The following is a 110,462-nucleotide window of genomic DNA, read 5'->3' as shown; positions in this document are numbered from 1 at the left end:
GGAGCTGACGGACTCGGCCGCCAGGAGTGTTTGAACCCTCACTCCGCGTCCGGACCGAACACTTCCACCCGGTCCGAAACACGCCTCACGTGGATGCAGTCACCCGGACATTCCTTCGCCGAATCGACCACGTCCTGCAACAGCACCAGCGGAACCGGAGTCGTCGCCCCCGCCTCCTGCAGCAGCTCGTCGTCCGCACCCTTCACATACGCCAGACCGTCGATGTCCAGCTCGAACACCTCCGGCGCGTACTGCACGCAGATGCCGTCCCCGGTGCACAGGTCCTGGTCGATCCAGACCTCGAGCGGCTCGCCCGACCCGCCCGCGACGCCCGCCGGAGCCTCCTGCTGCACGCTCATATCTCCTGCCGTTCCCTGCCCTGAGTGATCCATCCCGGTCGCAACTCGCGGCAAGTCGCGCGAGCCCTGACGGGTGTTGAACAGTTCGACCTTACAACCGGCCGCTTTCAGATGTTGATGGGTGGGTATTTCCTTGGCGTGAGGGAGTACGCAAGGGTGAAGATCGGACACGCCTCTACCGTCTTTGTGATCTAGGGGTTTCAATCACCACCAGCCCAGGTAGGGTCAGGAAGCGTCCAGCTCCCCTTGGAGGAGGTGAGGACCGTGGCAGCCCACGACGACGACATCAACCGCGGCATCCGGCCCGGGCGAGGGTCTGAGGACCCCGCCGGCCAGGTTGCCTATCTCGAGCAGGAAATCGCCGTCCTGCGCCGCAAGCTCGCCGACTCTCCGCGACACACGAGGATTCTCGAAGAGCGGATCGTCGAGCTTCAGACAAATCTGGCCGGCGTCTCCGCACAGAACGAACGACTCGCGAATACCCTCCGTGAGGCCCGCGACCAGATCGTGGCCCTCAAGGAGGAAGTCGACCGGCTCGCACAGCCGCCGGCCGGCTTCGGCGTCTTCCTGCAAGCCAACGAGGACGGCACCGTCGACATCTTCACCGGAGGCCGAAAGCTCCGCGTGAACGTCAGCCCCAGCGTCGACCCGGAAGACCTCCGGCGCGGCCAGGAAGTCATGCTCAACGAAGCGCTCAACGTGGTCGAGGCCATGGAATTCGAGCGGGCCGGGGACATCGTCACCCTCAAGGAAATCCTCGAGGACGGCGAGCGCGCCCTGGTCGTCGGGCACACCGACGAGGAACGGGTGGTGAGGCTCGCCGAGCCGCTCCTGGACATCACCATCCGCCCCGGCGACGCCCTCCTGCTCGAACCCCGCTCCGGCTACGTCTACGAAGTGGTCCCCAAGAGCGAGGTCGAAGACCTCGTCCTCGAAGAGGTCCCCGACATCGACTACGACAAGATCGGCGGCCTGGGCGACCAGATCGAGCTGATCCGCGACGCGGTCGAGCTCCCGTACCTCTACCCGGACCTCTTCAAGGAACACGAACTGCGGCCCCCGAAGGGCATCCTGCTCTACGGCCCGCCCGGCTGCGGCAAGACGCTCATCGCCAAGGCCGTCGCCAACTCCCTTGCCAAGAAGGTCGCCGAAGTGACCGGACAGGCAGCAGGAAAGTCCTACTTCCTGAACATCAAGGGACCCGAACTCCTCAACAAGTACGTCGGCGAGACCGAGCGGCACATCCGCCTCGTCTTCCAACGTGCCCGCGAGAAGGCCAGCGAGGGCACCCCCGTCATCGTCTTCTTCGACGAGATGGAATCCCTCTTCCGCACCCGCGGATCCGGCGTCAGCTCGGACGTGGAGAACACCATCGTCCCCCAGCTGCTCGCCGAGATCGACGGCGTGGAAGGCCTGGAGAACGTCATCGTCATCGGCGCCTCCAACCGCGAAGACATGATCGACCCGGCCATCCTGCGCCCCGGACGCCTCGACGTGAAGATCAAGATCGAGCGCCCGGACGCGGAAGCCGCCAAGGACATCTTCGCCAAGTACCTCAAGGCCACCCTGCCCCTGCACACGGACGACCTGTCCGAACACCAGGACAGCCCGGCCGGCACCGTCCACAGCATGATCCAGACCGTCGTCGAGCAGATGTACGCCGAAACCGAGGAAAACCGCTTCCTCGAGGTCACGTACGCCAACGGCGACAAGGAAGTCCTCTACTTCAAGGACTTCAACTCCGGCGCCATGATCCAGAACATCGTGGACCGGGCCAAGAAGATGGCCATCAAGGCCTTCCTCGAACACAACCAGAAGGGCCTCCGCGTCTCCCACCTCCTCCAGGCATGCGTGGACGAGTTCAAGGAGAACGAGGACCTGCCCAACACCACCAACCCGGACGACTGGGCCCGAATCTCCGGAAAGAAGGGCGAGCGGATCGTATTCATCCGCACCCTCGTCACCGGAAAGCAAGGCGCGGACACCGGACGCTCCATCGACACGGTGGCGAACACCGGTCAGTACCTCTGACCGAGCGGAGCGGCTGCGGATGCCCTCCCCGGGCATCCGCAGCCGACTGCTTTACCGGCCGATTTTCAGCCGGTGACGAGGCCAATTCAATGACGGAAATGATCTCCCCACGAACCCGAAGTGGTTCTACGCTCTTCCTTACCGCCGCCGGACGCGCAGTGCGGGGACGGGCACCGCACAGGAACAGGCACAGGCACGCGCACCGGAGCACCAGCGGTACTTAGCGCCGCTCCCGACGAGGAGCGCCGCCGGGCAAGGAGGGCCGCATGACCGTACGGCGAGTAATGGGGATCGAGACGGAGTACGGGATCTCCGTCCCGGGCCACCCGAACGCCAATGCCATGCTCACCTCGTCCCAGATCGTCAACGCCTACGCGGCGGCGATGCACCGGGCGCGCCGCGCCCGCTGGGACTTCGAGGAGGAGAATCCGCTGCGGGACGCCCGGGGCTTCGACCTCGCCCGCGAGGCCGCGGACAACAGCCAGCTCACCGACGAGGACATCGGCCTCGCGAACGTCATCCTGACCAACGGCGCACGGCTCTACGTCGACCACGCCCACCCCGAATACAGCTCCCCGGAGATCACCAACCCGCTCGACGCCGTCCTCTGGGACAAGGCCGGCGAGCGGATCATGGCCGAGGCCGCCGTACGGGCAGCCCAGCTGCCCGGCGCCCAGCCGATCCACCTCTACAAGAACAACACCGACAACAAGGGCGCCTCCTACGGCACGCACGAGAACTACCTGATGAAGCGGGAAACCCCCTTCTCGGAGATCGTGCGCCACCTGACCCCCTTCTTCGTCTCCCGCCAGGTCGTCACCGGCGCCGGCCGCGTCGGCATCGGCCAGGACGGCCGCGAGCACGGCTTCCAGATCAGCCAGCGAGCGGACTACTTCGAGGTCGAGGTCGGCCTGGAGACCACCCTCAAGCGGCCCATCATCAACACCCGCGACGAGCCGCACTCCGACGCCGAGAAGTACCGCCGGCTCCACGTGATCATCGGAGACGCCAACCTCTCCGAGATCTCCACCTACCTCAAGCTCGGCACGACCTCGCTGGTCCTCGGCATGATCGAGGACGGGTTCATCAGCGTCGACCTCGCCGTCGACCAGCCCGTGCGCACCCTCCACCAGGTCTCCCACGACCCGGACCTCCAGCACCTGATCACGCTGCGCAGCGGGCGCACGCTGACCGCCGTGCAACTCCAGATGGAGTACTTCGAGCTGGCCAGGAAGTACGTGGACGAGCGGTACGGCTCCGACGCGGACGACCAGACCAAGGACGTCCTGACCCGCTGGGAGGACGTCCTGGGCCGGCTGGAGACCGACCCGATGAGCCTGTCGGGGGAGCTGGACTGGATCGCCAAGCGGGAGATCCTGGAGGGCTACCGGCGCCGCGACGGCCTGGAGTGGGACGCGGCCCGGCTGCACCTGGTGGACCTCCAGTACTCGGACGTACGACCGGAGAAGGGCCTGTACAACCGTCTGGTGGCCCGCGGCAAGATGAAGCGACTGGTGGACGAGCCGGCGGTGGAGCGGGCCCAGAGCAAGCCCCCGGAGGACACCCGGGCCTACTTCCGCGGCCGCTGCCTGGAGCAGTACGCGGACGACGTGGCCGCTGCCTCCTGGGACTCGGTGATCTTCGACCTCCCGGGCCGGGACTCGCTCCAGCGCGTCCCGACCATGGAACCCCTGCGGGGGACCCGGAACCACGTCAAGGAGCTCCTGGACCGCTGTCGTACGGCGGAGGACCTGGTGCGGGTGCTTTCCGGTCAGTGAAGTGGTTTCTTCGGGGTGCCTTCGAGGCCTGAAAGGGCCCCGGTCCGGGAATCATGAAATCAGCCGGACGTTATGAAAGTGCGGGGACGAATGTCGGACCCAACTTGTAGGGTCCGACGTAGGGTCTGATCTTGAGAGATCCCGAATCCCGGGGTCTCTCGACATGAGCGTGCGAACCGAGCGGGGTGAGGTAGACATGGCGACCAAGGACACCGGCGGCGGACAGCAGAAGGCGCAGCGCTCGACCGAGGAGGTCGAGGAGGCCGCGGTCGAGGAATCGACCGACCTCAAGGAGCGCCAGGAGAAGCTCTCCGACGACGTCGACTCGGTTCTTGACGAGATTGACGATGTACTCGAGGAGAATGCCGAGGACTTCGTTCGGAGTTTCGTACAAAAAGGCGGCGAATAGCCTTCGAATCCAAGGTGAACTCGCAAGCATGGCTCCATGTCCAATGGAACGAAGTGGTGTCGCGGTTGTAGCCGCGACGTCCCACTGAGCGGGTTCGCCCTGGATCGGAATCGTGGCGACGGCCTTCAGCCGAGGTGCCGGGAGTGTGTGGCGGAGTACAGCGCCGCGCACTACCGGCGCCGCCAGGCCGAAAAGGGAAAGATCGTCAAAGAGAAGGTCGACGTCCCGGCCGGTCACAAACTCTGTCGCCAGTGCGGTGTGATCAAGCCGCACAGCGAGTGGCACAAGAACTCGTCGGCGTCGGACGGCCTGTCCACTCGGTGCAAGGCGTGCCGGGTCGTTCAAGGCCGGGCGGGCCATCTCAAGCGTTCGTACGGAATGACCGAGGCGCAGCGCGACGAGATGATCGCAGCACAAGGCGGTGTCTGCCTCATCTGTTTGAAGGCTCCGGCCGTACATGTGGATCATTGCCACACGACGGGTAAGGTCCGAGGCGTACTTTGCTTCAACTGCAACACGGCCATCGGCAAGTTGGGTGACGATCCTGACGCTGCCCGTCGGGTCGTCTCATACTTGGAGGGACACGCGTGGAAGCCAACAATCGTGGCACAGGGCGTCTACCGGCAGCCTTCCTGACGCCGGGGTCGTCGTCCTTCATGGACTTCCTGGGAGCGCACTCGCCCGAGATGCTGCCCGGCAACCGCAAGCTGCCGGAGGGCGTCATCGAGGCGCCGCACGGGACGACCATCGTCGCGGCCACCTTCCCCGGAGGGGTCGTGCTCGCCGGTGACCGGCGGGCGACCATGGGGAACATGATCGCGCAGCGGGACATCGAGAAGGTGTTCCCGGCCGACGAGTACTCCGCTGTCGGCATCGCCGGTACCGCCGGCCTGGCCGTGGAGATGGTGAAGCTGTTCCAGCTGGAGCTGGAGCACTTCGAGAAGGTGGAGGGGGCGACCCTCAGCCTGGAGGGCAAGGCCAACCGGCTGTCCACCATGATCCGGAGCAATCTGGGGATGGCCATGCAGGGCCTGGCGGTCGTGCCGCTGTTCGCCGGGTACGACGAAGGCAAGGAGAAGGGCCGGATCTTCTCCTACGACGTGACCGGCGGCCGCTCCGAGGAGCACGGCTACGCGGCCACCGGATCGGGCTCGATCTTCGCCCGCGGTTCGATGAAGAAGCTCTACCGTCCCGATCTGACGGAGGAGCAGGCCACCACGCTGGTCGTGCAGGCGCTCTACGACGCCGCCGACGACGACTCGGCGACCGGTGGGCCGGACCTGTACCGCCACATCTACCCCATCGTCACCGTCATCACCGACGAGGGCTTCCGCAGGCTGGACGAGGACGAGTCGCAGGAGCTCGCCCGCAAGGTGACGGACCGACGGCTCCAGGAGCCCGACGGTCCGCGCGCCGCCCTGCTCTGACCAGTCCTCTCGTCACCCAGAAGAAAGGGACGGAAAGCCGGTGTCGACTCCGTTCTACGTCTCACCCCAGCAGGCCATGGCCGACCGGGCGGAATACGCCCGGAAGGGCATCGCCCGCGGCCGCAGCCTTGTCGTGATCCAGTACGCCGACGGCATCGTGTTCGTCGGCGAGAACCCGTCCCGTGCGCTGCACAAGTTCAGCGAGATCTACGACCGGATCGGCTTCGCGGCCGCCGGCAAGTACAACGAGTACGAGAATCTGCGGATCGGCGGTGTGCGGTACGCGGATCTGCGTGGATACACCTACGACCGTGACGATGTGACGGCCCGTGGGCTGGCGAACGTGTACGCGCAGACGCTCGGCACGATCTTCTCCTCGGCGGGCGAGAAGCCCTATGAGGTGGAGCTGGTCGTCGCCGAGGTCGGGGCGACGGCGGCCGGGGACCAGATCTACCGGCTTCCGCACGACGGGTCGATCGTGGACGAGCACGGTTCCGTTGCCGTCGGTGGCAACGCCGAGCAGATCAGCACGTACCTGGATCAGCGTCACCAGGACGGGATGACCCTGTCCGAGGCGCTGAAGCTGGCGGTGCAGGCGCTGTCCAGCCAGGCGAACGGTGCGGACAAGACGATTCCGGCGGAGCGGCTGGAGGTCGCGGTGCTGGACCGTACCCGGTCGCAGCAGCGGAAGTTCAAGCGGATCCGTGGCCGGCAGTTGGCGCGGTTGCTGGAGGCGGAGGTTCCGGCGGCGGCGCAGGCGGATGCCGTGTCGAACGACGAGGCGCCCGAGGACGACGCCGAGTAGGGCTGTGTGCGAGCGAGGCCCCGGTTGCCCTGGTGGGCGGCCGGGGCTTCGTCGTGTTCGGGGTCAGGGGGCCTTCGGGGCAGGGCCGGAGGAGTCGCGTACGACGAGGTTGACCGGGAGCTCGGGGGCGGTCCAGGGGGTGCCTTCGAGGACGGCGAGGAGGGCGGTCATGCCCTGTTCGCCGATGCGTTCGGCGGGGAGGTGGATGGTGGTGAGTTCGGGTTCGACGGCGGTGGCGAGGGCGAGGTCGTCGAAGCCGGTGACGGAGAGGTCCTGGGGGATGCGCAGGCCGAGGCGACGGGCGGCCTTGCAGGCGCCGGCGGCGAGGACGTCGTCGTCGCAGATGACAGCGGTGGGGCGGTCGTGGCCGGGGGTGGCGAGGGCCGTCTCCATGGCGGTGCGGGCGGCGTCGACGCTGAGGTGGGCGCGGACGGTGCGCAGTTCGGTGTGGGGGCCGAGGTGGGTGGTGAGGGCTTCGGCGCGGACCCGGAAGGTCCAGGTGTCGATGGCGGAGGCGAGGTGGAGGAAGCGGCGGTGGCCGTGGTCCTGGAGGTGGTGGACGATCTGGCGCATGCCGTCGGCCATGGCGAGGTTGACGTGGGCGGAGCCGCCGGCGGCGGGGTCGCTGTCGAGCATGACGAGGGGGAGGGTGGCTCCGCCGATGGCTTCGAGGGTGTCGGCGGCCATGGAGGAGGCGATGACTCCGTCGAGGGCGGCGCGGGCGGAGGCGAAGGGGTCGCGGGCGGGGCCGGTGCCGTCGGGGGAGGGGTAGAGGACGACGCCGAAGCCGTGTTCGGCGGCGATGCGGGCGGCGCCGGTGTAGACGCGGGCGAAGAATTCGTTGGTGAGGGCGGGGACGACGAGGAGGGCGGTGCGGGTGGTGCCGAGGCGGAGGTTGCGGGCGGCGAGGTTGGGGCGGTAGCCGAGGGTGGTGGCGGTTTCGCGGACGAGGTCGGCGGTGCGTTCGGAGACGCGGCCGCGCCATTTGTCGCCGAGGACGAGGGAGACGGTGGCCTGGGAGACCCCGGCGGCGGTGGCGACGTCCCGGCTGGTGGGTCTCGTCACAGGGGGCTCCCGAAGTGCGTGGTCAGAGCGGATGTGGTGGTCCGGTGGGTGGACCGGTGGACTGGGGCCATGGTACGTATGACCGGTCACGTTATACGTATTACCCCGGCGTGGGTCCGGGCAGAAGGGGGCGGTCATGGCCGCGGGATACGCGGAGCTGCTCAGGACCCGGCATGCCGCGAGGTTGCTGGTGGGCACGTTGGTGGGGCGGCTGCCGAACGCGACGGCGCCGATCGCGATCGTGCTGTTCACGCGGGCCGAGGGCGGCAGCTACAGCCTGGCGGGCGCGCTGGCGGCCGTGTACGGCGTGGCGAACGCGGTGGGTCAGCCGTTGCTGGGTCGGGCGGTGGACCTGTACGGGCAGCCGCGGGTGCAGCTGCCGGCGGCGGTGGTGTCGGCGCTCGGCATGGTGTGGCTCGCGGTGGCGGGTACGGGGTCGGCGGTGGCGGCGTACGCGGCCGTGGTGGTCGCGGGTCTGTTCACGCCGCCGCTGGAGGGTGGGCTGCGGGCGTTGTGGCCGGGTGTGCTGGGCGGCCGTGAGGAGCGGGTGCACCAGGCGTACGCGATGGACGCGGTGGCCCAGGAGGTCATGTTCACGGTCGGTCCGCTGCTGGTGACGCTGTTCGTGGCGCTGTGGTCTCCGGCCGGGGCGCTGCTGGCGCTGAACGCGATCGGGGTGCTGGGTGCGCTGTCGGTGGTGGTTTCGGAGCCGTCGAGGGCGTGGCGGTCGGAGCCGCGTGAGGCGCACTGGTTGGGGGCGCTGCGTTCGCGGGGGCTGCTGGCGTTGCTGGGTGCGTTCTTCTTCGTGGGGTCGGCGCTGGGGTCGATCACGGTGGCCGGGGTGGCGTATGCGGACGGTCACGGCGGGCAGGTGGTGTACGGCTGGCTGATGGCGGCGCTGGGTCTGGGTGCGCTGGTGGGTGGTGTGGCGTACGGGGCTAGGCAGTGGGCGGGTGCGCCGGAGCGGCGGCTGCGGTTGTTGGTGGCGTTGTTGGCGGTGTGTTATCTGCCGTTGATGCTGGTTCCGGGTGCGGTGGCGATGACGGCTTTGTCGGCGTTGGCGGGGGTGTTCCTGGCTCCGGCGATCGCGTGTGCGTTCATCGTGGTGGACCGGCACGCTCCGGTGGGGACGGTCACGGAGGCGTTCTCTTGGCTGGTGACGTTCTTCGGGGTCGGTGCGGCGATCGGTACGGCGGTCGCGGGTCCGGCGGTGGAACTGGGTGGTACGGCTGCGGGCTTCGGTGTGGCGAGTGCGGGTGGGGCCGCGGCGCTGGTGGTCCTGATGGCCACTCAGCGGGTGCTGGCGGCGCGGGGGCGCAGCCGTGAGGTGGCGGGTTCGGCGGGTGCGTCGGCCGCGGTGGAGGTGTCGGCGGAGCAGGGCTGAGGTTTTGCGGGTTTCGTCGGGGGCGGGTCGGGTATGCACAGGCGTCGTGTGGTGCTTTTCCGGCCGGCCTCCGGGCGTTTTGCGGCGGGTCGTCGGCGGTTTCGGGGAAACTGATCGAACCGCGCCTGCGAACCCGGTTTCAGAAGGGGGCAGAAGGCGTAATGTTCAGTCATGGACCGCCGCATTTTCGGGCTGGAGAACGAGTACGGCGTCACGTGCACGTTCAGGGGACAGCGCCGACTGTCTCCTGACGAAGTGGCGCGCTACCTCTTCCGCCGTGTCGTGTCATGGGGCCGCAGCAGCAATGTCTTCCTGCGGAACGGCGCCCGCCTGTACTTGGACGTGGGTTCGCATCCGGAATACGCAACACCCGAATGCGACAACGTGACCGAACTGGTCACGCACGACAAGGCGGGCGAGCGCATTCTCGAAGGACTGCTGGTCGATGCCGAGCGTCGCCTGCACGAGGAGGGAATCGCGGGAGACGTCTATCTGTTCAAGAACAACACCGACTCGGCGGGCAACTCGTACGGCTGCCACGAGAACTACCTGGTGGCGCGGCACGGGGAATTCTCGCGCTTGGCGGACATCCTCATTCCGTTCCTCGTCACGCGGCAGTTGATCTGCGGTGCGGGCAAGGTGCTGCAGACGCCGCGGGGTGCGGTGTACTGCGTGAGTCAGCGGGCCGAGCACATCTGGGAGGGTGTCAGTTCGGCGACGACGCGGTCCCGGCCGATCATCAACACGCGGGACGAGCCGCACGCGGATGCGGAGCGTTACCGTCGGCTGCACGTGATCGTCGGGGACTCGAACATGTCCGAGACGACGATGCTGCTGAAGGTCGGGGCGACCGATCTGGTGCTGCGCATGATCGAGGCGGGCACGGTGATGCGGGACCTGACGCTGGAGAATCCGATCCGGGCGATCCGTGAGGTCAGTCATGACATCACGGGTCAGCGCAAGGTGCGTCTGGCGAGTGGTCGGGAGGCCTCGGCGCTGGAGATCCAGCGGGAGTACTACGACAAGGCGGTGGACTTCGCCGAGCGCCGGGGGATCCGTACCGGCACGGTGGAGCAGGTGCTGGAGCTGTGGGGTCGGACCCTCGACGCGATCGAGGCGGAGGACCTGGACCGGATCGGGACCGAGATCGACTGGGTGATGAAGTACCAGTTGATCGAGCGGTACCGGGCCAAGCACAACATGACCATGTCGAATCCGCGGGTCGCTCAGATAGACCTCGCGTATCACGACATCCACCGGCGGCGCGGGCTGTACTACCTGCTGGAGCGCAAGGGGCAGGCGGCGCGGATCTGCAACGACCTGAAGATCTTCGAGGGCAAGTCGGTGCCCCCGCAGACGACGCGTGCGCGGTTGCGCGGTGATTTCATCCGTCGGGCGCAGGAGCAGCGGCGGGACTTCACGGTGGACTGGGTGCATCTGAAGCTGAATGACCAGGCTCAGCGGACGGTGCTGTGCAAGGACCCGTTCCGGTCGGTGGACGACCGGGTGGAGAAGTTGATCGCCGGGATGTAGATCTCGCCGGTGTGTGGTCAGGGCCCCGTAGCTGTCTCGTACGGGGCCCTGTTCACGGCTTAGAGTGGCGGCGACCGTTTGCCGTCTGAGATCTGAGGAACACGTGCGCCGACTTGCCGGCCTGCTTGTCGTACCCCTTCTGCTGCTGTCGACAGCGGCGTGTGGTGACAGCGGCTCCGACTCCGCCCAGATGAAGAACGGGGCGCCCGCGATCACGAAGGGTGCCGAGTTCGGGCAGAAGCCCACCCTGTCGACGGGTAAGGGGACGCCGCCGAAGGAGCTGAAGGTGGTGACCGTCAGCGAGGGCAAGGGCCCGGCGCTGAAGAAGGGCGACATCGCCCAGGTCAATTACCTCGGCCAGGTGTGGGACGGCAAGGAGCCGTTCGACCAGAGCTTCGACCGGGGTCAGACGTTCGATCTGACCGTCGGTGCGGGTGCCGTCATCAAGGGTTGGGACCAGGGTCTCGAGGGTCAGAAGGTCGGCAGCCGCGTCGAGCTGGTGATTCCGCCGGACCTGGGTTACGGGGCTCAGGGTTCGGGCGAGAAGATCAAGCCGAACGCGACGCTGGTCTTCGTGGTGGACATCGTCAAGGGTGCTTCCGTGCCGGTTTCGGCGACGGGCAAGGAGGTCCCGCAGGACGACAAGGCGCTGCCGAAGGTCGGTACGAACACGGACGGCAAGGAAGTGGCCGTGACCGTTCCGAAGGACACGGAGCCGCCGGCGAAGCTGGTGTCGAACTACGTCCTCGAGGGTGACGGCGCGGCGGTGAAGGACACCGACAGCGTGGTCGTCAAGTTCCACGGCAAGACGTGGAAGGACGACAAGACGTTCGAGAGCACGTACGCGTCGGACACGACGGTGACGTGGCCGATGTCGCAGCTTTCGGTCAAGGGCCTGAAGGACGGCATCACCGGCAAGAAGGTCGGCAGCCGGATCCTCCTGGTGATTCCGCCGGACATGGCGTTCGGGGACAAGGAGAAGGGGTCCATTCCGGCTAACTCGACGCTGGTCTTCAGCCTCGACATCCTCGCGGTGATGTAAGACTGTCCCGGTTGACCGGTTCGTAAGTTTGAGGAGCAGTTCCGTGAGCGACAAGCTCGAGAAGCCCGAGATCGATTTCCCCGAGGGTCCGGTTCCGACCGACCTGGTGATCGAGGACATCTGGGTGGGCGAGGGTGCCGAGGCCAAGGTCGGCGCCTTCGTCAAGGTCCACTACGTGGGCGTGGCCTTCTCCACCGGTGAGGAGTTCGACGCCTCGTGGAACCGCGGCAGCGCGCTGCAGTTCCAGCTGGGTGTCGGTCAGGTCATCCAGGGCTGGGACAAGGGTGTCCAGGGCATGAAGGTCGGCGGTCGTCGCAAGCTGACGATCCCGGCGCACCTGGCGTACGGTGACCGCGGTGCGGGCGGTGCGATCGCCCCGGGCGAGACGCTGATCTTCGTCTGTGACCTGATGGACGCCTGATAGGGCGACTGTTTGATCGGCTTTGGGGCCCCTGCCTGTCGGCGGGGGCCCCTCGCTTTTGTCCGGGCGCGCCGGGGCGGTACGGTCGACGGTCACGGCTGTGTCCGTGTGTGGGCGCGTACGAGGGAAGCGGGGATGGGCGTCGATGGCGATTGCCAAGGCCGAGCGGCTGATGAATCTGGCGCTGTGTCTGCTGGGGACGCGTCGGCCGCTGAGCAAGCGGGAGTTGCGGGGGTCGATCGAGGCGTACCTCGAGGCCGGCAACGACGAGTCCTTCAACCGGATGTTCGAGCGGGACAAGGACGACCTGCGTGAACTCGGCCTGGTGATCGAGACGGTGGAGAACCTGGAGGGCGAGATCGGGTATCTCGCGCGCCGGGACAGCAATCGGCTGCCTCCCGTCTCGTTGGACGCCGAGGAGGCCGCGGCCCTGGGGCTGGCGGCGAAGGTGTGGCAGCAGGCGCGGCTGGCGGGGGCGGCGAGCGGCGCCCTGCAGAAGCTGCGTGCGGGCGGGATGCCGGAGGCGGGGGATCCGTACGAGGGCCAGCACAGTGCCATCGAGCCGCGCATCCCGGTGCACGAGGCGGCTTTCGAGCCGTTGATGCTGGCGTGCCGGGACCGGCGGCCGGTGGTGTTCGACTACCGCAAGTCGACGGCGGCGCGGCCGGAGACCCGGCAGGTGGAGCCGTGGGCGCTGGAGTGCTGGCGGGGTCACTGGTATCTGGCCGGGTGGGACCGTGACCGTGGTGCGGAGCGGGTGTTCCGGTTGTCGCGGATCACGGGGAAGGTCCGTTCGCGGGCGGGCAAGTACGTCGCCGAGGTGCCCGACGTGGTGACCGTGCGGGAGACCGTGGCGAGCTGGGCGGGGGAGAGCGCGGACCGTTCGGCGCTGATCCGGCTGCGGGCCGGGGCGGGGTATCCGCTGCGGGCCAAGGCGACGGCCGTGCGGGAGGGCGGGGACGGCTGGGACGAGCTGGAGATCCCGTACGGGCACGGGCTGGACGCCTGGCTGGTGGAGTTCGGGCCGGACGTCGTCGTGGTCGGTCCCGCCGATCTGCGCGCGGACGTGGTGGACCGGCTGAGGGCCGTCGCCAAGGCCTGAGCGGACGCGGCCGGGCGGGGCACAGGTCCTCGCCGCGGGGGCCCCGCTGTCGGGGTGGAACGGTCGGGCCGGTCGGCCCGTGCCCCGACGCAATGCAAGCGCACCATTCGAAGAGCACGCCCTGAGGGGGAGACGTACCAGCATGGCTGCCAACGCCATCGACCAGACGCGCCGGATGCTGTCCCTGGTCACGTATCTGCGGGAGCGCCCGGGCGCTCACGTCGCCGACGTCGCACGGGCCTTCGGGATCACCGAGGACGAGCTGATCTCGGACCTCGACGTGCTGCCCATGTGCGGGACCAGTTTCCGGGGCGGCGACCTGCTCGACATCGACACCGACGGGGAGCGCATCTGGTGGCGCAACCCCGACGCGTCGGGGGAGTCCACGGCGGAGCCGCTGCGGCTGGCGGCCGACGAGGCGACCGCGCTGCTGGTGGCGGCGCGGGCGGTGGCGACCCTCCCGGGGCTGCGGGAGAGCGACCGGCAGGCGCTCCTGCGGGCCACCGCCAAGCTGGAGGCGGCGGCGGGCGAGGCGGCCGGGGCCTCCTCCCGGCTGTCGGTGACCTTCGAGTCCGAGGGCGGGGTCTTCGCGGACGTCGACCGGGCCATCGCGGAACGCCGCAGGCTGTGGGTCCGGTACTACTCGCCGGCGCGCGACGAGCTCACCGAGCGCAAGGTCGATCCGATCCGGCTGTTCGCGGTGGGGCACACGTACATGGAGGGGTGGTGCCACCTCTCGGAGGCGCGGCGCACCTTCCGTCTCGACCGGGTCGCGGAGATCCGGCTGCTGGACGAGCGGGCCGAGCCGCCCGCGATCGAGCCGCGGGACCTGTCCGAGGGGCTGGTCCAGCCGGCCGCGGAGGATCCGGAGGTCGTGGTCGAGGTGGGTCCGGGCGGGCGCTGGGTCGCCGAGTACTACCCGCACGACAGCGCGGAGGAGCTGCCCGACGGGGGGCTGCGGATCACGTTGCGCAGCCCGGATCCGGCGTCGCTGCGCCGCCTCGCGCTGAGGCTGGGCCGGGAGGGGCGGATCGTGGCCCCCGTCGAGCTGGCGGAGAGTGCGCGGAGCGCGGCTCGAGAGGCACTCGCGGGGTACGGGGAAACGGTCTGAGGGGCGGGGTCGATGTCGCAGAAGTCCGGGCCCGTCGCCTTCAAGGCGTCCTGTCCCGACTGCCGGGCCCGCTTCGAGTTGGACGCGGGTGCGCTGCGTCTGGCGATCGGGGGCAGCCGCAGGGCCACGTTCTACTCCTTCACGTGTCCCGCGTGTGGTGTGGCCGTTCGCAAACCGGCTGGTGAGCGGATTGTGGAGCTGTTGACGGGTGGGGGCGTGAGCACCCTGCGCAGTGTCTGACGGTGCTCCTCGTCTAGGCTCCTGTCATGCTGTGGCCGATGATCGCAATCGCCTCGGGTTTCCTGGGGCTCGCCGTCCTGTCCGTGCTGGCCGTACGGGTGTTCGTGGAGGTGCGCAGGCTGTCCGGGCAGGTGGAGCGGGCCAGCCGGCGGATCTCGGACGCCTCGGGGGAGCTGGAGCGGGCGGCGTCGGACCTCGCTCGGGCGGGTCGCGGCGTACGGCGGTGACATAGTCCACATAGCGGGACGGAACCGTGTGGCCGGGGCGTGAACAATCCGGTGTTCGCGCAAGCGGGGGTACCCCGGGGGATTGCCGACCGTTTACCCCAGGGGGTTACGATCCTCGGAAGGTCGGTCGCCGGTTCTTCGAGGTGGCCGGGCACAGCCACCACAACCAGCCGTTTCGGTGAGAAGGACGACACACATGATCGGCAATCTGAAGCCCCTCGAGATCCTCCTGATCGTCGCCGTGATCTTCCTGCTGTTCGGCGCCAAGAAGCTCCCCGACATGGCCCGCTCCCTCGGCAAGTCGGCCCGCATCCTCAAGAGCGAGGCCAAGGCCATGAAGAAGGACGGCGAGGCCGAGGACGCCGCTGCGGCGACGAACGTCGCCGACCAGGCCGCGCAGCAGCCCGTCGCCCCGCGCACCATCCAGGCCGCGCCCGGTGACGTCACCAGCTCCCGCCCGGTGAGCGAGCCGAACCGTACCGCCCAGGGCTGACCCGCCCCGGTCACGCCAGTCATCTGCAACGAGACAAGGGACGTGGGTTGCTCAAGTCTGCCCGCAAGCAGGAGAAGAAGGACCGGAAGGCACAGGACGCCGAAGGGCGGATGCCTCTCGTCGACCACCTGCGTGAGCTTCGTAACCGTCTGCTGAAGTCGGTCCTGGCGATCGTGGTGATCACGACCGTCGCTTTCTTCTTCTACAAGGACATCATCAACTTCCTGTTGAAGCCGATGCTGGATTCCGTCGGCTGCATCGGTGGGGTGGTGACCCAGCGCAACGGCCGTCCCTGCGCGGACATGACCGTGAACGGCCTCATCTCGGCGTTCTCGATCGCTCTGAAGGTCTCTCTGATGACCGGTGTGGTGCTCTCCACGCCGGTGTGGCTGTACCAGCTGTGGGCGTTCGCCGCGCCCGGGCTGCACAAGCACGAGAAGAACTACGCGCGCGGTTTCGTCGCGGTCGGGGCTCCGCTGTTCCTGACCGGTGCGGTCCTCGCGTACAAGATCCTCCCGCAGACGGCGACGATCCTGCTGGAGTTCACGCCCGACAACGCGCGCAACCTGCTTCCGGTCGACGACTACCTCGACCTGGTCGCCCGCATGGTGGTCGTGTTCGGCCTGGCCTTCGAGCTGCCGCTGCTGCTGATCCTGCTGAACATCACCGGGGTGCTCACGGCCAAGCGGCTGGCGGGCTGGTGGCGCGGGATGGTCCTCGGGATCACGATCTTCGCGGCGTTCGCCACGCCCACGGGTGACCCGCTGACCATGCTGACGCTGGCGGCGCCGATCGTGGCCCTGTACTTCGCCGCGCTCGGCCTGTGCCTGCTCAACGACCGCAGGCGGCAGCGGAAGAACCCCGACGCGCTGCTCGACGACGACGAGGCCTCCTCGCTGGACCTGACGCCGGCGCCGATCGGCGAGCGGGAAGAGATCCAGGCTCCGGCCGCGCTGCCCGGTCAGGACGACGGCGGCCGTGGGCGGATCAACGGTTACGACGACGCCACCTGACGGGTAAATTCCGGCGGGTGAGCTCTGAGATCACCCTCTTCGTCAATCCCACCGCGGGACGCGGCCGGGGCGCGCACGCCGCGCAGCCGGCCGCTTCCGCGTTGCGGGACGCCGGTTTCTCGGTGCGCGTGGTCGTCGGCGCGGACGGGCCGGACGCCCTGGAGCGGCTGCGGGCCGCCGTCCGCGAGGGCACCGGCGCGGTGGTCGTGGTGGGCGGTGACGGGATGGTCTCCCTCGCGTTGCAGGCCCTCGCGGGGACGGCGGTGCCGCTCGGGGTGGTGGCCGAGGGCACCGGCAACGACTTCGCGCGGGCGCTGGGGTTGCCCGTACGGGAGCCCGCGCGGGCGGGGCGGCTGGTCGCCGGGGCCCTGAAGGAGGGCCGGATCCGCGAGGTCGACCTGGGGCGGGTGGCCGGCGTCGGCGGGGGAGCCTGGTACGGGACGGTGTTGTGCGCCGGTTTCGACTCGCGGGTCAACGACCGGGGCAACCGGATGAGGCTGCCGGTGGGCCGGTTCAAGTACGACCTGGCGATGGTCGCGGAGCTGGCCGCGTTCCGCCCCTTCCCGTACCGGATCACCTTGGACGACGGGCCGGTGATCGAGACGGAGGCCACGCTGGTGGCCGTCGGCAACGGCTCTTCCTACGGCGGCGGGATGCGGATGTGCGCGGGCGCCGTCCCCGACGACGGGCTCTTCGACATCACGGTGGTCGGGGCGTGCGGCCGGGCCACGCTCCTGACGGTCTTCCCCCGGGTGTACAAGGGGACGCACCTGGACCATCCGAAGGTGACCGTGCACCGGGCGCGGAAGGTGACGCTGGAGGCGGCCGGGATGACGGCGTACGCGGACGGGGAGCCGCTGGGCCCGCTTCCGGTGACCGCCGAGTGCGTTCCGGGGGCGGTCCGGATCCTCTCGTAGCGCCCGACCCGGGGCCGCTCCCGCAGCCCGTTTAAATGATCGCGACTGTTGTCAGAGCCGGCGGGTAGGCTCGATCCCAAGATGACCGAAGAACTCTCACCCGCCGAGCGGTACGCCGCTGCCCGGATCCGCGCCGCCGAAGAGGCCAGTGCGCTGCACCCCTTCCGCGAGATGTACGCATTCGATCTGGATCCGTACCAGGTCGAGGCCTGTAAGGCACTGGAGGCCGGCAAGGGCGTCCTGGTGGCCGCCCCGACCGGCTCGGGCAAGACGATCGTCGGCGAGTTCGCCGTGCACCTGGCCCTCCAACAGGGCCGCAAGTGCTTCTACACGACGCCGATCAAGGCCCTTTCGAACCAGAAGTACGCCGACCTCGTCAAGCGCTACGGCGCCGACAAGGTGGGCCTGTTGACCGGTGACAACAGCGTCAACTCCGAGGCGCCGGTGGTCGTGATGACCACCGAGGTGCTCCGCAACATGCTGTATGCGGGCTCGCAGTCGCTGCTGGGCCTGGGCTACGTCGTGATGGACGAGGTCCACTACCTCTCCGACCGGTTCCGCGGGGCCGTGTGGGAGGAAGTGATCATCCACCTCCCCGAGTCGGTGACCCTGGTGTCGCTGTCGGCGACCGTGTCCAACGCGGAGGAGTTCGGCGACTGGCTGGACACCGTGCGCGGCGACACCGAGGTGATCGTCTCCGAGGAGCGGCCCGTTCCGCTGTGGCAGCACGTCATGGCCGGCCGACGGATCTACGACCTGTTCGAGGAGGAGTCCGACCACGGCGGTCGCGGCTCCGCGCGCCGGGAGGTCAACCCCGACCTGCTGCGCATGGCGCGCGAGGAGAACAGCCGTACGTACAGTCCGAAGGACCGGCGGCGCGGAAAGATGGTCCGCGAGGCCGACCGCGAGCGCGAGCGGCGCTCCCGCGGCCGGATCTGGACCCCGTCCCGGCCCGAGGTCATCGCCCGTCTCGACGGGGACGGGCTGCTGCCCGCGATCAACTTCATCTTCAGCCGGGCCGGCTGCGAGGCGGCCGTCCAGCAGTGCCTGTACGCGGGGCTGCGGCTGAACGACGAGTCGGCGCGGCTGAAGGTGCGCGAGCTCGTCGAGGCGCGCACCGCGTCCATCCCGGCCGAGGACCTGCACGTCCTGGGCTATTACGAGTGGCTGGAGGGCCTGGAGCGGGGCATCGCCGCGCACCACGCGGGCATGCTGCCCACCTTCAAGGAGGTCGTGGAGGAACTGTTCGTCCGCGGGCTCGTCAAGGCCGTCTTCGCCACCGAGACCCTGGCGCTGGGCATCAACATGCCCGCGCGCACGGTGATCCTGGAGAAGCTCGTCAAGTGGAACGGCGAGCAGCACGCCGACATCACCCCCGGCGAGTACACGCAGCTGACCGGCCGGGCCGGGCGGCGCGGCATCGACGTCGAGGGTCACGCGGTGGTGCTGTGGCAGCGCGGCATGGACCCGGCGGGCCTGGCCGGGCTCGCGGGTACGCGTACGTATCCGCTGCGGTCCAGCTTCAAGCCGTCGTACAACATGGCGGTGAACCTGGTCAGCCAGTTCGGGCGGCACCGTTCGCGAGAGCTGCTGGAGACCTCCTTCGCGCAGTTCCAGGCGGACCGTTCGGTCGTCGGGATCTCCCGGCAGGTGCAGCGCAACGAGGAGGGCCTGGAGGGCTACCAGGAGGGCATGACCTGCCACCTGGGGAACTTCGAGGAGTACGCGCGGCTGCGCCGCGATCTGAAGGACCGTGAGACGGAGCTGGCCAAGCAGGGCGCGGCCCAGCGCCGTGCGCAGGCGGCCGGTTCGCTGGAGAAGCTCAAGCCGGGCGACATCATCCACGTGCCGACCGGCAAGTTCGCCGGGCTCGCGCTGGTCCTGGACCCGGGCGTGCCGGCCGGGCGGGTGCACGGGCACCGCGGGCAGGACTGGTCCGAGGGTCCGCGTCCGCTGGTGCTCACGGCGGAGCGGCAGGTCAAGCGGCTCGCCGCGATCGACTTCCCGGTGCCGGTCGAGGCCCTGGACCGGATGCGGATCCCGAAGACCTTCAACCAGCGTTCCCCGCAGTCCCGTCGGGACCTGGCGTCCCAACTGCGGAGCAAGGCCGGGCACATCACGCCGGAGCGGCGTACGCGCGGCCGTGCCGCCGCGGCGGACGACCGCGAGATCGCCCGGCTGCGGGCGGAGTTGCGGGCGCACCCCTGTCACGGCTGCGACGAGCGCGAGGACCACGCCCGCTGGGCGGAGCGGTACTGGCGGCTCAAGCGGGACACGCAGGCGCTGGAGCGGCGCATCGAGGGCCGGACGAACACCATCGCCCGCACCTTCGACCGGATCCACGCGCTGCTCACCGAACTGGACTACCTGCGCGAGGACGAGGTCACCGTGCACGGGCAGCGTCTGGCGCGGCTCTACGGGGAGCTCGACCTGCTGGCCTCGGAGTGCCTGCGCGCCGGGGTCTGGGAGGGGCTGAGCCCTGCCGAACTGGCCGCCTGCGTCTCGGCGTTGGTCTTCGAGGCGCGGCAGTCCGACGACGCGGTCGCGCCGAAGGTGCCGGGTGGTGCCGCGAAGGCGGCGCTGGGTGAGATGGTGCGGATCTGGGGTCGGCTCGACGCCCTGGAGGAGGAGCACCGCATCAACCAGGCGGAGGGCGTGGGCCAGCGCGAGCCGGACCTCGGTTTCGCGTGGGCGGCGTACCAGTGGGCTTCCGACAAGAGCCTGGACGAGGTGCTGCGCGAGGCTGAGATGCCGGCGGGCGACTTCGTGCGCTGGTGCAAGCAGGTCATCGACGTGCTCGGCCAGATCGCGGCGGCGGCCCCCTCGGCTTCCGGCGGGAGCGGGAGCACGGTGGCGAAGAATGCCCGTAAGGCCGTGGACGCGCTGTTGCGGGGTGTGGTGGCCTACAGCTCCGTAGGCTAAGCGGACTTGGAGGTTCCCCCAAGGGTGGGGCCGGCCTGATCTGTTCTCTTGCCATGATCGGATCGGCGTGCTGTGTGCGACGATCGGCCCATGAGTGGGGGATTGGCCGGGGGGCCTAAAAGGGTCGGTCGGCCGCGCGCCGACCAGGCGAGAACGGAAAGTGGCCGGCCGCCGCGCGAGGAACTCCTCAGTGCGGCGGCCGAGCTTTTCACCGCCAGAGGATATGCGGCGACGACCACGCGGGCGGTCGCCGAACGGGCCGGAATGCGCCAGGCCACGATGTACCACTACTTCGGCGGCAAGGAGGAACTCCTCGCCGAACTGCTGGAGTCCACGGTCGCGCCGTCGCTGGTACTGGCGCGGCGGCTGCTCGCCGAGGGTGAGCGGCCCGCGGCGCGCCGGCTGTGGGAGCTGTGTCGTTCCGACGTGCTGCTGCTGTGCGGCGGGCCGTACAACCTGGGGGCGCTGTACCTGCTGCCCGAGGTGGCCGGTTCGCGCTTCTCGCAGTTCCGCCGAATGCGCGACGAACTCAGGGACGCCTACCGGACGTTGCTCGACGGGACGTCAGTCGGGGACGAACTGGCCGGGAACAAGGCCGGGTTGGACCTGCGCAACGATCTCGTGTTCGGGCTCATCGAGGGCGTCATGCTGATACACCGGTCCGATCCGCAGCGGCCCGTGGCGGTCTTCGCGGAGGCCACCGCGGACGCGGCGCTGCGGATCGCGGGCGTCCGCTCCGGCTAGGCCGATCCGGTGCCGGCTTCCCAACCGGTCCGGTCGGTCCAGGCCTGGAGTTCGCGGGTGCTCTCGAAGCGGTGCGCGGTGCCGGTGACCGGGTCGGTGAATTCCAGGACCCGGGCCAGGAGCTGGAGCGGGCGGCGGTAGTCGTCCGGGGCGGGGTCCGTGACCCGCGGGTACACGGGATCGCCGAGGATGGGCAGGCCCAGGGCGTTCATGTGCACCCGCAGCTGGTGGGTGCGGCCGGTGTGCGGGGTCAGTCGGTAGCGGGCCAGGTCGCCCCGGGTGGCGGTGAGTTCGACGAGGCTCTCGGCGTTCGGCTCGCCCGGGACCTCGACCGCCGCGATGACCCCGCGGGTCTTCTCGATCCGGCTGCGGACCGTGCGGGGGAATTCCAGTGCCGGATCGTGGGCGGCGAGGGCCTCGTACTCCTTGTGCACCTCGCGCCGCTGGAACAGGAGCTGGTAGGCGCCGCGGTCCTCGGGCCGGATGCTGAACATGACCAGCCCGGCGGTCAGCCGGTCCAGCCGGTGCGCCGGGCTGAGCCCGGGCAGGTCCAGCTCCTCGCGGAGACGGGCCAGGGCGGTCTGCGTGATGTGGCTGCCGCGCGGGGTGGTCGCCAGGAAGTGCGGCTTGTCCACGACCAGCAGGTGCGGATCGCGGTGCACGACCCGTACGGCGAACGGCACGGCCGGCTCCGGCTCCATGTCCCGGTGGAACCACAGGTACCCCCCGGGCTCGTACGGGTCCCGCGCGCCCAGGACCCGTCCGCCGGGGCCGAGGACCCGGCCGGCGGCCAGCAGGTGCGCCATGGAGTCCGCGCCGCGCGTGCCGGCGTACCGCGCGGTCAGGTAGGCGCCGAGATCGGGCCACCGCCCTTCCGGGTCGGCGGGCAGCCGCAGGCGCACCGGGTCGATTCCGGCGCGCTGGGGGAGGGGCGAGGGCGGTGCCTGGGCTTTGCGTCTCATCGGGGACAGGCTATGCGGGAGGGCAGCGCGTCCCTCACCGCCGGGTGAAGGTGCCGAGGTGGTTCGCGTCCAGGTACTCGACGCGGAGGGTGCCGTCGGAGAAGAAGACCCCGGTGCGGCCGACCGCGTTCTCGCCCGCCGTGACGAAGCTGAAGGTGTCGCCGTCGTAGTGCGTGAGCCGGTAGCGCTGGGGCTTCGGGCCGAGGGCGAGGGTGAGCGCGCCGGAGTCGTCGGCGGTGACGGTGGCCTTGCCGTAGTACGGGTTGTCGTAGGTGCCGGTGTACGCGGCGCTGTCCTGGGCCGGCTTCGCTCCCGAGGGCGGGTGGGCGTAGTCGGTGGGGGAGCGGAGCGCGAAGTCCCCCTGCTCGTACACGGCCGCCAGCAGGGGGAGCCAGTCGGTGGTGGCCTTGCCGTGCTCGGCGAAGTCGAAGAAGTCCAGGGCTACGGCGTCGGCGACGCCGACCGGGGCGCCGTTGGTGAGGACGACGATGCCGAGCTGCTCCAGCGGGAGCATGGTGACGTTGGTGTTCGCGCCGAGTTCGAAGGCGCCGGAGTGGCTCAGGCGCAGCCGGCCCGCGTCGTCGTAGGAGACGTTCCAGCCCAAGCCGTAGAAGCCGGTGTGGTTCGCGGGCGGGGTGGGAGGCTGGGAGAGGATCTGCGGGAGGTGGGTGGCGGCGAGGTTGTCGGCGGGGATGATGCGCTTGCCGTCGAGGGTGCCGCCGGCGAGCTGGAGGCGCAGCCAGCGGGACATGTCGCGGGCGGAGGAGCTCACACCGCCGGCCGGTGCCTGGGCGTCGGGGTTGCGGACGTAGCGCGGGCTCCAGGTGCCGTCGGGGTTCTTCACGTGGGTGGCGGCGTGGTTCGGGGCTTGCTCGAACGCGGAGAACTCGGTGCTGGTGCTGGTCATTCCGGCGGGCTTGAAGAGGACGTCGTCGGAGAGCTTCTGCCAGCTGGTGCCCTTGGTGCGGGCGACTGCCTCGGCGGCGGCGGTGAGTCCGAAATTGGTGTAGGCGTAGCTCGCGCGGAACGGGGTGAGGGGTTCGAGGCGGAGGTGGTCGAGGATGTACGCCTGGTCGTAGCCGAGGTCTTCGAGGAGGTCGCCCGCGTGGTCGGGGAGGCCGCTGCGGTGGGAGAACAGGTCGGCGGTCGTCACGTGGTCGGAGACCCAGGGGTCCTTGAGGGCGAACCCGGGGAGGGTCGTGTGGCGGCCCCACTCGCCGGGATCGGCGAGGGCGCCGGCGACGACGGAGGAGGAGATCGGCTTGGAGACGGAGGCGACCTGGAAGACCGTGTCCGGGTCGACCTTGGCGGTCTCATCGGTGCGGCGGAGGCCGAATCCCTTGATGTAGACGGCCTTGTCGTCGTGGACGACGGCCACCGATACGCCGGGGACGCCGGTGCGGCGCATCAGGTCCGTGACGGTCTGGTCGAGGTGGGCGACTGCGTCGTCGACGGCCTCGTCGCTGATCTGCGGTTTGGGGGGCGGGGGTGGGCTGGGTGCGGTGGCTGCTCCCGTCGCCAGGAGTATGGCGGCCCCTGCCGCCCCGACTGCGCGGAGCGTACGCATGGGGTCATTGTCGCGCCGGTCCGCCGTTGCCGCGCGCGGTGGCTGTGCGGGCGCGGCGCCGTTGCCGGGGCCCCGCCACGGACCCCGCTCCTCAATCGCCGGCGGGGCTGGATACGGGCGCGGCGCCGTTGCCGGGGGCGCTGCCCCCGGACCCCCGCGCCTCAATCGCCGGCGGGGCTGGATGTGGCCGGCGTCGGCCTTCAACTTCAGCCTCGCCGGCGTTTGAGGCGCCGCCGGAGGCAAACCAGCCCCTCCGGTGTTTGAGGAGCGGGGCCGGGGGCGGAGCCCCCGGCAGGGGCGGGTGGCCGGGCCGGGTTGTTACGGTGGCCGCGCCGGAGGCGTCAGGCCGCTGCGGCGTGTTCCTGTTCGGCTTCCACCGCCGCGTTCCAGTCGCGCTTGATCGCGCGCCAGCCCTCGTCCGTCTCGCCCAGGCGCCAGTAGCCCGAGATCGACAGGCGTTCGCGCGGGATGCCGCGTTCCAGGCGCAGCAGGTGGCGGAGTTCCTTGACGAAGCCCGCCTCGCCGTGGACGAAGGCGTGGACGTCGGCGGACGGGAAGTCCAGGGCCCTGACGGCCTCGACCAGCGCCGTGCCGATCGGGCGGTCGCCGCGGTGGATCCAGACCGGGGCGATGCCGTCCGGGGTGGTGATCCTCTGCTCGTCGGCCGGGCCCTCGACCTCCACGAAGGCGTGCACCCGCGCGCCCGCCGGCATCCGCTCCATCGCCGCCGCGATGGCGGGCAGGGCGCTCTCGTCGCCCACCAGGAGGTGCCAGTCGGCCTCCGGAGTCGGGGCGTAGGCGCCGCCCGGGCCCAGGAACCGTACGGGTTCACCGGGCCGGGCCCGCTCCGCCCAGGGGCCGGCCAGGCCCTCGTCGCCGTGGACGACGAAGTCGAGGGTCAGCTCCTGCCGCTCCGGGTCCCAGCGGCGCACGGTGTACGCGCGCTGGCGCGGCCACTGGTCGCGCGGGTATTCGCCGCGGATCCGCTCCAGGTCCCACGGCTCGGGGTAGGTCACCCCCTGCGGGGGGAAGAGGAGTTTGACGTAGTGGTCGGTGAACTCGCCCGCGCCGAAGCCTTCGAGGCCCTCACCGCCCAACACGACCCGCACCATGTGCGGCGTCAGCCGCTCGGTGCGTACGACGGCTGCGGTGCCGACGGTGCGGGCGCGTCCTTGTGCCACGGTGTCTCCCCTGACTCCCCAGAAACTTAGCCTTACCTAAGTTAGCACCTCAGACGTGCAATGCGCCGCTCAGGCGGGAAACCGCACCTCCCAAGCCCCACCGATGGGCCAGCGCCTCCACCAGTTCGGGCTGTGCGGGCGCCTTCGGGAGGGCCGGGTCGAAGGCCGGGAGCGGGACGTCGGAGGCGACCTTGACCACCTTGGGGGCCACGGCCAGGTACGGCCGGGATTCGTCCAGGCGCTTGCGCTGGGTGGGGGTCAGCTTCGACTTCGGGTCGTCGATCGCGGCGATGATCCCGGCGAGGTCCCCGTAGGCGTCGAGCAGCTTGGCGGCCGTCTTCTCGCCGATGCCCGGTACGCCCGGCAGGCCGTCGCTCGGGTCCCCGCGCAGCAGCGCCAGGTCCGCGTAGCCGGGGCCGTCGACCCCGTACTTCTCGCGCAGCCACGCCTCGTCGGTCACCTGGAGGGTGCCCACGCCCTTGAGGGGGTACAGCACCCGCCGCTGCCGGGCATCGTCGACGAGCTGGTAGAGGTCGCGGTCGCCCGTGACGATGTCCACCGGGCCGCTAGCGCGGGCCGTTAGGGTGCCGATCACGTCGTCCGCCTCGTACCCGGCGACGCCCACCCGGGCGATGCCGAAGGCGTCCAGCGCGGTCTCGATGATGGGGACCTGCGGAGCGAGGGTGTCCGGGGTCTCTTCGAGGTCGGGGCCGCTCTCGGTCTCCTCGGCGACGCGGTGGGCCTTGTAGGAGGGAATCAGTTCGACCCGCCAGTGCGGCCGCCAGTCGGCGTCCATGCACGCCACCAGGTCGTCGGGGCGGTGGTCCTGGACCAGCCGGCCGATGAAGTCGAGCAGTCCGCGGACGGCGTTGACGGGGGTGCCGTCGGGGGCCTTCACGGAGTCCGGCACACCGAAGTACGCGCGGTAGTAGAGGGAGGCGGTGTCCAGGAGCATCAGGCGTCGTGTCGTCGTCACGGTGACGATGATGCCGCAACGCGGCCGTTGGGCCGGGCGGGAGTTCCCGCCACGGAAGGTGAACGAGCGCGCACCCGGTGCGTACGGGAATCCCGAGCACGCGAAACCGGGGGCGGATGCTGCGTAAGGTGCTTACAGCACACCGATGTGCGACGGACAAGGGGAGGGCAGCCCCGACATGAACGACAGGGACGGCAAGGGCGACCACGGCGGCGGGCTCGACGGGATCGACCACGACGCCGACAAGGACCCCGAAAAGGACGGCAAGGAACCGCTCCGCGTGGGCGTGGCCGTGCGCAAGCGGCGCCGCGCGCTGAGCCTGACGCTGGCGGCCGTGTCCGCGCGCAGCGGTCTGTCGGTGCCCTTCCTCAGCCAGATAGAGAACGAGCGGGCCCGGCCCAGCATGCGGTCCCTGGAGCGGGTCGCGGACGCGCTGGAGACCACCGCCGTCGAGCTGCTGGCCGCCTCCGACACCGCCCGTACGGTGGACCTCGTACGGGCCGGGGACGAATCGGGTCTCAGCCCGGTGCCGGGCGTGCGGCCCCTGGTGCGCGGTCACCACCAGCTGCACGCGCTGGAGTTCACCGGGGACCAGGACGCGGGGCGCGAGTACCAGCACCGCAACGACGAGCTGATGTACGTGGTCGAAGGCGCCTGCCAGGTGGAGGCCGAGGGGCGGGCGTACCGGCTGGAGAGCGGCGACGCGCTGTTCCTGTCGGGAGGCGTGCGCCACCGCTGGCGGGCCGTCACCGAGGACACCCGGATCCTGGTGGTCGCGGTCGGGGAGCACATCCACGCCACGTCCGAGCCGCCGGCCCCCGGACGCTGAGCGGCGTGCGCAGGGTCGTCTCGCTGGTCCCGTCGCTGACGGAGGCGGTCGCGGTGAGTGCGCCGGGACTGCTGGTCGGGGTCACCGACTGGTGCACGCACCCCGCCGAGCTGGGCGGTGCGGTGCGGATCGGCGGGACGAAGAACCCGGACGTGCCGGCGATCGTACGGCTGCGCCCGGACCTGGTGATCGCCAACGAGGAGGAGAACCGGGCCCCCGACCTGGCGGCCCTGCGCGCCGCTGGTGTGGAGGTGCTGGTCACCGAGGTACGGGGGCTGCCGCAGGCCTTCCGGGAGCTGGACCGGGTGCTGGTGGGGGCGCTGGGACTGGCGAGGCCGGGGTGGTTGGCGGACGCGGAGCGGGCCTGGGCCCGGGTGGAGCCGGCCGGGCCGCGCGACGCCTTCGTGCTGGTGTGGCGGCGGCCGTGGATGGTGCTCGGCCGGGACACCTTCGCGGGGGACCTGCTGGGGCGCCTCGGCGTGCGCAACGTGTACGACCGGCACGCGGAGCGGTATCCCCGGGTGCCGGTGGAGGAGCTCGCGGCCGCCGGCTGCGATCTGGTGGTGCTGCCCGACGAGCCGTACCGCTTCACGGCGGACGACGGTCCGGAGGCCTTCCCCGGTCTCCCGGCCGCCCTGGTCAGCGGACGCCACCTGACCTGGTACGGACCCTCCCTGGCCGAGGCCCCCGCGGTACTGGCGGGGGCGCTGCGGGCCGCTCGTTAGCGGGGATCGGCGGGGATCAGCGGGGAGCGGCGAGGAGGCGGCCGGTGGTCAGGCCGCGCAGGGTGTGCGCGGCGGCCAGGAGCCAGGCGGTCAGCAGGGCCAGGAAGAGGGCCGCGGCGAGCCAGGCGAAGGCGGTCAGACCGGTGTGCCGGGCCAGGCCCGCGGCGCCGGTGACGCAGGTGCCGACGGGGAAGGTCAGGGCCCACCAGGTCATCGCGAAGCCCATGCCCTCGCGGGCCGCCCGGACCAGCATCGCCACCGAGAGGGCCAGCCACAGCAGGGCGAATCCCATCACGGGCACCCCGTAGACCACGGCGAAGGCACCGAGCGCCCCGGCGTAGGGGGCGCCGATCGACTGGGGGGCCACGTCGGCGAGCTGGTTCACGGCGGTGGTGGACTGGCCGAGGGGGCCGAGGACCAGGAAGAGGGTCGGGGTCAGGGCCAGGGGGAGGGGGCCGCCCACGATCAGCCGGCCGAAGACCAGGGGCAGCATCAGCAGGGTGGCGAGCAGGCTGACGCCGAACATCGCGTAGCAGGCGAGCAGCAGGGTCTCGCGGGGCTGACCGGCGGGCAGGTGGGGTATCAGCAGGGGGCCGAGGGCCGCCGAGACCATGGGGGCCACGAGGGGCAGCAGCCAGACGGGGGTGGCCTGCCCGGGCTCGACCTTGTGCCGGACCACCATCAGGTAGGGCACGGCCACGGCGGCGAACAGGCCGATCGCGGTCCCGGCGGTGAAGAGCACGGTGTCCACGGCGACGGCCGCGCCGGTCCCGATGAGGTCCTTGCCGACGATGAGGGTGCCGCCGCCGACGGCCAGCAGGGCCATCGAGAGGCAGCCGTAGAAGGGGGCGACGGCGGGGTCGAGGAGATGGGCGCGGGCCTGGTCGCGGTGGTGGAGCCAATGGCCGGCCCGGGCCGTGAGCAGCACGGCGAGGGCCACGGCGGACAGCGCCCAGACGATCTGGCAGGCCACGCGCTGACCGGGGAGCTGGTACGGGAGGGTCGCGCCGGCGTTGGCGATGATCGCCGTGCCCATGACGGAGGCGTACCAGTTGGGGCCGAGGTGCCGCAGCGCGGGGGCCTTGTGGGCGCGGGGCGCGGGCTCGGTGGCGAGGGTGCGGGGTCGCACGGTGGTGGTGGCCATGGATCCAGCATCGGCGCAGGTGGGAGCGGGTGGCAGAGGTCATCTCGTTATCAGGCCATAAACTGATGTTATGGGTGAAGAGGAGTGGGTGCCGCTCGCGCACCGGGTGCCGGATCTGGGCGCCCTGGAGCTGCTGCTCGCGGTCGCGCGCGTCGGGAGCCTGAGCGGGGCGGCGCGCCGGCTGGGCATCACGCAGCCGGCGGCCAGCAGTCGGATCCGGGCGATGGAGAGCCGGCTCGGGGTGGCACTGGTCGACCGCTCCCCGCGGGGGTCGACGCTGACGGCGGAGGGCGCGCTGGTCACTGACTGGGCCCGGCAGGTGGTGGAGGCGGCGGAGGCCTTCGACGCCGGCGCGCAGGCGCTGCGCGGGCGGCGTGACTCGCGGCTGCGGGTGGCGGCCAGCATGACCATCGCCGAGTACCTGTTGCCGGGGTGGCTGATCGCGCTGCGCGGCCAGCGTCCGGACACGGCGGTGTCCCTGCACGCGGGGAACTCCGCGGTGGTCGCCCAGCGGGTCCTCGCGCACGAGGCGGACCTCGGGTTCGTGGAGGGGCTCACGGTGCCGGACGGGCTGGACTCGGCGGTGATCGCGCAGGACCGTCTCGTGGTCGCGGTGGCGCCGGGGCACGCGTGGGCGCGGCGGGCACGGCCGGTGGAGGCGGCGGAACTGGCGGCCGCGGCGCTGATCCTGCGCGAGCGGGGTTCGGGAACCCGGCAGGTGCTGGATGCCGCGCTGGCCTCGGCCGGGGGGCTCGCGGCGCCGCTGCTCGAACTGGCGTCGACCACCGCGGTGAAGGCGGCGGCGCTGAGCGGGGCGGGGCCGTGCGTGCTGTCGGAACTGGCCGTGCGGGATGAGCTCGCGGCGCGGCGGTTGGTGGAGGTGCCGGTGGCGGGGGCCGCGCTCGGCCGTGCCCTGCGGGCGGTGTGGCCTACGGGGGCGCGGCCGGCGGGGCCTGCGCGTGATCTGCTGTCGTTGACGCGGCGGCCTGTCTAGAGGCGGCCTGGGCGAGGTGGGCGGGTGCGGCGCCGTTGCCGGGGGCGCTGCCCCCGGACCCCCGCGCCTCAAACGCCGGCGGGGCTGGATTTACCCCGGCCGGGGGCCTCAAACGAGGGCGCGGCTGTATTGCCCCGGCGGGGGCTCAGACGACGGCGGGGCTGCATTCGACGGATCTATCCGGCGGGGTCTGAGGTGCGTGCTCCGAGGGTTTTCGTCAGGAGGGAGCCCGCGATGATCAGGGCCGCGCCCAGCCACCACATGTTGTCGAAGATCAGTACCGCGATCCCGATCGGTACCAGCAGGCCCGCCAGTGGCAGCGCCAGGCCGGCCCAGGGCGTCGGGCCGGGGCCCTCCCCGGCGGCCTCGCGGGCCGCGCGGGCGCGGACGACGTCCGGGTACCAGACGGTGAACTTCAGGGCGGCGACGATCGCGAGGATCTGGATGATCCAGCCGGTCCAGATGTTGTTCGGGTTGTGCAGGACGAGGTCCCCGTAGGCGCCCGCGGCGGCCGCCACCAGGAACGCGGCGCCCCACGCGCCCGTGATCATGTAGTTGGTGCGCAGGAAGGTCGGGCTGTGCCAGATCGACGGGTCCACCTGCTCGCGGGCGTACTGGAGCGTGAACGGCATCCGCACGGCCATCGAGCCGAAGGCGATCACGGCCAGGGAGATGTTGGCGACCTCCCCGGCGTACGTCTCCAGCCAGCGCCGGGTGCCCTCGCTCGCCAGGAGTCCGAGGACGGCCATCGCGGCGAAGAACACCACGTCGGCGAGTTCCAGCAGCTTCCAGGACGTGCCGCGGTTGACCAGGCGGCTCACCACGATCAGCGCGACGGCCGAGGCCAGAGCCAGCCCGACCGCGAGCTCGAACCGTCCCGGGCCGACCAGCAGCGAGAAGATGATCCACGGTGCCATCCCGACGATCGGGTTCTCCAGGAACTCCGACACCCGCCCGGATACCGCGCCGTTCGTCTCGGTCCGCATCCTTCCAGCCTGCGCGCCCGGCGGGCGGCCGGCCAATCGGGCACCGGACCGCCGCCGCCGGGGCGCGGGGCGGGGAGTCAGCCCACGGGGGTCAGCCCACGGGGACCGCGGTGCGGACGGAGGCCAGGACGGAGGCCGCCTCGACGAGGGCGGACATCACCCTGGTGTCCGTGTCCCGCTCCGGGTGCCACTGGACGCCCACCACCCACCCCTCGGGGCCGGGCAGTTCGATCGCCTCCACCGTGCCGTCCAGCGCGTACGCGGAGGCGACCAGGCCGCTGCCCAGGCGGTCGACGGCCTGGTGGTGGTAGGTCGGGACCTGGGCCTCCTCCGGGACCAGCTCCGCGTACCGGGTGCCCGGGACCGGGCGGACCGGGTGCCAGGAGGTGACGCCGGGGGTGTCGACGTGGCCGTCGATGTGCTGGATCAGCGTGCCGCCGAGGGCCACGTTCAGCGCCTGCATGCCCCGGCAGATGCCCAGCAGCGGGGTGCCCGATTCGAGCGCCGCCGCGATCAGCGAGAGTTCCCACTGGTCGCGGACGGTGGCCGGGGCGCCGGTGCGCGGGTCGCGCGCCGCTCCGTAGCGGGCCGGGTCCACGTCCGGGCCGCCCGCGACGACCAGGCCGTCCACCCGGCTCAGCACCTCCGCCGCCGACGCGGGTTCGTCCGGCGGGAGCAGCACGGCCGCGCCGCCCGCCGCCTGGACGAGCTCGTAGTACCCGGACGGTACGAGGGACGTCGGGAGGTCCCACACCCCGTAGCGGGTGGATTCCTCGACGTAGGTGGTGATGCCGATGAGCGGCCTGGGCACGTTCGATACCTCCGGACGGGCGTGGAGCGGGGGGTTGGGGAAGGGCGGGACGAAGGCAGGATTTCAGTCGCGGGTCAGTTCCGCCTCGGCTTCCGCCAGAGCCGCGAACTCCTCCTCGGGGGCCGAGGCCACGAGGTGGTGCCGACTGTAGAACGCGAAGTAGGCCAGGGCGACGGCGTACACGGCCAGCGCGATGAATGCCGCGTCCTTGTCCACCAGGAAGGTGGCGACCAGGGCCGAGAGGGCGAGTACGAAGGCCACCGAGGAGGTCAGCACCCCGCCGGGGGTGCGGTAGGGCCGCTCCAGGCCGGGCTCGCGGCGGCGCAGCACGATGTGGGAGAGGGCCATCAGGGCGTAGGAGATCGTCGCGCCGAAGACCGCGATGTTGAGCATCCGCGCACCGTTGCCGGTGGCCGCGGCGAGGGCGAAGCCGATCGCGCCGGGGATGACCAGACCCAGGTAGGGGGCCTTGCGCTTGGAGGTCAGGGACAGGAAGCGGGGCAGGTAGCCGGCCCGGGAGAGGGCGAAGAGCTGGCGCGAGCCCGCGTAGATGAGGGAGAAGAAGGAGGCCACGAGGCCGGCGAGGCCCGCGTAGTTCACGAAGCGGCTCAGCGCGGTCGGGCCGCCGTCCCCTTCCAGAGCCACCACCAGGGGGTTTCCGGCGGTCTTGACGGCGTCCGCGCCCTGCGCGCCGGTCGCGGCGAAGAAGGTGATCAGGGCCAGCAGGGCGAGGACGCCCATGGAGATGGCGAGCGCCCTGGGCATGGAGCGGACGGGGTCCTTGGCCTCCTCGGCCGCGAGCGGTACGCCTTCCACACCGAGGAAGAACCACATGCCGAAGGGGAACGCGGCCCAGATGCCGAGGACGCCCAGCGGCAGCCAGGAGTTGGAGCCGAAGGCCTGCGGGTCGACGGGGATGTCGTTCAGGCCGTCGGCGCTGAACTCGGTGAAGGCGCCGATCGCGAAGATCAGCAGGGCGGCCACGGCGACCGCGGTCACGACGAGGCTGAAGCGCAGCGCCTCGCCGACGCCCCACAGGTGTACGCCGATGAAGATCACGAAGCAGCCGAGGTAGACGGGCCAGCCCGAGGTCAGGCCGAAGAGGCCGAGGGACTCCACGTAGTCGCCGATGAAGATGACGATCGCCGCCGGGGCCAGGATGTACTCGATGAGGATCGCGGTGCCGGTGAGGAACCCGCCCCAGGGGCCCAGCGCGCGGCGGGCGAATCCGTAGCCGCCGCCCGCCGTCGGCAGGATGGTGGACAGCTCGGCGAGGGAGAAGACCAGGCAGGCGTACATCGCGCCCATCAGGACGGTGGCGATGGCGAGGCCGCCGAAGCCGCCCTTGTCGAGGCCGACGTTCCAGCCGGAGAAGTCCCCGGAGACGACGTACGCGACGCCGAGGCCGGTCAGGAGCAGCCAGCCGGCGCTGCCGCGGCGCAGCGTGCGGCGCTCCAGGTAGTCGTCCCCGGCGCCGGGGGAGTCGGGGGTTCCGGGCACGGCTTTCAGCCGTGCCGCGACGTCGTCGGCCATCGTGCGCTCCTGCCTGCGGGCGTTGCTGCAATGGTTTTGCTGCGTACCTTTGCCGTAGGAGAGTGGAGTGCGCAAGACCTCTGCGTTAAACGGGAGTTACGAAGCCCTCTCCGGCGCCCTCTCCGACCGGGTCACGCGAGGAACCCGCGGAGCAGCGCGGCCGTGCCGCAGCAGTGCTCGCGCATGGTCTCGCGCGCCCCGGCGGCATCCCGGTCCAGCACGGATTCCACCAGCGCGGTGTGCTGCTGCTGGGAGTGCTCCAGGTTCCGCACGAGCAGGGGGATGCAGTCCAGCAGGTCGTTGACCGTGGCCCGGACGGCCGCGTACTGGGCCGTCAGGGTCGCGGAGCCGGCCAGTTCGCACAGGGTGAGGTGGAAGAGGGTGTCCTGGCGGCGGTAGTCGGCGAGCGGGGCGTCGTGGGTGGCGGCCAGCGCCCCGAGGAGCCGGTCGGTGGCCTCCTCGGTCAGCCCCTGGGAGGCGCACAGCCCGGCCGCCCCCACCTCCAGGACCTCCCGGAAGCGCAGTACGTCCTCGATGTCCACGCCCGCGACACGCCGGCGCAGCTCCTCCTCGGCGCCGCCCGCGGGGGTGTCGGGGCGCGGCAGCACAAACGTTCCGCCGTACCGGCCGCGCCGGGCCTCCACGAGCCCCTGGTCCTGGAGGACCTTCAGGACCTCGCGCAGCGTGACCCGGCTGATTCCCATCCGCTCCGCCAACTCGCGCTCGGGCGGCAGTCGTTCGCCGCCGGAGACCAGGCCGAGCCGGACCACCTGGAGGATCTGCTCCAGGGCCTCCTCGAAACCGTTGCCCGCCCGCACCTGTCGCAGCACGGGATCCAGCCGCCGCGCGGCGTCCCCTTCGCTCGCCGTGTCGGTCATCTTGGCTCCTCCCCTTCCCAAGCAATGGTTCTGTTCAATACCTTAGGCGCACTCGGCTCACCGAAGGAGAGAATCCAGTGGTAGACCGCAAGCCGCCGCTCGCGCCGGAGGAGCTCCGTGCCCTCGTCGCCAGCGGTGAGATCGACACAGTCGTCCTGGCCTTCCCCGACATGCAGGGGCGGCTCCAGGGCAAGCGGTTCGCCGCACAGTTCTTCCTCGACGAGGTCCTCGCGCACGGCACCGAGGGGTGCAACTACCTGCTCGCCGTCGACACCGACATGAACACCGTCGACGGCTACGAGATGTCCTCCTGGGACCGGGGCTACGGCGACTTCGCCATGCACCCCGACCTCGCCACCCTGCGCCGCATCCCCTGGAACCCGGGCTCCGCCTTCGTCCTGGCCGACCTCGCCTGGAACGACGGCTCGCCCGTCGTCGCCGCGCCCCGGCAGATCCTGCGCCGCCAGCTGGAGCGCCTCGCCGACCTCGGCTACACGGCGATGGTCGGCACCGAGCTGGAGTTCATGGTCTTCAAGGACACCTACGAGCAGGCCTGGGACGCGGGCTACCGCGGCCTGACCCCCGCCAACCAGTACAACATCGACTACTCCGTCCTCGGGACCGGACGCATCGAACCCCTGCTGCGCCGCATCCGGGGCGAGATGCAGGCCGCGGGCCTGGTCGTCGAGTCCGCGAAGGGCGAGTGCAACCTCGGCCAGCACGAGATCGCCTTCCGCTACGACGAGGCGCTGACCACCTGCGACCAGCACTCCGTCTACAAGACCGGGGCCAAGGAGATCGCCTCCCAGGAAGGCGTCTCGCTCACCTTCATGGCCAAGTTCGACGAGCGCGAGGGCAACTCCTGCCACATCCACCTCTCGCTCAACGACACCGACGGACGCAACGCCATGGCCGGAGACGGGCCGGGGGGAATGTCACCGGTGATGCGGCACTTCCTGGCCGGCCAGCTGGCCGCGCTGCGCGACTTCTCCCTTCTCTACGCCCCCAACATCAATTCGTACAAGCGTTTCCGGCCCGGATCCTTCGCGCCCACCGCGGTCGCCTGGGGGGTCGACAACCGGACCTGCGCGCTCCGCGTGGTCGGCCACGGCCGCTCCATGCGCTTCGAGAACCGCCTCCCCGGCGGCGACGTCAACCCGTACCTCGCCGTCGCCGGCCTGGTCGCGGCCGGGCTCTACGGCATCGAGAACCGGCTGGAACTCCCCGAGGTGTGCGCCGGCAACGCCTACACCGCCGACTACGCGCACGTCCCCACGACCCTGCGCGAGGCCGCCGAGCTCTGGGAGAACAGCGAGATCGCCAAGGCCGCCTTCGGCCCCGAAGTGGTCGCCCACTACCGCAACATGGCCCGCGTCGAACTCGACGCCTACGACTCCGCGGTGACCGACTGGGAGCTGCGCCGCTCCTTCGAACGCCTGTAGCCGCAGCACGCCACCGCACGCCACCGAACCGAAACTGTGAGGCACCACGTGTCCGATGTGCTGGCCCCCCTCGACCTAGAGGTCTTGAATCCGGCCACCGAGGAAACCGTCGCCATCGTCCCGGCCGCCACACGGGACGATGTCGACGCCGCCGTCGCCCGGGCCGCCGCGGCCCAGCGCGCCTGGGCGGCGGCCGCCCCCGCGGACCGAGCCCGGCTGCTGCGCCGCTTCGCCGCGGTCGTCGACGCGAACATCGAGGAACTGGCCCTGCTGGAGGTCCGCGAAGCCGGCCACACCATCGGCAACGCCCGCTGGGAGGCCGGCAACGTACGCGACCTGCTCGACTTCGCCGCCGGGGGAGTGGAACGCCTCTCCGGTCGCCAGATCCCCGTCGCCGGCGGCATCGACGTCACCTTCCTCGAACCCCTCGGTGTGATCGGGGTGATCGCCCCCTGGAACTTCCCCATGCCGATCGCCGCCTGGGCCCTGGCACCCGCCCTCGCCGCGGGGAACGCCGTCATCCTCAAGCCCGCCGAGACCACCCCCCTCACGGCGCTGCGCCTCGCCGAACTCGCCCTCGAAGCCGGGATCCCCGAGCACCTCTTCCAGGTGCTCCCCGGCCGCGGAGCGGTCGCGGGCGACGCGCTCGTCGAACACCCCGGCGTCGCCAAGATCGTCTTCACCGGCTCCACCCGCGTCGGCAAGCAGATCATGGCCAAGTGCGCCGACCGGGTGAAGCGCGTCACCCTCGAACTCGGCGGCAAGAGCCCCAACATCGTCTTCGCCGACGCCGACCTGGAAGCCGCGGCCGCCGCCGCTCCGATGGCCTTCCTCGACAACACCGGCCAGGACTGCTGCGCCCGCACCCGGATCCTCGTACAGCGCTCCGCCTACGACCGGTTCCTGGAACTCCTCGCCCCCGGCATCGAGTCCGTCCTCGTCGGCGACCCCCTCGACGAGAAGACCCAGATGGGTCCGCTCATCTCCCGCGCCCAACTGGAGCGCGTCCGCTCCTACGTCACCGGCGACCTCACCACCATCCGCGGCAAGGCCCCCGAGGGCCCCGGCTTCTGGTACCCGCCGACCCTCGTCACGGACGTCGCCCCCACGGCGCCCGTGGCCGCCGAGGAGGTCTTCGGCCCGGTGGCCGTCGTCCTGCCCTTCGAGGACGAGGAGGACGCCGTACACCTGGCCAACGCGACCGAGTACGGCCTCTCCGGCTCCCTCTGGACCCGCGACATCGGCCGCGCCCTGCGCGTCTCGCGCGCCGTCGCCGCGGGCAACCTGTCCGTCAACTCCCACAGCAGCGTCCGCTATTGGACCCCCTTCGGCGGCTACAAGCAGTCCGGACTCGGCCGCGAGCTCGGACCCGACGCCCTCACCGCTTTCACCGAGACCAAGAACGTCTTCATCAGCACGGAGGCCTGAAGCACATGAGCACTGAAGCGACCGAAGAGATCGTCTGCCGCCGTCTGGTCGGCCGCACCGCCGTCATCACCGGAGCCGGCAGCGGCATCGGCCTCGCCACCGCCCGCCGCCTGGCCTCCGAGGGCGCCAACGTCGTCTGCGGCGACATCGACGAGACCGCCGGCAAGGCCGCGGCCGAAGAGGTCGGCGGCACCTTCGTCAAGGTCGACGTCACCGACCCCGAGGAGGTCGAGGCCCTCTTCAAGACCGCCTTCGACACCTACGGCTCCGTCGACATCGCCTTCAACAACGCGGGCATCTCGCCCCCGGACGACGACTCGATCCTCACCACCGGCCTGGAGGCCTGGAAGCGGGTCCAGGACGTCAACCTCACCTCCGTCTACCTCTGCTGCAAGGCCGCCCTGCCCTACATGCAGCGCCAGGGCCGCGGCTCCATCATCAACACCGCCTCCTTCGTGGCCATCATGGGCGCCGCCACCTCCCAGATCTCCTACACCGCCTCCAAGGGCGGCGTCCTGGCCATGTCGCGCGAGCTCGGCGTGCAGTTCGCCCGCGAGGGCATCCGCGTCAACGCCCTGTGCCCGGGGCCCGTCAACACCCCGCTCCTCCAGGAACTGTTCGCCAAGGACCCCGAGCGCGCGGCCCGCCGCCTCGTGCACATCCCGCTCGGCCGCTTCGCCGAACCCACCGAGATCGCCGCCGCCGTCGCCTTCCTCGCCAGCGACGACTCCTCCTTCATCAACGCCACCGACTTCCTCGTCGACGGCGGCATCTCCGGCGCGTACGTCACCCCGCTGTAGACCGCACCCTCCCACCGGCCCTCCCCAGCCGGGCGCCCCGCCAGGCGCCCGGCTGTGTCGTATCCCCACCCCCCGAGGAGCAGCATGCGCAGGAACAGAACCGCCACCCTCGCCCTCGTCGCGGCCACCGGCGCCGGACTCCTCCTGGCCGCGCCGGCCCGGGCGGACCAGAGCTCCTGCCGACGGGCGGTCGTCGGACCCGGCTGGTACGGGGACAACCAGGCCCGCCTCCAACAACTCGTCGACCGCTACGGCGACTGCGGCGCAGGACGGCACAAGCCGGTGGCCGTCTTCGACTGGGACAACACCGTCGTCAAGAACGACGTCGGCGACGCGACCATGTACTGGCTCCTGCGCAACGGGAAGATCCGCCGCCCGGCCGACTGGTCCGCCACCAGTCGCTTCCTGACCCCCGCGGCCGCCACCGCCCTCGCCGAGGCCTGCGGCTCCCTCGCCCGCCCCGGAGAGCCGCTGCCCACCGGGACCCCGGAGGGGGCGGGCTGCGCCGACGAGATGAACGCCGTCTACGGCACCGCCGCGACCCGCACCGGCGCCGCCGCCTTCGCGGGCTGGGACCGTCGCACCACCGAGCCCTCGTACTCCTGGCTGGCCCAGCTGACGCAGGGATGGACGGCCCGCGACGTACGCGGCTTCGCCGCCGCCGCCCGCACCGAGAACCTCGCGGCCCCCATCGGCGCCACCCAGCAGGTCGGCACGGGCACCGCCACCGGCTGGGTCCGCTACTACGACCAGCAGAAGGACCTGATCAACACCCTGCGCAGGGCCGGCTTCGACGTCTGGATCAGCTCGGCCTCCCCGCAGCCGGTCGTCGAGGTCTGGGCCAAGGGCGTGGGCATCGACGCGGACCACGTCATCGGCATCCGCAACACCACCACCCGAGGCGGGAAGCTCACCTCCCGCCTCCAGGGCTGCGGATCCGTCCCGGACGGCGCCGACACGATGATCACGTACATCGACGGCAAGCGCTGCTGGATCAACGAGGAGATCTTCGGCGTGCGCGGCGCGGCCGCCGAGAAGGTCCAGCCGCCCGCCCGCCGCCAGGTGTTCGCCGCCGGCGACTCCGACACCGACGTCTCGTTCCTGCGCGACGCGACCGCCCTGCGCCTCGTCCTCAACCGCAACAAGAACGAGCTCATGTGCCGCGCCTACGAGAACGGCGACGGCCGCTGGATCGTCAACCCCATGTTCATCGAACCCAAGAAGCAGAAGACCGCGCCCTACCCGTGCGCGACGACCGGCTACGTCGACCACGACGGCACCAAGGGCCCGGTCCTGCGCCCCGACGCGAGCGTCGTCCCGGACCAGACGGACTCCGTCTACTGACGGGGCGACCGGTCGACCGGTCGCCCCGGCCCGCCTACAGGAAGGTCTTCCCCTCGCCCCGGTACGTCGGCGCGCTGCCCGTCACCCGGTCGCCCTCGACGAAGTGCAGGGTGTCGAACCGCTCGCACAGCTCGCCGGCCTTCGCGTGCCGGAACCAGACCCGGTCGCCGATCAGCAGGTCGTCGGCCGGGCTGCCGAGCAGCGGGGTCTGGACCTCCCCGGCGCCCTCCTGGGGGTCGTAGCGCAGCCCCTGCGGCAGGTACGGCACCGGCGAGCGGTCGGCTCCGGCCGCGCCCGAGGCCGGGTACCCGCCCCCGAGGACGGTCACCACGCCCACCCCGGGCCGCCGGACCACCGGCTGCGCGAACAGTGCCGCCGGACGCCCGCTGAACGTCGTGTAGTTGTCGAACAGCCTCGGCAGGTACAGCCCAGACCCGGCGGCGATCTCGGTGACCGCGTCCTCAGCCGCCGTCTCGGCGACGCTGCCCGTCCCGCCCCCGTTGACGAACTCCAGGTCCGGCACCACGGCCCGGACGGCCCGCACCACCGCCGCCCGGCGCGCCGCCAGCTCCTTGCGGGCCGCGCCCTGCATCAGCCGGATCGCGCGCGAACGCACCGGCCGGCCGACCAGCGAGTCCCCGACCCCGGCGACGTGGCCCTCGTACGCCATCAGCCCGACCACGCGGAACCCGGGCCGTTCGGCCACCACCCGCGCCAGCTCGGCCAGTTGCGCGGGATCCCGCAGCGGCGAGCGCCGCGCCCCGACCCGGACCCGCCCGCCGAACAGGTGCAGCGCCGTGTCGAGTTCGAGGCAGACGCGGATCTCCTCGGAGCCGCCGTCCCGAGCCCGGTCGATGAGCTCCAGCTGCGCCGGATCGTCCACCATCACCGTCACGGCGCCGGCCAGCTTGGCGTCCCCGGCCAGCTCCCCGAACCCGGCCCGGTCCACGGACGGATAGGCGAGCAGCACGTCCTCGAAGCCCGCCCGGGCCAGCCAGATCGACTCCGCCAGGGTGTACGACATGATCCCGGCGAACCCGGGCCGCGCCAGCACGCGTTCCAGCAGCGCGCGGCACCGTACGGACTTGCTGGCCACGCGCACCGGCTTCCCGCCCGCCCGGCGAACCAGGTCGTCGGCGTTGGCGTCGAACGCGTCGAGATCCACGATGGCCAGCGGCGCGTCGAGATGCGCGGTCGCCCGGTCGTACCGGGCCCGGTCGGAAGACATGGCGGCAGCTTGCCAGAGGTCTCTACCGGTGGGTAGGGGTCTTGGCGCCTCCGGCGGACCGGGGGCGGCGTACGCACCCCGTAAAGTAGCGGGCAGGCAGCCGTACGGAACGGGGGGCGGAGCCGCCGGATGACCACGACGACACCGCGGAGCGCGGTCACGGCCGAGCCCGACCCGGACCGGCCCCCGCCCGCCCCGCCCCGCCGCAGCCCCGCACGGGTGCTGGCCGCGGCGGTGTGCGCGACCCTCGGCACCGGCCTCCTCGCCGGAGCCGGCCTCACCTTCTGGTCCGAGCACCGCGCCACGCACCACGCGCCCTCCGCCGACGCCGCCTACGGCAAGGCCCGTTCGCTGTGGCACTCCAGTCCCGTGGACGACCTCCTGCCACCCGTCCTCGCCGGCCCCGCGGCCGGACCCGGCGGCGCCGACCGCAGCTGGACCCGTACCGCTCTGGCCCCCGACGCCGACTGTCCGGTCGCGCTCTCCTCCGAGTGGCAGCACCTGCTGGCCGCCACCGGCTGCACCCGTGTGCTCCGCGCCACCTACACCGACGCCACCGGCAGCTCCCTGATCACCGTCGGCCTGGTCTTCACCCCGGCCGACGCCCCCGCGATGGCCGCGCTCACGGGGCGGTTCACCGCCCCGCCCGCCTACGGCTTCGCCGACGCACAACGCGCCGCCTGGACCGCGTCCGTGCTCCCCGACGCCCCCGTCGTGCTCTACACGGTGTCCGCCTTCGCCGACGGCCGCCACCTGGAAGCGCCCCTGCCCGCCGAGGACCTGATGAAGAAGGACGCCACGAGCCCCGCCGCCCGGGCCGGCCTCGGCCACGAGGCCACCGGCCTCGCCGGTCGCGTCGCGGCCGCCGTACGCACCATGAGCAGCCCGCCCACCCCGGCGCAGACCCGATGAGCGCGGCCGGCCGTACGGTCGCCGTCGCGCTCGCCACCCTCCTCGCGACCGGCGCCGGCGCGCCCACCGCCGCAGCGGACACCATCCGGGACCGCGAATGGGGCCTGCTGGCGCTGCGCGCCGAGGAGGCCTGGGGCACCACCCGCGGCGACGGGGTCACCGTCGCCGTCCTCGACACCGGCGTCGACGACTCCCACCCCGACCTCGCGGGCCAGGTCCGGGAGGGCACCGACCTCGTCGGCATGGGCGCCGGCCGGGGCGACCGCGCCTGGGCCCGCCACGGCACCGCGATGGCGAGCATCATCGCCGGCCACGGCCACGGCCCCAACCGGGGCCAGGGCGTCCTCGGCGTCGCCCCGCAGGCCAAGATCCTGCCGGTCCGGGTGATCCTGGAGGAGGGGGACCCGGGCCGCGCCCAGGCCCGCGAGTCCAAGGGCGGCGCCCTCGCCGAGGGGATCCGCTGGGCCGCCGACCACGGCGCCGACGTGATCAACCTGTCCCTCGGCGACGACAGCGACTCCGCCCACCACGAGGCGGGCGAGGACGAGGCCGTCCAGTACGCGCTCTCCAAGGGCGTGGTCGTCGTCGCCTCGGCGGGCAACGGCGGCGAGAGCGGCGACCGCGTCTCCTATCCGGCCGCCTACCCGGGCGTGATCGCGGTGACCGCCGTCGACCGGCGCGGCAGGAAGGCCAAGTTCTCCACCCGGAACTGGTACGCGACCGTCAGCGCCCCCGGCGTGGACGTGGTCATCGCCGACCCGGACCGTTCCTACTACGAGGGCTGGGGCACCAGTGCCGCGGCGGCCTTCGTCTCCGGCGCCGTGGCACTGATCCGGGCCGCCCACCCGGAACTGTCCCCGGCGCAGATCAAGCGGCTGCTGGAGGAGACCGCCTCGGACTCGCCGGCCGGCGGGCGCGACGACTCGCGCGGCCACGGGATGGTGGACCCGGCCGCCGCCCTGCAGAAGGCGGAGTCGATGCGCCCGCAGCCCCCGGTGCCCACCCCGGTCCCGGCCGGGCGGACCTACTTCGGCGCCGGCCCCGACCCGGTCCGCCCGCCCGAGCGCGCGGCCCGGCTCGGCGCCCCGGCCGCGGCGGCCCTGGGCGCGGCGCTGCTCGCGCTGGCCTGCGTACTGGCCCGCCGCCCGCGCGGGGGCACCCGGGGGCGGGACGAGCTCTCCGCACAGTAGGGTCGGACCGACCGTGGCGAACGAGGCGAACGTGGGACAAGTGGCGAACAAGAACATTCCCGACCCGGGCTTCTCCGACGACGACGGCTCCGCGGACCCCCGGCTGACCGCGGCCCTGGCCGCCTGGTCCGAGGACCGGGCCAAGGAGCCCGAGGTGCTCGCGGCGCTGAAGGGCGCCCGGCTGCTGGTCCCGGTCGTCGCCGTGCTCGGCGAGGTGGAGACCGACCCCGAGACCGGTCTCCAGCGCGAGAAGACCAGCGACATGGCCGTCCCCACGCTGCGGGCGGGCGACCGGCGGGCGCTGCCCGCCTTCACCTCGATCGCCTCGCTGGCGCTGTGGGACCCGGCCGCCCGCCCGGTGGCCGTCCCGCTGCACCAGGCCCTGGCGGCCGCCGCGCACGAGAAGGCCGACACCGTGGTGCTCGACCTGGCCGGCCCGGTCACCTACCAGCTGACCGGCGCCGCGCTGCTCGCGCTCGCCGAAGGCCGCACCGACGCGGACCCGCTGGCCGATCCCGCCGTCCGGGAGGCCGTACGGGCCGCCGTGGCGGCGGAGCCGGCCGTGGTCCGGGCCCACCTGGGCCGGGGCGGCGCCGACGCCGACGGAACCCTCGCCGTGGTCCTGGCGGCGGGCGCCGAGGCCCCCGCCGCCGCGGGCCGGGTCGCGCGGGCGCTGGCGGCGGACGAGACGCTGCGCGCCCGACTGGTGCGCGGGCTGGACCTGGCGCTGCTGCCGGCCGACGGGCCGGTCCCGCCGGGACAGCCGCTCTTCAGCCGCTGACCCGGGGACGGACGACGAAAAGGGGCCGGGCCCGCCGGAACGTTCCGGCGGGCCCGGCCCCTTCGTACGCGGGGGAGTGCGGGGATCAGGCGTAGACGGGGCCGGTGAACTTCTCGCCCGGACCCTGACCCGGCTCGTCCGGGACGATCGAGGCCTCGCGGAAGGCGAGCTGGAGCGACTTGAGGCCGTCGCGCAGCGGGGCGGCGTGGAAGGAGCTGATCTCGGTGGCGCTGGCGGTCACCAGACCGGCCAGGGCGTTGATCAGCTTGCGGGCCTCGTCGAGGTCCTTGTGCTCGGAGTCCGGCTTGTCCAGGCCCAGGTTGACCGCCGCGGCGCTCAGCAGGTGCACGGCCACCGTGGTGATGACCTCGACGGCCGGAACCTCCGCGATGTCGCGGGTCATGTCGTCGTAATCGGGAGTGGAAGCGGAAGGCGTCGCGTCAGTCATGCGCACCACGATAGGCCGTGGAGCGGGTTGCCAGGCACGGTGCTAGTATGTACTTCGACCGGCCGGACACCTGCGTGCCCGGCCCACAAGTGGAGGCTCCGATTCTCCCACCTGACCACCCTCCGGGGAGGCAGGTCACCGGTCAGGCGGCATCCATCGTTCCGTACGGACGATGGAAAGCTGCCCGATACTGCGCCCCGCGGTTCGCACGCGATGGTGCTCCGGTTGCTTTGGAGCCCCCGCCTGTGCCCGGCGGGGCTTTTTTGATTCTCCCGCTCGGTCGGTCTGACGGAAATACACGTCAGCGGCTGCCTGCCAGGCAGTCGTGTGGTGCTACCGAGGAGGATCCATCAGCACCGAGCCCCGCATCAACGACCGGATTCGCGTTCCCGAGGTTCGACTCGTCGGTCCCAGCGGTGAGCAGGTCGGCATCGTGCCGCTTGCCAAGGCGCTTGAGCTCGCGCAGGAGTACGACCTCGACCTGGTCGAGGTAGCGGCCTCCGCACGCCCGCCGGTCTGCAAGCTCATGGACTACGGCAAGTTCAAGTACGAGTCGGCCATGAAGGCCCGTGAGGCGCGCAAGAACCAGGCGCACACGGTCATCAAGGAAATGAAGCTCCGGCCGAAGATCGACCCGCACGACTATGACACCAAGAAGGGTCACGTCGTTCGGTTCCTCAAGCAGGGCGACAAGGTCAAGATCACGATCATGTTCCGTGGTCGCGAGCAGTCCCGGCCGGAACTCGGCTACCGACTGCTGCAGCGTCTCGCTTCGGACGTCGAGGAGCTCGGCTTCATCGAGTCGAACCCGAAGCAGGACGGCCGAAACATGATCATGGTCCTCGGTCCGCACAAGAAGAAGACCGAGGCCATGGCCGAAGCCCGCGAGGCGCAGGCCGCCCGCAAGGCGGAGCGCCAGGGTGTCGTCGCCACCGACGAGGAGGCTCCTTCCGAGGAGACCGCTCCGGTCGAGGCGACCGCCACCGAGGGATCCGAGGTCACCGAGGCGCCCGCCGACGGGGCGAACGCCGAGGCCTGATTCCGAGGCAGCCTGTCTCGAAATCACCCGACACAACATGACGCTCCCGCTCGCCGGTCCCATCGGGCCGGCGAGGGAGCGCCACCGACGAGGAGATAACGGCGCCATGCCGAAGAACAAGACTCACAGCGGTACCAAGAAGCGCTTCAAGGTCACCGGCTCCGGCAAGGTGCTCCGTGAGCGCGCCGGCAAGCGCCACCTGCTCGAGCACAAGTCGTCCCGTGTCACCCGCCGCCTGACCGGCAACGCGGAGATGGCTCCCGGCGACGCCGCGAAGATCAAGAAGCTTCTCGGCATCTGACGTCTCCGCTCCCGCACCGGGAGCGGATGAACGTCGAGACCGGGACCCCATCGAATTTCCGGGTCGTGTGAAGACACCCACGGCCCCGCTACAAGGAGTAAAAAGTGGCACGCGTCAAGCGGGCAGTCAACGCCCACAAGAAGCGCCGGGCGATCCTCGAGGCGGCCTCCGGCTACCGCGGTCAGCGTTCGCGCCTGTACCGCAAGGCCAAGGAGCAGGTCACCCACTCGCTGGTCTACAACTTCAACGACCGCAAGAAGCGCAAGGGCGACTTCCGTCAGCTGTGGATCCAGCGCATCAACGCCGCTGCCCGCCAGAACGGCATGACGTACAACCGCCTCATCCAGGGTCTGAAGGCCGCGAACATCGAGGTGGACCGCAAGATCCTCGCCGAGCTCGCCGTCAACGACGCCAACGCGTTCGCCGCGCTGGTCGAGGTCGCGCAGAAGGCCCTCCCGGCCGACGTCAACGCCCCCAAGGTTGCTGCCTAAGGGCTAGCCGGCCCGCTCCACGCGGCCGGCCCCCACGGACCCGCAGGCATTCGCCTGCGGGTCCGTGTGCTTTGCAGGCATCACACCGCCACGGAACACCGAAAGAGAACCGCAGACACATGGGTCACCCCGACGAGCTGATCTCCCCCCGATCCCCGCGGGTGGCCGCCGCCAGGCGCCTGGCGCGGCGCAACTTCCGCACCAAGGAGCGCCGGTTCATCGCCGAGGGCCCCCAGGCGGTCCGCGAGGCCGTCGAGCACCGCGGAGCCGAGGGCGCGTCGACCCTGATCGAGCTGTTCGCCACCGTCGAGGCGGCCGAGCGCTACGCGGACATCGTCGAAGCCGCCCGGAAGGCCGGCGCGCGCGTGCACCACGCCTCCGACGAGGTGCTCGCCGAGGTCTCCCAGACCGTCACCCCACAGGGCCTCGTCGGTGTCTGCCACTTCCTCGACTCGCCGTTCGAGGAGATCCTCAAGGCCCGGCCCAAGCTGGTCGCCGTCCTCGCGCACGTCCGCGACCCCGGCAACGCCGGCACGGTGCTGCGCTGCGCCGACGCCGCCGGCGCCGACGCCGTCGTCCTGACCGACGCCTCCGTGGACCTGTACAACCCCAAGTCCGTACGGGCCTCCGTGGGCTCCCTCTTCCACCTGCCGGTGGCGGTCGGCGTCCCCGTGGAGCAGGCCGTCGAGGGGCTGCGCGCGGCGGGCGTACGGATCCTCGCGGCCGACGGGGCCGGCGAGGACGACCTGGACGCCGAGCTGGACGCCGGCACCATGGGCACCCCCTCCGCCTGGGTCTTCGGCAACGAGGCGTGGGGCCTGCCCGAGGAGACGCGGGCGCTCGCGGACGCCGTCGTACGGGTCCCCATCCACGGCAAGGCCGAGAGCCTCAACCTCGCGACGGCCGCCGCCGTGTGCCTCTACGCGTCCGCGCGTGCACAGCGGGCGCCCGGAGGGTGCCGCTCCGTGACCCCCAGCTAGTACTGTGGCGGCCCGGGGGCCCACTGTGCCACTCGGAGATGTGGGGTACGGGGACATGACCGTCGGTACGAACAGCTCACCGGGAGCCACGGGGGCCGCGGGGGCCGCGGACGCGGCCGCGGAGCGTTTCCGGGGCGCCTCCGAAGCCCCGGCCGCGGCCGACGGGCTGCGCGGAGTACCCCCGCAGGCGGCCGGACGCGCCCGCGACCGCGCGCAGCCGCCGGCCGGGCCCCTCCCGGGCGCGGCCGCCCGCATCGGGGTCCCGGCGCGGGCCGCCGCCGGCTCCGGGTCCGGTCGTGGGTCCGCCCGTGCGGCCCAAGAAGCCGGTGACACCCCTGACACCCTCGCAACAGGTGACGCAGGTGACGCCCGTGATTCCCACGGCGTGCGCGGCGACGAAGGGCACGGCTTCGGGGTCGACCCCGACGAGCTGCCCGACGGGCTGGTCGTCGCCGACGACACCGGCCGCGTGATCTGCTTCAACCGGGCGGCCGCCCGCATCACCGACATCGCGGCGCACGAGGCCCTCGGAATCCGCATCGACCGGGTCCTCCCGCTGGAGGACCTCGAAGGCCGCCGCTGGTGGGCGCTGACCGACCCGTACGGGGGACTCGCCACCCGCCGCGGACAGCCCGAACGGAACCTCCTGCTCCCCGGCGGCCGCGAGGTGCTCGTGTCGGCCAGCTACGTCCGTACGCACCCCACGGGCCCGCTGCGCCGCCTCGTCGTCACCCTGCGCGGCACCGAGGCCCGCCGTCGCACCGAGCGCAGCCACGCCGAGCTGATCGCCACCGTCGCCCACGAGCTGCGCTCCCCGCTGACCTCCGTCAAGGGCTTCACCGCGACGCTCCTCGCCAAATGGGAGCGGTTCACCGACGACCAGAAGCGGCTGATGCTGGAGACCGTCGACGCCGACGCCAACCGGGTCACCCGCCTGATCGCCGAGCTCCTCGACATCTCCCGGATCGACTCCGGCCGCCTGGAGGTCCGCCGCCAGCCGGTGGACATCGCCACCGCCGTCGGCCGCCACGTGCAGGCGTTGACCGCCAACGGACAGGAACCGGAGCGGTTCCTCGTCAGCGTCAGCCGTCCGCTGCCCGATCTGTGGGCAGACCCGGACAAGATCGACCAGATCCTGGGCAACCTGCTGGAAAATGCGGTGCGGCACGGAGAGGGAACGGTCACCATCGACGTAATGCCGCATGAGAAGGGAACCGCCGTCACCGTGACCGACGAAGGCCCCGGGATCCCCGAGGAGTCGATGAGCCGCGTCTTCACCCGTTTCTGGCGGGGGAGCAAGCGCGGCGGCACCGGCCTGGGCCTTTACATCGTCAAGGGCATCGTGGAGGCACACGGCGGCACCATCACGGTCGGCCGCGGCCCCGGCGGCGGCGCCGAGTTCCGATTTATCCTGCCCGTGAGCGCCCCGGCCTACCTCACGCAGTAACCCTGCGGAGAGTCTTGCCGGGCGGCCCACGGGCTCCTTCACCCCCGGCGGCCTTTAGACTCGTCCTTTGGCACCTTTGTGTCCCGGTGACGAACTTCTCGAGTCGCGCGCGGGACCACCAGCCAGCCATCGGAAGTACGGGAAGAGATGTCGGCACCGAACAAGTCGTACGACCCTGTCGAGGTCGAGGCACTGAAACCGGAAGAGATCGAGCGCATGCGGGACGAGGCGCTCGCCGCCTTCGCGTCCGCCGGCGACCTCGACGCGCTGCGTGAGGCGAAGACCGCGCACATGGGCGACCGCTCGCCCCTGGCGCTCGCCAACCGCGAGATCGGCGCCCTGCCGCCCCAGGCCAAGGCCGAGGTGGGCAAGCGCATGGGCCAGGCCCGCGGCGCCGTGAACAAGGCCTTCGGGGCCCGCACGGTCCAACTGGAGGCCGAGCGCGACGAGCGGGTGCTGGTCGAGGAGGCCGTGGACGTCACGCTGCCTTACGACCGCGTCCCCGCCGGCGCCCGCCACCCCCTGACCACGCTGATGGACCGCATCGCGGACATCTTCGTGGGCATGGGGTACGAGGTCGCCGAGGGCCCCGAGGTCGAGGCGGAGTGGTTCAACTTCGACGCCCTCAACTTCACGCCCGACCACCCGGCACGCCAGATGCAGGACACCTTCTTCGTCCAGGGCCCCGAGGGCACCGAGGGCGACGAGTCCGGTGTCGTGCTGCGCACCCACACCTCTCCGGTGCAGGCGCGCTCGCTGCTGGAGCGCAAGCCCCCCGTCTACATCGTCTGCCCGGGCCGGGTGTACCGCACCGACGAGCTCGACGCGACGCACACCCCCGTCTTCCACCAGGTCGAGTTGCTGGCCGTGGACGAGGGCCTGACCATGGCGGACCTCAAGGGCACCATGGACCACATGGTCCAGGAGCTCTTCGGCGAGGGCACCACCACGCGCCTGCGCCCGCACTTCTTCCCCTTCACCGAGCCGTCCGCCGAGATGGACATGCAGTGCTACGTGTGTCGCGGCGAGTCGGTGGGCAACCCCGACCGCCCGTGCCGTACCTGCTCCAGCGAGGGCTGGATCGAGCTCGGCGGCTGCGGCATGGTCAACCCCAAGGTGCTCGTGGCCTGCGGTGTGGACCCCGAGAAGTACAGCGGGTTCGCCTTCGGGTTCGGCATCGAGCGGATGCTGATGTTCCGCCACAACGTCGAAGACATGCGAGACATGGTCGAGGGTGACGTTCGTTTCACCCGGCCGTTCGGGAGTGAGATCTGATGCGCGTCCCGCTTTCCTGGCTGCGGGAGTACGTCGACCTCCCCGCGGGCGAGACCGGCCGTGACGTGGCGGCCAAGCTCGTCGACGCCGGCCTCGAGGTCGAGACCGTCGAGCAGCTCGGCGCCGGCCTCAAGGGCCCCCTCGTCGTCGGTCAGGTGCTGACCATCGAGGAGCTCGAAGGGTTCCGCAAGCCGATCCGCTTCTGCACGGTCGACGTCGGCTCCGCCAACGGCACCGGTGAGCCGCAGGAGATCGTCTGCGGCGCACGGAACTTCGCCGTCGGCGACAAGGTCGTCGTGGTCCTGCCCGGCGCCGTGCTGCCCGGCGACTTCGCGATCGCCTCGCGCAAGACGTACGGCCGCACCTCGCACGGCATGATCTGCTCCGGCGACGAGCTGGGCATGGGCGACGACGGTACGCACGGGATCATCGTGCTGCCGCCGGAGCACGAGGTCGGCACCGACGCCATCGAGCTGCTCCAGCTCGTCGACGAGGTCCTCGACATCGACATCACCCCGGACCGCGGCTACTGCATGTCCATGCGAGGTGTCGCCCGCGAGGCGGCGACCGCGTACGGACTGCCGCTGCGCGACCCGGCGCTGCTCGACGTCCCGGCGCCGAACTCGTACGGCTACCCGGTGAAGATCGACGACCCGTCCGGCTGCGACCGCTTCACCGCGCGCACCGTCACCGGTCTCGACCCCGACGCGCGCTCCCCGATCTGGCTGACCCGCCGCCTGCAGAAGGCGGGCATGCGCCCGATCTCGCTCGCCGTGGACATCACCAACTACGTGATGCTGGAGCTCGGCCAGCCGCTGCACGCCTACGACCGCTCGCGGATCGACGGCGCCATCGGTGTCCGCCGCGCCGAGCAGGGCGAGAAGTTCACCACCCTCGACGGGGTCAAGCGCACGCTCGACGCCGAGGACCTGGTGATCACCGACAACAGCGGGCCGATCGGTCTCGCCGGTGTCATGGGCGGTGCCAACACCGAGATCGCCGACTCCGTCACCGACCCCGAGACGGGCGCCGTCACCGGCACCACCGAGGTCGTCGTCGAGGCCGCGCACTTCGACTCCGTGTCGATCTCGCGCACCGCCCGCCGTCTGAAGCTGTCCTCCGAGGCGTCCAAGCGCTTCGAGCGGGGCGTCGACCCGCAGGCCGCCGCCGCGGCCGCGCAGCGGACCGTCGACCTGCTCGTGCTGCTCGCGGGCGGCACCGCCGAGGCGGGCGTCACCGCGGTCACCGCCCCGGGTGCGCCGCGCACCATCGCGATGGCCGCGGACCACCCGGACCGGGTCGCGGGCATGGACTACGGCCGCGAGACCGTCGTGCGCCGCCTCCAGGAGATCGGCTGCGACGTCTACGGCCAGGACGAGCTCGTCGTCACCGTCCCGTCGTGGCGGCCCGACCTCGCCGCGCCCAACGACCTCGCCGAAGAGGTCATCCGGCTGGAGGGCTACGGGAACCTCCCGTCGACCCTCCCTCAGGTGCCGTCCGGCCGCGGTCTGACCGCCCGGCAGCAGCTGCACCGCCGGGTGGGCCGAGCGCTGGCCGGCGCGGGCTACGTCGAGGCGCTGAGCTACCCGTTCATCGGCGAGGGCGTCTTCGACCAGCTCCAGCTGCCCGCGCACGACGCGAGCCGCCAGGTCGTCAAGCTGGTCAACCCCATCTCCGACGAGGAGCCGGCGCTGCGCACCACGCTGCTGCCGGGTCTGCTCGGCGCGCTGCGCCGCAACGACAGCCGGGGCAGCCACGACCTCGCGCTCTTCGAGACCGGTTCCGTCTTCCGGGCCGGCGACCGGCCGGGGGTGGCCGTACGGCTGCCCGTCGACCGGCGTCCCACGGACGAGGAGATCGCCACCCTGAACGCGGCCCTGCCCGCGCAGCCGCGGTACGCCGCGGTCGTGCTGGCCGGCGCGCGCGAGCAGGCCGGCTGGTGGGGCAAGGGCCGTCCGGCCGACTGGGCCGACGCGGTCCAGGCGGCGCGTGCGCTGGCCGTCGAGGCCGGTGCCGAGCTGGTGGTCCGCCAGGGCCAGTACGGCCCGTGGCACCCGGGCCGGTGCGCCGAGCTGCTCGTCACCCTGGACGGGGTGGAGACGGTCATCGGCCACGCCGGTGAACTGCACCCGCGCGTGGTCAAGGCCATGGGCCTGCCGGCCCGTACCTGCGCGATGGAGCTCGACCTGGACCGCCTCGCGGCGGCCGGCGGCGAGGCCCTGCGGGCGCCCCGGATCTCCTCCTTCCCGGTGGCTACCCAGGACGTCGCGCTGATCGTGGACGCGTCGGTCCCGGCGTCGGCGGTGGAGGCCGCGCTGCGCAAGGGCGCGGGCGAGCTGCTTGAGTCGCTGCGGCTGTTCGACGTGTTCACCGGTGCGCAGGTGGGCGAGGGCAAGAAGTCCCTGGCGTACGCGCTGCGGTTCCGCGCGGCGGACCGCACGCTGACGGCGGAGGAGTCCACGGCGGCCCGTGACGCGGCCGTTGCCCTCGCGGGCGAGCGGACCGGGGCGGTGCTCCGGGGCGCGTAGTGCCGTAGTTCCTCTGAGGGGCGTACCTGGTTCTCCGGGTACGCCCCTCACCCGTTTCGGTGACCGCCGTGCACTTCCGCGGCGCCGCTGTCGGGGGCTCCGCCCCCGAACCCCCGCGCCTCAAACGCCGGCGGGGCTGGAACACCCAGCCTCGCCGGCGTTTGAGGCGCGGGGTCTGGGGCGGAGCCCCAGGAGCGGTGCCGCACCGGCGCTGGGTGCGGGAGACGGGGCAGAGCCCCGGGAGGTCCGGCTCGGCCGGGCCCCGGCGACCAACCAGGACCCGGCGGAGCCGGACGGCGCCGCCCGCCTGCCGTGGAGTGTCGGGCAGACAGCAGGACGGGCGGCGCTGTGACGGGTCGTCGCACTGTACGAGGGGGAGCCGACGACCCGGGCTGCCTCTTTGGCGAGGCCCTTAAGTGAAGCGCTCCGCGCGGCCCGTGCGGCAGAGTGCGTATCGCATTTATGCGCGTACTTGGTTCACACCCCGTGTGAACCCCGCACCCACTAGCCTGGGAGCGACGAGCCCCGGGAGCGGCCCATGCAGCCCAATGTCCTGCTCGACGCCCTCCTCTCGGAGGCGGGCATGTCCCATGCCGGACTCGCCGCGTACGTGAACCAGGCGGGCCGTACCCGCGGTCTCGCCCTGCGCTACGAACACACCGCCGTCACCCGGTGGTTGAAGGGCCAGCGCCCCCGCGGCCAGGTCCCCGACCTGATCTGCGAGGTGCTCGGCGGCCGGCTGCGCAGACCCGTGGGGCTGGACGACATCGGGCTCGGGGTGCCCGGCCAGGCCGCCCCGCCGGGGGCCTCGCCGCTGAGCGGGTTCGTGGACCGGGCGGCAGCCCTGTGGCGGTCGGACGGGCAGGCGCGGCCGCACCTGCTCACCGCGGAGGCCGTCACCGGGACCCCCGCGGTCATCCCGGTGTGGGAGTGGGAGAACCCGCCCGAGGACGCCGACGTGTCGCGGGACGGTCCCGACCGGATCGGGCCCGAGCACATCGAGATCCTCAAGGCGGCCCGCGCGCACTACGAGTTGATGTACCGCCGGGCCGGCGGGGTGGCCACCCGGGACCGGATCGTGCGCTTCCTCGGCACCGAGACCGCGCCGATGCTGCGCGGCAGCTATTCCGACGACCTCGGCCGCCGGCTCCACCGGGCCACCGGCTCCCTCGTGGCGGTGGCGGGGATCTGCGCGTACGACTCGGACGCGCACGGGCTCGCCCAGCGCTACTTCCACCAGGCGCTGCGGCTGGCGAAGGCGAGCGGGGACCGGGGACTCGGGGCGTACGTGATCGCGCTGATCGTCAACCAGTGCCTGCACCTGCGCGAGTACCGCCAGGCCGTCGCCTTCGCCGAGGCCGCACTGCGCGCCGCCGGCCGGCACACCACCCCGGCCCTGGCCTCCGACCTCTACGCGATGCAGGCCAAGGCGTACGCCCAACTCGGGGACACGGCGGCGGCTTTGGAGTGCATCCGCAGCGCCGAGGCCGCCGCCGAGCGGATCCGGCCGGGCAGCGAGCCGGACGAGACGGGCTACGTACAGCCCGGCCTGGTCAACGTGCAGGTGGCCGAGGCGCTGCTGAGCCTCGGGGACCTGTCCGCGGCCCACGAGCAGGCCACCGCGGCCGTCGGCACCCCCGCCCACGACCGGGGGCGGGTGCACCGGCTGGCGATGCTGTGCGAGATCCAGTTGCGGCAGGGCGAGGCCGACCGGGCGGTGGCGGCGGCGGCCGAAATGGCCCACCGGGCCAGGGGGATGGAGTCGCTGCGCCTGCGGGACCGGTTGCGGGCGGTCCGCGAACAGCTGCTGACCAGCGGTTGTTCCGGTGCGGAGGAGACCGCGGAGCTCATCGACGGGGCGCTGCGCGTTCCCCTGTGACGGCGCGAACTGCTGCCATGTTGCCACCAGTTCCGAACGGAAGGCGGCAGGACCGTGCAGTGGACGAACCTGAGTGAGCAGACCGTGTACAAGAACCGCTGGTTCGACGTGAACCTCGCGGACGTGGAACTCCCCGACGGCCGGCACCTGGACCACTTCGTCATCCGGCTGCGCCCGGTGGCCGTCGCGACGGCCGTCAACGAGGCGAACGAGGTGCTGCTGCTGTGGCGCCACCGCTTCATCACCGACAGCTGGGGGTGGGAGCTGCCCGCCGGGGTGGTCGAGGACGGGGAGTGCGTCGAATCGGCGGCGGCCCGCGAGATGGAGGAGGAGTCGGGCTGGCGGCCCGGCCCGCTCCACCACCTGATGACCGTGGAACCGTCCAACGGGCTGACCGACGCCCGCCACCACCTGTACTGGGCGGACGGGGCCACGTACGTCGGCCCTCCCGAGGACGACTTCGAGTCCTCACGGCGCGAGTGGGTCCCGCTCAAGCTGGTGCCGGACATGATCGCGCGCGGTGAGATCCCGGCCGCCAACATGGCGGCCGGGCTGCTGCTCCTGCACCACCTCAGGTTGGGCGGCCGGCCCTAGGGGTCCGCCGGGATCAGCCGTACGGGTAGAAACCGGAGCCCGTCTTGCGGCCCAGGCGGCCCGCGTCGACCATCCGCTGGAGCAGCGGGGGAGCGGCGTACAGCGGCTCCTTGTACTCGGCGTACATGGAGTCGGCGATGGAGGCGATGGTGTCCAGGCCGATCAGGTCCGACAGCTTCAGCGGGCCCATCGGGTGGGCGCAGCCGAGCTCCATGCCGTTGTCGATGTCCTCGCGGCTCGCGATGCCGGACTCGAACATCCGGATCGCCGACAGCAGGTACGGGACGAGGAGCGCGTTGACCACGAAACCGGAACGGTCCTGGGCGCGGACGGCGTGCTTGCCCAGCACGTCCCGCACCAGGGCCTCGGCGCGCTTGATCGTCTCGTCGCCCGTGGTCAGCGCGGGGATCAGCTCGACGAGCTTCTGCACCGGGGCCGGGTTGAAGAAGTGGATGCCGATGACCTGGTCGGGCCGCGAGGTGGCGACGGCCAGCTTGACCAGCGGGATCGAGGAGGTGTTGGAGGCCAGGATCGCGTCCGGGCGGGTGATCACCTGGTCGAGGATCTGGAAGATCTCCGTCTTGACCTGCTCGTTCTCCACGACGGCCTCGATGACGAGGTCGCGGTCGGCGAACTCGCCGAGGTCGGTGGTGAAGGTGAGGCGGGCCAGGGTGGCGTCCCGCTCCTCCTCCGTGATCTTGCCGCGTTCGGCGGCCTTGGTCAGCGAGTTGTACAGCCGGGTACGTCCGATCTCCAGGGCCTCGCCCGTGGTCTCGGCGACCTTGACCTCAAGGCCGCTGCGGGCGCACACCTCCGCGATACCCGCGCCCATCTGGCCACAGCCCACTACGCCGACCCGTGTGATGTCGGAAGGGAGGTCAGTCACTTCGTGCCTTTCGCTGCTCATCCGTCGGCGGGTCCCCCGTACGATTCCGGCGCCCGCCACGCCCCCCGACGTTACTCCCGACCTTGCGCCGGGCGGCGGGCCGGGGCGGGCATGCTGGGTCACACCGTCCAATGTCACTCGGTGAAACGGAGCAGTCACATGGCGCGCATCGGTCGACGGGAACTGCTGGCGGGAGCGGCGGGGGTGATCGCGGCGGCCACGGCCGGGCCGGGCGCCGCGGCCGCCCCGAGGACATCGGCGCCGCCGCCCGGCGGGATCCTGGCCCGGGCGACCCCCGCCGAGTTCCGGGGGATGTGGATCGCCACCGTCTCGAACGTGGATTGGCCATCCCGGGCCGGGCTCTCCGCCTCCCGGCAGCGGGCCGAGCTGATCTCCCTGCTCGACACGGCCGTCAAGCGGCGGCTCAACGCGGTGATCCTCCAGGTGCGGCCGGCGGCCGACGCGCTGTGGCCCTCGCGGCTGGAACCCTGGTCGCAGTGGCTGACCGGGCGGCAGGGGGAGGACCCGGGCTGGGACCCGCTGGGCACGGCCGTCACCGAGGCGCACGCCCGCGGGCTGCAGTTGCACGCCTGGTTCAACCCGTACCGCGTGGCCAACCACACCGACCTCGACCTGCTGGCGGAAGGCCACCCGGCCCGGCGCAACCCCGACTGGACCGTCGAGTACGGCGGGAAGCTCTTGTACAACCCCGGCATGCCCGAGGTGCGGCGCTTCGTGCAGGACGCCATGCTCGACGCCGTCACCCGGTACCCGGTCGACGGGGTGCACTGGGACGACTACTTCTACCCCTACCCGGTGGAGGGGGAGTACTTCGACGACGACGAGGCCTACGAGGAGCACGGCGGCGACTTCGAATCCCGAGCCGCCTGGCGCCGCTCCAACACCGACGCCCTGGTCCGCGAGATGTCCGCGCGACTGCGCACGCTGCGGCCCGCGGTCCGGTTCGGCATCAGCCCGTTCGGGGTGTGGCGCAACTCCGACACCGACCCGCTCGGGTCACCGACGCGGGCCGGCGTGGCGACGTACGACGACCTGTACGCGGACACCCGCAAGTGGGTCAAGGAGGGCTGGATCGACTACGTCGTGCCCCAGGCGTACTGGTACATCGGGCACCCGACCGCCGACTACCAGGCCCTCGTCCCCTGGTGGGCGCGCACCGTGGCGGGCACGAACGTACGGCTGTACGTGGGGGAGGCGCTCTACCAGTGCAACGCCGACAGCTCCACCGCGGCCTGGCGCGATCCGCGTGAGATGTCCCGGCACGTGACGTTCGCGAGGAAGTACCCGCAGGTCCGCGGCCACGTCTGGTTCTCCGCCAAGAACGTGGCCGCGGACCCCAATGGGGCGATGGCCAGGGTGGTCGCCGATCACTACCCGACGCCGGCGACGCCTGCCTGAGTCAGTGTGCGGGCTCCGCCGGGTGCTTCACGACGCAGTCCGGGCCCGGAGACATGACCGCCTCGTGGCCGTCCTGGAAACGGACCCGGTAGGGAGGCGTGCCGTTCTCTCCGAGTACCTGAGTGATCTCACCGATCTTGTCGTGCTGTCCCACGACCCGGCCGTGCTGCACCAGCTGGTCGCCCTCGGTCGCTCGCATAACTGACCTCCTCGGTGGCGGTCCGATCCGGTGCTAGCAGTTTAGGTCGACTCGGGGTCATTTGACCCGCTGGGTCACCGCGATGCAGACCAGGACCGCGCAGGCGGCGGCCGGGGCGGCCGGGGAGAGGTGCTCGCCGAGCAGCGCCACCGACCAGACCAGCGTCAGCAGCGGCTGCGCGAGCTGGAGCTGGCTGGCGCGCGGGGCGCCGATCTCGGCCATGCCGCGGTACCAGACGTACAGCCCGAGGAAGGTGGAGCCCGCCGCGGCCCAGATCAGGCCCGCCAGACCCTGGCCGGTGAGGTGCACCGGCTCGTACGCGAGACCGATCGCGGAACCGGCCAGGCTCAGCGGCAGGCACAGCACCAGGGCCCAGCCGATCACCTGCCAGCCCGGCATCAGCCGCGCGAGGCGCCCGCCCTCGGTGTACCCGGCCGCGCACACCAGCAGCGCGGCGAACAGGTAGCCGTCGCCGAGCGAGAGGGCGCCGCCGCTCTGGCCGAGGGTGAAGCCGAGCACGACCACGGCGCCGGCGACGGCCGCGATCCAGAAGGTGCGCGAGGGGCGGGCGCCGGTGCGCACGGCGGACAGCGCGGCGGTGGTCAGCGGCAGCAGTCCGACCACGACGGCGGCGTGCGAGGTCGTGGAGGTCTGGAGGGCGAGCGTGGTCAGCATCGGGAAGCCGACGACCACGCCCGCGGCGACGACGGCGAGGCCCACCCGGTGCTCGCGGCGGGGGAGCGGCACGCGCAGGGCGAGCAGGAACCCGCCCGCGATGACGGCCGCGAGCACGCTGCGCAGGGACACCAGCGACCACGGTCCGAAGCTCCGCAGACCCCACGCCGTGGCGGGGAAGGTCAGCGAGAAGGCGAAGACGCCGAGCGAGGCGAGGACCGTGCCGCGGCCGAGCGATCCGGAGAGCGGGCTCGTCACCGCTATCGTGGTCGGGCGAGTAGCGCTATTGTGTGCTGTCATGTATGAGCGTAGCAGCGTGGCGGAGTTGGCGGATTCGCTGCGGTCCGAACTCAACCGCTACTCGATTGGTGGAAAGCTGCCGTCGAGTCGGGCCCTGGTCGAGCGTTACCGGGTCAGCCCGGTCACCGTCTCGCGGGCGCTCGCGCAACTCGCCGCCGAGGGGCTGGTCGTCACCCGCCCCGGCTCCGGGGTCTTCCGGGCCCGGCCGCGCACGGCGGTGCAGGCGGCCGGGGACACCTCCTGGCAGGAGGTGGCGCTCAGCGCGGAAGGGGCCGGGGACATCGTCCCGCGCTCCGTCGACGCCGGCGGGGTCCTCGTCTCGCTGGCCGCGCCGCCGGCCGGGGTCATCGAACTCAATGGCGGCTACCTGCACCCCTCCCTCCAGCCCGAGCGGGCCATGGCCGCCGCCCTGGCCCGGGCCGGGCGGCGCCCCGGGGCCTGGGGGCGGCCTCCGGTCGAGGGGCTGCCCGAGCTGCGCGACTGGTTCGCCCGGGAGATCGGCGGCGCGGTCGTCGCCGCGGACGTGCTGATCACCGCGGGCGGGCAGAGCGCGCTGGCCGCGGCCATGAGGGCGCTCGCCCCGCCGGGGGCCCCGATCCTGGTGGAGTCGCCGACCTATCCCGGGCTGTTGGCCATCGCCCGGGCCTCCGGATGCCGGCCGGTGCCCGTCCCGGTGGACGCGGACGGGGTCCGGCCGGAGCTGCTGGCCGCCGCCTTCGAGGCCACGGGCGCGCGGGTGTTCGTGTGCCAACCGCTGTTCCAGAACCCGACCGGGTCCGTGCTGGCCGCGGAACGGCGGCCCGAGGTGCTGCGCATCGCGCGGGCCGCCGGCGCCTTCGTGGTGGAGGACGACTACGCCCGCTACCTGGCCCACGAGGACAACGGGCCGCTGCCCGCGACCCTGGCGGCCGAGGACGCGGACGGGGTGGTGGTGCACGTCCGGTCGCTGACCAAGCCCACCTCGCCCAGCCTGCGGGTGGGCGCCATCGCGGCCCGCGGCCCGGTCGTGGACCGGCTGCGCGCCATCCAGGTGGTCGACAGCTTCTTCGTGGCCCGCCCGCTCCAGGAGGCCGCCCTGGAGCTCGTGGGCGCCCCCGCCTGGCCCCGCCACCTGCGCACCGTCGCCGCCGATCTGCGTCACCGCCGGGACGTCCTCGCCGGAGCGCTGCGGCGGGAGCTGCCCGGGCTGACGCTGCCGTACCTGCCCACCGGCGGCTACCAGTTGTGGGTGCGGCCGCCGGGGACCGGCGACGACACCGCGTACGCGGCGGAGGCCATGCGGGCGGGGGTCGCGGTGTCGCCGGGGCGCCCGTACTTCTGCGCCGAACCGCCGGGTCCGCACGTCAGGCTGAGTTTCGCCGGGGTGTCCGGTCCGGGGGAACTGGTCGAGGCGGTCCGGCGGCTGCGCGCGGCCCTGCCGCCGGGCGGGGTCGGTCAGGACGCTTGACCCCGTGCGGCGCGGGGCTCACCATCGCCGCATGCATGTTCGGGTTTCGCTCGTTGCCGCAGCCCGTGGTTCCTCGCTGCTCGCCGAGCGCTTCGACGACGACCGCCCCCTCGACGGTCCGGGCCGGCACGCGGTGGCGAGCGCCGCACCCGAGCTCGCCCGGCTGGGCGCGGCCGAGCTGCGCTACTGCTCGCCGAGCTCGCGCAGCCGGGCCACCGGCCAGGCCCTCGGGTACGCGCCGCTCGTCCAGCCGGCGCTGCGCGAGTGCGACATGGGCCGCTGGCGGGGGCTGACCCTGGCCGAGGTGACCGCCCACGAGCCGGGTGCCGTGGACGTGTGGCTCACCGACCCGCGGGCGGCGCCGCACGGCGGGGAGTCCCTGCTCGCGTTCATCTCGCGGATCGGCGGCTGGCTCGACACCCGGCCGGCGGACGACGGGGGCGCGATCGTGGCGGTGGCGGAGCCCTCGGTGGTCCGGGCGGCCCTGGTCTACGCGCTGAAGGCGCCCCCGCTGACGTACTGGAACGTGGACGTCCGCCCGCTGTCCACGATGACCCTCACCGGCTGGTCCGGGCGCTGGCACCTCTCCCTCCAGGCCCCGGTCCAATTCGGTTGAGGGCCTGGTGGGAGGCGGTCTAGCCTGCCCGGATGAGCGGAATCGAGATCACCACGCTGGCGGAGCGCCCCGAACTGGCGGGCCGACTCTGGGACATGAAGGACTCCTGGCCCGAGTTCGCGCAGCACGACGCGCTGGCCTGGCTGCTGTACCCGCGGATGGTCGCCGAGTTCCCCGAGTACGTACTGATCGCGACCGAAGGCGACACCGTCGTCGCCCGGGGCTTCAGCCTGCCGTTCGCGCAGCACGCGCCGGGCCGCGACGGGGTGCTCCCCGCCCAGGGCTGGGACCGCATCCTGATGTGGGCCTTCTCCGACCAGCGGCGCGGCGTCGAGCCCGACACGGTGAGCGCGATCGAGATCAGCGTCGCCGTCGACCGGCAGGGCGAGGGGCTGTCCGGCCGGATGCTCGCCTTCATGCGGGAGAACGCCCGCGCCCGCGGATTCGCCGAGGCGGTGGCCCCCGTACGCCCCAGCGGGAAGCCCGCCGAGCCTGACGCCTCGATCCACGAGTACGCGTACCGGACGCGCGAGGACGGGCTCCCGCACGACCCGTGGCTGCGCGTCCACGTCCGCGCGGGCGGGGTCGTCGACTCGGTGGCCCCGCTGTCGATGACGATCAACGGCTCGCTCGACCAGTGGCGCGAGTGGACCGGCCTGCCCTTCGACGAGCCGGGCCCCGTCCACGTCCCGGGCGCCCTCGCCCCGGTCCACTGCGTCCCGGAGCAGGGCTACGCGGTCTACGTCGAGCCGAACGTGTGGGTGCGGCACCCGCTGCGCTAGCGTGCACGCGTTCCAGTCGTCGGAGCCGGGGGGTGTGGCACGCGGGCCACTGCGCGCGAGAGCATTCATCCGTGGCAGTTCGCCCTGATGGTGCTCGCCGTGCCCACTCCCTTGCTGCCGCTGGTCCTGCGGGCGGTCGAGGGCACCCCTCGCCTCGCGTTCGCGACCGCAGCGGTGGTCGCCGCACCGTTGTGCCTCCACGCCCGACCGTCCGGGTTCGCCCGGGCGGCCGCGACCGTCGCGGCGCTGCTGGTGCCGTGGTCGTTCATCGGCGCCATGGCCGGGATGTTCCTCCACCTGCCATGCAGGCCTAAGCGCCACGCGGCTGGTTGAAGCGGAGCATGTTGCCGGCCGGGTCGCGGAAGGCGCAGTCGCGCACCCCGTAGGGCTGGTCCATCGGTTCCTGGAGGACCTCGCCACCCGCGGCGCTGATCTTCTCGAAGGTGGCGTCCACGTCGTCCGTCTGGAAGATCACTCCGCGCAGCAGGCCCTTGGCCAGCAGTTCCGCCATCGCCTGCCGGTCGGTGGGCGAGGCGTTGGGGTCCGCGAGCGGGGGTTCGAGGACGATCTCCACGTCCGGCTGCTCGGGGGACCCGACGGTCACCCAGCGCATCCCCTCGAAGCCGACGTCGTTGCGGACCTCCATGCCGAGGACGTCGCGGTAGAACGCGAGCGCCTTGTCGTGGTCGTCGACGGCGATGAAGCACTGCGAGAGCTTGATGCTGTTCATGGCTCCGAACCTACGAGACGGGGCCGGAATCCGCTTCTCCGATCCTGCCCGTTCCGCCGGGAGCCCGCACCGGACGCGTACGGATCTTGGCCACGCACGCCGGGATCGCCGCGCCCGCCTCGTGCTCGCGCGCCCGGTACGCGCTCGGGCTCTCGCCGACCAGCTCGGTGAAGCGCGAGCTGAACGAGCCCAGCGACGTACAGCCGACCGCGAAGCAGACTTCCGTCACGCTCAGGTCGCCCCGGCGCAACAGAGCCTTGGCCCGCTCGACGCGGCGGGTCATAAGGTAGCTGTAAGGCGTCTCGCCGTAGGCGGCACGGAAGCTGCGGGAGAAGTGCCCGGCCGACATCAAGGCGACTCTGGCCAGTGCCGGGACGTCCAGAGGCTCCGCGTAGTCCCGGTCCATCATGTCTCGCGCGCGGCGCAGCCGTACGAGGTCCTCCAGGGATGTCACGCTCCTCAGGATCGCACGCACCCGGAAGATCTTTGCATAAACGTGCGGCGATACGTATAGTCATGCCATCGATGAGGAGGGTCCGATGGTGGTACGTGTAGCGGTGGCCGGAGCGAGTGGATACGCGGGCGGTGAGGTCCTGCGCCTGCTCCTGAACCACCCCGAGGTCGAGATCGGTGCCCTGACCGGCCACTCCAACGCGGGTGAGCTCTTCGGCAACCTGCAGCCGCACCTCGGCCCGCTCGCCGACCGGACCCTGGAGGCGACCACCCCCGAGGTGCTCGCCGGTCACGATGTCGTCTTCCTCGCGCTCCCGCACGGCCAGTCCGCCGCCGTCGCCGCCCAACTCGGCGACGACGTGCTCGTCATCGACATGGGCGCCGACCACCGGCTCAAGGACTCCGCCGACTGGGACGCCTTCTACGGCGGCACGCACGCCGGGACCTGGCCCTACGGCCTGCCCGAGCTGCCCGGCGCCCGGGCCGCCCTCACGGGTGCCAAGCGCGTCGCCGTCCCCGGCTGCTTCCCCACCGCAGTCTCCCTCGCGCTGTTCCCCGCCTACCAGGCGCGCCTCGCCGAGCCCGAGGCCGTGATCGTCGCCGCCACCGGCACCTCCGGCGCCGGCAAGGCCCTCAAGACCAACCTCCTCGGCTCCGAGGTGATGGGCACCGTCACCCCGTACGGGGTCGGCGGCGGCCACCGCCACACCCCCGAGATGGTGCAGAACCTCACCCCGCTCGCCGGGGAGCGGGTCTCCGTCTCCTTCACGCCGACCCTCGTGCCCATGGCGCGCGGGATCCTCGCGACCTGCTCCGCCAAGGCCCTCCCCGGCACCACGGCGGAATCGCTCCGCGCCGCCTACGAGAAGGCCTATGCGGACGAGCCCTTCGTCCGGCTGCTCCCCGAGGGCCGGTGGCCGACCACCAAGTCCGTCCAGGGTTCGAACGCCGTCCACGTGCAGGTCGCGTACGACGGGTCCGCCGGCCGCATCATCGCGATCAGCGCCATCGACAACCTGACCAAGGGGACCGCCGGCGGCGCGGTCCAGAGCATGAACATCGCCCTCGGGCTCCACGAGAGCCTGGGTCTTTCCACGATCGGAGTGGCACCTTGAGCGTCACGGCAGCACAGGGATTCACGGCGGCGGGCATCGCCGCCGGGATCAAGGCGAACGGCAATCCCGACCTGGCCCTCGTGGTCAACAACGGACCGCGGCTCGCCGCCGCGGGTGTCTTCACCTCGAACCGGGTCAAGGCCGCCCCCGTGCACTGGTCCGAGCAGGTCCTGCGCGGCGGCACCGTCTCCGCGGTCGTCCTGAACTCGGGCGGCGCCAACGCCTGCACCGGCCCCAAGGGCTTCCAGGACACCCACGCCACCGCCGAGAAGGTCGCCGAGACGCTGGGCGGTGACGTCAACGCGGGCGAGGTCGCCGTCGCCTCCACCGGGCTGATCGGCGTCCTGCTCCCCATGGACAAGCTGCTCCCCGGCGTCGAGACCGCCGCGGCAGCCCTGTCCGCGGACGGCGGCGAGGCCGCGGCCATCGCCATCAAGACCACCGACACCGTGCACAAGACGGCCACCGCCTCCCGGGGCGGCTGGACCGTCGGCGGCATGGCGAAGGGCGCGGGCATGCTCGCCCCGGGCCTCGCCACCATGCTCGTCGTCCTCACCACCGACGCCGACCTGGACAGCGCGACCCTCGACCGGGCCCTGCGCGCCGCGACCCGCACCACCTTCGACCGGGTCGACTCCGACGGCTGCATGTCCACCAACGACACCGTGCTGCTGCTCGCCTCCGGCGCGTCCGGCCGGGTGCCGGCGTACGAGGAGTTCGCGGAGGCCGTACGGACGGTCTGCGACGACCTGGCCCGCCAGCTGATCGGCGACGCCGAGGGCGCCAGCAAGGACATCCGCATCGAGGTCATCGGCGCGGCCAGCGAGGACGACGCGGTCGAGGTCGGCCGCTCCATCGCCCGCAACAACCTGCTCAAGTGCGCCATCCACGGCGAGGACCCGAACTGGGGCCGGGTGCTCTCCGCCATCGGCACCACCAAGGCCGCCTTCGACCCGGACCGGCTGAACGTCGCCATCAACGACGTCTGGGTCTGCAAGAACGGATCGGTCGGCGAGGACCGAGACCTGGTCAGCATGAAGGACCGCGAGGTCCGCATCACCGCCGACCTGTCCACCGGCTCCGAGTCCGCGGTCATCTGGGCCAACGACCTGACCGCCGACTACGTCCACGAGAACTCGGCGTACTCCTCATGAGCACCGCACGCAAGCACACGGCACTGCCCAAGGCGGAGACCTTGATCGAGGCCCTTCCGTGGCTCACCCGGCACAACGGCAAGATCGTCGTGATCAAGTTCGGCGGCAACGCCATGATCGACGACGAGCTCAAGGCGGCCTTCGCCCAGGACGTGGTCTTCCTGCGGCAGGCCGGCCTCAAGCCCGTCGTGGTGCACGGCGGCGGCCCCCAGATCAACGCGCAGCTCGACAAGGAAGGCCTGGTCAGCGAGTTCAAGGCCGGCCTGCGCGTCACCACGCCCGATGCCATGGACGTCGTACGGATGGTCCTGGCGGGCCGGGTCCAGCGCGAGCTGGTCGGGCTGCTCAACCAGCACGGACCGCTCGCCGTCGGCCTGACCGGCGAGGACGCGCACACCATCACCGCGGTCAAGCACAGCCCCGAGATCGACGGCGAACTCGTCGACATCGGGCGGGTCGGCGAGATCACGGCCATAGACACGGGCGCGATCGAGGCGCTCCTGGCGGACGGCCGGATCCCGGTCATCTCCTCCATCGCGCGCAGCGCCGACGACCACCACGTCTACAACGTGAACGCCGACACGGCCGCCGCGGCGCTCGCCGCCGCACTCGGCGCCGAGACGCTGATGGTCCTCACCGACGTCGAGGGCCTCTACGCGGACTGGCCCAACAGCGACGAGGTCATCAGCCGGCTCACCGTCAGCGAGCTGGAGAAGCTGCTGCCCGAGCTGTCCAGCGGCATGGTGCCCAAGATGGAGGGCTGCCTCCACGCGGTGCGCGGCGGCGTCGGCACCGCCCGCGTGATCGACGGGCGGGTCCAGCACTCGATCCTGCTGGAGATCTTCACCGACGAGGGAATCGGCACGATGGTCGTGCCGGACAAGCAGCAAGGGGGAACGAAGTGACGGGCAACGAGGACTACCGGACCCGCTGGCAGGGTGCGCTGACCAACAACTACGGCACCCCCGCACTCGCCCTCGTGCGCGGTGAGGGCGCCCAGGTCTGGGACGCGGACGGCAAGCAGTACACCGACTTCGTCGGCGGCATCGCGGTCAACGCCCTCGGCCACGCCCACCCGGCGATCGTCGAGGCCGTCACCACGCAGATCCAGAGCCTCGGGCACGTCTCGAACCTCTTCGCCTCCGAGCCGGTCATCGCGCTCGGCGAGCGGCTGCTCCAGCTCTTCGGCCGCCCCGGCAAGGTGTTCTTCTGCAACTCCGGTGCGGAGGCGGTCGAAGCGGCCTTCAAGATCGGCCGGCTGACCGGGCGGACCCACATGGTCGCCACCGACGGCGGCTTCCACGGCCGGACCATGGGCGCGCTCGCGCTCACCGGCCAGCCGAAGAAGCAGGAGCCCTTCCTGCCGCTGCCGGGCGACGTCACGCACGTCCCGTACGGAGACGTCGAGGCCCTGCGGGCCGCCGTCACCGAGGAGACCGCGATCGTCGTCATCGAACCGATCCAGGGCGAGAACGGCGTCGTCGTGCCGCCCGCCGGGTACCTGACGGCCGCCAGGGAGATCACCCGGGCCACCGGCACCCTGCTCGTGCTCGACGAGGTGCAGACCGGCATCGGCCGCTGCGGCCAGTGGTTCGAGCACCAGGCCCACGAGGGCGTGGAGCCCGACCTCGTCACCCTCGCCAAGGGCCTCGGCGGCGGCCTGCCGATCGGCGCCGTCGCGGCCTTCGGCGCCGCGGCCGACCTGCTCCAGCCCGGTCAGCACGGCACCACCTTCGGCGGCAACCCGGTCGCCTGCGCGGCCGGCCTCGCGGTGATCGACACCATCGCGAACGACGGACTGCTGGACCGGGTCAAGGAGAGCGGCGAACGGCTGCGCTCCGGAATCGAATCCTCCGCACACCCGCTCGTCTCCCACGTCCGCGGCTCCGGTCTCCTGCTGGGTATCGTGCTGACCGAGCCGCTCGCACCCCGCGTGCAGCAGGCGGCTCAGGACGCCGGCTTCCTGGTCAACGCGCCCGCCCCCGACGTCGTACGGCTCATGCCGCCGTTCGTGCTCACGGAGGCCGAGGTGGACGCGTTCCTCCGGGCACTGCCCGGCATCCTCGACGCAGCCCATGGGGACCGATCCGGAGAATGAGACGACGATGAGTCAGCCGCAGGACAACGAGCACGGCGGCCCGGCGGTCCCGCAGACCCGCACCGCCCGCCACCGCCGGATCGTGGACATCCTCAACCGGCAGCCGGTCCGCTCCCAGAGCCAACTGGCCAAGCTGCTCGCCGACGACGGGCTGAGCGTCACCCAGGCGACGCTCTCCCGCGACCTCGACGAGCTGGGCGCGGTGAAGATCCGCAACACCGGCGGCGAGCTGATCTACGCGGTGCCCAGCGAGGGCGGTTTCCGCACCCCGCAGGCACCGCTGGGGGAGTCGGCGAAGGAGGAGCGCATGCGGCGCCTCTCCGGGGAACTGCTCATCTCGGCGGAGGCCTCCGCCAACCTCGTGGTCCTGCGCACCCCGCCGGGCGCGGCCCAGTTCCTCGCCTCGGCGATCGACCAGGCCGAACTGAGGGCGATCCTCGGAACGATCGCGGGTGACGACACCCTCATGCTGATCAGCCGCGACCCGGACGGCGGCCAGGCGCTCGCCGACCACCTCCTGCGCCTCGCGCAGAAGGAGAGCTGACCCCGAGCCCCGCCCGTGACCCGGTGGCTAGTACCGGGTCACGGACAGGGCCCCCGACGCGGTGCCGATCGCGATGTGCGGTCGGCGCCGCGGGTTCGCCCAGCGCAGGATCTCCCGCATCGCCCGCTCCGGCACGGACACGCAACCGGCCGTCGAGCCCTTGCCGTTGACGTGCAGGAAGATGCCCGCTCCCCGGCCGCGCACCGGCTCGTCGTAGTTGAAGGCGATGAGCAGCGCGTGCGCGTACTGCTTCTCGTACTTCACCAGGTGCTCGGCCTCGCCCGGCGCGCAGTCCGCGGGCAGCGGCTCCACCCAGCGGTTGTAGGCGCTGGAGGCGTTGTCCTGGCACCACCACGAACGGTCCGTCACCCGGCGGTACCCGTAGGCCGTTCCGGCCGGCGCGCGGCGGATCCCGAAGGCGTACGGGAGCGCGTAGAGCCCCGTGGGCGTGGTGTTCGTTCCCTGGGTGCGGGTCGCGCCCTCGGTCAGGCCGTTCGCCCCGAAGCGGGCGGGCGCGCTCCCGGCCTCGTACCAGCGCCCCGCCCGCCGGTCCCACCAGGTCAGCCGCCCGGTCGTGGAGCCGGCGGCGGGCGCGACGGCGGTGATCAGTTGGCTCCCGCCGCCGGTCGCGGCGAGCCGGGCGGGCAGTGCCGCCCGGTCCGCAAGGCCTTGGGGGAGCAGGGCCGTGACGATCAGTGAGCCCGTGACGAGGGCGGTACGCAGCACATGTCAGACGGTACGGGGAGGAAGGGGCACGGGCAGCGCAGGCAGGCCGTCGAGGCTGGTCTCGACCTTCTTCTCGCAGTACTCGGCGAACTCCTCGTCGCTCTTGCGCCCGAAGTACTCGGCGTGGAGGGTGCGCTCGCCCTGGTACTCCATGAAGGGCACGGCGAACCCGCACACGTCGGCGATCCGCTTCGCGCGCACCAGGATCACGGCCCGCGCGGCCGGCCCGTCGGCGTCGCCGAACAGGGCGACCAGCTCCTCCCAGCGCGGGTCGTCGCGGAAGACCGCCTCCCCCTCGCCGTGGATGCGCACGATGTTCGGCGGCCCGGAGAACGCGCACCACATCAGGGTGATCCGGCCGTTCTCGCGCACGTGGGCGATGGTCTCGGCGCCGCTGCCGCCGAAGTCGAGGTACGCGAGGGTCTGCTCGTCGATGACGACGAGGGTGCCGGCGCGACCCTTGGGGGACAGGTTGACGTGACCGTCACCGGAGAGCGGGGCGGTCGCCGTGAAGAAGACCGGCTGCTCTTCGATGAACTTGCGCATCCGGTCGTCTATGCGTTCGTGGAGTTTTCCCATGACGCCGATTATCGGGCACGGCCGTCTGCGACCGCCTCGGCTTTCCTGCGGAGGGAACGGCCCAACCCGGTTCTGAGCAGGGCCTTTCCGGCTCCTAATCCGGTCGCAGGGTTTCCTTCCAGTCCCACGCGCGCAGCGTGCTCTTGGCGAGTTCGCGCAGCCGGGCGTCCCGTACGTCCAGCAGGCTGACCGCCGCCCGCAGGGCGGGGAGACCGCCCTGGACCCGGAGCAGCCGGAAGGCGGCGCGGCGGGTGTGCGTCGGCAGGTCCGGGGCCATGCGCTCGGCCAGCCACTCCGGGGGCAGCCGGTGCGCGAGCGGGTGCAGGCTCCGGGCGACCTCGCGGGCCACCCCCGGGCACGGGTCGTCGAGCAGCGGCCTCAGCAGCAGCTCGAAGTGCGAGGTGTCCAACCGGCGCAGCCCGGCCACGGCCGCGGCCCGCACCGCGCCGGAAGGGTGCCGCAGCAGGGTCCGGAGCAGCGGCCCGTCCTGGCGGCCCGCGCACTCGGCGAAGCCCGCCACCGCGTACGGGGTCACCCGTGCCGGGTCCGCGAGCAGCTCGCGGTAGCGGGCGTAAGGGTCGCCGCCGCCTTGGCGGACCAGCCAACGGGCACACGCCCGGACCAGCTCGGAGCGGTCGGTGAGGTGCTCCCCGGCCTCCGCGGCCCGGCCGGCCCCGCGCAGGGCGGTCACCCCGCCGGAGCGGACCATCGGGACGCGGGCGTCGAGCAGGGCGTCGATCGCCGCGTCGTCCGGCCCGTCGGAGGCCATGGCCGCGAGCACGGCGTCCGCCCACAGCCGGGCGGTCACGGGGTCGCTCTCGGCGGCCGCCAGCCGGGCCTGCTCCCGCAGGCCGAACCGGCCGCTCTCCAGCGACAGCCGTGCGGCGAACCGCCGGGTCGGCAGATCGGCGCTCCTGCGCAGGCGGCCGAGGATCTCGGCGCGCTGCGGGACGGTCAGCGAGTTCCAGCTCCACGTCGTCGAGGGCTGCCCGGGGCGCCACCACGCGGCGAGGACGGAGTACCGGCCGGTCAGGGCGGCCTCCAGCTGCTCCAGCGCCCAGGCGCCGTGTTCGCGCGGACCGAGCCGCAGGACGAGCGGGGTGAGTTCGGCCAGCATGCGGGCGGGGTCCTTGGCCACGATCCTGCCCAGCACCCGCCGGGCGCGCTCCCGCACCGGCGGGGCCCAGTCGGCGCACCGGATCAGGACGAGCTGCGCCGGCGGGTTGCGCCACGCGGCCAGCGCGGACGCGCGGACCCGCCCGTCGGGGTCGCACAGCAGGGCTTCGATCCGGTCGCGGCGCAGCGGCGCGTACGAACGGGAGTGAAGGCGTCTGACCTCCTCGTCGAAGGCCGTCCAGGCCGCCGGCCCGTTCCATGCGAACCGGCCGGCGACGAGCTGCGGGTACTCCCGCGTCAGCAGCGTCGCCGCCACGGAGCGGCCTTCCTCGATGTCCAGTCGTACGCCCACCACGTGCCCTCCCCCGAAATGCGGTGCACGCTGATCGTAGGCGGCCGCTTCCGCCGCTGCCCCTGATATTCGGGCTGGTCAGAGCGGGCGACGAGGCTCGATTGACGAAACATACGGAGTAATGCATAGTTATGCCTACGTGATCCGGCAGGCGGGGCCCGAAGCCGACGTCAGCTGACCCGGTACCCGACCGCTTCCCCGTTACCTCCGCGGCGGGGAGGCGGTTTCACGTCCGAAGCCTTACCAGCAGTCAAACCCATGCAGTCTTGAGGAGCAGCAGCTGTGAGCAGCAACAACGGTGACGTCCGGCTCTGGGGCGGCCGGTTCGCCGACGGCCCCGCCGAGGCCCTCGCGAAGCTGTCCGCGTCGGTCCACTTCGACTGGCGCCTCGCCCCCTACGACATCGCCGGATCCCGCGCCCACGCCCGCGTGCTCCACAAGGCGGGGCTGCTCACCGCCGACGAACTCGACCGCATGATCGCCGGGCTGGACCGGCTGGAAGCCGATGTCGCCGACGGCTCCTTCACCGGCACCATCGCCGACGAGGACGTGCACACCGCCCTGGAGCGCGGCCTGCTGGAGCGGCTCGGCCCCGACCTCGGCGGCAAGCTGCGGGCCGGCCGGTCCCGGAACGACCAGGTCGCCACCCTCTTCCGGATGTACCTGCGCGACCACGCCCGGATCATCGGCGGCCTGATCGCCGACCTCCAAGACGCGCTGGTCGGCCTCGCCGAGACCCACGCGGACGTGGCGATGCCGGGCCGCACCCACCTCCAGCACGCGCAGCCGGTGCTCTTCGCCCACCACGTGCTCGCCCACGTGCAGTCCCTGTCCCGGGACGCGGAGCGGCTGCGCCAGTGGGACACCCGGACAGCGGTCTCCCCGTACGGCTCGGGCGCCCTGGCCGGCTCATCCCTCGGCCTGGACCCGGAGGCGGTCGCCGCGGACCTGGGCTTCGAGCGGGGCTCGGTCGGCAACTCCATCGACGGCACGGCCTCGCGCGACTTCGTCGCCGAGTTCGCCTTCGTCACCGCGATGATCGGGATCAACCTCTCCCGGATCGCGGAGGAGATCATCATCTGGAACACGAAGGAGTTCTCCTTCGTGACGCTGCACGACGCCTTCTCCACCGGGTCGTCGATCATGCCGCAGAAGAAGAACCCGGACATCGCCGAGCTGGCGCGCGGCAAGTCGGGCCGGCTCATCGGCAACCTGACGGGTCTCCTCGCGACCCTCAAGGCGCTGCCCCTGGCCTACAACCGCGACCTCCAGGAGGACAAGGAGCCGGTCTTCGACTCCTGCGACACCCTTGAGGTCCTGCTCCCGGCCTTCACCGGCATGATGGCCACCCTCACCGTCAACCGGGAGCGGATGGAGGAGCTGGCTCCGGCGGGCTTCTCGCTCGCCACCGACATCGCCGAGTGGCTGGTCAAGCAGGGCGTCCCGTTCCGGGTCGCCCACGAGGTGGCCGGCGAGTGCGTCAAGGAGTGCGAGGGGCTCGGCATCGAGCTGGACGAGCTCACGGACGAGCAGTTCGCGAAGATCTCGGAGCACCTGACCCCCGAGGTCCGCTCCGTCCTCAACGTCCCCGGCGCCCTCGCCTCCCGCAACGGCCGCGGCGGCACAGCCCCGTCCGCCGTCGCCCTCCAGCTCACCGAGCTGAAGGCGGACCTGGTCATCCAGCACGCCTGGGCGGCCCACAAGCAGTAGCAGCACGCGTGCCCGGAGGGGCGGCGGAGCCCGGTGGCTCCGCCGCCCCTCCGGCGTTTCCGCGCGCCCGGACGGCTGCCGGTCAGCGGCCGTCCGCCCAGTCCGCCAGCGCGTCGAAGTCGGGGCGGGTCAGGCCGATCCGCTCGTCGATCCGCATGAGCAGGGCCCGCGCCGGATGGTGCTGGTCGACGTACTCGTGGTCCATGGTCGTGATGTCGTCGTCGATCCAGGCGAACGGGCGGGCGCCCGCGTACTCCAGGACGTACTGCGTCTTCCAGAACGTGCCGCGCGGCGCCCGGCCGTGCATCACCGGCCAGTCGATGAAGGGGAGCCTCGGCAGGCCCAGGTGCGGCCCTATCCAGTCGTTCGCCTCGTCCTTCCACGTCGTGGCCCACACGAGCTCGTACGAGTCGGCGAGCGCGAGCAACTCCGCCCCGTGGGCGTGGTTGAGCCAGACCCGCAGCGGCTTGGCGCTCTCGGCCCCCGTCCAGCCCGTGGGGCGCATCCGGTGGGTGGTGTAGCCCTCGGGCCGACGCTGCGGCTTGGCGGCGTACGGGTTCAGCGGCCCGTCGACATCGATCAGCAGGAGGGGCTTCAACGGCTTCATTTCGGCATCCTTCCGTTCCGGCGGCCCTGCGGCAGCCCGATTTTTCCTCGGAATGAGACATTGGCGTCTCATTTGGGGTACGCTTGTCTCATGGCCATGGATCGTGACCAGGTGCTCCGCGACGCGGCGGCCCTGCTCTCCCGGAAATCGACCGCCACGATGGACGAGGTCGCCCGCGCCGCCGGAATCGGGCGCGCGACCCTCCACCGGCACTTCGCCGGGCGCGACGCCCTCGTACGGGCCCTCGAAGAACTCGGCATCCGGGAGTTCGAGGTGGCGTTCGACAACGCCCGCCTCGACGACGGCAGCGCGATCGACGCGCTGCGCAGGCTCGTCGCGGAATCGGAGCCCAACGCCGAGCTGCTGGCCTTCCTCGTCACCGAGAACCAGCTGTTCGAGGGCGACCAGGTCAACGAGGGCTGGGAGCGGCTCGACGCCCGGGTCTGCGCGCTCTTCCGGCGCGGCCAGGAAGAGGGCGACATCCGCATCGACCTGAGCCCCGCCTGGCTCACCGAGGCCCTCTACGGGCTCATCGGCACCGGCGCCTGGGCCGTCATGGACGGCCGGGTCGCGGCCAAGGACTTTCAGTACATGATCATCGAGCTGCTGCTCGGTGGCGTCAAACGGAGCGTGGAGTGATGAGCGGTACCAAGCAGTCGAGCCTTGTCGAGGAGACGGGGGTGCAGAGCGGGGGCCGGGGGCGCTGGCTGGCGCTCTCGGTGCTCGTGCTGGCCGTGCTGCTGGTCGCGGTGGACGCCACCGTGCTCGGCCTCGCCACCCCCTCGCTCTCCGAGGACCTGAGGCCGTCCGGCACCCAGCTGCTGTGGATCGGCGACATCTACTCCTTCGTCATCGCCGGACTCCTGGTGTCGATGGGCAGCCTCGGCGACCGGATCGGCCGCAAGAAGCTGCTCCTCGTCGGCGCCACCGCCTTCGGCGCCCTCTCGGTCCTGAACGCCTACGCGACCAGCCCCGAGATGATGATCGTCGCGCGCGCCCTGCTCGGCGTGGCCGGCGCGACCCTGATGCCGTCCACCCTCGCGCTGATCCGCAACATCTTCCACGACCCCAAGGAACGCAGCCTCGCCATCGGCATCTGGGGCGCGACCGCCTCCGCCGGCGCCGCCGTCGGACCGGTCGTCGGCGGAGCCCTGCTCCAGCACTTCTACTGGGGCTCGGTCTTCCTCATCAACCTGCCCGTGATGATCGTGCTGGTCGTCGTCGGAATCAAGCTGCTCCCCGAATCCAAGAACCCGGTCGCCGGTCCCTGGGACCTCGTCAGCGTCGGCCTCTCCCTGGTCGGTGTCATCGGTGTCGTCTACGCCGTCAAGGAAGTCGCCACCCACGGCGTGACCTGGGAGGTCGCGGCCACCGCGGTGCTCGGCGCGGCCGCCCTGTACGGCTTCGTCCGGCGCCAGTTCACCCTGCCGTCGCCGCTGCTCGACATGCGGCTCTTCCGGCACCGCGGCTTCTCCGGCGCGGTCCTCGCCGACCTGCTCACCGTCTTCGGCCTCTCCGGGCTCGTCTTCTTCCTCTCGCAGTTCCTCCAGCTCGTCCAGGGCCGGGACCCGCTGGAAGCCGGCCTCTCCGAACTGCCCGCCGCCATCGGCGCGGTGGTCACCGGCCTCGTCGCGGGCCGCTACGCCCGCAAGTACTCGGTACGCGTCGTCGTGACGGGCGGCCTCGCCGCCATCGGCCTGGCCCTCGGCGCGCTGACGCTGCTCCACAAGGAGACCGGCTACCCGCTGCTCGGCGCGGCCCTGCTCGTCGTCGGTCTCGGCGCCGGCTTCTCCTTCACCGTGACCGCCGACGTGATCCTCTCCAGCGTCCCCAAGGAGCAGGCCGGTTCGGCCTCCGCCGTCTCCGAGACGGCGTACGAACTCGGCGCAGCCCTCGGCATCGCCCTGCTCGGCTCCGTCGTCACCGGCGTCTACCAGGGCTTCACCGCCCCGGAGTCCGTCGCGGGCCCGGTGGCCGACGCGGCCCACGAGTCCCTCGGCGGGGCCGTCGAGGTGGCCAAGGGCCTGGACCCGGCCACCGCCGGACCGATGGTCGAGGCCGCCCAGGTGGCCTTCGTGGACGGCCTGCGGTTCGCCTCGGGCGTGGGCGCGGCCGTCCTGCTGGCCACCGCCGTCGCCGCCTGGTTCCTGCTGAGGGGCCAGGAGCTCCAGGAAGGCGTCGAGCACTGACGCACGGGGCCAAAGGGTGGTGTCCCGTCGGGAGTTGACAGTTCGTCGAACCCCGGGACACCATCCCCGCGATGGAGATCAACGATCTGACCCCGGCCGAACGCCGCGTGTGGGACGCCTTCCCGCGCGGCGAGCGCGTCGATTTCCGCGAGGACCCCGACGAGACCGGAGCCACGGGCGAGACCTGGGGCCCCGAGCGGACCGTACGCGCCGAGGTGCTCACCGCCCTCGTGCTGAGCCGGCCCAGCGCCGCCGGCCAGGTCCCCGGACTCCACGTCCGGGGCGCCAGGATCACCGGCAAACTCGACCTCAACTACGCCGTCGTCGAGCACGCGATCCGGCTGCGCGCCTGCTGGTTCGAGCGCAGACCCAACATCTACGCGGCCCAGCTGCGTTCCCTCACCCTGAACGACTCGACGCTGCCGGGGCTGACCGGCGCCGGCGTCCGCGTCGACGTCGCGCTGCGGCTGTCCTGCTGCCGGATCACCGGACCCGTCCGCCTCGCGGGCGCCCGGATAGCCGGCGGCCTCTTCCTCCGGAAGGCAGTCATCGGAAACCCCGACGGCCCCGACGCCGGCGAAGAGGCGGAACCCGCGCTCGAGGTCAACCACGCCGACATCGGTACCGACATCATCGCCATGGACCTCACGGTCCACGGCCAGACCAGGATGAACGGCACCACGGTCGCCGGACAGGTCAACCTCAACGATTCCCGTCTGCTGGCCCCCGGCGGCATCGCGCTGCACGCGGAGAACCTGGCCGTCGGCACCGACCTGCGGGGCCACAGACTGGAGGTCCAGGGTCTGTTCAACCTCACGGGCTCCCGTATACCGGGCCAGCTCTACCTCGGCCACGCCGCCTTCATCAACCCCGACGGGGTCGCCCTGCGCGCCTCCAGCTGCGTCGTCGGGGAGGTGTGGCTGAGTTCCTGCGACACGATCCAGGGAGTGGTGAGCCTGCGCCGCTCCCAGTTCGACCTGCTGCACATGCCGCCCGGGACCTGGCCAGAGCAGATCCGCATCGACGGCCTGACCTACCGCACCCTCGCCCCCCACCTGCCCGCCGAGGAGCGACTGCCCGCCCTGGAGCGCGAGGAGTCCGGCTACCTCCCGTACGCCTACGAGCAGCTCGCCGCGGCCTACCGGACGGCGGGCGACGAAGCGGCCGCCCGGACCGTGCAGCTCGCCAAGCTGCGCAGGCACCGACGCACCTTGCCCCGGCCCGCCCGGTTCTGGGGGCTGCTCCAGGACGCCACCGTCGGCTACGGCTTCCGGCCGCTGCGCGCGGCGGGCTGGCTGCTGGCGCTGCTGCTGATCGGATCGCTCGCGTACGGGATCCACCCGCCGAGGGAGCTGAAGGCGGGGGAGGCGCCGGAATTCAATCCGGTCTTCTACACGATCGACCTGATGCTGCCGATCATCGGTTTCGGCCAGGAACAGGCCTTCGCGCCCGCCGGCTGGTACCAGTGGCTGTCGTACCTGCTGATCGTGACCGGCTGGGTCCTCGCCACGACCACGTTGGCGGGCGTCAGCCGGTCACTCCAGCGACAGTGAGCCGGTGGCTCAGGCCGCCTTCGCCTTGGTGGCGTACATGTCCACGTACTCCTGGCCCGAGAGCCGCATGACCTCGGCCATGACCGAGTCGGTGACGGCGCGCAGCACGTACCGGTCGCGGTCCATGCCCTCGTAGCGGGAGAACTCCATCGGCTCGCCGAACCGGACGGTGACCCGGCCCGGGCGCGGCATGCCGGCGCCGCCGGGCTGGAGCTTGTCGGTGCCGATCATCGCGAACGGGACCACGGGGGCGCCGGTCATCAGCGTCAGGCGGGCGATGCCGGTGCGGCCGCGGTAGAGCCGGCCGTCGGGGGAGCGGGTGCCCTCGGGGTAGATGCCGAAGATCCGGCCCTCCTCCAGGATGCGGCGGCCGGTCATCAGGGCCGCGACGCCGCCGTTGGCCCCGTCACGGTCGACGGGGATCATGCCGGCGCCGGTGAAGAACCAGGCCATGAGCCGGCCCTTGAGCCCCTTGCCCGTGACGTACTCGTCCTTGCCGATGAAGTGGACCGTGCGGTCGCACACCAGCGGCAGGATCATCGAGTCGATGAAGGTGAGGTGGTTGCCCGCCAGAATCACCGGTCCGGAGCCCGGAATGTTCTCGATGCCCTCCACACGGGTGCGGAACATCAGGCGCATGACCGGTCCGACAGTGGCTTTGATGAGGCGCGTACGGAACAACGTGGGCCCTCCGGCATCGAAAAGCGGATCGCGCAAACCCCACCCTACGGCGGTAGCGCAGGTGAGGACGATACTCGCGGCCCGACGCTGATCGCACATCGGGTTCACGCATCGGATACGCAGTGTTGACGCACGTTTCCGCCATGTTCCCCGCGCGCCGGCCCTCCCGACACCTCCGCCCGCCTACCATCGGCACGCCATTCAGGGCCTTTTCACGAGCGGGGAGTGACACTCATGACGCAGGGCGGGGCAGCGCGGCGCACGGTCCTGGGGGCGGCCGTACTGGCGGCCGGGACGGGCATCTCCGGACTCTCGGCGGGATCCGCCTCGGCGTCCGAGAGCGGATCGGGCCGCGGGGACGACCTCCCCCACCCGACGGTCATCGGGCACCGCGGGGCCAGCGGCTACCGGCCCGAGCACACCCTCGGCTCGTACCAGCTCGCCCTGGACCTCGGCGCCGACGTCATCGAGCAGGACCTGGTGCCCACCCGCGACGGCCACCTGGTCTGTCGTCACGAGAACGAGATCGGCGGGACCACCGACGTCGCCGACCACCCCGAGTTCACCTCGCGGCGCACCACCAAGTCCGTCGACGGCGTCTCCGTGACGGGCTGGTTCACCGAGGACTTCACCCTGGCCGAGCTGCGGACCCTGCGCGCGAAGGAGCGCATCCCCGCCCTGCGCCAGCGCAACACCCTCTACGACGGCCAGTGGGCCGTGCCCACCTTCGAGGAAGTGCTGCGCTGGGCGGACCGCGAGGGCAAGAGGCGCGGCAAGCGGGTCTGGTTGCACGTCGAGACCAAGCACCCCACCTACTTCCGCGGACTGGGCCTCGGCCTGGAAGAGCCCCTCGCCAAGCTGCTGCGCCGCTACGGGCGCGACGGCCGGGGCGCGCCCGTCTTCCTCCAGTCCTTCGAGCCCTCCAGCATCCAGCGGCTCTCCCGGCTGGTCTCCGCGCCCCGCGTGGTGCTGCTCTCCGCCGCGGGCACCCGCCCCTGGGACTTCGAACAGGCCAAGGACCCCCGTACGGTCACGGACCTGGTCAAGCCCGAGGGCCTGAAGTGGATCGCCGGCTTCGCCCAGGGCATCGGCCCCACCATGGACCTGATCCTCCCGCGCGGCGCGGACGGCAGGCTCGGCGCCCCGACCACGCTGGTCGCGGACGCGCACGCCCAGGGACTCGTGCTGCACCCCTATACCGCGCGCAACGAGAACAACTTCCTGCCCGCCGAGTACCGCAAGGGCACCGACCCCACCGCGTACGGGGACGCCTTCGGCGCCTTCAAGACGTACTTCGAACAGGGCATCGACGGAATCTTCACCGACAATCCGGACACCGGGGTGCTCGCCGCGGAGGCCTTCCGGCCGGGCCGACGCCCCGTCAACCGCTGAGCGGAGCTTCCCGTACGAGTGGGCCGGGCACGGTGGGGAAACCACCGGGCCCGGCCCACTCGTCCCGCCCGGCATGGACCTGCTGAACGAACTGGGCCCGCTGCTCTCCGCCGAAGCGGCCGCGGAGGCGCCGGGCACCGGAGTGGACGCGGCCGACCTGGAACAAGCCGTCTGGGTCAGGCTGCTGGAGCAGGGGGGACGCACCCCCGAACCCGCCGAGCCGGCCCGCTGGCTCCGGCGCGCGGTGCGAGCGGAGGCCCGCAGCGCCCGGCGGCGCGCCCGGCGCGAGATCCCCTATGACCGCCCTCGGGGTTCACCCGCCGCCTCCGGACCGGAGGACGCCCTCCTGCACGGGGAGGAGAACCGGGTCCTGCGGTCGGCCGTCGCCCGATTGCCCGGACGCTGTCCCGAGCTGATGAAGGCACTTCTTTCGCCCAGAGACCTCACCTACCGTGAAATCGCAGGAGAGTTGGGTATCTCACAAGGAAGTTTAGGGCCCGTGCGTTCCCGTTGCCTGGGATGTCTGCGCAGAATGCTGGCTGCAGAGGTTGCGGCTCCTGGCCTGTGGGGAAAGGAGCGGTAGACCATCGGGCTACCAGGTGAGCGGGAGGCATGCGCACATGGGCATGAGCGTGACCATTTCGGCGGCGGCTGCCGAGGATGCCGAGCAGATCTTCAAACTGCAGTACCTGGCCTTCCAGAGCGAGGCCGAGCTGTACGGCAACTACCTCATCCAGCCGCTCACCCAGTCCCTGGACTCCCTCAAGGGGGAGCTGGCGACGGACACCGTCCTGGTGGCCCGTCTCGGCGACGAGGTGGTCGGCACGGTCCGCGGCACCGTCGACGAGGACGGCACCGGCAGGATCGCGAAGCTCTGCGTCCACCCCCGCCTGCAGGGCCACGGCCTCGGCGGCCGGCTGCTGCGCGCCGTGGAGGAGGCCCTCTCGGGCGCCGGCGCCACCACCCGCTTCCGCCTGCACACCGGCCACAAGAGCGAGTCCAACCTGAGGCTCTACCGCAAGGCGGGCTACACCCAGGTCGGCGGCCGCACCGCCTCGGACGGCGTGCGGCTGGTGATCCTGGAGAAGGAAGCCAAGGACCCGACCGACTTCGCGGTCAGCGCGTAGGCCCTCGTCGGGCGATCGGCCGGGCGCTACCGGACCGCACGGCGCGCGTGACGGTCCGGGGTCCCGGCACGGACCGCCCCGGACCGGCCCCGTTCAGCGCTTCCGGCGGAGCCACAGCATCCCGGTGATCGGAAGGATCACCGGGATGAACAGGTAACCCATCCCGAAGTACGACCACACGGTCGGCTCGGGGAACGCCTCCGGGCGGAGCACGGTCCACGTGCCCACGACCAGTACGCCGGTCAGCTCGGCGGCGCAGCACACCAGCGCCGCCCGGCGGGCCGCTTCCCCGCCGCGCACCAGCGAGTACGTGATGAACGCGTAGACGAGCGCGGCCACCGCGGACAACGAGATCGCGAGCGGCGCCCGGTCGAACTGGGTCGAGATCTGGTAGGCCGAACGCGAGAGCGCGCCCACCACCATCACCCCGTACAGCCACACGAGCAGCGTTCCCGGGCCGGAGACCAGCCGCTTCCGCGACTCCGGTGCGCTGGTGGTCGTCGTGGTGTCAGGCACCGGGGGTCCCCCAGATGTCATAGAGCCGTACTTCGAGGACGGCGAGGACGAAGGCGCCCGCGGCCACCGTCACCGAACCCCACTTGGTCCGCTCGGTGAGCGACAGCATCCCGGCGGCCGGTACCGCGGCGAAGGCGCCGATCAGGTAGGCCACGAAGATCACGTTGCCCTCGTCGGGTTTCTCGCCCCGCGCCAGCTGCACCAGACCTATGACCAGCTGGGCCAGGACCAGCAGGGTCACCACGGCCATGCCGATGAAGTGCCAGTCCTTGGTCGGAGTGTCCCGCCAAGCGGCGTGACCGCACCAGGCGGCGAGGGCGAGTGCGGCCACGCCGATGGCGACCGTCAGGGCGTCGAGCATGCAGCGAGGGTATTACGGGCCGAAAGACCCGATGCGCGCGCCCCTCTTCCCGGACTTCGCCGGTGGACGTGAAGCGGCACGCCGAAGCACCGCTGTTCGACGACGACGTGCGGCGGGCGTGCGGCCGGCATGCGAACCGTGGCCTTGACCACAACGCGCACCGCCGCCGCACTCGACGCGGACATGGTCGTACGGGACCCGTCCGCCGTGTCCGTGCAGGTGGGCGAGGGGATCCTGCCCATCGGGACGCATGGCTGGACTCGACCGGCGATGTCCGGAATACGATCGGAATCCGTCCGCTATTCGGACGTCGTTGATCGGTGAAGCGACATGTCTGCTTTACTGGGGCCCATGACCACGACGAGCAGCCGCACCCTTGCGACCGAGGCGACGATGACGCCCGGTGCTCGTTGTATGTGTCGAATGTGCGCCTTCTGAGGGCCCCCTCCGCAAGCCTCGCGCCCCGAAGCGAGACCGGCCGAGCCCGTCCGCGCATCCCGGACCGCTCCTGCCCCGCGCACGCGTCGAGACCGCCGATTCATCCCGGTTTCAGCCCGTATCGCGTCCCCAGATGTTTGCCCCGTACACGGCACCCGCACGCGCCGTGCACTCGACAGCGACGGAATTCCTGTGATCACCACATCGGGCCTCACGAAGGTCTACCCATCCCGTGACCGCGAGGTCACCGCCCTGGACGGCGTCGACCTGCACGTCCGCGAGGGCGAGGTCTACGGAGTCATCGGCCAGAGCGGCGCCGGCAAGTCCTCCCTGATCCGCTGCGTGAACCTGCTGGAACGCCCCACCAGCGGCACCGTGAACGTCGACGGCGTCGACCTCACCGCGCTCGCCGGCCGCGGCCGCCGCGCCGGCAAGGAACTGCGCCGCGCCCGCAGCCGCATCGGCATGGTCTTCCAGCACTTCAACCTGCTGTCCTCGCGCACGGTCCAGGCCAACGTCGAACTGCCCCTGGAGATCCTCGGCGTCTCCGGCCGCGACCGCGCCCGCAAGGCCCTCGAACTCCTCGACCTGGTCGGCCTCGCCGACAAGGCCAAGTCCTACCCGTCCCAGCTCTCCGGCGGCCAGAAGCAGCGCGTCGGCATCGCCCGCGCCCTGGCCGGCGACCCGAAGGTGCTGCTCTCCGACGAGGCCACCAGCGCCCTGGACCCGGAGACCACCCGCTCCGTCCTCCAGCTCCTGCGCGACCTCAACCGGCAGCTCGGCCTCACCGTCCTGCTCATCACGCACGAGATGGACGTGGTCAAGTCCGTCTGCGACTCGGCCGCCCTGATGAAGCGGGGCCGGATCGTCGAATCCGGCACCGTGTCCGAGCTCCTCGCCACGCCCGGCTCCGAGCTCGCCGCCGAACTCTTCCCCGTCACCGGATCCGCGACCGGACCCGACCGCACCGTCGTCGACGTCACCTTCCACGGCGACGCCGCCACCCAGCCGGTCATCTCCCAGCTCGCGCGGACGTACAACGTCGACATCTCGATCCTCGGCGCCGCGATGGACACCGTCGGGGGCAGGCAGATCGGCCGGATGCGCATCGAGCTCCCCGGCCGCTACGAGGAGAACGTCGTCCCGGTCGGCTTCCTGCGCGAGCAGGGCCTCCAGGTCGAGCTCGTCGACGGCGCCGCAGCCGCCGACGCCCTGAACGACGAACTCGCCGCACTGGTCGAGGATGGTGCCAAGTGACCTGGTCCGAGATGCAGCCCCTGCTCACCCAGGGCACCTACGACACCCTCTACATGGTGCTGTGGTCCACGCTGGTGACGGTCCTCGGCGGACTGCCCATCGGCATCCTGCTCGTCCTCACGGACAAGGGCGGCCTCCTGCGGAACCGGCCGCTCAACAAGGTCCTCGGCGTGATCGTGAACATGGGCCGCTCGCTCCCGTTCATCATCCTGCTGATCTTCCTGATCCCGGTCACCACCGCGGTCGTCGGCACCTTCATCGGCCCCACCGCCATGATCGTCCCGCTCGCCATCGGCGCGATCCCCTTCTTCGCCCGGCTCGTCGAGACCGCCGTCCGCGAGGTGGACCACGGCCTGATCGAGGCCGTCGAGTCCATGGGCGGCGGCATCCCCACCCTGGTCGGCAAGGTGCTCCTGCCCCAGGCCCTGCCCTCCCTGGTCGCCGGAGTCACCACCACCGTCATCACGCTGGTCGGCTACTCGGCGATGGCCGGCGCCGTCGGCGGCGAAGGGCTCGGCTCCAAGGCCATCACCTACGGCTTCCAGCGCTTCGAGACCGGCTTCATGGTCGCCACCGTCGTCGTGCTGATCGTCCTCGTCACCGTGATCCAGCTGATCGGCGACGGAGTGGTCCGCCTCCTGGCCCGCCGCGGCCGGACGGCCTGAAAAACAGACTTCCCCCCCCAAGAGCCCGCACTTGTCGTGCTTGGGCCACATCACCGAACAAATGTCAGAAAGGCACTCTTCGTGCGTAAGAACGTCAAGCTCACCGCCCTCGCCGCCACCGCCTCCGCGCTCGCGCTCGGCCTCACCGCCTGCGGCACCTCCTCCGACCCGTCCACCGCCAAGGCCGACGGGGGCAAGACCGACGAGAGCAAGCCCCTCGTCATCGCGGCCTCCCCGAGCCCGCACGCCGACATCCTGAACTTCGTCAAGGACAAGCTCGCCGCCAAGGAAGGCCTCAAGCTGGAGGTCAAGGAGTTCACGGACTACGTCCTGCCGAACACCGCCACCGAGCAGGGCCAGGTCGACGGCAACTTCTTCCAGCACAAGCCGTACCTCGACGACTTCAACAAGAAGAACGGCACGCACATCGTGCCCGTCGTGAACGTGCACCTGGAGCCCCTCGGCCTCTACTCCAAGAAGGTCAAGGCCCTCACCGACATCAAGGCCGGCCAGACCATCGCCGTCCCCAACGACACCACCAACGAGGGCCGCGCCCTCCAGCTGCTCGCCGCGAACAACCTCATCACCCTCAAGGAGGGTGTCGGCACCGGCGCCAAGCTGTCCGACATCACAGACAAGAAGGGTCTGGAGTTCAAGGAGCTGGAGGCCGCCACGGTCCCGCGCGCCCTGAACGACGTGGACGCCGCCGTCATCAATGGCAACTACGCCATCGAGGCCAAGCTGTCGCCCGCCAAGGACGCGCTGGTCCTGGAGAAGGCCGAGGGCAACCCCTACGCCAACTTCCTCGCGGTCAAGGACGGCAAGCAGGACGACCCGCGCATCCAGAAGCTCGCCAAGCTCCTGAACACCGACGAGGTCAAGAAGTTCATCGAGGAGAAGTACCAGGGCTCGGTCATCCCGGCCTTCGGCGCCCCGAAGTCCTGACCCCGATCCCGACCCGAAGTCCCGATCGCCCGGCTGCGATCCGGCCCCGCACCCCCAAGTGGGCGTGCGGGGCCGACTTCTGCCCGCTTCCGGGCAACCCGGCCATGCGCTTCACGCGACCCATGCTGCATGCTGTGGCCTACCACCCACGCAAACGGTCCAGCAAAGGCGATGGAGCTGCGCATGACTACCACCTTCCCGGACGTCACCATCAGCACGGACCGGCTGGTGCTGCGCCCCTTCGAGGAAGACGACGTCACCGCGCTCACCGAGATGATGAACGACGAGAACGTCACCGCCTGGACCACCGCGCCGCACCCCTACACCCCCGCGGACGCGCACGCCTGGGCCACCCGGCAGTCCCACGCCGAACGCACCGGGGGGCGCGGCATCGTCTTCGCCGTCACCGAGTTCCTCACCCAGCGCCTCGTCGGCATCGTCCACCTCCAGAACACGAACTGGCGCACCCGCGCCACCGAGGTCGGATACGTCACCGCCCCCTGGGCCCGCGGCGAGGGCTACGCCAGCGAATCCGTACTCGCCGTCGCCCAGTGGCTCTTCCGCGACCAGGGCTTCGAACGCCTCGAACTGCGCACCGCGGCCGACAACACCGCCTCCCAGCAGGTCGCCCAGAAGATCGGCTGCATCAGCGAGGGCGTACTGCGCAACGCGTGGATAGTCCGCACCCAGAACCCCGACGGCACCTGGGCCGACACCCGCACCGACCTCATCGTCTGGAGCCTCCTCCCCGAGGACCTCGACGAGGGCGACGACTACGAAACCGCCTACGGATACGAGGACACCTACTCCTTCGGGCAGCGGGCGGGCGCGAACGGCTACGCCGTCGGCGCCGACTGGAGCTGACCGGCCGACCGGGTAGTCTCGCCGTGCGGCCCGGCCCCGGTCCCACCGCGACCAAGACGAATTCGCCTGCCCCCACACCAGGAGACTGACGACGATGTCCGACCGGGTCACGGTGATCGGCTGGGACGGTTCCCCCCTGACCGCGGCCGCCCGGTCCGCGCTCTCCGCCGCCACGCTGGTGGCGGGCGCCGCCCACCACCTCGCACTCCCCGAAGTCCCGCCCACCGCGGAACGCGTCCGCCTCGGCAGCCTCGGCATCGCCGCCCGCCGCATCGCCGGCCACCGCGGCACCGCCGTCGTCCTCGCCGACGGAGACCCCGGCTTCTTCGGCGTCGTACGCACCCTGCGCGCGCCCGAGCACGGCCTCGAAGTGGAAGTCGTACCGGCCGTCTCCTCCGTCGCCGCCGCCTTCGCCCGCGCCGGCATGCCCTGGGACGACGCGCAGGTCGTCGTCGCGAACCGCCGCACCCTGCGCCGCGCCGTCAACGTCTGCCGAGCCCACCCCAAGGTCGCCGTCCTCACCTCGCCCGGCGCCGGACCCGTCGAACTGGCGCTGCTCCTCGAAGGGGTCCACCGCACCTTCGTCGTCTGCGAGGAGCTCGGCACCGACCGCGAACAGGTGAGCGTCCTCACCTCCGACCGGGCCGCCGACCACAACTGGCGCGACCCGAACGTCGTCATCGTCATCGGCGGCGCCGGCCAGGCCCTCGAAACCGAACCGGGCTGGCTGCTCGGGCAGCGCCCCGCCCCGGCCGCCGAACGCGGCTGGGCCGGGCCGCAGGTCGAAGCGGGGGAGGGGCAGTCCGCACAACTGCGGGCCGCCCAACTGGCCCGACTCGGCCCCCGCCCCGGCGACCTCGTCTGGGACATCGGCGCCGGCACCGGCGGCGTGGCCGTGGACGCCGCCGCCTTCGGCGCTGCCGTCATCGCCGTCGACGCCGACCCGGACGCCTGCGAAGGCGTAACTGCCGCCGCCCGCAAGCGCGGCGTACAGGTCCAGGTCGTCCCCGGCCGGGCGCCCCACGTGCTGGAGGACCTGCCCGAGCCGGACGTCGTCCGCGTCGGAGGGGGCGGCGCCGCGGTCGTCGAGGCCGTCGCCGACCGGCGTCCCGAACGGATCGTCAGCCACGCGTCCACCCGCGACGAGGCGGAGGCCATCGGCCGGGTACTCGCCGAACACGGGTACGCGGTCGAGTGCGCGCTGCTCCAGTCCGTCGGCCTGGACACCCGGACCTGGGCCGAACAGGACCGTTCCGTGGTGTTCCTGCTGGCAGGCCGGCGCCCGGTGAACCGCTGACCCGGAGGCCGGGGTAGGCTGGCCGATCGTCGTACCGCCCAGGACGATTCGGGCATCACGGCGCAGCCCGTGCGGCGACGTGGCGCAGTCCACAGAGGACCGCGGCGGTTATGGCCGCCACGAGGGCTAACGGGCGCGACAATGCTTACTGGTTGTCGCGCGGACCGTTCGTTCGTCACGTGGACGCCGGGCGATCGAAGAGGCACAACCGATGGGCGAGGGGTACGCATGACTGACACCGGCCAGGTCCCGGGAGCGGGTCACCCGGACAACGCGGGCATGGTGGATCAGCAGGGCATCCCCGCTCCGGTCCAGATCCCGGCACCGATTCCCGCCGGCTACGCCTTCCACGACCTCGTGGACGACCCGGCGGAGCCGGAGGACGAGGAACTGCTCCTGATGCCGAGCGGCCAGGGTGCGTGGAGCGACCCCCAGGTCGTCCCGCAGGCCCCCGAGTTCCCGGCCTACGGCACCGACCAGCAGTACTCCGAGGCCCCGGTGTTCGCCGAGCCGGCCGCCTACCCCGAGTACCCCTCCTACGGCGCAGGCGTGCACGAGGCGGGCGGCCGTGACTCCGGCGCCCTCGACCTCGGCGGACTGAACGTGCCCCCGCCGGCCGCCCCGGCCCCGGTCCGCCGCCCGCTGCACATGGGTCCGCCCGTGCCCGAGGCCACCGGCGGGGTCGTACGCTCCCTCGCCGACCGCGGCCCGGCCGCGGCGCCCGCGCCCCTGCACCAGCCCGGCCCGCCGACCTTGGGCCCCGAATACCTCGACCTCCCGGCGGCCGCGGCCCCCCAGACGGCCGAGATCCCGCCGCAGGCCGGCGCCCCGTGGACCACGGAAGCGCCGCTCGCCGAGCAGCCGCAGCCGATGGCCGAAGCCGCCCAGGCCCCCGAACAGCAGCCCGTCTTCGCGCAGGACCCCGCGCAGGCGGCCCCCGTGGCCCCGGCCGAGCCGGTGCCGTTCCCGGTGCCCCCGGTGGCCGTGGAACTCCCGGCCGAAGCTGCGGCCCTGCCGGTCGAGCCCGAGCCGCATCCCGTCCCCGCGCAGACCCCGGCCCAGCCCGACGCGCCCGCGGTGGCCGAGGTCGCCCCTGCCGAGGCCATCCCGGCCGCCGTGCCGGTGCCGACCGAGCTCCTCCAGCCGCTGCCCGCGGTCCCCGGAACGCCCGTCGCGCAGGCCCCCGCAGAGGTCCCGCCCCCGGCCGCCGTTCCCGTGGAACCGCTCCCGGCGGAGCCCGTCGCGCCCGAGGCCGTCCAAGCCCCCGTCGAGGCGCCCGAGCCCGTCGCGGCCCCCGAGCCCGTCGAAGCGGCCGCCGAGCCGGTCGCGCCCGACGCCGCGCCGCAGCCCGAGCCGCTCGCCGCAGCCGAGGCCGACGCCCCGCAGCCCGTCCCGGCCGAGCCCGTCGCAGCCGAAGCCCCGCAGCCCGAGGCGCCCGTACAGGCCGAAGCCGTCGCCCCGCAGCCCGAGGCGGCCGAGCCGGTCGCGGCCGATCCGGCCGCGCCGCTCACCGCCGACGCGCCGCAGCCCGTCGCGGTCGCCCCGGCCGCAGCCGCTCCGGCGGAGCCGCTCGCAGCCGCCGGCCCGCAGGCCGAGGCCGCCGAGCCCGAGGTGCTCGACCCGGCGACTCCCGCCGCGGCCGCCCCCACGGAGCCCGAGGCGGCCGACCCCGCAGCCCAGCCCACCGAGCCCGCCGCAGCCGACGCCGCAGAGCCCGCCGCAGTCGACGCCGCAGGACCCGCCGCCGAGGCCGCCGAGCCCGAGGCCGTCGACCCCGCCGAGCCCGCCGCAGGCGAGCCCGCTCCGGCGTACGACGACGCCGAACGCGAGGCCGTCCTGCGCGTGATGCGCGAGCGCCGCGACATCCGCAAGGGCTTCCGTACCGACCCGATCCCGCACGAGGTGCTGCTCCGCGTGCTGGAGGCGGCCCACACCGCGCCCAGCGTCGGCCACTCCCAGCCCTGGGACTTCGTCGTCATCCGTTCCGCCGAGACCCGCCGGACGATGCACGAGCTCGCCCAGCGCCAGCGCGAGGCCTACGCGAACTCGCTGCCCAAGGCCCGGGCGAAGCAGTTCAAGGAACTCAAGATCGAGGCGATCCTCGACACCCCGGTGAACATCGTCGTCACCGCCGACCCCACCCGCGGCGGCCGCCACACCCTCGGCCGGCACACCCAGCCGCAGATGGCCCCGTACTCCTCGGCCCTCGCCGTCGAGAACCTCTGGCTCGCCGCGCGCGCCGAGGGCCTCGGCGTCGGTTGGGTCAGCTTCTTCGACGAGCGCGAGATGGTCCGCGCGCTCGGCCTGCCGGAGCACCTGGAGGTCGTGGCGTACCTGTGCGTCGGCTACGTCGACGAGTTCCCCGAAGAGCCCGAGCTCGCGCAGGCCGGTTGGTCGAAGCGCCGCCCGCTCTCCTGGGTCGTCCACGAGGAGACGTACGGACGCCGCGCGCTGCCCGGCGAGGAGCCGCACGACCTGCTCTCCGAGACGGTCGCCGGCATCCGCCCGCTCGACGCGAAGGCGCTCGGCGAGGCGTGGGAGCGGCAGAAGCGCATGACGAAGCCCGCAGGGGCGCTCGGCATGCTGGAGATCATCTCCGCGCAGCTCGCGGGCCTTTCCCGGGTCTGCCCGCCGCCGATCCCCGAGCCCGCGGCCGTCGCGATCTTCGCGGGCGACCACGGGGTCCACGCCCAGGGGGTCACGCCGTGGCCGCAGGAGGTCACCACCCAGATGGTGGCGAACTTCCTGGGCGGCGGCGCGGTCTGCAACGCCTTCGCCAACCAGGTCGGCGCCGAGGTCTGCGTGATCGACGTGGGCGTCGCAGGCGACCTCCCGGCCACCCCGGGCCTCCTTCCCCGCAAGGTCCGCCCGGGCACGGCGGACCTGTCCACCGGCCCGGCGATGACCCGCGAGGAAGCCGTCGCGGCCATCGAGGTCGGCATCGAAACCGCCCGCGACCTGGTCGCGGCCGGCAACAAGGCCCTCCTCACCGGCGAGATGGGCATCGCCAACACCACCGTCTCCGCGGCCCTGATCTCGGTCTTCACCGGGGTCGACCCGGCCGAGGTCACCGGCCGCGGCACGGGCATCAACGACGAGACCCACGCCCGCAAGGTCGAGGTCGTACGCCGTGCCCTGGAGCTCCACCAGCCGGACCCGGCGGACCCGATCGGCGTCCTCGCGGCGATCGGCGGCCTGGAGCACGCGGCGATCGTGGGCCTCCTCCTCGGCGGCGCGTCCCTGCGCACCCCGGTGATCCTGGACGGCGTCAGCGCCGGAGCCGCCGCCCTGGTGGCCCGCGCCATCGCCCCCGAGGCCCTGTCCGCGTGCATCGCGGGCCACCGCAGCGCGGAGCCGGGCCATGTCGCGGCCCTCAACAAGCTGGGCCTGCGCCCGCTGGTCGACCTGGACCTCCGCCTCGGCGAGGGCACGGGCGCCCTGCTGGCCCTCCCGCTGGTCCAGAGCGCGGCCCGCGCGATGCACGAGGTGGCCACCTTCGACTCGGCGGGCGTCACCGAGAAGTAGCCCCGCGCCCCGCCTCCCGGTGCCGCCCCGAACCCCGCGCCTCCATCCCCGGCGGGGCTCGGCTCGCCTCCGGCGGCGCCTCGAACGCCGGCGGGGCTGGGTTTGGGCGTCCGGCCGCGCCCGACGACCGGCAGCAGCCGGCATCCAGCCCGTACGGCGTTTGAGGACCGGATCCGGGCGGAGCCCGGTTTCGGGAAGGGGCGGGGTGGGGGACGAGCCGCCCGCAGGGCCCGCCCCGCGCCCCCGCCCCGGCCGGGCCGTATGGTGGACCCGCAGCAAGAACCCGCACGTCAGCACACGCGCACCGCACCGCACCGCACACACCCCCGCCGCTCCAAAGCCGCAGCGGCAAGACAGAACCACCGCCGCATCAGGAGCCGCACCGCCATGGCCGAACACCCCGCGTACCCCGTAGGCCTCCGCCTCGCCGGCCGCCGCGTCGTCGTCATCGGCGGCGGCCAGGTCGCCCAGCGCCGCCTCCCCGCGCTCGTCGCGGCCGGCGCCGACGTCCTCCTGATCTCCCCCTCCGCCACCCCCTCCGTGGACGCCATGGCCGAGACCGGCGAGATCCGCTGGGAGCGCCGCCGCTACGAGGACGGCGACCTCGCCGGTGCCTGGTACGCCCTCGTCGCGACCCGCGACCGCGCCGCGAACGACGCCGCCTCCGCCGAGGCCGAGCGCGAGCGCGTCTGGTGCGTCCGCGCCGACGACGCCGACGCCGCCACCGCCTGGACCCCGGCCACCGGCCGCGTCGAGGGCGTCACCGTCGCCGTCCTGAGCGGCAACGACCCCCGCCGCTCCGCCGCGGTCCGCGACGCCGTCGTGGAAGGCCTGCGCGACGGTTCCCTGACCGCCGCCCGCCCGCACACCCCCGGCGTCGCCCTCGTCGGCGGCGGCCCCGGCGACCCCGACCTCATCACCGTGCGCGGCCGCCGCCTCCTCGCCGAGGCCGACGTGGTCATCGCCGACCGGCTCGGCCCCCGCGACCTCCTCGACGAGCTCCCCCCGCACGTCGAGGTCATCGACGCGGCGAAGATCCCGTACGGCCGCTACATGGCCCAGGAGGCCATCAACAACGCCCTGATCGAGCACGCCAAGGCCGGCAAGGCCGTGGTGCGCCTCAAGGGCGGAGACCCGTACGTCTTCGGCCGCGGCATGGAGGAGCTCCAGGCCCTCGCCGAGCACGGCATCCCCTGCACGGTCGTGCCGGGCATCTCCAGCTCCATCTCGGTCCCGAGCGCCGTCGGCATCCCGGTCACCCACCGGGGCGTCGCCCACGAGTTCACGGTGGTCAGCGGCCACGTCGGCCCCGACGACCCGCGCTCGCTCGTGGACTGGGCCTCCCTCGCCAAGCTCACCGGCACGCTCGTGATCCTCATGGGCGTCGACAAGATCGGCCTGATCGCCGAGGCGCTGGTGCGCCACGGCCGTTCTCCGCAGACCCCGGTCGCGGTCGTCCAGGAGGGCACCACCGCCGCCCAGCGGCGGGTGGACGCCACCCTGGCCACCGTCGGCGAGCGGGTCCGCGCGGAGGAGGTCCGTCCGCCGGCCGTCATCGTGATCGGCGACGTCGTCCGGGTCAACGCTCCCGGTGACCCGCTTCCCGCCACCAACGCCTGACAGGCCGTTGGCACCGCACCCAGGACAAGGCAGTATCACCCTGTGGCTGATCTCATCACCGTCGAAGACCCCGACGACCCCCGCCTGCGCGACTACACGGGCCTGACCGACGTCGAACTCCGGCGCCGGCGCGAGCCCGCGGAAGGCCTCTTCATCGCCGAGGGCGAGAAGGTCATCAGACGTGCCAAGGACGCCGGGTACGAGATGCGGTCGATGCTGCTCTCCTCCAAGTGGGTCGACGTCATGCGCGACGTGATCGACGAGCTCCCGGCCCCGGTCTACGCCGTGACCCCGGAGCTCGCCGAACGCGTCACCGGCTACCACGTGCACCGCGGCGCCCTCGCCTCCATGCAGCGCAAGCCGCTGCCGACGGCCGACGAGCTGCTGGCCACGACCCGGCGCGTGGTCATCATGGAAGCGGTCAATGACCACACCAACATCGGTGCCATCTTCCGCAGCGCCGCCGCCCTCGGCATGGACGCGGTGCTGCTGTCTCCGGACTGCGCGGACCCGCTCTACCGCCGCTCGGTGAAGGTCTCCATGGGCGCGGTGTTCTCGGTCCCCTACGCCCGTCTCGACACCTGGCCCAAGGGCCTGGACTCGGTGCGCGAGGCCGGTTTCAAGCTGCTCGCCCTCACCCCGCACCAGAAGGCCTCGCCCATCGACGTGGCCGCCCCGCACTCCCTGGAGCGGGTCGCGCTGATGCTCGGCGCGGAGGGCGACGGCCTGTCCACGCAGGCGCTGGTCGCGGCCGACGAGTGGGTACGGATCCCCATGGCGCACGGCGTGGACTCGCTGAACGTGGGCGCCGCGGCCGCCGTCGCCTTCTACGCGGTGGCCGGCGGCCGCTCCTAGTGCTCTGGCCGGAAAGGTTTGCCGGCTCGCGGCGTCCGGTGCGGTGCATCGCAAGGCGGAGGGCCACGCCTTGTACTGGACGTACTTGCGTGGCGCGACAACGCGGCGAGGTGCCGTGCCGGGCGTCGTGAGGCGGTGAACCTTTCCGGTCAGAGCACTAGCCGGCCTGGGCAGGCGCCGCTAGAGCTTCTGGGCGGCGGCGATGCCCAGCGCGACGATCAGCGTCACCACGACGAACACGATCAGCCGCTGCCGCATCAGCCGCGGGTCCGGCCGCGAAGGGCGCCGCCCCGTCCCGGTGGTCCGGGGCGCCGGGCGGCCCCCCGTGCGCCCCGAGGTCGGCCGCGAGGACGGGCCGCCCGAGCCCCGCGGGTGGCGGGAGGACGAGGGCCGTGAGTGCGGTCCGCTCGGGACCCCGCCCTTGCCCCGGGGCATGGTGCCGCCCCCCGTACGACGTTCCGCGCGCTGGTCGGCGAACGGTTCGGCGGGCTCGGGGAGCAGTCCCGTCGGCCGGTCGGTCCGGTCGGTCCGGGCGCGCTGGGCCGGCGGCCGGGTCTCGGAGAGCCCCTGGGCCTCCCGGGCCGCGATCTCCTTGAGCCGCATCGACAGCTGGAGCGTGCTGGGCCGGTCCTCGGGATCCTTGGCCAGACAGGCCCGTACGAGGGGCGCGAGCGCGTCCGGGACCCCGTGGAGGTGGGGTTCCTCGTGCACCACGCGGTACAGCATGACCTCGGAACTGCCGTGCCCGAAGGGGGAGTCGGCGGTCGCCGCGTAGGCCAGGGTGGCGCCGAGGGCGAAGACGTCGGTGGCGGGGGTGACGGCGGCTCCGCGCACCTGCTCGGGCGCGAGGAAGCCGGGGGAGCCGACGGCCGTGCCCACGTGGGTGAGGGTGCTCGCCCCGGTGGCCCACGCGATCCCGAAGTCGATGATCCGCGGACCCTTGGGGGAGAGCAGGATGTTCGACGGCTTGAGGTCGCGGTGGACGACCCCCGCCTCGTGCACGGCGACCAGGCCCTCGGACAGGGCGGCGCCGATCGCCGCGATCTGCGAGGCCGTGAGGGGGCCTTCCTCGGCCACCTTGTCGTGCAGCGAGGGCCCGGGGACGTACTGCGTGGCGAACCAGGGCCGCTCGGCCTCCAGGTCCGCCGCCACCAGCCGTGCCGTGCAGCCGCCGCGGATCCGCCGGGCGGCGGACACCTCGCGGGCGAACCGCGAACGGAACTCCTGGTCCTCGGCCAGATCGGGCCGGATCACCTTGAGCGCGACGCGCTGCCCCCGCCGGTCCGATCCCAGGTAGACCACACCCATGCCGCCGGCGCCGAGCCGTCGGTGCAGCCTGAACGAGCCGACGACACGCGGGTCCTCGCGCCGGAGCCGCATCATCGCCATGTCCACCCCGCTGGCCGGTCGTCCTGTTGACGTGGCACAGCTTACGGACCATCCGGCATGCGTGCTCAGAGGCCGCGCCCTCGCCGGGAGATTCGATCGTCAGTACGGCACAACACACTTGAGGGATCCTCAGGGAGTCCGCCGCGACCCGCCCGCCCGGTCCGGCGCGTCGCCAAACGGCTTGTGGACAAAGGGGATTGGGGTTGCGGACCGGCCGTCCGGGTGCATACCGCCCCATCGGAGCACACCCGCGCCACCCCCGCACCGAGTCGATCTTGTCGACGCCTGATGGGCGGACACCCGTGTGCAGGGAGTGACGGAAGTGAGCGAAGTCACTACGCTCCGGTCATCCCCTCCGGGAAGTCCCCCACTTGCGGGGGACGGTCTCCACCCAGGGGAGTACACCGGGCACGGCCCGTCATCCTCCTGGAGGCCCGCCAAAGGGTACGAGGGCATGAGGCCACGGGACCCCCGCGCGCCTAGTGTTGAGATCAAGCGGCGGGCAAGTGCTCTCGTCCCCCGAGGTCGAAGCCCGCCGCTGCCGAATCGACAGGGAGAGGATCATGGCGGACATCGCACGGCAGGGACGCAAGGCATTCGCGTTCAACAGCCATGAGTCCGGTAGGCGCCATCCTCTGGTGGCCGCGGCCATGGTCCTCCCCCTGGCCGCCCTCCTGCTCTTCCTCTTCGGAGGATTCGACCAGGTGGTGGCACAGGCGTCGTCCGTTGGCGTGATGCTGGGGCGCTGAGCGGCGCCCCGGGTCCGGGAGAGCGGCCCGGACCGGGACATCGGCCTGTCGAACCCCGTGGGGACGGGGGAGCGACGACGGACGGCAGGTGAAGGGTGCTGCCCGTACGACTGGGGAGTCGGACGGGCAGCACCCTTTTTCATGTCATCCGTCCCGCCCCGATCCGGCCGGCCCGGCGTACGATCCCCAGGAGGCCGCTGTTGCACCAGCCACCCCGGGGTTCCCATGACCGACTCGCTTCCCGAGGCACTCGCCGCCTGCACCGCCCAGCCGCTCCCGTACGCCCTCCTCGCGGACCGGGACGACGGCACCGTGGTGCGCTGCGGGGAGGTCGTGGCCAAGGCCCATGCCGGGGACGCCGACCACGAGGCCCTCGCCGTACGCCTGCGGATCGCCGGCCACCAGGCACTGGGCGGCGTGCTCCTGCCCCCGCTGCTCCCCGTGCCCGGCCGGGTGCAGGACCGGCCCGTCTCGCTGTGGCCGTACGGTGCCCCCGTCGACCCGCAGCGCCCCGACGAGGCCCCCTGGGAGGCGACCGCCGCGCTCCTCGCGGCCCTGCACCGGACGCCGCTCGCCGCCCTCCCCGGCCCGCTGCCGCCGATGCGCGGCCCCGCCAAGCTCGCCCGCGCCCTGGACCGTCTGCGAAGGGCGGAGGAACTGCCCGCGGGCCCGGACCCGGGCGAGGTGCGCTCCGTACGGGCGGCCGCGGCGACGCTGCCGGCCTGGGCGCGCGGGGAGGCGCAGGCGCCGCCCGGCGGAACGCTGTGCCACGGCGACCTGCATCTGGGGCAGCTGGTCCGCTATCCCGCCCCGCAGGGCCCCTGGTTCCTCATCGACGTGGACGACCTCGGACTCGGCACCCCCACCTGGGACCTGGGCCGCCCGGCCGCGTGGTTCGCCGCCGGGCTGCTCGACCCCGGGGCCTGGCAGCGCTTCCTGGGCGCCTACCGGGCCGCCGGGGGCCCGGCCGCGGGCCCGCCCGGATCCGATCCCTGGCCGGAACTCGACCTCGCTGCCCGCGCGCTCACCGTGCAGACCGCGGCCCTCGCACTGGCCAAGGCGGCGGAGGGGCGGCGCCGGCTCGACGAGGGGGAGCGGCTGATGGTGGACGCCTGCGGCCGAATAGCGGCGCTCCCGGCCGACTTGGAACGAGAGCCTCCGTCGTAGGGTGAGCTCCGCGCCACCGGGCATGCATCCGGTCATCCGGTGGCCACGTCCAAGCCGAGGAGTTGAACCGCCCATGCAGTGTCCGAAGTGTCACGCGATGATGCAGACCTACAACCGCAACGGTGTCCACATAGAGCAGTGCAGCGGCTGTCGCGGCATCTTCCTCGACTACGGCGAGCTGGAGGCGCTGACCCGCCTGGAGTCCCAGTACACCGCCCAGCAGTACGGCCAGGTCCCGCCGCCGGCGGCGCCGCCCGCCCCGTACCCGCCCCAGCACGTGGCCGCGGCTCCCGCCTGGGGCGCCCCGCACCACGGCGGCCACGGCCACGGTCACGGCCACCACCACCGCGGCGGATTCGGCCGGATGCTCTTCTCCTCCTGACGCCTTGCGCGACAACGCGGAAGCCCCGGCCGTCGAGACGGCCGGGGCTTCCGGATGGTGCGCGATACTGGGATTGAACCAGTGACCTCTTCCGTGTCAGGGAAGCGCTCTCCCGCTGAGCTAATCGCGCGGGCACCACGGCTCGAAAGCCGCAGGTCAAGCAGGTGTTACATGGTACTGCGTGCGCGATACTGGGATTGAACCAGTGACCTCTTCCGTGTCAGGGAAGCGCTCTCCCGCTGAGCTAATCGCGCGGGGATCCTTGCGGATCAGGTCCTTGCGGACCAGTGGACGATACTGGGATTGAACCAGTGACCTCTTCCGTGTCAGGGAAGCGCTCTCCCGCTGAGCTAATCGTCCTTGGAGGTGGAGACGGGATTTGAACCCGTGTAGACGGCTTTGCAGGCCGTTGCCTCGCCTCTCGGCCACTCCACCATGGAGCTGCGGGGGTTCTCGGGAAGAAGACCCCCACTTCGAGCGGACGACGAGACTCGAACTCGCGACATCCACCTTGGCAAGGTGGTGCTCTACCAACTGAGCTACGTCCGCAGGTCACCGTGTTCGCTCCGGGGTTTTTCCCCTTCGCTCCCTGGCGACGTGTTGAACTCTAGCGGATTCCCGGGCCAGCTCAAAAACGCGTTTCCGCAGCGTGCTGCCGCTCGATCACCAGCGGTCACGCGGCCGTCACCTCCCCGGCGCCGTCGCGTCACCGGTCATAGACTCGCAGCCGTGCACGACCTGCCTCCCATGGCCCGCTTCGGCGGCCTCCTCGCGACCGACCTCCGAGACGTCACCGGCGACCCTGGTGCCCTCGACTCCACCGGCTTCTGGGCGGTGGCCGCCGACTTCGAAGGGCGGCTCGTCTGCGCGCGCTTCGGCGACATACGCCCCGATCCCGTCCCCTCGCCCGTCCCCGGCGCCTGGCACGGCCCCGACGCCGACCAGTGGACCTCCTCCCTGGACCGCGCCGCGTACGTGGCCGGCGTCCGCCGCATCCGCGAGCACATCGCGGCCGGCGAGGTCTACCAGGCCAACCTCTGCCGAGTGATGTCCGCGCCGCTGCCGGACCCCGAGGGCGCGGACGTCGACGCCCTCACGGCGCTCCTGGCGCGCGGCAACCCCGCTCCCTACGCAGGAACGATTCGGTTGCCCGCGCACGGCGTGGAGATCGCCACCGCCTCCCCGGAGCTGTTCCTGCGCCGGTCCGGCCGCCACATCGAGTCCGGCCCCATCAAGGGCACCGGCCGCACCGCCGCCGACCTGCTCCCCAAGGACCACGCCGAGAACGTGATGATCGTGGACCTCGTGCGCAACGACCTCGGCCGGGTCTGCGCCACCGGCTCGGTCACCGTCCCCGAGCTGTGCGCCGTCGAGGAGCACCCGGGCCTGGTACACCTCGTCTCCACCGTCAGCGGAGAACTCGCCGACGGCGCGGGCTGGCCCGAGCTCCTCGCGGCCACCTTCCCGCCCGGTTCCGTCACCGGCGCCCCCAAGTCCTCCGCCCTGCGCATCATCGAGGCCCTGGAGACCGCCCCCAGGGGCCCGTACTGCGGCGGCATCGGCTGGGTCGACGCCGACCGGGGCACCGCCGAGCTCGCTGTCGGCATCCGCACCTTCTGGATCGACCGCGAAGCCCCCGGCGGGCCCCGCCTGCGCTTCGGCACCGGAGCCGGCATCACCTGGGGCTCCGACCCCGACCGCGAATGGGCGGAGACCGAGCTCAAGGCCGCCCGGCTGCTCCGGGTAGCGTCGGGGGCGCATCAGGCGACAGGCCGAACGGGATCGTGAGAGGGGCCGCACGGTGAGCATCTGGCTCGACGGAGCACTTCGGGACGTGGACAGCGCGAAGGTGTCCGTCTTCGACCACGGACTGACCGTGGGGGACGGCGTCTTCGAGACGCTGAAGGCGGAGCGGGGCCGGGCCTTCGCGCTCACCCGCCACCTGGAGCGGCTGACCCGCTCGGCCCGCGGCCTCGGCCTGCCCGACCCCGACCACGACGAGGTGCGCCGCGCCTGCGCCGCCGTGCTCGAAGCCAACCCGGTGGAACACGGGCGGCTGCGCGTCACCTACACCGGCGGCGTCTCCCCGCTCGGCTCGGACCGCGGCGACGGCGGCCCCACCCTGATCGTGGCCCTCGCCGAGTCCGTGCGCCGCCCCGACACCACGGCCGTCGTCACGGTGCCCTGGGTCCGCAACGAGCGCTCCGCGGTCGCCGGCCTCAAGAGCACCTCGTACGCGGAGAACGTCGTGGCGCTGGCCGCCGCGCACCGGGCCGGTGCCTCCGAGGCCCTGCTCGCCAACACCGTCGGCCGGCTCTGCGAGGGCACCGGCTCCAACGTCTTCGTCGTCCTCGACGGGCAGCTGCACACCCCGCCCCTGGCCTCCGGCTGCCTGGCCGGCATCACCCGCGCCCTCGTCGTCGAATGGGCCGGCGCCAAGGAGACCGACCTCCCCGTCGAGGTCCTGGAGCAGGCCGAGGAGGTCTTCCTGACCTCCTCCCTGCGCGACGTCCAGGCGGTCGTACGGATCGACGCGCGCGAGCTGGGCACGGCCCCCGGCCCGGTCACGGCCGAGGCCATGCGGATCTTCGACGCGCAGGCCGGTGCGGACCTCGATCCGTGAATCCCGGTGACGCGGGCCCGCGGGGCAGGTAGAACACCAAGTGATGACCACTACCCTGCGGCCCGCGCAGCCGCTCCAGCGCAACAGTGACGGAACCCGCTCCCGGGCCTACGAGGTGCGGGTGAACAGTCGGCGCGTGGGCAGCGTCGAACTGGCCACCCGTTCGGCGGCCGAGCCCCGCACCGGGGTGATCAGGGCGCTGTGGATCGACGAGCCGGACCGGCGGCGCGGGCGCGCCACGGTCGCGGCCCTCGCCGCCGAGGAAGTGCTGCGGTCCTGGGGGTGTACGGGCATCGCCGTGTCGGTGCCCGCCGACGCGGGGCCGGCGCTGCGGATGGCGGAGACCCTCGGCTACCGGGTGACCGGCCGCGTCCAGGTCAAGGAACTGCCGGAACTCCCGCCCGCGCTCCCGCCGGGCACCGAGGGCCGCCCGATGACCGGGCCCGAGTACGACGCCTGGCAGGAACGGGCCGTCGTCGAGTACAGCCACCACCTCACCGGCCCCGGCATCACCGCCGAGCAGGCCCTTGCCGCCTCCCGCGCCGAACACGCCGAGCTGCTCCCGGCAGGCCGGGACACCCCCGGCACGGCCTTCCTCGTCCTGCGGGCACCCGACGGGACCACCCTCGGCACCCTGTGGGTGGGGGAGCGCGACCTGCCGGGCGTGGGCCCCGTCCCGTACGTGTGGGACGTGGAGGTGGCCGCCGAACACCGCGGGCACGGGCACGGCCGGACCCTCATGCTGTTGGCCGAGCACGCCGCCCTGGCCTCGGGCGCCCGCCTGCTGGGGCTGCACGTCCACGAGGACAACACTCCGGCCCGGCACCTCTACACGTCACTCGGCTACCGGGACGACATGGTGAACGCGAGAAAAGAGCTGATCTAGGTCGGCTAGGCCGACTCGGCCAGCAGGCGGTCGGCGATCTCCTCGATGCGGCCGCGCAGGCCCTCCTGGCTCTTGCCGCCGTCGAGGCGCTCGCCGTCGATCACGTACGTCGGGGTGCCGGTCACGCCGATCGCCTTGCCCTCGGCCTGGTCGGCGTCGACGATCAGGATGTGCCGGCCGTCGATCAGCGCGGTGTCGAACTCCTCCGCGTCCAGGCCCAGTTCACGCGCCACGTCCAGCAGCACCGACTCGCCGCGCTCGGCCAGCTCCGCGGTCCTGGCCAGTACGGCCTCCGCGTACGCCCAACCCTTCCCCTGTTCCAGGGCCTCCTCGGCGGCCTGCGCCGCGGCGAAGGCGTGCTTGTGCTTCTCCAGCGGGAAGTGGCGCAGCCGGATGTCCAGCCGGTCGCCGTAGCGGGCCCGCAGGGCACGCACGTCGTCCAGCGCGCTGTGGCAGTCCGGGCACTGGAGTTCGCACCAGACGTCGAGGATCACGGAATCGGTCATGCCCCCAGTCTCCCAGCCCCCGGAGGCGCCGCTTCCCCCGCATCCACTCCCCAGGGATGAGGCGCGACCCCGAGATGTCCCGGAGATCGGCCCGGCGGCGGCCCCGGGCCTGGCCGCGGGGGCGAGGGCCGGTGCAGGATGGATGGGGACAGATCGCCCAGCCGTCGAACAGCCGGAGGACCGCATGCTCGCCGAGACCATTTGTTCCGCGGTGTCCGCGGCGGGGCTGGGCATCGCCGCGGTGACCGCCTACCGCAAGCGGTTCCTGGCCGCCACGAGGATCGCCGCGTACTCGCTGGTGCCGGTCGCCCTCGTGATGACGGGCCTGGTGGAGTGGGTGTCCGGGATCGCCTTCAACCCGACCGTCTGGATCGGTTTCGGGCTGCTCGGGCTGGCCTGGCTGCTCCTGTTCACCACCCGGGCCGTCGAGCGCCGGGGTGTGGGCAAGAAGGCCGGACGCGCCCCCGAGGCCGTCGCCCCGGCCGCCTCCGCGCCCTCGCTGGGCTCCGGTCGGAGCGCCGCCGCCCAGAAGCCGCAGGCCCCGGCCGCCGCCGGTGACGACTTCTCGGACATCGAGGCCATCCTCAAGAAGCACGGCATCTGAGCCGAGGTCCCGGGAATCCGCGTCGATCCACGAGATCGGGCGAACTCCCGAACGGACATTGGCGTGTTGGAGGGTCGGCGGCGGTGGGCTGCGCCATCATCGCCCCGACATGCTCGAGACATCGCAGGGTGAGCCGACGGTTCCCGCTCCGGCCCCCGCCTCCGTTGCCGAGGAGCCGAAAGGCTGCCTCTTCGCCCTGTCCCAGCCGCCCTTGATGATCTTCCTAGCGGTGATCGGCGTCCTGCTGCTGCTGGCCGCCGTACACGATCTCTTCCTGCTCTGAGGGGCCCGCGTCGGCACCCTTGCGCCGGGCCCGGTACGCCGCCACGTGCAGCCGGTTCCCGCAGGTCCGGCTGTCGCAGTAGCGCCGGGAGCGGTTCCGGGAGAGGTCCACGAAGGCGCGCCGGCAGTCCGGGGCCTCGCAGCGGCGCAGCCGCTCCTGCTCGCCGGAGACCACGATGAAGGCCAGGGCCATGCCGCCGTCCGCCGCCAGGTGGTCGCCCAGCGAGGCGCCCGGCGCGAAGTAGTGCACGTGCCAGTCGTAGCCGTCGTGGTCGGTCAGCTGCGGGGTGGTGCCCGCCGTCGCCACCAGCTCGTTGATCAGCGCGGACGCGGCGCGCGGGTCCGGCGCGGCGAAGACCTGCGCGAATTTGCCGCGCACCGTGCGCACGCCCGCGAGGTCGCGGGAGCCGAGCTCGCCGACGTCGCTGATCGAGTACTCCTGGACGAAGGCGCGCAGCGCGCCGAGGTCCGACAGCGCGTCGGGCTGGTTCGCCTCGGCCGATGTGTTCACCAGCGCGACGACGACGTCGAGCGCGCGACGGGTGTCGTGGGGGATCTGCACGGTGGTCTCCCTCAAGGGCCGGGCCTGCGGCGACGACCTGTGCCGCCGCTGGGGGCCGACTCTAGCGGGTTCCTCCAAAAGGGGGCGCCCGGCGGACCCGGCCGGGCTCGCCGCCCCGACGCGCAGCGGCGCCGTCCACGCGGGTGGCTCCCGCGGGGACAGCGCCGATACGTCGTATGTGGTTGTCCGGCACACACCGTCGCCCCGAGTCGGACGGTGTCGCGCGGTCAGGTGCTCGTCGGAGCTGGCTCAGCTTTCGGCCAGGATGTGGGAGAGCTCCTTGTCGAGGTCGAAGTGCCGGTGTTCGGTCCCGGGCGGGACCGCGGCATCCGTCCGCTTGAGGAATGACTCCAGTGCTCGGGCGGGTGCTTCGAGCAGTGCTTCTCCCTCCGGTGAGCTCAGGGCGATGCAGACGACCCCCTGACCGTGGCTGCGGGACGGCCAGACGCGGACGTCTCCGGTTCCGGTGGGCCGGTGGAGGCCCTCTGCGAGGAGGTCACGGGCGAACACCCATTCGACCGTCTCCTCGGCGCCGGTGTGGAAGGTGGCGTGCACGGCGTAGGGGTCGGCCGTGTCATACCGCAGGCCCGCGGGAACAGGCAGTGAGGACTCGCTCGACACAACGAGGCGCAGGTGCAGCTCGCAGCTGACCGTGGTGTTCATAAGCGCCAGGGCCTTTCGCTCAGTGTGCGCTCGGGGATTCGCACGTCGGCGAAATCGACATGCCACCTACGGTGCCGTTGTAAACCCCTCTGACCGTTTTGCGGACCTCTGGGTCCCTCGGACGGCGGATCCAAAGCGCCGTTCATGTGTGCTCGGCACTCGGGTAGATTCACCCCATGAATACGGGGAGTGATCGCGGGACGAGCGAGCCCGCCGAGGCGACCGAAGCCGGCGCGGCCACCGAAGGCGCAGCCGACGGAGAGACGCCGCACGTGTCGAAGGCGCCCGCCTTCATCAAGGCCAACCGCAGCCTGCACCTGAGCTGGCAGGTCGGCGTTTTCGTCGTCGGCCTGGCCGTCATCGGCGCGGGCATCGCGATGCTCGTGCTGCCCGGCCCCGGCTGGGTGGCGATCTTCGCGGGCCTGGCGATCTGGGCCACCGAGTTCGCCTGGGCCCACCTGGTGCTGCGCTGGACCAAGCGCAAGGTGACCGAGGCCGCCCAGAAGGCGCTCGACCCGAAGGTCCGCCGCCGCAACATCATCCTGACCAGCGTCGGCCTCGTCATCGCGGGCGCGCTGGTCGGCTTCTACCTGTGGAAGTACGGGCTCGTCCTGCCGTGGAACATCAAGGACCAGTGATGGTCAAGGAGCACCGCTGACATGCGGTAATGTTTGCGGTGCGTCCGGGCGATTAGCTCAGTGGGAGAGCACTTCGTTCACACCGAAGGGGTCACTGGTTCGAACCCAGTATCGCCCACCCGGACCCGAGGCCCGGAGACTTCACAGTCTCCGGGCCTCGGGCGTTTCCCGCCCGGCCCGACGAGGTCGGTCCCGCCGATTCAGGCGAGCCGGCCGATCGCGTCCCGCAGCCGGCGCGCGTCGCGCAGCCGCCTCTCGTACGTCGCGCCCACCACCAGCAGCAGCAGGCCCGCCATCGCCGGCGGCACCCAGCGCGGCAGCGCCCCCGCGACCTGCACCACGTACGGGGCCAGCTCGTGCAGCGCCACCACCGCCAGCACCGCGCCGCCCAGCAGCAGCGGCGCCTGGAGCCGCCGCCGGGCCCCCGTGAGGGTCACCGCCAAGGCCGCCAGACCCAGCAGCAGCGGGCGCGTCCACTCCGGGTCCGCCCAGGCCGCCAAGAGGCTCGGCAGCAGCGTCGCCGACAGCCCGGGGCCGTACGCCGTCCAGGACGAGCTCGCGGGATCCCTGCGGCGCCGCAGCACGCCCACCGCCAGGGCGGGGAGCGTCACCGGCAGGCCGTAGGCCTCCGGCGCCGTGACCCCTGCCTCGGCCAGCCGGACCCAGGTCGCCGCCACGAACAGCGTGCCCGCCGCCCAGCCCAGCACGCGCCGCTCCGGTCGGACCGCCGCCCCCGCGCAGACCACCCCGAGCAGCGCCAGGACCAGTGCCAGGGTCCCGGCCCGCCCCGCGGACAGGGCCACCGCCAGGGCGCCCGCCACGCCCGCCGCGATCTCCGCGGGCAGCCGGACACCGCCCAGCCGGGGCCCGAGCGCGGCCACCGCCGCCGGGACCGCGAGGACCGGCAGGGCCCACCACACCACCGCCAGGTCCGTCAGCGCCGCCGAGGCCACCAGCAGCCCCGTGGCATGGCCGACGGCGCAGACCGCCGCCCCGGCGCGGGCCCAGCGGGGGGCGGGCCCGTACGCCGCCCCGGCCGCGCCGAACAGGCCCAGCAGCCCCCACACCGCGAAGGTCGACGTACGGCCGTCCAGCGCGCCCAGGGACACGTTCAGGGCCCCGATCAGCGCGCAGGCGCCCGCCGCGATCCCGGTCGCCCGGGCCGGGGCCCGCAGCGCGATCATCCCGGCCGCGCCCGTCACCGTCAGCTGCGCGGCGAACACCGCCGCCGGCGACAGGCCGAGCAGCACCGGGGCCGTGAACGGACCCGCCCACGCGAGCACCGCCGCCACGGCGGCCGGCTCCGGCCGGGACAGCGTCCGCGACAGCCACCAGGCGGCCCCCGCCGTCAGCAGCAGCGCCACCGCGGGCGCCGCGCCGGCCCCGTACGGACCGGCGTCCGGGGCCGTCCCGGCCCACACCTCCGCCAGGACCCGGACCCGGGATCCCAGGGTCGCGGCGACCGGAGTCGCGGACAGCAGCGCCGCCAGTGCGGCCACACCCGCCCCGGCCCGGGCGAGCCCGTGCCGGACAGGCGCCGGGAGTGCGTGGACCCGTACGGTCGCCATCAGGGCCAGTGCCACCAACAGGTACGCCACCACCGCCCAGGCGGGGGAAAGCTCCGGCCGGGCCACACCGCCCAGCGCCGCCACCGCCGCCAGACCGCCGACCAGGGCCGCCGCCCAGGCGCGCGGCTCCCGCCACGAGGCCGCCACCCCGAGGGCCGCGCCCGCCAGCAGCAGCGCGGCCGGGGCCAGGGCGTCGGCCGCCGAAGCCGCCGACCAGGACTCGGACACCCCCGTCAGCAGCGCGCCGGCGCCCAGTACGGCCGCCGGGAGCGCCGCCCACCGCAGCCGCAGCGCGAGCGCCGCGTCCAGCGCGGCCGTCGCCAGCAGCGCCCAGGCCGGCTCCAGCGGACCCGCGTCCGAGGCCAGCGCCGCCAGCGGCAGCGGGAGCTGCGCGGCCAGCACCGCCGCGGGCACCGGGATCCGCAGCCCCCGCAGGGCCGCCCCGTAACCGGCCCACGCCGCCGCCAGCACCGCCGAGGCCCCGGCCGTGTAACCCCGGGGGTCGGCGTCCGGCCCGGCGACGACGTACAGCGCGTACGCGTCCAGCACCGTCAGCAGCAGCCCCACCGCCGCCACGGACTCCGCCGTCGAGCGCAGCCCGCGGCGCAGCAGCGGCACGGGCGCCGCCAGCGCCGCGGCGGTCACCGCGCCCAGCACGGCGGAGCGACCGGCGATCCCGAGCGAGCCCCAGCTCACCAGCGTGAACGCCAGCGCGGCCACGGCCAGCAGGACGGCGCCGAGGGTGAGCAGCACGTTCTGCGCACTCGGCGCCGAGGCGTCCTTCGCGGGCCCGGCCGGCGGAGCGAACCCCGGAGCGGCGGCCGGCGAAGGCATCGGTCCGGCCGTGTTCAGCAGGCGCAGCAGCCAGTCCCGGCGGGCCAGCAAGTACTGGCGGTGGGAGTCGAGTCGGGCCAACTCGCGGTCGATGAGCGCCAGCTCCTCGGCCGGCGGCATGGGCGTGTTCATATCCGGAGTGTGGCGCCGGTCACGCGGTCAGGACATGGGCGTACGTACTCAGATGTGGCCTGAGTACGCGCGAACCGGACCCGTGCGGACCCGCCGCGCGCCACACTGGATCCATGGACCGCAGCCACTGGGACCGCTGGAACCGTTACCGCTTCCGCAGCGTGTGGGACCTCGACGCCGCGCCCGCGCGCGTGTTCGCCGTACTGGAACTTCCCGGCGAGTACCCGGACTGGTGGCCCCAGATGCGCCGGGTCGAGGGGCTCGACGAGCGCAGCGGCACCGCGACCGTCCGGTCACTGTTGCCCTACTCCCTCCACGTCACCGCGACCCAGCTGTTGCGCGACCCCCGGCGGGGAGTCCTGGAAGTGGCCCTGCGCGGCGATCTCGAAGGCTGGGCGCGGTGGACCGTACGGGCGCGCGGCGCCGCGGCGGGAGGCCCGCGCACCCGGGCGCTGTACGAGCAGGAGGTCGAGGTGCGGCAGCCGCTGATGCGTCGGCTCGCGCTGCCCGGACGGCCGGTGTTCCGGCTCAACCACGCCCTGATGATGCGGGCCGGACGGCGGGGCCTGGAAGCGCTGCTGGCCCGGCGCCCGGAGGCGGTTTGAACCGTCCCCAAGTCTTCTGTATTGTTCAGTCCGTTCCCGGGCGATTAGCTCAGCGGGAGAGCACTTCGTTCACACCGAAGGGGTCACTGGTTCGATCCCAGTATCGCCCACCGGGACAGGCCGGTCCGTCTGACGACGGACCGGCCTTCCGCATTTCCCGGGCTATGCCGCCGTCGACAGGTCCGGCCGCAGAGGCCAGTGCGGGTCCACCGGCTCGGGCGTCCCCTGACGCGCGAACCACGCCTGCAGCCCGCGCGCCTGTGCCGCGTGCCACACCGCCTGCAGCGTGTGCAGTTCCGCCGGGGTCAGCCGCTCCAGGCGGGCCGCGAACCGGCGACCCACCGCCCGCACGAGCTCCAGCGAGGCCTGGGCGTCGGCCGCCGCGTCGTGGGCGCCCTCCAGCTCTATCCCGTAGTGCTCGCACAGGTCCGTCAGGGTCCGGCGGCCCTTGCGGTACCGGTCCAGGTGCTTGTCCAGGACGCGCGGGTCCAGCACGGTCAGCGGCCGGTTGTCCAGGTACCGGGCCAGCGAGGAGGCCCGGTGCCGGCGCAACTCCCGGTCCAGCAGCGTCAGGTCGAACGGCGCGTTCATCACCACCACCGGGCGGCCCGCCACCTGCTGCTCACCGAGCGCGCGGGCTATCTCCTCCACCACCGGCGCCGGCCAGCGGCCGTTGCGCTGGAGGTGCTCGTCGGTGAGGCCGTGCACTTCCGTGGCGCCCGGGGGCACCGGAATCCCGGGATTGACCAGCCAGCGCGTGGTGCGGACCCGGCCGCCCGCACACTCCTGGACGATGAGCGCGGCGGACACGATCCGGTCCTGCTCGACGTCCACTCCGGTGGTCTCCGTGTCGAATGCGGCCAGCGGCCCCTCGTACCAGCGTGTCATGGCGAACTCCTCGTCCCCGATCGGCAGATGAGGTGCACTCGGCAGCGCTGCCTTGAAAACGTGCCACCTTCTCCCGCATCGGTGATACCCGTGCTCTTTGTCGCGTACGCCGTTTGCGGTGGTCCGGCTGCGGAGACAACATCCCTGGGGGACCGCACACATGACCGGTCGTCACCCCGACCACCACAGACGGCAGAGCCCGGAAGGCATGGGGAGCCGGCCATGGCGCTCGCGCAGCCCGAACAGGGCGGGGTGCTGCAGGGACACACCGGTCCGCCGACCGGACCGCTGCGCGGCACACTCGCCACCACCGCCTGCATGGAGACCCTCCAGGTGGGATACCTGCACGCCGTCGCGGCCGCGGCCGGCTGCTCGCTCTCACAGCCCTTTCCCGACAACGGCATCGACTGGCACGTCAGCCACGGCGCCCCGGAGCACGTCGTCGACGACGAGGTCACCATCAAGGTGCAGCTCAAGGCGACGTACCAGATACCGCCGCGGCCGGCCGGGCCCACCTTCGCCTTCACCCTCGACAACGAGCACCTGGTGAAGCTGGCCCGCTCTCCGGTCGCCGTCCACAAGATCCTCGTCGTGATGCTCGTCCCCCGGGAGCGCGACCAGTGGCTCGCCGCCGGGCACGACCGGCTCGACCTGCGGCACTGCTGCTACTGGACCAACCTCGCGGGACACCCCGTGACCGGCCGGCGCCGGACCACCGTACGGATCCCGACCACGCGGATCTTCGACGACCGCGCGCTGTGCGAGATCATGACCCGGGTCGGGTCGGGAGGGACACCCTGATGCACTGGAACCCGCCGCACCTCGAACCACTGCCGCCACCGGGCTTCGCCGACCCGGCCGTGCCCGATCCCGGGCAGGTCGACCCCGCGGTGCTGGGCGCCCTCCTGCACCGGCACGGCTGGCTGCGCCGGGGCGGGGCCGCCGGACGGTACGGGCGCTGGACGCCGCCCGCCGGCTCCGGTACGAGCCTGCTCGTACCGGAGGACAGCGGCTTCCCCGACTGCGCGGACCTGCTGGAAGAGGCGCTCACCGCCCTGTCCCGCAGCGGGCTGCCCTCGGCGCGGGAGGTGTTGTACGGGCTGAGCGTGCCCAGTGACGAGGTGCGTTGGGAGCGGGAGGGGCCGCAGGGACTCCAGGGCGAGGCCGACTGGACGGCGCAGGAGCAACTGCGCGCGGCGGCACGCCGGTTGCTGCTGGCCGGGGCGCTGGCGGACCGGGCGCGGGCCGGCTACTACGGGGCCCGCCACCGGGGCCAGGCCGAACGGGCGCTGGACGGGGTGTTGGTGGGTCCCGCGCCGGGCGGCCGCAGGCTCACCGCGTACGTCCCCGTGGACGGGGGCCGGGGCACGGTGAAGCGGCTGCACCACGCCCTGCACGCGGCCCGCGAGGCCGTGGACTATCAGCGGGCCACCGGCGGTATGGACGCCTTCGACGCGGCGGTGGAGGCGGGGGTCAGCCGGGAGCTCGCGGACGGGCTCATCGCGCTGGTCCGGGGCTCGGAGGGGGCGCGGATCACCCTCGGGTGGGCGCCGGCCGCCGGGGTCCCGGCGGGCTGCGCGGCCCGGCCGGAACCGGTGGAGTTCTCGCCGGGCGACCTCCCGGTGCTGCGGGAGGCGGCCGCCCGCTACACCCGCGACGAGCCGGCCGTGGCGGTCCGGGTCGCGGGGGCGGTGGTCCGGATGCGCCGGGCGGCGGCGGGCGGCGGCGGCACGGTCCGGGTCCGGGTCCTGGCCGGGGCGGAGGTCCCGTACGTCCGGGCCGCCCTCGACGAGGAGTCGTACCGGGTGGCGGTCCACGCGCACCTGGCCGGACTGCCGATCCGGGTCAGTGGGCGCTTGCAACGGCGCGGCGGCTTCCGACGGCTGGCCGACGCCACGGACGTGACACCGGTCCCGCTGGACGAGGTCGAGCGGGACCGGCTGATGAAGTCACTGGACGAGGCCTTCGACCCGGCGGACGTGCTGCCGTCGGACGATTAGGGCCTACTGTCCGATCGCGGCCCGCGCGAGCTCCATGGTCTTCTGCTTGGCGAGCAGGTGCTCGGCCAGAACGCCCGCATTCGATTGGATCAGGGCCTGCTGATAGGTGCTTTCGGTGCTCGACCAAACCCCGATCAGATTCACCTTCTGCTTGCAGAGCACGTCGGCGAGCGCGACTTGCCTTTCGTGGTCGCCGGGTGTCGCGGAACTGAACTCGCGGTCGTTGATCGCGGACATGGGATCGGGGTATTCGTGCCCGGATTCGGCCATGCACCGCGACCATTTTCGGCCGACTTCCGTCACGGCGGGATCCTGCTGCGATTTCCGGTAGCTCTCCATGTTGAGCCGTTGCGGGGTTTCGATGGACTGTTGCAGCTCGGCCTCGTGCAGCCCTCTCCGGGCTTCTCCCGCGCACCCGCCCTCGGGGACGGGGGCGCCGTTGAACGTGGTCGCCTCCCCGTTGACGAGCGGCACGACGGACGCCGGATATTCCGTGGCCGGCTTTTCCCCGCCGGGCAGGTGGTAGCCGTACCCCTTGGCGAGTTCCGCATCGGCCAGGCCGTAACGCCGCTCGTTGTCCTCGATTCCGATGCCTCCCGATGCCCTGGGCGCGGACTGCGCGCCCATTCTCGTGAGGCACTGCCGGACGAGGGTCTCGCGACCTCGGGTGAGCACGTCCAGATCCGCCGTCGTCAGCAGGTACTCGTCCAGGGGCAGCTTCAGCGCCTTGCTGTCGTCGAGCTGCCGCACCGCGGGCGGGCGGCCAGGGGCTTCGCCGGTCGAGCACGCGGGCAGCAGGGGGAGCAGGAGCACCGCCATGCCCGCGCGCGCCGCATGGGAGGGGGCCGTCCATTTCACGGGTTCGCCCGCTCAGCAGATGAGGGTTCGGACGGAGGCGTTGTCGTTGTACGTGTTCACCAGGTTCCTGGACGAGTAGGCCTGGACGGTGTCGTACGGGCCGCCGTAGTTCGAGTAGAAGTAGACCCGGTAGCAATAGCTCGCGTTGTTCCAGACGGACGCGGAGTTGTTCTTCACGGGTTGGCCCTCCCCGTTGGCCCACGTGCTGAAGACCTCCCCCGCGAGGTTGGGGATGTTGTGGTCCGTCATCCAGTGGGAGCCGGCCTGGTTGGAGTTGTAATAGAAGCAGAAGAACCCCTTCTGGCAGTCGTACGCGCTCGCGGGGGCGGCCATTCCGAGCGTGATGCCGGCTGCGGCGGCCAGGAGTGCCAGGGTGCGCTTCATGTGCATGATTCATCCCCTATGTCATGGTGCTTCTGCCAATGCCAACTCCCAAGGAAAAAAAGGGAGTTGGAGCCATGCCGGCGGTAACTATAGGGTGACTGTGCGGAGTTGCTCAACAAGTTGTGCGAGTGAATGACGCGATGCGCAGGCCCGGGGTGGGGGAGAAGTCCTCGCCGCGAACGAAGCCGAGGCGTTCGTAGAGGCCCACGGCGGGGGCGTTGGCGGCTCCCGTGGTGACCTTGGCCGGCCGGCCCGGGAACAGCTCGCCCAGTGCGTGGCTCAGCAGCAGGGAGGCGACGCCCCGCCGGAACCACCCCGGATCCACACAGAGCCGGGCGACGCACACGCCCCCGTCCGCCTCCTCGGCCCAGGCCAGGAACCCGGCGATCTCCCCGCCCTCGGACAGGGCCCCCACCCAGCTCAGCTCCTGCGCCCGCATCTGCGTGAGGCTCTCGCGCAGCGCGGGGATCCCGTCGAAGCCGATGATCTCCGCCTCCACCGCGTACGCGGCCCGCCCGATCCGGTACACGGCCTGCGCGACGGCGTCGTCGTCCAGGTCCAGCAGTCGTATCAGCATGCCGATCACGCTACCGACGCCCGACCTGTCGGGGCTGGGGTCGCCCTCCGCCCCCGCCCGCCGCCGCGTCCCGCCGGCGGGCCCGACCGGGGGCGGCTCGGCGCCGCTGCCACCCCGCCCCCCGTAACCGTTTAGCGGGGCAGCCGCTCCGCTCGGTACGATTCAGGCGCGCAGTGTTCGCTAGCGCACCCCCTGAGTCAGGAGAGACCGGTGTCAGACGTCCGTGTGATCATCCAACGCGATTCCGAGCGGGACGAGCGCGTGGTGGCCACGGGCACTACGGCGGCGGAGCTCTTCGCCGGCGAGCGCACCATCGTTGCCGCGCGCGTCGCCGGCGAGCTGAAGGACCTCTCGTACGAGGTGAAGGACGGCGAGACCGTCGAGCCGGTGGAGATCTCCTCCGAGGACGGCCTGAACATCCTGCGCCACTCGACCGCGCACGTCATGGCGCAGGCCGTGCAGGAGCTCTTCCCCGAGGCCAAGCTGGGCATCGGCCCGCCGGTCCGGGACGGCTTCTACTACGACTTCGACGTGGCCCGGCCCTTCACCCCGGAGGACCTGAAGGCCGTCGAGAAGAAGATGCAGGAGATCCAGAAGCGCGGTCAGCGCTTCGCCCGCCGCGTCGTCACCGACGAGGCGGCCCGCGAGGAGCTCGCCGACGAGCCGTACAAGCTGGAGCTCATCGGCATCAAGGGCTCCGCGTCGACCGACGACGGCGCGAACGTCGAGGTGGGCGGCGGCGAGCTGACCATCTACGACAACCTGGACGCGAAGACCGGCGAGCTGTGCTGGAAGGACCTCTGCCGCGGTCCCCACCTGCCCACCACCCGCAACATCCCGGCCTTCAAGCTCATGCGCAACGCGGCCGCCTACTGGCGCGGCAGCGAGAAGAACCCGATGCTCCAGCGCATCTACGGCACCGCGTGGCCGTCGAAGGAAGAGCTGAAGGCCCACCTCGACTTCCTCGCCGAGGCCGAGAAGCGCGACCACCGCAAGCTCGGCAACGAGCTGGACCTCTTCTCCATCCCGGACGAGATCGGCTCCGGCCTCGCCGTCTTCCACCCGCGCGGCGGCATCATCCGCCGCACCATGGAGGACTACTCGCGCCGCCGGCACGAGGAGGAGGGCTACGAGTTCGTCTACTCCCCGCACGCCACCAAGGGCGCCCTCTTCGAGAAGAGCGGCCACCTGGACTGGTACGCGGAGGGCATGTACCCCCCCATGCAGCTCGACGGTGGTACCGACTACTACCTCAAGCCCATGAACTGCCCGATGCACAACCTGATCTTCGACGCGCGCGGGCGCTCCTACCGTGAGCTGCCGCTGCGCCTGTTCGAGTTCGGCACCGTGTACCGGTACGAGAAGTCCGGCGTCGTGCACGGCCTGACCCGTGCCCGTGGCTTCACCCAGGACGACGCGCACATCTACTGCACCCGCGAGCAGATGGCGGAGGAGCTCGACCGCACGCTCACCTTCGTGCTGAACCTGCTGCGCGACTACGGTCTGACCGACTTCTACCTGGAGCTCTCCACCAAGGACCCGGAGAAGTTCGTCGGCTCGGACGAGGTCTGGGAGGAGGCGACCGCCGTCCTCCAGCAGGTCGCCGAGAAGCAGGGCCTGCCGCTGACCCCCGACCCGGGCGGCGCGGCCTTCTAC

General features: G+C 72.0%; 110 protein-coding genes, 7 tRNA genes and 1 pseudogene (2 of these 118 cut by a window edge). 79 read left to right on the top strand and 39 right to left on the bottom strand.

All coding sequences use genetic code 11. The annotated features are described in order from the left end of the window. Positions 1-34, top strand: the end of a protein-coding gene (locus ACFYYJ_RS21145; protein WP_389134397.1) for a hypothetical protein. It extends 554 nt beyond the left edge of the window; the window shows 34 of its 588 coding nt (coding positions 555-588); its start codon lies beyond the left edge, outside the window; it ends in the stop codon at positions 32-34. Positions 35-38: 4 nt separating this feature from the next. On the opposite strand, the gene ACFYYJ_RS21140 is transcribed toward ACFYYJ_RS21145, so the two are convergent. Continuing rightward, positions 39-359 (bottom strand): ferredoxin, encoded by a 321-nt coding sequence (locus ACFYYJ_RS21140; RefSeq protein ID WP_384582283.1) that lies wholly within the window; start codon positions 357-359, stop codon positions 39-41. 264 nt (positions 360-623) lie between these two features. Between ACFYYJ_RS21140 and arc the strand changes: the two genes are divergently transcribed. From arc to prcA, 6 genes are all read left to right on the top strand, one after another. Then, positions 624-2,390, top strand: a complete 1,767-nt coding sequence (arc, locus tag ACFYYJ_RS21135; protein ID WP_384582285.1) for a proteasome ATPase — start codon at positions 624-626, stop codon at positions 2,388-2,390. Positions 2,391-2,656: 266 nt separating this feature from the next. Beyond that, a complete protein-coding gene (gene dop / locus ACFYYJ_RS21130; RefSeq protein ID WP_385130711.1) occupies positions 2,657-4,168 on the top strand; it encodes a depupylase/deamidase Dop in 1,512 nt (503 codons plus the stop codon). Positions 4,169-4,364: 196 nt separating this feature from the next. Then, on the top strand, positions 4,365-4,577 hold the full coding sequence (locus ACFYYJ_RS21125; protein ID WP_030294332.1) for a ubiquitin-like protein Pup: 213 nt from the start codon (positions 4,365-4,367) through the stop codon (positions 4,575-4,577). A 36-nt stretch (positions 4,578-4,613) separates the two neighbouring features. After that, a complete protein-coding gene (locus tag ACFYYJ_RS21120) occupies positions 4,614-5,213 on the top strand; it encodes an endonuclease VII domain-containing protein (protein WP_385130714.1) in 600 nt (199 codons plus the stop codon). After that, on the top strand, positions 5,165-6,004 hold the full coding sequence (gene prcB, locus ACFYYJ_RS21115; protein WP_385363507.1) for a proteasome subunit beta: 840 nt from the start codon (positions 5,165-5,167) through the stop codon (positions 6,002-6,004). Before ACFYYJ_RS21120 ends, prcB begins: the two co-directional genes overlap by 49 nt. 40 nt (positions 6,005-6,044) lie before the next feature. After that, the gene (gene prcA / locus ACFYYJ_RS21110; RefSeq protein WP_384750443.1) at positions 6,045-6,809 is read left to right on the top strand and encodes a proteasome subunit alpha; all 765 of its coding nucleotides are present in this window, start codon (positions 6,045-6,047) and stop codon (positions 6,807-6,809) included. Positions 6,810-6,872: 63 nt separating this feature from the next. Here the strand turns inward: prcA and ACFYYJ_RS21105 are convergent, their stop codons facing one another. Continuing rightward, positions 6,873-7,874: a LacI family DNA-binding transcriptional regulator gene (locus ACFYYJ_RS21105; protein WP_389134390.1), complete on the bottom strand. Its 1,002-nt coding sequence runs from the start codon at positions 7,872-7,874 to the stop codon at positions 6,873-6,875. 136 nt (positions 7,875-8,010) lie between these two features. Here ACFYYJ_RS21105 and ACFYYJ_RS21100 point away from each other — a divergent pair, with 136 nt between their 5' ends. The 13 genes from ACFYYJ_RS21100 to ACFYYJ_RS21040 all read left to right on the top strand — a co-directional run bounded on the left by ACFYYJ_RS21100 (position 8,011) and on the right by ACFYYJ_RS21040 (position 21,023). Further along, a complete protein-coding gene (locus tag ACFYYJ_RS21100) occupies positions 8,011-9,258 on the top strand; it encodes an MFS transporter (RefSeq protein WP_385130722.1) in 1,248 nt (415 codons plus the stop codon). A gap of 171 nt (positions 9,259-9,429) precedes the next feature. Then, positions 9,430-10,791 carry a Pup--protein ligase gene (gene pafA, locus ACFYYJ_RS21095; protein WP_384582297.1) on the top strand — a complete coding sequence of 454 codons (1,362 nt, stop codon included), beginning with the start codon at positions 9,430-9,432 and terminating at the stop codon, positions 10,789-10,791. A 103-nt stretch (positions 10,792-10,894) separates the two neighbouring features. Further along, entirely contained in the window at positions 10,895-11,833 is a 939-nt protein-coding gene (locus ACFYYJ_RS21090; RefSeq protein WP_384750437.1) for an FKBP-type peptidyl-prolyl cis-trans isomerase, read from the top strand. Positions 11,834-11,876: 43 nt separating this feature from the next. After that, complete coding sequence (locus tag ACFYYJ_RS21085; protein WP_384582301.1) at positions 11,877-12,254, top strand: FKBP-type peptidyl-prolyl cis-trans isomerase; 378 nt, start codon at positions 11,877-11,879, stop codon at positions 12,252-12,254. 145 nt (positions 12,255-12,399) lie between these two features. Next, a complete protein-coding gene (locus ACFYYJ_RS21080) occupies positions 12,400-13,356 on the top strand; it encodes a helix-turn-helix transcriptional regulator (RefSeq protein ID WP_385130725.1) in 957 nt (318 codons plus the stop codon). Positions 13,357-13,498: 142 nt separating this feature from the next. Continuing rightward, positions 13,499-14,467, top strand: a complete 969-nt coding sequence (locus ACFYYJ_RS21075) for a helix-turn-helix transcriptional regulator (protein WP_385130728.1) — start codon at positions 13,499-13,501, stop codon at positions 14,465-14,467. 12 nt (positions 14,468-14,479) lie between these two features. Next, a complete protein-coding gene (locus ACFYYJ_RS21070; protein ID WP_384582306.1) occupies positions 14,480-14,707 on the top strand; it encodes a hypothetical protein in 228 nt (75 codons plus the stop codon). A 26-nt stretch (positions 14,708-14,733) separates the two neighbouring features. Continuing rightward, the gene (locus ACFYYJ_RS21065) at positions 14,734-14,934 is read left to right on the top strand and encodes a hypothetical protein (RefSeq protein WP_385363504.1); all 201 of its coding nucleotides are present in this window, start codon (positions 14,734-14,736) and stop codon (positions 14,932-14,934) included. A 196-nt stretch (positions 14,935-15,130) separates the two neighbouring features. Next, positions 15,131-15,427, top strand: coding sequence for a Sec-independent protein translocase subunit TatA (tatA, locus tag ACFYYJ_RS21060; protein ID WP_385130737.1), 297 nt, complete (start codon positions 15,131-15,133; stop codon positions 15,425-15,427). 47 nt (positions 15,428-15,474) lie between these two features. Continuing rightward, positions 15,475-16,440 (top strand): twin-arginine translocase subunit TatC, encoded by a 966-nt coding sequence (gene tatC / locus ACFYYJ_RS21055; RefSeq protein WP_385130740.1) that lies wholly within the window; start codon positions 15,475-15,477, stop codon positions 16,438-16,440. Positions 16,441-16,457: 17 nt separating this feature from the next. Beyond that, positions 16,458-17,357 (top strand): diacylglycerol kinase, encoded by a 900-nt coding sequence (locus ACFYYJ_RS21050; RefSeq protein WP_389134381.1) that lies wholly within the window; start codon positions 16,458-16,460, stop codon positions 17,355-17,357. An 81-nt stretch (positions 17,358-17,438) separates the two neighbouring features. Beyond that, positions 17,439-20,279, top strand: coding sequence for a DEAD/DEAH box helicase (locus ACFYYJ_RS21045; protein ID WP_385130745.1), 2,841 nt, complete (start codon positions 17,439-17,441; stop codon positions 20,277-20,279). Between the two features lie 90 nt (positions 20,280-20,369). After that, complete coding sequence (locus ACFYYJ_RS21040) at positions 20,370-21,023, top strand: helix-turn-helix domain-containing protein (protein ID WP_385363502.1); 654 nt, start codon at positions 20,370-20,372, stop codon at positions 21,021-21,023. Here ACFYYJ_RS21040 and ACFYYJ_RS21035 read toward each other — a convergent pair. The 4 genes from ACFYYJ_RS21035 to ACFYYJ_RS21020 form a co-directional block, all read right to left on the bottom strand. Continuing rightward, a complete protein-coding gene (locus ACFYYJ_RS21035; RefSeq protein ID WP_389134376.1) occupies positions 21,020-21,985 on the bottom strand; it encodes an RluA family pseudouridine synthase in 966 nt (321 codons plus the stop codon). The two genes, ACFYYJ_RS21040 and ACFYYJ_RS21035, sit on opposite strands and share 4 nt — an antisense overlap. Before the next feature lie 34 nt (positions 21,986-22,019). Then, on the bottom strand, positions 22,020-23,552 hold the full coding sequence (locus ACFYYJ_RS21030; RefSeq protein WP_389134374.1) for a serine hydrolase: 1,533 nt from the start codon (positions 23,550-23,552) through the stop codon (positions 22,020-22,022). 341 nt (positions 23,553-23,893) lie between these two features. Beyond that, a complete protein-coding gene (locus ACFYYJ_RS21025) occupies positions 23,894-24,733 on the bottom strand; it encodes a siderophore-interacting protein (RefSeq protein ID WP_389134372.1) in 840 nt (279 codons plus the stop codon). A 49-nt stretch (positions 24,734-24,782) separates the two neighbouring features. Beyond that, complete coding sequence (locus ACFYYJ_RS21020; protein WP_385363512.1) at positions 24,783-25,688, bottom strand: 5'-3' exonuclease H3TH domain-containing protein; 906 nt, start codon at positions 25,686-25,688, stop codon at positions 24,783-24,785. Positions 25,689-25,989: 301 nt separating this feature from the next. Between ACFYYJ_RS21020 and ACFYYJ_RS21015 the strand changes: the two genes are divergently transcribed. Both ACFYYJ_RS21015 and ACFYYJ_RS21010 read left to right on the top strand, forming a co-directional pair. Continuing rightward, entirely contained in the window at positions 25,990-26,538 is a 549-nt protein-coding gene (locus ACFYYJ_RS21015) for a helix-turn-helix domain-containing protein (protein ID WP_389134436.1), read from the top strand. A gap of 5 nt (positions 26,539-26,543) precedes the next feature. After that, positions 26,544-27,263 (top strand): helical backbone metal receptor, encoded by a 720-nt coding sequence (locus ACFYYJ_RS21010; protein WP_389134370.1) that lies wholly within the window; start codon positions 26,544-26,546, stop codon positions 27,261-27,263. Between the two features lie 16 nt (positions 27,264-27,279). Here ACFYYJ_RS21010 and ACFYYJ_RS21005 read toward each other — a convergent pair whose 3' ends face one another. Then, entirely contained in the window at positions 27,280-28,407 is a 1,128-nt protein-coding gene (locus tag ACFYYJ_RS21005) for a TDT family transporter (RefSeq protein WP_385363497.1), read from the bottom strand. A gap of 70 nt (positions 28,408-28,477) precedes the next feature. Between ACFYYJ_RS21005 and ACFYYJ_RS21000 the strand changes: the two genes are divergently transcribed. Beyond that, positions 28,478-29,401, top strand: coding sequence for a LysR family transcriptional regulator (locus tag ACFYYJ_RS21000; protein ID WP_385128797.1), 924 nt, complete (start codon positions 28,478-28,480; stop codon positions 29,399-29,401). 176 nt (positions 29,402-29,577) lie between these two features. Here the strand turns inward: ACFYYJ_RS21000 and ACFYYJ_RS20995 are convergent, their stop codons facing one another. The 4 genes from ACFYYJ_RS20995 to ACFYYJ_RS20980 form a co-directional block, all read right to left on the bottom strand. Further along, positions 29,578-30,387: a hypothetical protein gene (locus tag ACFYYJ_RS20995; RefSeq protein WP_389134365.1), complete on the bottom strand. Its 810-nt coding sequence runs from the start codon at positions 30,385-30,387 to the stop codon at positions 29,578-29,580. A 91-nt stretch (positions 30,388-30,478) separates the two neighbouring features. Further along, positions 30,479-31,198: a gamma-glutamyl-gamma-aminobutyrate hydrolase family protein gene (locus ACFYYJ_RS20990; protein WP_385128799.1), complete on the bottom strand. Its 720-nt coding sequence runs from the start codon at positions 31,196-31,198 to the stop codon at positions 30,479-30,481. 63 nt (positions 31,199-31,261) lie between these two features. Then, positions 31,262-32,731, bottom strand: a complete 1,470-nt coding sequence (eat, locus tag ACFYYJ_RS20985; protein WP_389134361.1) for an ethanolamine permease — start codon at positions 32,729-32,731, stop codon at positions 31,262-31,264. A 131-nt stretch (positions 32,732-32,862) separates the two neighbouring features. Beyond that, positions 32,863-33,609, bottom strand: coding sequence for a FadR/GntR family transcriptional regulator (locus ACFYYJ_RS20980; RefSeq protein WP_384582337.1), 747 nt, complete (start codon positions 33,607-33,609; stop codon positions 32,863-32,865). Positions 33,610-33,686: 77 nt separating this feature from the next. Here ACFYYJ_RS20980 and ACFYYJ_RS20975 point away from each other — a divergent pair, with 77 nt between their 5' ends. The 4 genes from ACFYYJ_RS20975 to ACFYYJ_RS20960 all read left to right on the top strand — a co-directional run bounded on the left by ACFYYJ_RS20975 (position 33,687) and on the right by ACFYYJ_RS20960 (position 38,623). Beyond that, positions 33,687-35,051, top strand: coding sequence for a glutamine synthetase family protein (locus ACFYYJ_RS20975; RefSeq protein WP_389134357.1), 1,365 nt, complete (start codon positions 33,687-33,689; stop codon positions 35,049-35,051). 48 nt (positions 35,052-35,099) lie between these two features. Further along, positions 35,100-36,479: an aldehyde dehydrogenase family protein gene (locus ACFYYJ_RS20970; protein ID WP_385128803.1), complete on the top strand. Its 1,380-nt coding sequence runs from the start codon at positions 35,100-35,102 to the stop codon at positions 36,477-36,479. Positions 36,480-36,484: 5 nt separating this feature from the next. Beyond that, positions 36,485-37,279: a 3-oxoacyl-ACP reductase gene (locus ACFYYJ_RS20965; RefSeq protein WP_385128804.1), complete on the top strand. Its 795-nt coding sequence runs from the start codon at positions 36,485-36,487 to the stop codon at positions 37,277-37,279. 84 nt (positions 37,280-37,363) lie between these two features. Continuing rightward, positions 37,364-38,623 carry a haloacid dehalogenase-like hydrolase gene (locus tag ACFYYJ_RS20960; protein ID WP_389134353.1) on the top strand — a complete coding sequence of 420 codons (1,260 nt, stop codon included), beginning with the start codon at positions 37,364-37,366 and terminating at the stop codon, positions 38,621-38,623. 34 nt (positions 38,624-38,657) lie between these two features. Here ACFYYJ_RS20960 and ACFYYJ_RS20955 read toward each other — a convergent pair whose 3' ends face one another. Continuing rightward, positions 38,658-39,851 carry an amino acid deaminase/aldolase gene (locus tag ACFYYJ_RS20955; protein WP_389134351.1) on the bottom strand — a complete coding sequence of 398 codons (1,194 nt, stop codon included), beginning with the start codon at positions 39,849-39,851 and terminating at the stop codon, positions 38,658-38,660. Between the two features lie 129 nt (positions 39,852-39,980). Here ACFYYJ_RS20955 and ACFYYJ_RS20950 point away from each other — a divergent pair, with 129 nt between their 5' ends. From ACFYYJ_RS20950 to ACFYYJ_RS20940, 3 genes are read left to right on the top strand one after another with little or no spacing between them, the layout of a single operon-like run. Beyond that, on the top strand, positions 39,981-40,763 hold the full coding sequence (locus tag ACFYYJ_RS20950) for a hypothetical protein (RefSeq protein ID WP_389134348.1): 783 nt from the start codon (positions 39,981-39,983) through the stop codon (positions 40,761-40,763). After that, the gene (gene mycP / locus ACFYYJ_RS20945; protein WP_385365708.1) at positions 40,760-41,953 is read left to right on the top strand and encodes a type VII secretion-associated serine protease mycosin; all 1,194 of its coding nucleotides are present in this window, start codon (positions 40,760-40,762) and stop codon (positions 41,951-41,953) included. The genes ACFYYJ_RS20950 and mycP overlap by 4 nt, the downstream gene beginning before the upstream one ends. A gap of 40 nt (positions 41,954-41,993) precedes the next feature. Beyond that, positions 41,994-42,734: an SseB family protein gene (locus tag ACFYYJ_RS20940; protein ID WP_385128809.1), complete on the top strand. Its 741-nt coding sequence runs from the start codon at positions 41,994-41,996 to the stop codon at positions 42,732-42,734. An 85-nt stretch (positions 42,735-42,819) separates the two neighbouring features. Here ACFYYJ_RS20940 and ACFYYJ_RS20935 read toward each other — a convergent pair whose 3' ends face one another. Continuing rightward, the gene (locus ACFYYJ_RS20935) at positions 42,820-43,182 is read right to left on the bottom strand and encodes a DUF1844 domain-containing protein (RefSeq protein WP_376662463.1); all 363 of its coding nucleotides are present in this window, start codon (positions 43,180-43,182) and stop codon (positions 42,820-42,822) included. Between the two features lie 325 nt (positions 43,183-43,507). Here ACFYYJ_RS20935 and infC point away from each other — a divergent pair, with 325 nt between their 5' ends. The 9 genes from infC to ACFYYJ_RS20890 all read left to right on the top strand — a co-directional run bounded on the left by infC (position 43,508) and on the right by ACFYYJ_RS20890 (position 53,716). Further along, positions 43,508-44,221, top strand: coding sequence for a translation initiation factor IF-3 (gene infC / locus ACFYYJ_RS20930; protein ID WP_389134344.1), 714 nt, complete (start codon positions 43,508-43,510; stop codon positions 44,219-44,221). Between the two features lie 106 nt (positions 44,222-44,327). Further along, entirely contained in the window at positions 44,328-44,522 is a 195-nt protein-coding gene (rpmI, locus tag ACFYYJ_RS20925) for a 50S ribosomal protein L35 (RefSeq protein ID WP_030012385.1), read from the top strand. Between the two features lie 104 nt (positions 44,523-44,626). Next, positions 44,627-45,013: a 50S ribosomal protein L20 gene (gene rplT / locus ACFYYJ_RS20920; RefSeq protein WP_030157251.1), complete on the top strand. Its 387-nt coding sequence runs from the start codon at positions 44,627-44,629 to the stop codon at positions 45,011-45,013. A 119-nt stretch (positions 45,014-45,132) separates the two neighbouring features. Further along, positions 45,133-45,993, top strand: a complete 861-nt coding sequence (locus tag ACFYYJ_RS20915) for a TrmH family RNA methyltransferase (RefSeq protein ID WP_385128811.1) — start codon at positions 45,133-45,135, stop codon at positions 45,991-45,993. 55 nt (positions 45,994-46,048) lie between these two features. Beyond that, complete coding sequence (locus ACFYYJ_RS20910; protein WP_389134340.1) at positions 46,049-47,440, top strand: ATP-binding protein; 1,392 nt, start codon at positions 46,049-46,051, stop codon at positions 47,438-47,440. 147 nt (positions 47,441-47,587) lie between these two features. Next, complete coding sequence (pheS, locus tag ACFYYJ_RS20905) at positions 47,588-48,715, top strand: phenylalanine--tRNA ligase subunit alpha (RefSeq protein WP_385128813.1); 1,128 nt, start codon at positions 47,588-47,590, stop codon at positions 48,713-48,715. After that, positions 48,715-51,243, top strand: a complete 2,529-nt coding sequence (gene pheT / locus ACFYYJ_RS20900; RefSeq protein WP_385128814.1) for a phenylalanine--tRNA ligase subunit beta — start codon at positions 48,715-48,717, stop codon at positions 51,241-51,243. Before pheS ends, pheT begins: the two co-directional genes overlap by 1 nt. A 538-nt stretch (positions 51,244-51,781) precedes the next feature. Further along, positions 51,782-53,122: a transcriptional regulator gene (locus ACFYYJ_RS20895; RefSeq protein WP_385363896.1), complete on the top strand. Its 1,341-nt coding sequence runs from the start codon at positions 51,782-51,784 to the stop codon at positions 53,120-53,122. Between the two features lie 54 nt (positions 53,123-53,176). Further along, a complete protein-coding gene (locus ACFYYJ_RS20890; RefSeq protein ID WP_385128816.1) occupies positions 53,177-53,716 on the top strand; it encodes an NUDIX hydrolase in 540 nt (179 codons plus the stop codon). Positions 53,717-53,729: 13 nt separating this feature from the next. Here the strand turns inward: ACFYYJ_RS20890 and ACFYYJ_RS20885 are convergent, their stop codons facing one another. Beyond that, positions 53,730-54,623 carry a 3-hydroxybutyryl-CoA dehydrogenase gene (locus ACFYYJ_RS20885; protein WP_389134336.1) on the bottom strand — a complete coding sequence of 298 codons (894 nt, stop codon included), beginning with the start codon at positions 54,621-54,623 and terminating at the stop codon, positions 53,730-53,732. Between the two features lie 138 nt (positions 54,624-54,761). On the opposite strand from ACFYYJ_RS20885, the gene ACFYYJ_RS20880 reads away from it, so the two are divergent. Continuing rightward, on the top strand, positions 54,762-56,021 hold the full coding sequence (locus ACFYYJ_RS20880; protein WP_389134333.1) for a glycoside hydrolase family 10 protein: 1,260 nt from the start codon (positions 54,762-54,764) through the stop codon (positions 56,019-56,021). A gap of 1 nt (position 56,022) precedes the next feature. Here ACFYYJ_RS20880 and ACFYYJ_RS20875 read toward each other — a convergent pair whose 3' ends face one another. Beyond that, entirely contained in the window at positions 56,023-56,220 is a 198-nt protein-coding gene (locus ACFYYJ_RS20875) for a DUF1918 domain-containing protein (protein ID WP_376659210.1), read from the bottom strand. Between the two features lie 57 nt (positions 56,221-56,277). Further along, complete coding sequence (locus ACFYYJ_RS20870) at positions 56,278-57,195, bottom strand: DMT family transporter (RefSeq protein ID WP_389134331.1); 918 nt, start codon at positions 57,193-57,195, stop codon at positions 56,278-56,280. On the opposite strand from ACFYYJ_RS20870, the gene ACFYYJ_RS20865 reads away from it, so the two are divergent. The 4 genes from ACFYYJ_RS20865 to ACFYYJ_RS20850 all read left to right on the top strand — a co-directional run bounded on the left by ACFYYJ_RS20865 (position 57,194) and on the right by ACFYYJ_RS20850 (position 60,373). After that, complete coding sequence (locus ACFYYJ_RS20865; RefSeq protein WP_389134328.1) at positions 57,194-58,642, top strand: PLP-dependent aminotransferase family protein; 1,449 nt, start codon at positions 57,194-57,196, stop codon at positions 58,640-58,642. The genes ACFYYJ_RS20870 and ACFYYJ_RS20865 overlap by 2 nt on opposite strands. Positions 58,643-58,673: 31 nt before the next feature. After that, a complete protein-coding gene (locus ACFYYJ_RS20860; protein WP_384751441.1) occupies positions 58,674-59,258 on the top strand; it encodes a histidine phosphatase family protein in 585 nt (194 codons plus the stop codon). Positions 59,259-59,290: 32 nt separating this feature from the next. Beyond that, positions 59,291-60,040: an N-acetyltransferase gene (locus ACFYYJ_RS20855; protein WP_389134325.1), complete on the top strand. Its 750-nt coding sequence runs from the start codon at positions 59,291-59,293 to the stop codon at positions 60,038-60,040. A gap of 99 nt (positions 60,041-60,139) precedes the next feature. Next, complete coding sequence (locus ACFYYJ_RS20850; protein WP_389134323.1) at positions 60,140-60,373, top strand: hypothetical protein; 234 nt, start codon at positions 60,140-60,142, stop codon at positions 60,371-60,373. Here the strand turns inward: ACFYYJ_RS20850 and ACFYYJ_RS20845 are convergent. Together ACFYYJ_RS20845 and ACFYYJ_RS20840 are read right to left on the bottom strand one after the other, a co-directional pair. Then, positions 60,351-60,770, bottom strand: a complete 420-nt coding sequence (locus tag ACFYYJ_RS20845; protein ID WP_389134321.1) for a VOC family protein — start codon at positions 60,768-60,770, stop codon at positions 60,351-60,353. The genes ACFYYJ_RS20850 and ACFYYJ_RS20845 overlap by 23 nt on opposite strands. Positions 60,771-60,780: 10 nt before the next feature. Continuing rightward, entirely contained in the window at positions 60,781-61,224 is a 444-nt protein-coding gene (locus ACFYYJ_RS20840) for a helix-turn-helix domain-containing protein (RefSeq protein WP_385363904.1), read from the bottom strand. 85 nt (positions 61,225-61,309) lie between these two features. Between ACFYYJ_RS20840 and argC the strand changes: the two genes are divergently transcribed. The 5 genes from argC to ACFYYJ_RS20815 are packed head-to-tail and all read left to right on the top strand — an operon-like array spanning position 61,310 to position 66,134. Further along, positions 61,310-62,338: an N-acetyl-gamma-glutamyl-phosphate reductase gene (argC, locus tag ACFYYJ_RS20835; RefSeq protein WP_385363905.1), complete on the top strand. Its 1,029-nt coding sequence runs from the start codon at positions 61,310-61,312 to the stop codon at positions 62,336-62,338. Beyond that, the gene (argJ, locus tag ACFYYJ_RS20830; protein WP_384751426.1) at positions 62,335-63,492 is read left to right on the top strand and encodes a bifunctional glutamate N-acetyltransferase/amino-acid acetyltransferase ArgJ; all 1,158 of its coding nucleotides are present in this window, start codon (positions 62,335-62,337) and stop codon (positions 63,490-63,492) included. The genes argC and argJ overlap by 4 nt, the downstream gene beginning before the upstream one ends. Further along, positions 63,489-64,397 (top strand): acetylglutamate kinase, encoded by a 909-nt coding sequence (gene argB / locus ACFYYJ_RS20825; protein ID WP_385128825.1) that lies wholly within the window; start codon positions 63,489-63,491, stop codon positions 64,395-64,397. The genes argJ and argB overlap by 4 nt, the downstream gene beginning before the upstream one ends. Next, positions 64,394-65,590: an acetylornithine transaminase gene (locus ACFYYJ_RS20820; protein ID WP_385128826.1), complete on the top strand. Its 1,197-nt coding sequence runs from the start codon at positions 64,394-64,396 to the stop codon at positions 65,588-65,590. Before argB ends, ACFYYJ_RS20820 begins: the two co-directional genes overlap by 4 nt. Positions 65,591-65,597: 7 nt before the next feature. After that, positions 65,598-66,134, top strand: coding sequence for an arginine repressor (locus ACFYYJ_RS20815; RefSeq protein WP_384587772.1), 537 nt, complete (start codon positions 65,598-65,600; stop codon positions 66,132-66,134). 27 nt (positions 66,135-66,161) lie between these two features. Here ACFYYJ_RS20815 and ACFYYJ_RS20810 read toward each other — a convergent pair whose 3' ends face one another. The 3 genes from ACFYYJ_RS20810 to ACFYYJ_RS20800 form a co-directional block, all read right to left on the bottom strand. After that, entirely contained in the window at positions 66,162-66,857 is a 696-nt protein-coding gene (locus ACFYYJ_RS20810) for a L,D-transpeptidase (protein WP_385363913.1), read from the bottom strand. Positions 66,858-66,863: 6 nt separating this feature from the next. Continuing rightward, positions 66,864-67,439, bottom strand: a complete 576-nt coding sequence (locus ACFYYJ_RS20805) for a pyridoxamine 5'-phosphate oxidase family protein (RefSeq protein WP_389134314.1) — start codon at positions 67,437-67,439, stop codon at positions 66,864-66,866. Between the two features lie 94 nt (positions 67,440-67,533). Then, positions 67,534-68,907: a hypothetical protein gene (locus tag ACFYYJ_RS20800; RefSeq protein ID WP_389134311.1), complete on the bottom strand. Its 1,374-nt coding sequence runs from the start codon at positions 68,905-68,907 to the stop codon at positions 67,534-67,536. A gap of 282 nt (positions 68,908-69,189) precedes the next feature. On the opposite strand from ACFYYJ_RS20800, the gene argH reads away from it, so the two are divergent. Next, complete coding sequence (gene argH / locus ACFYYJ_RS20795) at positions 69,190-70,617, top strand: argininosuccinate lyase (protein WP_385128831.1); 1,428 nt, start codon at positions 69,190-69,192, stop codon at positions 70,615-70,617. Between the two features lie 82 nt (positions 70,618-70,699). Here argH and ACFYYJ_RS20790 read toward each other — a convergent pair whose 3' ends face one another. Then, on the bottom strand, positions 70,700-71,215 hold the full coding sequence (locus ACFYYJ_RS20790; RefSeq protein ID WP_389134431.1) for an HAD domain-containing protein: 516 nt from the start codon (positions 71,213-71,215) through the stop codon (positions 70,700-70,702). Between the two features lie 99 nt (positions 71,216-71,314). Here ACFYYJ_RS20790 and ACFYYJ_RS20785 point away from each other — a divergent pair, with 99 nt between their 5' ends. From ACFYYJ_RS20785 to ACFYYJ_RS20775, 3 genes are all read left to right on the top strand, one after another. Further along, positions 71,315-71,863: a TetR/AcrR family transcriptional regulator gene (locus ACFYYJ_RS20785; protein WP_385128832.1), complete on the top strand. Its 549-nt coding sequence runs from the start codon at positions 71,315-71,317 to the stop codon at positions 71,861-71,863. Then, positions 71,863-73,413, top strand: a complete 1,551-nt coding sequence (locus ACFYYJ_RS20780; protein ID WP_389134308.1) for an MFS transporter — start codon at positions 71,863-71,865, stop codon at positions 73,411-73,413. The genes ACFYYJ_RS20785 and ACFYYJ_RS20780 overlap by 1 nt, the downstream gene beginning before the upstream one ends. A gap of 71 nt (positions 73,414-73,484) precedes the next feature. Continuing rightward, positions 73,485-74,966 carry a membrane-associated oxidoreductase gene (locus ACFYYJ_RS20775; protein WP_389134306.1) on the top strand — a complete coding sequence of 494 codons (1,482 nt, stop codon included), beginning with the start codon at positions 73,485-73,487 and terminating at the stop codon, positions 74,964-74,966. 9 nt (positions 74,967-74,975) lie between these two features. Here ACFYYJ_RS20775 and ACFYYJ_RS20770 read toward each other — a convergent pair whose 3' ends face one another. Beyond that, on the bottom strand, positions 74,976-75,605 hold the full coding sequence (locus ACFYYJ_RS20770) for a lysophospholipid acyltransferase family protein (RefSeq protein WP_385128835.1): 630 nt from the start codon (positions 75,603-75,605) through the stop codon (positions 74,976-74,978). Positions 75,606-75,881: 276 nt separating this feature from the next. Here ACFYYJ_RS20770 and ACFYYJ_RS20765 point away from each other — a divergent pair, with 276 nt between their 5' ends. From ACFYYJ_RS20765 to ACFYYJ_RS20755, 3 genes are all read left to right on the top strand, one after another. After that, positions 75,882-77,039 carry a glycerophosphodiester phosphodiesterase gene (locus tag ACFYYJ_RS20765; protein ID WP_389134303.1) on the top strand — a complete coding sequence of 386 codons (1,158 nt, stop codon included), beginning with the start codon at positions 75,882-75,884 and terminating at the stop codon, positions 77,037-77,039. Between the two features lie 73 nt (positions 77,040-77,112). Then, positions 77,113-77,622, top strand: a complete 510-nt coding sequence (locus tag ACFYYJ_RS20760) for an RNA polymerase sigma factor (RefSeq protein WP_385129440.1) — start codon at positions 77,113-77,115, stop codon at positions 77,620-77,622. Positions 77,623-77,659: 37 nt separating this feature from the next. After that, positions 77,660-78,166 carry a GNAT family N-acetyltransferase gene (locus tag ACFYYJ_RS20755; protein WP_385129436.1) on the top strand — a complete coding sequence of 169 codons (507 nt, stop codon included), beginning with the start codon at positions 77,660-77,662 and terminating at the stop codon, positions 78,164-78,166. 93 nt (positions 78,167-78,259) lie between these two features. Here ACFYYJ_RS20755 and ACFYYJ_RS20750 read toward each other — a convergent pair whose 3' ends face one another. Both ACFYYJ_RS20750 and ACFYYJ_RS20745 read right to left on the bottom strand, forming a co-directional pair. Then, complete coding sequence (locus ACFYYJ_RS20750; RefSeq protein WP_389134299.1) at positions 78,260-78,703, bottom strand: hypothetical protein; 444 nt, start codon at positions 78,701-78,703, stop codon at positions 78,260-78,262. After that, a complete protein-coding gene (locus ACFYYJ_RS20745; protein ID WP_384587812.1) occupies positions 78,675-79,043 on the bottom strand; it encodes a hypothetical protein in 369 nt (122 codons plus the stop codon). The genes ACFYYJ_RS20750 and ACFYYJ_RS20745 overlap by 29 nt, the downstream gene beginning before the upstream one ends. 114 nt (positions 79,044-79,157) lie before the next feature. Here ACFYYJ_RS20745 and ACFYYJ_RS20740 point away from each other — a divergent pair. From ACFYYJ_RS20740 to ACFYYJ_RS20700, 9 genes and pseudogenes are all read left to right on the top strand, one after another. After that, positions 79,158-79,286: pseudogene (locus ACFYYJ_RS20740) on the top strand (HAD family hydrolase); the annotation flags it as partial. Between the two features lie 387 nt (positions 79,287-79,673). After that, complete coding sequence (locus tag ACFYYJ_RS20735) at positions 79,674-80,738, top strand: methionine ABC transporter ATP-binding protein (RefSeq protein WP_389134296.1); 1,065 nt, start codon at positions 79,674-79,676, stop codon at positions 80,736-80,738. Continuing rightward, positions 80,735-81,403 (top strand): methionine ABC transporter permease, encoded by a 669-nt coding sequence (locus ACFYYJ_RS20730; RefSeq protein WP_385129428.1) that lies wholly within the window; start codon positions 80,735-80,737, stop codon positions 81,401-81,403. The genes ACFYYJ_RS20735 and ACFYYJ_RS20730 overlap by 4 nt, the downstream gene beginning before the upstream one ends. 81 nt (positions 81,404-81,484) lie before the next feature. After that, positions 81,485-82,348, top strand: a complete 864-nt coding sequence (locus tag ACFYYJ_RS20725; protein WP_389134293.1) for a MetQ/NlpA family ABC transporter substrate-binding protein — start codon at positions 81,485-81,487, stop codon at positions 82,346-82,348. A gap of 183 nt (positions 82,349-82,531) precedes the next feature. After that, a complete protein-coding gene (locus ACFYYJ_RS20720) occupies positions 82,532-83,212 on the top strand; it encodes a GNAT family N-acetyltransferase (RefSeq protein ID WP_385365875.1) in 681 nt (226 codons plus the stop codon). 94 nt (positions 83,213-83,306) lie between these two features. Further along, positions 83,307-84,509, top strand: a complete 1,203-nt coding sequence (cbiE, locus tag ACFYYJ_RS20715; RefSeq protein WP_385365874.1) for a precorrin-6y C5,15-methyltransferase (decarboxylating) subunit CbiE — start codon at positions 83,307-83,309, stop codon at positions 84,507-84,509. Between the two features lie 228 nt (positions 84,510-84,737). Next, positions 84,738-88,034 (top strand): nicotinate-nucleotide--dimethylbenzimidazole phosphoribosyltransferase, encoded by a 3,297-nt coding sequence (cobT, locus tag ACFYYJ_RS20710; protein WP_389134289.1) that lies wholly within the window; start codon positions 84,738-84,740, stop codon positions 88,032-88,034. A gap of 387 nt (positions 88,035-88,421) precedes the next feature. Then, a complete protein-coding gene (gene cobA / locus ACFYYJ_RS20705; protein ID WP_385129419.1) occupies positions 88,422-89,654 on the top strand; it encodes a uroporphyrinogen-III C-methyltransferase in 1,233 nt (410 codons plus the stop codon). Between the two features lie 42 nt (positions 89,655-89,696). Next, on the top strand, positions 89,697-90,509 hold the full coding sequence (locus ACFYYJ_RS20700; RefSeq protein WP_384756297.1) for a TrmH family RNA methyltransferase: 813 nt from the start codon (positions 89,697-89,699) through the stop codon (positions 90,507-90,509). Positions 90,510-90,689: 180 nt separating this feature from the next. Here the strand turns inward: ACFYYJ_RS20700 and ACFYYJ_RS20695 are convergent, their stop codons facing one another. Then, on the bottom strand, positions 90,690-91,898 hold the full coding sequence (locus ACFYYJ_RS20695; RefSeq protein WP_389134285.1) for a protein kinase: 1,209 nt from the start codon (positions 91,896-91,898) through the stop codon (positions 90,690-90,692). A gap of 563 nt (positions 91,899-92,461) precedes the next feature. On the opposite strand from ACFYYJ_RS20695, the gene ACFYYJ_RS20690 reads away from it, so the two are divergent. The 3 genes from ACFYYJ_RS20690 (at position 92,462) to ACFYYJ_RS20680 (ending at position 94,196) form a co-directional block, all read left to right on the top strand. Continuing rightward, positions 92,462-92,647: a hypothetical protein gene (locus tag ACFYYJ_RS20690; RefSeq protein WP_385129416.1), complete on the top strand. Its 186-nt coding sequence runs from the start codon at positions 92,462-92,464 to the stop codon at positions 92,645-92,647. A gap of 225 nt (positions 92,648-92,872) precedes the next feature. Further along, positions 92,873-93,814 (top strand): phosphotransferase family protein, encoded by a 942-nt coding sequence (locus ACFYYJ_RS20685; RefSeq protein WP_385129415.1) that lies wholly within the window; start codon positions 92,873-92,875, stop codon positions 93,812-93,814. 73 nt (positions 93,815-93,887) lie between these two features. Continuing rightward, positions 93,888-94,196 (top strand): zf-TFIIB domain-containing protein, encoded by a 309-nt coding sequence (locus ACFYYJ_RS20680; RefSeq protein WP_385129413.1) that lies wholly within the window; start codon positions 93,888-93,890, stop codon positions 94,194-94,196. 55 nt (positions 94,197-94,251) lie between these two features. Here the strand turns inward: ACFYYJ_RS20680 and ACFYYJ_RS20675 are convergent. The 5 genes from ACFYYJ_RS20675 to ACFYYJ_RS20655 all read right to left on the bottom strand — a co-directional run bounded on the left by ACFYYJ_RS20675 (position 94,252) and on the right by ACFYYJ_RS20655 (position 94,745). Next, a tRNA-Val gene (locus tag ACFYYJ_RS20675) sits at positions 94,252-94,326 on the bottom strand. Between the two features lie 52 nt (positions 94,327-94,378). Next, a tRNA-Val gene (locus tag ACFYYJ_RS20670) sits at positions 94,379-94,450 on the bottom strand. A gap of 34 nt (positions 94,451-94,484) precedes the next feature. Next, positions 94,485-94,556 (bottom strand) — tRNA-Val (locus ACFYYJ_RS20665). Between the two features lies 1 nt (position 94,557). Then, positions 94,558-94,631 (bottom strand) — tRNA-Cys (locus ACFYYJ_RS20660). 41 nt (positions 94,632-94,672) lie between these two features. Continuing rightward, positions 94,673-94,745, bottom strand: a tRNA-Gly gene (locus ACFYYJ_RS20655). Between the two features lie 180 nt (positions 94,746-94,925). Between ACFYYJ_RS20655 and ACFYYJ_RS20650 the strand changes: the two genes are divergently transcribed. Genes ACFYYJ_RS20650 through ACFYYJ_RS20640 form a run of 3 tightly spaced genes read left to right on the top strand, consistent with a single transcriptional unit; the run spans position 94,926 to position 97,705 of the window. Continuing rightward, a complete protein-coding gene (locus tag ACFYYJ_RS20650) occupies positions 94,926-95,984 on the top strand; it encodes a chorismate-binding protein (RefSeq protein WP_385364927.1) in 1,059 nt (352 codons plus the stop codon). Positions 95,985-95,997: 13 nt separating this feature from the next. Next, positions 95,998-96,819 (top strand): aminotransferase class IV, encoded by an 822-nt coding sequence (locus tag ACFYYJ_RS20645; protein ID WP_385129411.1) that lies wholly within the window; start codon positions 95,998-96,000, stop codon positions 96,817-96,819. Between the two features lie 43 nt (positions 96,820-96,862). Then, a complete protein-coding gene (locus ACFYYJ_RS20640) occupies positions 96,863-97,705 on the top strand; it encodes a GNAT family N-acetyltransferase (RefSeq protein ID WP_389134281.1) in 843 nt (280 codons plus the stop codon). 5 nt (positions 97,706-97,710) lie between these two features. Here the strand turns inward: ACFYYJ_RS20640 and ACFYYJ_RS20635 are convergent, their stop codons facing one another. Further along, a complete protein-coding gene (locus ACFYYJ_RS20635; protein WP_389134279.1) occupies positions 97,711-98,211 on the bottom strand; it encodes a DsbA family protein in 501 nt (166 codons plus the stop codon). 184 nt (positions 98,212-98,395) lie between these two features. Between ACFYYJ_RS20635 and ACFYYJ_RS20630 the strand changes: the two genes are divergently transcribed. Continuing rightward, a complete protein-coding gene (locus ACFYYJ_RS20630; RefSeq protein WP_389134428.1) occupies positions 98,396-98,815 on the top strand; it encodes a hypothetical protein in 420 nt (139 codons plus the stop codon). Positions 98,816-99,038: 223 nt separating this feature from the next. Here the strand turns inward: ACFYYJ_RS20630 and ACFYYJ_RS20625 are convergent, their stop codons facing one another. Together ACFYYJ_RS20625 and ACFYYJ_RS20620 are read right to left on the bottom strand one after the other, a co-directional pair. Beyond that, positions 99,039-99,659 (bottom strand): CGNR zinc finger domain-containing protein, encoded by a 621-nt coding sequence (locus ACFYYJ_RS20625; RefSeq protein ID WP_385129408.1) that lies wholly within the window; start codon positions 99,657-99,659, stop codon positions 99,039-99,041. A 249-nt stretch (positions 99,660-99,908) separates the two neighbouring features. Then, on the bottom strand, positions 99,909-100,322 hold the full coding sequence (locus tag ACFYYJ_RS20620; RefSeq protein ID WP_030011909.1) for an SsgA family sporulation/cell division regulator: 414 nt from the start codon (positions 100,320-100,322) through the stop codon (positions 99,909-99,911). A 176-nt stretch (positions 100,323-100,498) separates the two neighbouring features. Between ACFYYJ_RS20620 and ACFYYJ_RS20615 the strand changes: the two genes are divergently transcribed. Together ACFYYJ_RS20615 and ACFYYJ_RS20610 are read left to right on the top strand one after the other, a co-directional pair. After that, a complete protein-coding gene (locus tag ACFYYJ_RS20615) occupies positions 100,499-100,960 on the top strand; it encodes a TIGR02611 family protein (RefSeq protein WP_389134275.1) in 462 nt (153 codons plus the stop codon). Positions 100,961-101,006: 46 nt separating this feature from the next. Next, positions 101,007-101,078: transfer RNA gene (locus tag ACFYYJ_RS20610), tRNA-Val, on the top strand. An 82-nt stretch (positions 101,079-101,160) separates the two neighbouring features. On the opposite strand, the gene ACFYYJ_RS20605 is transcribed toward ACFYYJ_RS20610, so the two are convergent. Then, positions 101,161-103,494 carry an SCO7613 C-terminal domain-containing membrane protein gene (locus ACFYYJ_RS20605; RefSeq protein WP_389134273.1) on the bottom strand — a complete coding sequence of 778 codons (2,334 nt, stop codon included), beginning with the start codon at positions 103,492-103,494 and terminating at the stop codon, positions 101,161-101,163. 113 nt (positions 103,495-103,607) lie between these two features. Here ACFYYJ_RS20605 and ACFYYJ_RS20600 point away from each other — a divergent pair, with 113 nt between their 5' ends. Continuing rightward, on the top strand, positions 103,608-104,099 hold the full coding sequence (locus ACFYYJ_RS20600; protein ID WP_385129403.1) for an SRPBCC family protein: 492 nt from the start codon (positions 103,608-103,610) through the stop codon (positions 104,097-104,099). Between the two features lie 38 nt (positions 104,100-104,137). Continuing rightward, a tRNA-Val gene (locus tag ACFYYJ_RS20595) sits at positions 104,138-104,209 on the top strand. A 52-nt stretch (positions 104,210-104,261) separates the two neighbouring features. Here the strand turns inward: ACFYYJ_RS20595 and ACFYYJ_RS20590 are convergent. Next, positions 104,262-104,987, bottom strand: a complete 726-nt coding sequence (locus ACFYYJ_RS20590; RefSeq protein ID WP_384588614.1) for a 3'-5' exonuclease — start codon at positions 104,985-104,987, stop codon at positions 104,262-104,264. A 222-nt stretch (positions 104,988-105,209) separates the two neighbouring features. On the opposite strand from ACFYYJ_RS20590, the gene ACFYYJ_RS20585 reads away from it, so the two are divergent. Further along, positions 105,210-105,788, top strand: coding sequence for a DUF4365 domain-containing protein (locus ACFYYJ_RS20585; protein WP_385129402.1), 579 nt, complete (start codon positions 105,210-105,212; stop codon positions 105,786-105,788). Further along, entirely contained in the window at positions 105,788-106,987 is a 1,200-nt protein-coding gene (locus ACFYYJ_RS20580; protein WP_389134269.1) for a hypothetical protein, read from the top strand. Before ACFYYJ_RS20585 ends, ACFYYJ_RS20580 begins: the two co-directional genes overlap by 1 nt. Positions 106,988-106,990: 3 nt before the next feature. Here the strand turns inward: ACFYYJ_RS20580 and ACFYYJ_RS20575 are convergent, their stop codons facing one another. The 3 genes from ACFYYJ_RS20575 to ACFYYJ_RS20565 all read right to left on the bottom strand — a co-directional run bounded on the left by ACFYYJ_RS20575 (position 106,991) and on the right by ACFYYJ_RS20565 (position 108,806). Then, positions 106,991-107,845 (bottom strand): hypothetical protein, encoded by an 855-nt coding sequence (locus ACFYYJ_RS20575; RefSeq protein ID WP_389134267.1) that lies wholly within the window; start codon positions 107,843-107,845, stop codon positions 106,991-106,993. Between the two features lie 12 nt (positions 107,846-107,857). Continuing rightward, a complete protein-coding gene (locus ACFYYJ_RS20570) occupies positions 107,858-108,235 on the bottom strand; it encodes a peptidase inhibitor family I36 protein (protein ID WP_385129397.1) in 378 nt (125 codons plus the stop codon). Between the two features lie 106 nt (positions 108,236-108,341). Then, complete coding sequence (locus ACFYYJ_RS20565; RefSeq protein WP_389134264.1) at positions 108,342-108,806, bottom strand: GNAT family N-acetyltransferase; 465 nt, start codon at positions 108,804-108,806, stop codon at positions 108,342-108,344. Positions 108,807-109,016: 210 nt separating this feature from the next. Here ACFYYJ_RS20565 and thrS point away from each other — a divergent pair, with 210 nt between their 5' ends. Next, positions 109,017-110,462: the 5' portion of a threonine--tRNA ligase gene (gene thrS, locus ACFYYJ_RS20560; RefSeq protein WP_385129393.1), read on the top strand. 531 nt of this gene lie beyond the right edge of the window; only the first 1,446 of its 1,977 coding nucleotides appear in the window; the start codon lies at positions 109,017-109,019; the stop codon falls past the right edge of the window.

The sequence above is a fragment of the Streptomyces sp. NPDC002467 genome, from assembly GCF_042889825.1.
Lineage (GTDB): Bacteria > Actinomycetota > Actinomycetes > Streptomycetales > Streptomycetaceae > Streptomyces.
The sequence above is the reverse complement of the archived record's forward strand: the minus strand, read 5'-3'. Positions and strand labels throughout refer to the sequence as shown.

Coding starts and splice junctions, on each gene's coding strand:
- ACFYYJ_RS20995 (WP_389134365.1), bottom strand. CDS start 30,387: ATGCGGACCGAGACGAACGGCGCGGTATCCGGGCGGGTGTCGGAGTTC.
- argC (WP_385363905.1), top strand. CDS start 61,310: ATGGTGGTACGTGTAGCGGTGGCCGGAGCGAGTGGATACGCGGGCGGT.
- ACFYYJ_RS21125 (WP_030294332.1), top strand. CDS start 4,365: ATGGCGACCAAGGACACCGGCGGCGGACAGCAGAAGGCGCAGCGCTCG.
- ACFYYJ_RS20770 (WP_385128835.1), bottom strand. CDS start 75,605: ATGCGCCTGATGTTCCGCACCCGTGTGGAGGGCATCGAGAACATTCCG.
- ACFYYJ_RS20565 (WP_389134264.1), bottom strand. CDS start 108,806: ATGCTGATACGACTGCTGGACCTGGACGACGACGCCGTCGCGCAGGCC.
- ACFYYJ_RS20690 (WP_385129416.1), top strand. CDS start 92,462: ATGGCGGACATCGCACGGCAGGGACGCAAGGCATTCGCGTTCAACAGC.
- ACFYYJ_RS21030 (WP_389134374.1), bottom strand. CDS start 23,552: ATGCGTACGCTCCGCGCAGTCGGGGCGGCAGGGGCCGCCATACTCCTG.
- ACFYYJ_RS20965 (WP_385128804.1), top strand. CDS start 36,485: ATGAGCACTGAAGCGACCGAAGAGATCGTCTGCCGCCGTCTGGTCGGC.
- ACFYYJ_RS20615 (WP_389134275.1), top strand. CDS start 100,499: ATGAATACGGGGAGTGATCGCGGGACGAGCGAGCCCGCCGAGGCGACC.
- ACFYYJ_RS20875 (WP_376659210.1), bottom strand. CDS start 56,220: ATGCGAGCGACCGAGGGCGACCAGCTGGTGCAGCACGGCCGGGTCGTG.
- ACFYYJ_RS20585 (WP_385129402.1), top strand. CDS start 105,210: ATGGCGCTCGCGCAGCCCGAACAGGGCGGGGTGCTGCAGGGACACACC.
- ACFYYJ_RS21040 (WP_385363502.1), top strand. CDS start 20,370: ATGAGTGGGGGATTGGCCGGGGGGCCTAAAAGGGTCGGTCGGCCGCGC.
- cobT (WP_389134289.1), top strand. CDS start 84,738: ATGACTGACACCGGCCAGGTCCCGGGAGCGGGTCACCCGGACAACGCG.
- ACFYYJ_RS21070 (WP_384582306.1), top strand. CDS start 14,480: ATGTCGCAGAAGTCCGGGCCCGTCGCCTTCAAGGCGTCCTGTCCCGAC.
- ACFYYJ_RS21020 (WP_385363512.1), bottom strand. CDS start 25,688: ATGCTCCTGGACACCGCCTCCCTCTACTACCGCGCGTACTTCGGTGTG.
- cbiE (WP_385365874.1), top strand. CDS start 83,307: ATGTCCGACCGGGTCACGGTGATCGGCTGGGACGGTTCCCCCCTGACC.
- ACFYYJ_RS20910 (WP_389134340.1), top strand. CDS start 46,049: ATGACCGTCGGTACGAACAGCTCACCGGGAGCCACGGGGGCCGCGGGG.
- ACFYYJ_RS21045 (WP_385130745.1), top strand. CDS start 17,439: ATGACCGAAGAACTCTCACCCGCCGAGCGGTACGCCGCTGCCCGGATC.
- ACFYYJ_RS20605 (WP_389134273.1), bottom strand. CDS start 103,494: ATGAACACGCCCATGCCGCCGGCCGAGGAGCTGGCGCTCATCGACCGC.
- ACFYYJ_RS20870 (WP_389134331.1), bottom strand. CDS start 57,195: ATGACAGCACACAATAGCGCTACTCGCCCGACCACGATAGCGGTGACG.
- ACFYYJ_RS20755 (WP_385129436.1), top strand. CDS start 77,660: ATGGGCATGAGCGTGACCATTTCGGCGGCGGCTGCCGAGGATGCCGAG.
- eat (WP_389134361.1), bottom strand. CDS start 32,731: ATGGCCGACGACGTCGCGGCACGGCTGAAAGCCGTGCCCGGAACCCCC.
- ACFYYJ_RS20685 (WP_385129415.1), top strand. CDS start 92,873: ATGACCGACTCGCTTCCCGAGGCACTCGCCGCCTGCACCGCCCAGCCG.
- ACFYYJ_RS20570 (WP_385129397.1), bottom strand. CDS start 108,235: ATGCACATGAAGCGCACCCTGGCACTCCTGGCCGCCGCAGCCGGCATC.
- ACFYYJ_RS20885 (WP_389134336.1), bottom strand. CDS start 54,623: ATGAGCAGCGAAAGGCACGAAGTGACTGACCTCCCTTCCGACATCACA.
- ACFYYJ_RS20620 (WP_030011909.1), bottom strand. CDS start 100,322: ATGAACACCACGGTCAGCTGCGAGCTGCACCTGCGCCTCGTTGTGTCG.
- ACFYYJ_RS20895 (WP_385363896.1), top strand. CDS start 51,782: ATGCAGCCCAATGTCCTGCTCGACGCCCTCCTCTCGGAGGCGGGCATG.
- ACFYYJ_RS20775 (WP_389134306.1), top strand. CDS start 73,485: ATGGAGATCAACGATCTGACCCCGGCCGAACGCCGCGTGTGGGACGCC.
- ACFYYJ_RS20860 (WP_384751441.1), top strand. CDS start 58,674: ATGCATGTTCGGGTTTCGCTCGTTGCCGCAGCCCGTGGTTCCTCGCTG.
- rpmI (WP_030012385.1), top strand. CDS start 44,328: ATGCCGAAGAACAAGACTCACAGCGGTACCAAGAAGCGCTTCAAGGTC.
- ACFYYJ_RS20845 (WP_389134321.1), bottom strand. CDS start 60,770: ATGAACAGCATCAAGCTCTCGCAGTGCTTCATCGCCGTCGACGACCAC.
- ACFYYJ_RS20855 (WP_389134325.1), top strand. CDS start 59,291: ATGAGCGGAATCGAGATCACCACGCTGGCGGAGCGCCCCGAACTGGCG.
- ACFYYJ_RS21140 (WP_384582283.1), bottom strand. CDS start 359: ATGAGCGTGCAGCAGGAGGCTCCGGCGGGCGTCGCGGGCGGGTCGGGC.
- argB (WP_385128825.1), top strand. CDS start 63,489: ATGAGCACCGCACGCAAGCACACGGCACTGCCCAAGGCGGAGACCTTG.
- ACFYYJ_RS21100 (WP_385130722.1), top strand. CDS start 8,011: ATGGCCGCGGGATACGCGGAGCTGCTCAGGACCCGGCATGCCGCGAGG.
- ACFYYJ_RS20630 (WP_389134428.1), top strand. CDS start 98,396: ATGCTCGCCGAGACCATTTGTTCCGCGGTGTCCGCGGCGGGGCTGGGC.
- ACFYYJ_RS20680 (WP_385129413.1), top strand. CDS start 93,888: ATGCAGTGTCCGAAGTGTCACGCGATGATGCAGACCTACAACCGCAAC.
- ACFYYJ_RS21000 (WP_385128797.1), top strand. CDS start 28,478: ATGGGTGAAGAGGAGTGGGTGCCGCTCGCGCACCGGGTGCCGGATCTG.
- ACFYYJ_RS20590 (WP_384588614.1), bottom strand. CDS start 104,987: ATGACACGCTGGTACGAGGGGCCGCTGGCCGCATTCGACACGGAGACC.
- ACFYYJ_RS20960 (WP_389134353.1), top strand. CDS start 37,364: ATGCGCAGGAACAGAACCGCCACCCTCGCCCTCGTCGCGGCCACCGGC.
- ACFYYJ_RS21080 (WP_385130725.1), top strand. CDS start 12,400: ATGGCGATTGCCAAGGCCGAGCGGCTGATGAATCTGGCGCTGTGTCTG.
- ACFYYJ_RS20745 (WP_384587812.1), bottom strand. CDS start 79,043: ATGCTCGACGCCCTGACGGTCGCCATCGGCGTGGCCGCACTCGCCCTC.
- ACFYYJ_RS20695 (WP_389134285.1), bottom strand. CDS start 91,898: ATGGCGATGATGCGGCTCCGGCGCGAGGACCCGCGTGTCGTCGGCTCG.
- ACFYYJ_RS20760 (WP_385129440.1), top strand. CDS start 77,113: ATGGACCTGCTGAACGAACTGGGCCCGCTGCTCTCCGCCGAAGCGGCC.
- ACFYYJ_RS20915 (WP_385128811.1), top strand. CDS start 45,133: ATGGGTCACCCCGACGAGCTGATCTCCCCCCGATCCCCGCGGGTGGCC.
- pheS (WP_385128813.1), top strand. CDS start 47,588: ATGTCGGCACCGAACAAGTCGTACGACCCTGTCGAGGTCGAGGCACTG.
- ACFYYJ_RS20935 (WP_376662463.1), bottom strand. CDS start 43,182: ATGACTGACGCGACGCCTTCCGCTTCCACTCCCGATTACGACGACATG.
- pafA (WP_384582297.1), top strand. CDS start 9,430: ATGGACCGCCGCATTTTCGGGCTGGAGAACGAGTACGGCGTCACGTGC.
- cobA (WP_385129419.1), top strand. CDS start 88,422: ATGGCCGAACACCCCGCGTACCCCGTAGGCCTCCGCCTCGCCGGCCGC.
- ACFYYJ_RS20635 (WP_389134279.1), bottom strand. CDS start 98,211: ATGACCGATTCCGTGATCCTCGACGTCTGGTGCGAACTCCAGTGCCCG.
- mycP (WP_385365708.1), top strand. CDS start 40,760: ATGAGCGCGGCCGGCCGTACGGTCGCCGTCGCGCTCGCCACCCTCCTC.
- ACFYYJ_RS20950 (WP_389134348.1), top strand. CDS start 39,981: ATGACCACGACGACACCGCGGAGCGCGGTCACGGCCGAGCCCGACCCG.
- ACFYYJ_RS21005 (WP_385363497.1), bottom strand. CDS start 28,407: ATGGCCACCACCACCGTGCGACCCCGCACCCTCGCCACCGAGCCCGCG.
- ACFYYJ_RS20640 (WP_389134281.1), top strand. CDS start 96,863: ATGACCACTACCCTGCGGCCCGCGCAGCCGCTCCAGCGCAACAGTGAC.
- ACFYYJ_RS20765 (WP_389134303.1), top strand. CDS start 75,882: ATGACGCAGGGCGGGGCAGCGCGGCGCACGGTCCTGGGGGCGGCCGTA.
- ACFYYJ_RS21035 (WP_389134376.1), bottom strand. CDS start 21,985: ATGAGACGCAAAGCCCAGGCACCGCCCTCGCCCCTCCCCCAGCGCGCC.
- ACFYYJ_RS20750 (WP_389134299.1), bottom strand. CDS start 78,703: ATGACATCTGGGGGACCCCCGGTGCCTGACACCACGACGACCACCAGC.
- ACFYYJ_RS20980 (WP_384582337.1), bottom strand. CDS start 33,609: ATGACCGACACGGCGAGCGAAGGGGACGCCGCGCGGCGGCTGGATCCC.
- ACFYYJ_RS20880 (WP_389134333.1), top strand. CDS start 54,762: ATGGCGCGCATCGGTCGACGGGAACTGCTGGCGGGAGCGGCGGGGGTG.
- ACFYYJ_RS21065 (WP_385363504.1), top strand. CDS start 14,734: ATGCTGTGGCCGATGATCGCAATCGCCTCGGGTTTCCTGGGGCTCGCC.
- ACFYYJ_RS20785 (WP_385128832.1), top strand. CDS start 71,315: ATGGCCATGGATCGTGACCAGGTGCTCCGCGACGCGGCGGCCCTGCTC.
- ACFYYJ_RS20865 (WP_389134328.1), top strand. CDS start 57,194: ATGTATGAGCGTAGCAGCGTGGCGGAGTTGGCGGATTCGCTGCGGTCC.
- ACFYYJ_RS20600 (WP_385129403.1), top strand. CDS start 103,608: ATGGACCGCAGCCACTGGGACCGCTGGAACCGTTACCGCTTCCGCAGC.
- ACFYYJ_RS20780 (WP_389134308.1), top strand. CDS start 71,863: ATGAGCGGTACCAAGCAGTCGAGCCTTGTCGAGGAGACGGGGGTGCAG.
- ACFYYJ_RS21120 (WP_385130714.1), top strand. CDS start 4,614: ATGTCCAATGGAACGAAGTGGTGTCGCGGTTGTAGCCGCGACGTCCCA.
- pheT (WP_385128814.1), top strand. CDS start 48,715: ATGCGCGTCCCGCTTTCCTGGCTGCGGGAGTACGTCGACCTCCCCGCG.
- ACFYYJ_RS20580 (WP_389134269.1), top strand. CDS start 105,788: ATGCACTGGAACCCGCCGCACCTCGAACCACTGCCGCCACCGGGCTTC.
- ACFYYJ_RS20955 (WP_389134351.1), bottom strand. CDS start 39,851: ATGTCTTCCGACCGGGCCCGGTACGACCGGGCGACCGCGCATCTCGAC.
- ACFYYJ_RS21075 (WP_385130728.1), top strand. CDS start 13,499: ATGGCTGCCAACGCCATCGACCAGACGCGCCGGATGCTGTCCCTGGTC.
- ACFYYJ_RS20805 (WP_389134314.1), bottom strand. CDS start 67,439: ATGGGAAAACTCCACGAACGCATAGACGACCGGATGCGCAAGTTCATC.
- ACFYYJ_RS20720 (WP_385365875.1), top strand. CDS start 82,532: ATGACTACCACCTTCCCGGACGTCACCATCAGCACGGACCGGCTGGTG.
- dop (WP_385130711.1), top strand. CDS start 2,657: ATGACCGTACGGCGAGTAATGGGGATCGAGACGGAGTACGGGATCTCC.
- tatA (WP_385130737.1), top strand. CDS start 15,131: ATGATCGGCAATCTGAAGCCCCTCGAGATCCTCCTGATCGTCGCCGTG.
- ACFYYJ_RS20815 (WP_384587772.1), top strand. CDS start 65,598: ATGAGTCAGCCGCAGGACAACGAGCACGGCGGCCCGGCGGTCCCGCAG.